This is a genomic window from Mycobacterium sp. AMU20-3851 (assembly GCF_043974665.1).
Classification (GTDB): Bacteria; Actinomycetota; Actinomycetes; order Mycobacteriales; family Mycobacteriaceae; genus Mycobacterium.
Genome location: NZ_CP146371.1, coordinates 1 through 113,184, shown reverse-complemented (window position 1 = coordinate 113,184; position 113,184 = coordinate 1). Strand labels below are relative to the sequence as shown.

Annotated in this window: 106 protein-coding genes, 3 tRNA genes and 1 pseudogene (1 of these 110 only partly in view); 43 read left to right on the top strand and 67 right to left on the bottom strand. The window is 67.8% G+C overall.

The window, feature by feature from the left end:
- On the bottom strand, positions 1-257 hold the 5' portion of the coding sequence (locus tag V4U86_RS00550) for a ubiquinol-cytochrome c reductase iron-sulfur subunit (protein WP_395309375.1). 148 nt of this gene lie to the left of the window's left edge; only the first 257 of its 405 coding nucleotides appear in the window; its start codon is at positions 255-257; its stop codon lies beyond the left edge, outside the window.
- 4 nt (positions 258-261) lie between these two features.
- The gene (locus V4U86_RS00545; RefSeq protein ID WP_395309374.1) at positions 262-1,170 is read right to left on the bottom strand and encodes an SDR family NAD(P)-dependent oxidoreductase; all 909 of its coding nucleotides are present in this window, start codon (positions 1,168-1,170) and stop codon (positions 262-264) included.
- 110 nt (positions 1,171-1,280) lie between these two features.
- Here V4U86_RS00545 and V4U86_RS00540 point away from each other — a divergent pair, with 110 nt between their 5' ends.
- Positions 1,281-2,417: a GGDEF domain-containing protein gene (locus V4U86_RS00540; protein ID WP_395309373.1), complete on the top strand. Its 1,137-nt coding sequence runs from the start codon at positions 1,281-1,283 to the stop codon at positions 2,415-2,417.
- Between the two features lie 9 nt (positions 2,418-2,426).
- On the opposite strand, the gene V4U86_RS00535 is transcribed toward V4U86_RS00540, so the two are convergent.
- The 4 genes from V4U86_RS00535 to V4U86_RS00520 are packed head-to-tail and all read right to left on the bottom strand — an operon-like array spanning position 2,427 to position 5,292.
- Positions 2,427-3,239 carry a dienelactone hydrolase family protein gene (locus V4U86_RS00535; RefSeq protein ID WP_395309372.1) on the bottom strand — a complete coding sequence of 271 codons (813 nt, stop codon included), beginning with the start codon at positions 3,237-3,239 and terminating at the stop codon, positions 2,427-2,429.
- A complete protein-coding gene (locus tag V4U86_RS00530; RefSeq protein WP_395309371.1) occupies positions 3,229-3,480 on the bottom strand; it encodes a hypothetical protein in 252 nt (83 codons plus the stop codon). Before V4U86_RS00530 ends, V4U86_RS00535 begins: the two co-directional genes overlap by 11 nt.
- Entirely contained in the window at positions 3,477-3,653 is a 177-nt protein-coding gene (locus tag V4U86_RS00525; protein ID WP_395309370.1) for a hypothetical protein, read from the bottom strand. The genes V4U86_RS00530 and V4U86_RS00525 overlap by 4 nt, the downstream gene beginning before the upstream one ends.
- A gap of 34 nt (positions 3,654-3,687) precedes the next feature.
- The gene (locus V4U86_RS00520) at positions 3,688-5,292 is read right to left on the bottom strand and encodes a PucR family transcriptional regulator (protein ID WP_395309369.1); all 1,605 of its coding nucleotides are present in this window, start codon (positions 5,290-5,292) and stop codon (positions 3,688-3,690) included.
- 106 nt (positions 5,293-5,398) lie between these two features.
- Here V4U86_RS00520 and V4U86_RS00515 point away from each other — a divergent pair, with 106 nt between their 5' ends.
- Positions 5,399-6,892, top strand: coding sequence for a CoA-acylating methylmalonate-semialdehyde dehydrogenase (locus V4U86_RS00515; RefSeq protein ID WP_395309368.1), 1,494 nt, complete (start codon positions 5,399-5,401; stop codon positions 6,890-6,892).
- Positions 6,893-6,905: 13 nt separating this feature from the next.
- Complete coding sequence (locus tag V4U86_RS00510; RefSeq protein WP_395309367.1) at positions 6,906-8,288, top strand: aspartate aminotransferase family protein; 1,383 nt, start codon at positions 6,906-6,908, stop codon at positions 8,286-8,288.
- Here V4U86_RS00510 and V4U86_RS00505 read toward each other — a convergent pair whose 3' ends face one another.
- Positions 8,289-8,759 (bottom strand): acyl-CoA thioesterase, encoded by a 471-nt coding sequence (locus V4U86_RS00505; protein WP_395309366.1) that lies wholly within the window; start codon positions 8,757-8,759, stop codon positions 8,289-8,291.
- A 36-nt stretch (positions 8,760-8,795) separates the two neighbouring features.
- Between V4U86_RS00505 and V4U86_RS00500 the strand changes: the two genes are divergently transcribed.
- Both V4U86_RS00500 and lipE read left to right on the top strand, forming a co-directional pair.
- The gene (locus tag V4U86_RS00500; RefSeq protein ID WP_395309365.1) at positions 8,796-9,275 is read left to right on the top strand and encodes a peroxynitrite isomerase; all 480 of its coding nucleotides are present in this window, start codon (positions 8,796-8,798) and stop codon (positions 9,273-9,275) included.
- Positions 9,272-10,507, top strand: coding sequence for a lipase LipE (lipE, locus tag V4U86_RS00495; protein ID WP_395309364.1), 1,236 nt, complete (start codon positions 9,272-9,274; stop codon positions 10,505-10,507). Before V4U86_RS00500 ends, lipE begins: the two co-directional genes overlap by 4 nt.
- Before the next feature lie 25 nt (positions 10,508-10,532).
- On the opposite strand, the gene V4U86_RS00490 is transcribed toward lipE, so the two are convergent.
- Genes V4U86_RS00490 through V4U86_RS00460 form a run of 7 tightly spaced genes read right to left on the bottom strand, consistent with a single transcriptional unit; the run spans position 10,533 to position 16,583 of the window.
- Complete coding sequence (locus V4U86_RS00490; RefSeq protein WP_395309363.1) at positions 10,533-10,964, bottom strand: hypothetical protein; 432 nt, start codon at positions 10,962-10,964, stop codon at positions 10,533-10,535.
- Between the two features lie 21 nt (positions 10,965-10,985).
- Positions 10,986-12,185, bottom strand: a complete 1,200-nt coding sequence (locus tag V4U86_RS00485) for an FAD-dependent monooxygenase (protein ID WP_395309362.1) — start codon at positions 12,183-12,185, stop codon at positions 10,986-10,988.
- Complete coding sequence (locus V4U86_RS00480) at positions 12,182-13,168, bottom strand: amidohydrolase family protein (protein WP_395309361.1); 987 nt, start codon at positions 13,166-13,168, stop codon at positions 12,182-12,184. Before V4U86_RS00480 ends, V4U86_RS00485 begins: the two co-directional genes overlap by 4 nt.
- On the bottom strand, positions 13,165-13,911 hold the full coding sequence (locus tag V4U86_RS00475) for an ABC transporter ATP-binding protein (protein ID WP_395309360.1): 747 nt from the start codon (positions 13,909-13,911) through the stop codon (positions 13,165-13,167). Before V4U86_RS00475 ends, V4U86_RS00480 begins: the two co-directional genes overlap by 4 nt.
- A 16-nt stretch (positions 13,912-13,927) precedes the next feature.
- A complete protein-coding gene (locus V4U86_RS00470; protein ID WP_395309359.1) occupies positions 13,928-14,707 on the bottom strand; it encodes an ABC transporter permease in 780 nt (259 codons plus the stop codon).
- The gene (locus tag V4U86_RS00465; protein ID WP_395309358.1) at positions 14,704-15,534 is read right to left on the bottom strand and encodes an ABC transporter permease; all 831 of its coding nucleotides are present in this window, start codon (positions 15,532-15,534) and stop codon (positions 14,704-14,706) included. Before V4U86_RS00465 ends, V4U86_RS00470 begins: the two co-directional genes overlap by 4 nt.
- A complete protein-coding gene (locus V4U86_RS00460) occupies positions 15,531-16,583 on the bottom strand; it encodes an ABC transporter substrate-binding protein (protein WP_395309357.1) in 1,053 nt (350 codons plus the stop codon). Before V4U86_RS00460 ends, V4U86_RS00465 begins: the two co-directional genes overlap by 4 nt.
- A 106-nt stretch (positions 16,584-16,689) precedes the next feature.
- Between V4U86_RS00460 and V4U86_RS00455 the strand changes: the two genes are divergently transcribed.
- Entirely contained in the window at positions 16,690-18,348 is a 1,659-nt protein-coding gene (locus V4U86_RS00455) for a helix-turn-helix domain-containing protein (RefSeq protein WP_395309356.1), read from the top strand.
- A 4-nt stretch (positions 18,349-18,352) separates the two neighbouring features.
- On the opposite strand, the gene V4U86_RS00450 is transcribed toward V4U86_RS00455, so the two are convergent.
- Complete coding sequence (locus tag V4U86_RS00450) at positions 18,353-18,772, bottom strand: SRPBCC family protein (protein ID WP_395309355.1); 420 nt, start codon at positions 18,770-18,772, stop codon at positions 18,353-18,355.
- 70 nt (positions 18,773-18,842) lie between these two features.
- Between V4U86_RS00450 and V4U86_RS00445 the strand changes: the two genes are divergently transcribed.
- From V4U86_RS00445 to V4U86_RS00435, 3 genes are all read left to right on the top strand, one after another.
- Entirely contained in the window at positions 18,843-20,033 is a 1,191-nt protein-coding gene (locus tag V4U86_RS00445) for an acyl-CoA dehydrogenase family protein (RefSeq protein ID WP_395309354.1), read from the top strand.
- Complete coding sequence (locus V4U86_RS00440) at positions 19,996-21,171, top strand: acyl-CoA dehydrogenase family protein (protein ID WP_395312267.1); 1,176 nt, start codon at positions 19,996-19,998, stop codon at positions 21,169-21,171. Before V4U86_RS00445 ends, V4U86_RS00440 begins: the two co-directional genes overlap by 38 nt.
- A 93-nt stretch (positions 21,172-21,264) precedes the next feature.
- Complete coding sequence (locus V4U86_RS00435) at positions 21,265-22,776, top strand: multicopper oxidase family protein (protein ID WP_395309353.1); 1,512 nt, start codon at positions 21,265-21,267, stop codon at positions 22,774-22,776.
- On the opposite strand, the gene V4U86_RS00430 is transcribed toward V4U86_RS00435, so the two are convergent.
- From V4U86_RS00430 to V4U86_RS00415, 4 genes are read right to left on the bottom strand one after another with little or no spacing between them, the layout of a single operon-like run.
- Positions 22,761-23,396 (bottom strand): response regulator, encoded by a 636-nt coding sequence (locus V4U86_RS00430; protein ID WP_395309352.1) that lies wholly within the window; start codon positions 23,394-23,396, stop codon positions 22,761-22,763. The genes V4U86_RS00435 and V4U86_RS00430 overlap by 16 nt on opposite strands.
- Positions 23,378-24,457, bottom strand: coding sequence for a sensor histidine kinase (locus V4U86_RS00425; RefSeq protein ID WP_395309351.1), 1,080 nt, complete (start codon positions 24,455-24,457; stop codon positions 23,378-23,380). Before V4U86_RS00425 ends, V4U86_RS00430 begins: the two co-directional genes overlap by 19 nt.
- A gap of 4 nt (positions 24,458-24,461) precedes the next feature.
- The gene (locus V4U86_RS00420; RefSeq protein WP_395309350.1) at positions 24,462-25,685 is read right to left on the bottom strand and encodes a CaiB/BaiF CoA transferase family protein; all 1,224 of its coding nucleotides are present in this window, start codon (positions 25,683-25,685) and stop codon (positions 24,462-24,464) included.
- A 39-nt stretch (positions 25,686-25,724) separates the two neighbouring features.
- Entirely contained in the window at positions 25,725-26,819 is a 1,095-nt protein-coding gene (locus tag V4U86_RS00415; RefSeq protein WP_395309349.1) for an FAD-dependent oxidoreductase, read from the bottom strand.
- Positions 26,820-26,889: 70 nt separating this feature from the next.
- Between V4U86_RS00415 and V4U86_RS00410 the strand changes: the two genes are divergently transcribed.
- On the top strand, positions 26,890-27,696 hold the full coding sequence (locus tag V4U86_RS00410) for a thioesterase family protein (RefSeq protein WP_395309348.1): 807 nt from the start codon (positions 26,890-26,892) through the stop codon (positions 27,694-27,696).
- Here V4U86_RS00410 and hrpA read toward each other — a convergent pair.
- Entirely contained in the window at positions 27,693-31,601 is a 3,909-nt protein-coding gene (hrpA, locus tag V4U86_RS00405) for an ATP-dependent RNA helicase HrpA (RefSeq protein WP_395309347.1), read from the bottom strand. The two genes, V4U86_RS00410 and hrpA, sit on opposite strands and share 4 nt — an antisense overlap.
- Positions 31,602-31,677: 76 nt before the next feature.
- Here hrpA and V4U86_RS00400 point away from each other — a divergent pair, with 76 nt between their 5' ends.
- The gene (locus tag V4U86_RS00400; protein ID WP_395309346.1) at positions 31,678-32,142 is read left to right on the top strand and encodes a hypothetical protein; all 465 of its coding nucleotides are present in this window, start codon (positions 31,678-31,680) and stop codon (positions 32,140-32,142) included.
- Here V4U86_RS00400 and V4U86_RS00395 read toward each other — a convergent pair.
- Positions 32,103-33,005 (bottom strand): mycobacterial-type methylenetetrahydrofolate reductase, encoded by a 903-nt coding sequence (locus V4U86_RS00395; RefSeq protein ID WP_395309345.1) that lies wholly within the window; start codon positions 33,003-33,005, stop codon positions 32,103-32,105. The genes V4U86_RS00400 and V4U86_RS00395 overlap by 40 nt on opposite strands.
- 58 nt (positions 33,006-33,063) lie before the next feature.
- Here V4U86_RS00395 and V4U86_RS00390 point away from each other — a divergent pair, with 58 nt between their 5' ends.
- Positions 33,064-33,834, top strand: a complete 771-nt coding sequence (locus V4U86_RS00390; protein ID WP_395309344.1) for an alpha/beta hydrolase family protein — start codon at positions 33,064-33,066, stop codon at positions 33,832-33,834.
- Positions 33,835-33,843: 9 nt separating this feature from the next.
- Complete coding sequence (ygiD, locus tag V4U86_RS00385) at positions 33,844-34,617, top strand: 4,5-DOPA dioxygenase extradiol (RefSeq protein ID WP_395309343.1); 774 nt, start codon at positions 33,844-33,846, stop codon at positions 34,615-34,617.
- Here the strand turns inward: ygiD and V4U86_RS00380 are convergent.
- The 3 genes from V4U86_RS00380 to V4U86_RS00370 are packed head-to-tail and all read right to left on the bottom strand — an operon-like array spanning position 34,605 to position 37,787.
- Positions 34,605-35,909, bottom strand: coding sequence for a helix-turn-helix domain-containing protein (locus V4U86_RS00380; protein ID WP_395309342.1), 1,305 nt, complete (start codon positions 35,907-35,909; stop codon positions 34,605-34,607). The two genes, ygiD and V4U86_RS00380, sit on opposite strands and share 13 nt — an antisense overlap.
- A 43-nt stretch (positions 35,910-35,952) precedes the next feature.
- Positions 35,953-36,750, bottom strand: a complete 798-nt coding sequence (locus V4U86_RS00375; RefSeq protein ID WP_395309341.1) for an acetoin reductase — start codon at positions 36,748-36,750, stop codon at positions 35,953-35,955.
- Positions 36,747-37,787, bottom strand: a complete 1,041-nt coding sequence (locus V4U86_RS00370; RefSeq protein ID WP_395309340.1) for a 2,3-butanediol dehydrogenase — start codon at positions 37,785-37,787, stop codon at positions 36,747-36,749. Before V4U86_RS00370 ends, V4U86_RS00375 begins: the two co-directional genes overlap by 4 nt.
- A gap of 94 nt (positions 37,788-37,881) precedes the next feature.
- Here V4U86_RS00370 and V4U86_RS00365 point away from each other — a divergent pair, with 94 nt between their 5' ends.
- A complete protein-coding gene (locus V4U86_RS00365; RefSeq protein ID WP_395309339.1) occupies positions 37,882-39,723 on the top strand; it encodes an NAD(P)-binding domain-containing protein in 1,842 nt (613 codons plus the stop codon).
- A gap of 8 nt (positions 39,724-39,731) precedes the next feature.
- Here V4U86_RS00365 and V4U86_RS00360 read toward each other — a convergent pair whose 3' ends face one another.
- The 4 genes from V4U86_RS00360 to V4U86_RS00345 are packed head-to-tail and all read right to left on the bottom strand — an operon-like array spanning position 39,732 to position 43,821.
- Complete coding sequence (locus V4U86_RS00360) at positions 39,732-40,175, bottom strand: DUF5078 domain-containing protein (protein WP_395309338.1); 444 nt, start codon at positions 40,173-40,175, stop codon at positions 39,732-39,734.
- An 11-nt stretch (positions 40,176-40,186) separates the two neighbouring features.
- Positions 40,187-40,513, bottom strand: a complete 327-nt coding sequence (locus V4U86_RS00355) for a DUF732 domain-containing protein (protein WP_395312266.1) — start codon at positions 40,511-40,513, stop codon at positions 40,187-40,189.
- A 3-nt stretch (positions 40,514-40,516) separates the two neighbouring features.
- On the bottom strand, positions 40,517-43,393 hold the full coding sequence (locus tag V4U86_RS00350; protein ID WP_395309337.1) for an RND family transporter: 2,877 nt from the start codon (positions 43,391-43,393) through the stop codon (positions 40,517-40,519).
- The gene (locus V4U86_RS00345) at positions 43,390-43,821 is read right to left on the bottom strand and encodes an MmpS family transport accessory protein (protein ID WP_395309336.1); all 432 of its coding nucleotides are present in this window, start codon (positions 43,819-43,821) and stop codon (positions 43,390-43,392) included. The genes V4U86_RS00350 and V4U86_RS00345 overlap by 4 nt, the downstream gene beginning before the upstream one ends.
- 227 nt (positions 43,822-44,048) lie before the next feature.
- Here V4U86_RS00345 and V4U86_RS00340 point away from each other — a divergent pair, with 227 nt between their 5' ends.
- A complete protein-coding gene (locus V4U86_RS00340) occupies positions 44,049-44,633 on the top strand; it encodes a TetR/AcrR family transcriptional regulator (protein ID WP_395309335.1) in 585 nt (194 codons plus the stop codon).
- On the opposite strand, the gene V4U86_RS00335 is transcribed toward V4U86_RS00340, so the two are convergent.
- Positions 44,630-45,187, bottom strand: a complete 558-nt coding sequence (locus V4U86_RS00335; RefSeq protein ID WP_395309334.1) for a hypothetical protein — start codon at positions 45,185-45,187, stop codon at positions 44,630-44,632. The genes V4U86_RS00340 and V4U86_RS00335 overlap by 4 nt on opposite strands.
- Positions 45,188-45,287: 100 nt before the next feature.
- Here V4U86_RS00335 and V4U86_RS00330 point away from each other — a divergent pair, with 100 nt between their 5' ends.
- The gene (locus tag V4U86_RS00330) at positions 45,288-46,109 is read left to right on the top strand and encodes a mycofactocin-coupled SDR family oxidoreductase (protein WP_395309333.1); all 822 of its coding nucleotides are present in this window, start codon (positions 45,288-45,290) and stop codon (positions 46,107-46,109) included.
- 9 nt (positions 46,110-46,118) lie between these two features.
- On the opposite strand, the gene V4U86_RS00325 is transcribed toward V4U86_RS00330, so the two are convergent.
- Positions 46,119-47,615 (bottom strand): potassium/proton antiporter, encoded by a 1,497-nt coding sequence (locus V4U86_RS00325; protein ID WP_395309332.1) that lies wholly within the window; start codon positions 47,613-47,615, stop codon positions 46,119-46,121.
- Positions 47,616-47,646: 31 nt separating this feature from the next.
- On the opposite strand from V4U86_RS00325, the gene V4U86_RS00320 reads away from it, so the two are divergent.
- Positions 47,647-48,270 (top strand): potassium channel family protein, encoded by a 624-nt coding sequence (locus tag V4U86_RS00320; protein WP_395312265.1) that lies wholly within the window; start codon positions 47,647-47,649, stop codon positions 48,268-48,270.
- Between the two features lies 1 nt (position 48,271).
- Here the strand turns inward: V4U86_RS00320 and V4U86_RS00315 are convergent, their stop codons facing one another.
- Genes V4U86_RS00315 through V4U86_RS00305 form a run of 3 tightly spaced genes read right to left on the bottom strand, consistent with a single transcriptional unit; the run spans position 48,272 to position 52,556 of the window.
- Positions 48,272-51,061, bottom strand: a complete 2,790-nt coding sequence (locus V4U86_RS00315) for an AAA family ATPase (protein WP_395309331.1) — start codon at positions 51,059-51,061, stop codon at positions 48,272-48,274.
- An 11-nt stretch (positions 51,062-51,072) separates the two neighbouring features.
- Positions 51,073-51,828, bottom strand: coding sequence for an SDR family oxidoreductase (locus V4U86_RS00310; RefSeq protein WP_395309330.1), 756 nt, complete (start codon positions 51,826-51,828; stop codon positions 51,073-51,075).
- The gene (locus V4U86_RS00305; RefSeq protein ID WP_395309329.1) at positions 51,819-52,556 is read right to left on the bottom strand and encodes an SDR family oxidoreductase; all 738 of its coding nucleotides are present in this window, start codon (positions 52,554-52,556) and stop codon (positions 51,819-51,821) included. Before V4U86_RS00305 ends, V4U86_RS00310 begins: the two co-directional genes overlap by 10 nt.
- Before the next feature lie 143 nt (positions 52,557-52,699).
- On the opposite strand from V4U86_RS00305, the gene V4U86_RS00300 reads away from it, so the two are divergent.
- The 6 genes from V4U86_RS00300 (at position 52,700) to V4U86_RS00275 (ending at position 57,768) form a co-directional block, all read left to right on the top strand.
- Positions 52,700-53,302 (top strand): TetR/AcrR family transcriptional regulator, encoded by a 603-nt coding sequence (locus tag V4U86_RS00300; protein WP_395309328.1) that lies wholly within the window; start codon positions 52,700-52,702, stop codon positions 53,300-53,302.
- Between the two features lie 74 nt (positions 53,303-53,376).
- On the top strand, positions 53,377-54,777 hold the full coding sequence (locus V4U86_RS00295) for an aldehyde dehydrogenase (RefSeq protein WP_395309327.1): 1,401 nt from the start codon (positions 53,377-53,379) through the stop codon (positions 54,775-54,777).
- 13 nt (positions 54,778-54,790) lie between these two features.
- Complete coding sequence (locus tag V4U86_RS00290) at positions 54,791-55,648, top strand: SDR family NAD(P)-dependent oxidoreductase (protein ID WP_395312264.1); 858 nt, start codon at positions 54,791-54,793, stop codon at positions 55,646-55,648.
- 109 nt (positions 55,649-55,757) lie between these two features.
- Positions 55,758-56,363 carry a DUF222 domain-containing protein gene (locus tag V4U86_RS00285; RefSeq protein WP_395309326.1) on the top strand — a complete coding sequence of 202 codons (606 nt, stop codon included), beginning with the start codon at positions 55,758-55,760 and terminating at the stop codon, positions 56,361-56,363.
- On the top strand, positions 56,360-57,187 hold the full coding sequence (locus V4U86_RS00280) for an HNH endonuclease signature motif containing protein (protein WP_395309325.1): 828 nt from the start codon (positions 56,360-56,362) through the stop codon (positions 57,185-57,187). Before V4U86_RS00285 ends, V4U86_RS00280 begins: the two co-directional genes overlap by 4 nt.
- Before the next feature lie 98 nt (positions 57,188-57,285).
- The gene (locus tag V4U86_RS00275; protein WP_395309324.1) at positions 57,286-57,768 is read left to right on the top strand and encodes a DUF1942 domain-containing protein; all 483 of its coding nucleotides are present in this window, start codon (positions 57,286-57,288) and stop codon (positions 57,766-57,768) included.
- Between the two features lie 6 nt (positions 57,769-57,774).
- Here V4U86_RS00275 and V4U86_RS00270 read toward each other — a convergent pair whose 3' ends face one another.
- Genes V4U86_RS00270 through V4U86_RS00245 form a run of 6 tightly spaced genes read right to left on the bottom strand, consistent with a single transcriptional unit; the run spans position 57,775 to position 63,145 of the window.
- Entirely contained in the window at positions 57,775-58,629 is an 855-nt protein-coding gene (locus tag V4U86_RS00270) for a TauD/TfdA dioxygenase family protein (RefSeq protein ID WP_395309323.1), read from the bottom strand.
- Positions 58,630-58,642: 13 nt separating this feature from the next.
- Positions 58,643-58,978, bottom strand: a complete 336-nt coding sequence (locus V4U86_RS00265) for a hypothetical protein (protein ID WP_395309322.1) — start codon at positions 58,976-58,978, stop codon at positions 58,643-58,645.
- Positions 58,978-60,201 (bottom strand): aromatic ring-hydroxylating oxygenase subunit alpha, encoded by a 1,224-nt coding sequence (locus V4U86_RS00260; RefSeq protein ID WP_395309321.1) that lies wholly within the window; start codon positions 60,199-60,201, stop codon positions 58,978-58,980. Before V4U86_RS00260 ends, V4U86_RS00265 begins: the two co-directional genes overlap by 1 nt.
- On the bottom strand, positions 60,202-60,945 hold the full coding sequence (locus V4U86_RS00255; RefSeq protein WP_395309320.1) for an SDR family NAD(P)-dependent oxidoreductase: 744 nt from the start codon (positions 60,943-60,945) through the stop codon (positions 60,202-60,204).
- Positions 60,946-60,965: 20 nt separating this feature from the next.
- Positions 60,966-61,979, bottom strand: coding sequence for a 2Fe-2S iron-sulfur cluster-binding protein (locus tag V4U86_RS00250; protein ID WP_395309319.1), 1,014 nt, complete (start codon positions 61,977-61,979; stop codon positions 60,966-60,968).
- Between the two features lie 5 nt (positions 61,980-61,984).
- Entirely contained in the window at positions 61,985-63,145 is a 1,161-nt protein-coding gene (locus V4U86_RS00245) for an MFS transporter (RefSeq protein ID WP_395309318.1), read from the bottom strand.
- 103 nt (positions 63,146-63,248) lie between these two features.
- On the opposite strand from V4U86_RS00245, the gene V4U86_RS00240 reads away from it, so the two are divergent.
- Positions 63,249-63,710, top strand: a complete 462-nt coding sequence (locus V4U86_RS00240; RefSeq protein ID WP_395309317.1) for a winged helix-turn-helix transcriptional regulator — start codon at positions 63,249-63,251, stop codon at positions 63,708-63,710.
- Here V4U86_RS00240 and V4U86_RS00235 read toward each other — a convergent pair.
- From V4U86_RS00235 to V4U86_RS00220, 4 genes are read right to left on the bottom strand one after another with little or no spacing between them, the layout of a single operon-like run.
- The gene (locus tag V4U86_RS00235) at positions 63,707-64,159 is read right to left on the bottom strand and encodes a MarR family winged helix-turn-helix transcriptional regulator (protein WP_395309316.1); all 453 of its coding nucleotides are present in this window, start codon (positions 64,157-64,159) and stop codon (positions 63,707-63,709) included. The genes V4U86_RS00240 and V4U86_RS00235 overlap by 4 nt on opposite strands.
- 30 nt (positions 64,160-64,189) lie before the next feature.
- Positions 64,190-65,446: a metal-dependent hydrolase family protein gene (locus tag V4U86_RS00230; RefSeq protein ID WP_395312263.1), complete on the bottom strand. Its 1,257-nt coding sequence runs from the start codon at positions 65,444-65,446 to the stop codon at positions 64,190-64,192.
- A complete protein-coding gene (locus V4U86_RS00225; RefSeq protein ID WP_395309315.1) occupies positions 65,422-65,748 on the bottom strand; it encodes a hypothetical protein in 327 nt (108 codons plus the stop codon). Before V4U86_RS00225 ends, V4U86_RS00230 begins: the two co-directional genes overlap by 25 nt.
- Positions 65,745-67,010, bottom strand: coding sequence for an aromatic ring-hydroxylating oxygenase subunit alpha (locus tag V4U86_RS00220; RefSeq protein ID WP_395309314.1), 1,266 nt, complete (start codon positions 67,008-67,010; stop codon positions 65,745-65,747). Before V4U86_RS00220 ends, V4U86_RS00225 begins: the two co-directional genes overlap by 4 nt.
- A 76-nt stretch (positions 67,011-67,086) precedes the next feature.
- On the opposite strand from V4U86_RS00220, the gene V4U86_RS00215 reads away from it, so the two are divergent.
- From V4U86_RS00215 to V4U86_RS00205, 3 genes are read left to right on the top strand one after another with little or no spacing between them, the layout of a single operon-like run.
- Positions 67,087-69,600, top strand: coding sequence for a DEAD/DEAH box helicase (locus V4U86_RS00215; RefSeq protein ID WP_395309313.1), 2,514 nt, complete (start codon positions 67,087-67,089; stop codon positions 69,598-69,600).
- 41 nt (positions 69,601-69,641) lie between these two features.
- Entirely contained in the window at positions 69,642-69,929 is a 288-nt protein-coding gene (locus tag V4U86_RS00210) for an ArsR/SmtB family transcription factor (protein WP_395312262.1), read from the top strand.
- Entirely contained in the window at positions 69,926-70,312 is a 387-nt protein-coding gene (locus V4U86_RS00205) for a VOC family protein (RefSeq protein WP_395309312.1), read from the top strand. The genes V4U86_RS00210 and V4U86_RS00205 overlap by 4 nt, the downstream gene beginning before the upstream one ends.
- Here the strand turns inward: V4U86_RS00205 and V4U86_RS00200 are convergent.
- A complete protein-coding gene (locus tag V4U86_RS00200) occupies positions 70,287-71,420 on the bottom strand; it encodes a 1,4-beta-xylanase (protein ID WP_395309311.1) in 1,134 nt (377 codons plus the stop codon). The genes V4U86_RS00205 and V4U86_RS00200 overlap by 26 nt on opposite strands.
- A gap of 141 nt (positions 71,421-71,561) precedes the next feature.
- On the opposite strand from V4U86_RS00200, the gene V4U86_RS00195 reads away from it, so the two are divergent.
- A complete protein-coding gene (locus tag V4U86_RS00195) occupies positions 71,562-72,329 on the top strand; it encodes a PTS sugar transporter subunit IIA (RefSeq protein WP_395309310.1) in 768 nt (255 codons plus the stop codon).
- A 14-nt stretch (positions 72,330-72,343) separates the two neighbouring features.
- Complete coding sequence (locus tag V4U86_RS00190; RefSeq protein WP_395309309.1) at positions 72,344-73,912, top strand: PTS ascorbate transporter subunit IIC; 1,569 nt, start codon at positions 72,344-72,346, stop codon at positions 73,910-73,912.
- On the opposite strand, the gene V4U86_RS00185 is transcribed toward V4U86_RS00190, so the two are convergent.
- The 3 genes from V4U86_RS00185 to V4U86_RS00175 are packed head-to-tail and all read right to left on the bottom strand — an operon-like array spanning position 73,903 to position 76,788.
- The gene (locus V4U86_RS00185) at positions 73,903-75,084 is read right to left on the bottom strand and encodes a zinc-dependent alcohol dehydrogenase (protein WP_395309308.1); all 1,182 of its coding nucleotides are present in this window, start codon (positions 75,082-75,084) and stop codon (positions 73,903-73,905) included. The genes V4U86_RS00190 and V4U86_RS00185 overlap by 10 nt on opposite strands.
- Before the next feature lie 13 nt (positions 75,085-75,097).
- Entirely contained in the window at positions 75,098-76,594 is a 1,497-nt protein-coding gene (locus tag V4U86_RS00180; protein WP_395309307.1) for an FAD-dependent oxidoreductase, read from the bottom strand.
- The gene (locus V4U86_RS00175; protein ID WP_395309306.1) at positions 76,591-76,788 is read right to left on the bottom strand and encodes a hypothetical protein; all 198 of its coding nucleotides are present in this window, start codon (positions 76,786-76,788) and stop codon (positions 76,591-76,593) included. Before V4U86_RS00175 ends, V4U86_RS00180 begins: the two co-directional genes overlap by 4 nt.
- A gap of 97 nt (positions 76,789-76,885) precedes the next feature.
- Here V4U86_RS00175 and V4U86_RS00170 point away from each other — a divergent pair, with 97 nt between their 5' ends.
- From V4U86_RS00170 to V4U86_RS00160, 3 genes are read left to right on the top strand one after another with little or no spacing between them, the layout of a single operon-like run.
- Positions 76,886-77,062, top strand: a complete 177-nt coding sequence (locus tag V4U86_RS00170) for a hypothetical protein (protein WP_395309305.1) — start codon at positions 76,886-76,888, stop codon at positions 77,060-77,062.
- Between the two features lie 51 nt (positions 77,063-77,113).
- Positions 77,114-78,964 (top strand): alpha/beta hydrolase, encoded by a 1,851-nt coding sequence (locus V4U86_RS00165; protein ID WP_395309304.1) that lies wholly within the window; start codon positions 77,114-77,116, stop codon positions 78,962-78,964.
- Positions 78,965-79,022: 58 nt separating this feature from the next.
- On the top strand, positions 79,023-79,475 hold the full coding sequence (locus V4U86_RS00160) for a hypothetical protein (RefSeq protein WP_395309303.1): 453 nt from the start codon (positions 79,023-79,025) through the stop codon (positions 79,473-79,475).
- Here the strand turns inward: V4U86_RS00160 and V4U86_RS00155 are convergent.
- The 3 genes from V4U86_RS00155 to V4U86_RS00145 all read right to left on the bottom strand — a co-directional run bounded on the left by V4U86_RS00155 (position 79,465) and on the right by V4U86_RS00145 (position 82,080).
- Positions 79,465-79,758 carry a type VII secretion target gene (locus V4U86_RS00155; protein WP_395309302.1) on the bottom strand — a complete coding sequence of 98 codons (294 nt, stop codon included), beginning with the start codon at positions 79,756-79,758 and terminating at the stop codon, positions 79,465-79,467. The two genes, V4U86_RS00160 and V4U86_RS00155, sit on opposite strands and share 11 nt — an antisense overlap.
- 102 nt (positions 79,759-79,860) lie before the next feature.
- Positions 79,861-81,588 carry an AIPR family protein gene (locus V4U86_RS00150; protein ID WP_395309301.1) on the bottom strand — a complete coding sequence of 576 codons (1,728 nt, stop codon included), beginning with the start codon at positions 81,586-81,588 and terminating at the stop codon, positions 79,861-79,863.
- A 409-nt stretch (positions 81,589-81,997) separates the two neighbouring features.
- Positions 81,998-82,080 (bottom strand) — tRNA-Leu (locus tag V4U86_RS00145).
- Between the two features lie 211 nt (positions 82,081-82,291).
- On the opposite strand from V4U86_RS00145, the gene V4U86_RS00140 reads away from it, so the two are divergent.
- From V4U86_RS00140 to pknB, 7 genes and pseudogenes are all read left to right on the top strand, one after another.
- Positions 82,292-83,674: an FhaA domain-containing protein gene (locus tag V4U86_RS00140; protein WP_395309300.1), complete on the top strand. Its 1,383-nt coding sequence runs from the start codon at positions 82,292-82,294 to the stop codon at positions 83,672-83,674.
- A 79-nt stretch (positions 83,675-83,753) separates the two neighbouring features.
- Positions 83,754-84,221: an FHA domain-containing protein FhaB/FipA gene (locus V4U86_RS00135; RefSeq protein ID WP_073858507.1), complete on the top strand. Its 468-nt coding sequence runs from the start codon at positions 83,754-83,756 to the stop codon at positions 84,219-84,221.
- Positions 84,218-85,729 carry a PP2C family protein-serine/threonine phosphatase gene (locus V4U86_RS00130; protein WP_395309299.1) on the top strand — a complete coding sequence of 504 codons (1,512 nt, stop codon included), beginning with the start codon at positions 84,218-84,220 and terminating at the stop codon, positions 85,727-85,729. Before V4U86_RS00135 ends, V4U86_RS00130 begins: the two co-directional genes overlap by 4 nt.
- Positions 85,726-87,147 carry an FtsW/RodA/SpoVE family cell cycle protein gene (locus tag V4U86_RS00125; RefSeq protein WP_395309298.1) on the top strand — a complete coding sequence of 474 codons (1,422 nt, stop codon included), beginning with the start codon at positions 85,726-85,728 and terminating at the stop codon, positions 87,145-87,147. The genes V4U86_RS00130 and V4U86_RS00125 overlap by 4 nt, the downstream gene beginning before the upstream one ends.
- Positions 87,144-88,619, top strand: coding sequence for a D,D-transpeptidase PbpA (gene pbpA / locus V4U86_RS00120; protein ID WP_395309297.1), 1,476 nt, complete (start codon positions 87,144-87,146; stop codon positions 88,617-88,619). The genes V4U86_RS00125 and pbpA overlap by 4 nt, the downstream gene beginning before the upstream one ends.
- Positions 88,616-89,797, top strand: a pseudogene (locus V4U86_RS00115) (protein kinase domain-containing protein); the annotation flags it as partial. The gene pbpA and the pseudogene V4U86_RS00115, both read left to right, overlap by 4 nt.
- An 8-nt stretch (positions 89,798-89,805) precedes the next feature.
- Positions 89,806-91,677 carry a Stk1 family PASTA domain-containing Ser/Thr kinase gene (pknB, locus tag V4U86_RS00110; protein ID WP_395309296.1) on the top strand — a complete coding sequence of 624 codons (1,872 nt, stop codon included), beginning with the start codon at positions 89,806-89,808 and terminating at the stop codon, positions 91,675-91,677.
- Here the strand turns inward: pknB and V4U86_RS00105 are convergent.
- A complete protein-coding gene (locus V4U86_RS00105; RefSeq protein ID WP_395309295.1) occupies positions 91,674-92,333 on the bottom strand; it encodes an aminodeoxychorismate/anthranilate synthase component II in 660 nt (219 codons plus the stop codon). The two genes, pknB and V4U86_RS00105, sit on opposite strands and share 4 nt — an antisense overlap.
- Before the next feature lie 30 nt (positions 92,334-92,363).
- Positions 92,364-93,146 carry a DUF881 domain-containing protein gene (locus tag V4U86_RS00100; RefSeq protein ID WP_395312261.1) on the bottom strand — a complete coding sequence of 261 codons (783 nt, stop codon included), beginning with the start codon at positions 93,144-93,146 and terminating at the stop codon, positions 92,364-92,366.
- An 18-nt stretch (positions 93,147-93,164) separates the two neighbouring features.
- Here V4U86_RS00100 and crgA point away from each other — a divergent pair, with 18 nt between their 5' ends.
- Positions 93,165-93,446 carry a cell division protein CrgA gene (gene crgA, locus V4U86_RS00095; RefSeq protein ID WP_087028603.1) on the top strand — a complete coding sequence of 94 codons (282 nt, stop codon included), beginning with the start codon at positions 93,165-93,167 and terminating at the stop codon, positions 93,444-93,446.
- 155 nt (positions 93,447-93,601) lie between these two features.
- The gene (locus V4U86_RS00090; protein WP_395309294.1) at positions 93,602-94,024 is read left to right on the top strand and encodes a PH domain-containing protein; all 423 of its coding nucleotides are present in this window, start codon (positions 93,602-93,604) and stop codon (positions 94,022-94,024) included.
- A gap of 107 nt (positions 94,025-94,131) precedes the next feature.
- On the opposite strand, the gene V4U86_RS00085 is transcribed toward V4U86_RS00090, so the two are convergent.
- A complete protein-coding gene (locus V4U86_RS00085) occupies positions 94,132-94,668 on the bottom strand; it encodes a peptidylprolyl isomerase (protein ID WP_395312260.1) in 537 nt (178 codons plus the stop codon).
- 87 nt (positions 94,669-94,755) lie between these two features.
- Here V4U86_RS00085 and cwsA point away from each other — a divergent pair, with 87 nt between their 5' ends.
- Complete coding sequence (gene cwsA / locus V4U86_RS00080; protein ID WP_395309293.1) at positions 94,756-95,085, top strand: cell wall synthesis protein CwsA; 330 nt, start codon at positions 94,756-94,758, stop codon at positions 95,083-95,085.
- A 4-nt stretch (positions 95,086-95,089) separates the two neighbouring features.
- Here cwsA and V4U86_RS00075 read toward each other — a convergent pair whose 3' ends face one another.
- The 4 genes from V4U86_RS00075 to V4U86_RS00060 form a co-directional block, all read right to left on the bottom strand.
- Positions 95,090-96,871, bottom strand: coding sequence for a beta-galactosidase (locus tag V4U86_RS00075; protein WP_395309292.1), 1,782 nt, complete (start codon positions 96,869-96,871; stop codon positions 95,090-95,092).
- A 225-nt stretch (positions 96,872-97,096) separates the two neighbouring features.
- Positions 97,097-97,324: a hypothetical protein gene (locus tag V4U86_RS00070; protein ID WP_395312259.1), complete on the bottom strand. Its 228-nt coding sequence runs from the start codon at positions 97,322-97,324 to the stop codon at positions 97,097-97,099.
- An 83-nt stretch (positions 97,325-97,407) separates the two neighbouring features.
- Positions 97,408-97,785: a heme-binding protein gene (locus V4U86_RS00065; RefSeq protein WP_395309291.1), complete on the bottom strand. Its 378-nt coding sequence runs from the start codon at positions 97,783-97,785 to the stop codon at positions 97,408-97,410.
- A 41-nt stretch (positions 97,786-97,826) separates the two neighbouring features.
- The gene (locus tag V4U86_RS00060; protein ID WP_395309290.1) at positions 97,827-100,166 is read right to left on the bottom strand and encodes an arylsulfatase; all 2,340 of its coding nucleotides are present in this window, start codon (positions 100,164-100,166) and stop codon (positions 97,827-97,829) included.
- A 109-nt stretch (positions 100,167-100,275) separates the two neighbouring features.
- Between V4U86_RS00060 and V4U86_RS00055 the strand changes: the two genes are divergently transcribed.
- Complete coding sequence (locus V4U86_RS00055; RefSeq protein WP_395309289.1) at positions 100,276-101,286, top strand: AraC family transcriptional regulator; 1,011 nt, start codon at positions 100,276-100,278, stop codon at positions 101,284-101,286.
- 13 nt (positions 101,287-101,299) lie between these two features.
- Here the strand turns inward: V4U86_RS00055 and V4U86_RS00050 are convergent.
- The 10 genes from V4U86_RS00050 to dnaA form a co-directional block, all read right to left on the bottom strand.
- A tRNA-Ala gene (locus V4U86_RS00050) sits at positions 101,300-101,372 on the bottom strand.
- A gap of 137 nt (positions 101,373-101,509) precedes the next feature.
- Positions 101,510-101,583, bottom strand: a tRNA-Ile gene (locus V4U86_RS00045).
- A 78-nt stretch (positions 101,584-101,661) separates the two neighbouring features.
- Positions 101,662-102,495, bottom strand: coding sequence for a DUF3566 domain-containing protein (locus V4U86_RS00040; protein ID WP_395309288.1), 834 nt, complete (start codon positions 102,493-102,495; stop codon positions 101,662-101,664).
- Positions 102,496-102,515: 20 nt separating this feature from the next.
- Positions 102,516-105,062, bottom strand: a complete 2,547-nt coding sequence (gyrA, locus tag V4U86_RS00035) for a DNA gyrase subunit A (protein WP_395309287.1) — start codon at positions 105,060-105,062, stop codon at positions 102,516-102,518.
- Between the two features lie 27 nt (positions 105,063-105,089).
- Positions 105,090-107,102: a DNA topoisomerase (ATP-hydrolyzing) subunit B gene (gene gyrB / locus V4U86_RS00030; protein WP_395309286.1), complete on the bottom strand. Its 2,013-nt coding sequence runs from the start codon at positions 107,100-107,102 to the stop codon at positions 105,090-105,092.
- Positions 107,103-107,323: 221 nt separating this feature from the next.
- Entirely contained in the window at positions 107,324-107,824 is a 501-nt protein-coding gene (locus V4U86_RS00025) for a DUF721 family protein (protein ID WP_395312258.1), read from the bottom strand.
- Between the two features lie 47 nt (positions 107,825-107,871).
- Complete coding sequence (gene recF, locus V4U86_RS00020; protein ID WP_395309285.1) at positions 107,872-109,032, bottom strand: DNA replication/repair protein RecF; 1,161 nt, start codon at positions 109,030-109,032, stop codon at positions 107,872-107,874.
- A gap of 2 nt (positions 109,033-109,034) precedes the next feature.
- The gene (gene gnd, locus V4U86_RS00015) at positions 109,035-109,928 is read right to left on the bottom strand and encodes a phosphogluconate dehydrogenase (NAD(+)-dependent, decarboxylating) (protein ID WP_395309284.1); all 894 of its coding nucleotides are present in this window, start codon (positions 109,926-109,928) and stop codon (positions 109,035-109,037) included.
- A gap of 31 nt (positions 109,929-109,959) precedes the next feature.
- The gene (gene dnaN / locus V4U86_RS00010) at positions 109,960-111,159 is read right to left on the bottom strand and encodes a DNA polymerase III subunit beta (protein WP_395309283.1); all 1,200 of its coding nucleotides are present in this window, start codon (positions 111,157-111,159) and stop codon (positions 109,960-109,962) included.
- Between the two features lie 516 nt (positions 111,160-111,675).
- Entirely contained in the window at positions 111,676-113,184 is a 1,509-nt protein-coding gene (dnaA, locus tag V4U86_RS00005) for a chromosomal replication initiator protein DnaA (RefSeq protein WP_395309282.1), read from the bottom strand.

The following is a 113,184-nucleotide window of genomic DNA, read 5'->3' as shown; positions in this document are numbered from 1 at the left end:
TCGCACCCCTTGTGCGGGCACACCGCCGAGAATCCGGCGAACTCACCGGCCCGGGCCTGGGTCAGCACGATGCCGTCCACGATGAGCGCGGACCCGACCGGCACGTCGGCGGTGCCGGCCAGCACCCCGTCCTCGCGTGCGGGCGGTGCGGGCCGGTCCTGTCCGCGCGAGCAGGCGACGAGGACGCCCGCTCCCACCGCGACGCCGCCGCCGACGAGGGCCTGGCGGCGCGGGATTACCGCCTGCTCGGGATCCATCGGATCATTGTGCGACGGAAAGCGCCGTGCCGGTCTCCTGTTCGGCGAACTGCACCACCCGTGCAGCCGCCGCGTAGTCGCAGGCCAACGCCGAACGCCCGATCAACACCGGTCCGCCGCGCAGCCCGAACCGGCCCTGCACACCCACGTAGCTGCCCGGCGGGATCGGCTCGGTGATGCAGTACAGCGTGGTGGCCGCGCCCGCGGCGGCGTCGTTGGCCGCCATCGAGGCGACCAGCTTGACGCCCCGCTGCACCACGCCCAGCAGCCGGCCCCCCGAGACGTTCGGCAGGTTGGAGTCGACCCAGCCGGGGTGGGTGAGGTGGCTGATGACCGGTGACTGCGCGGCACGCAGGCGGCGGTCCAGTTCCAGCCCCCACAGCATGACCGCCAGCTTCGACCGGGCGTAGGCGCCCATCACCGTCCACTTGTGGGTGCGCAGATGCATATCGTCCAACCGCAGCGTGGCCGACTCGTGGGCCTGCGAACCGACGTTGATGATCTGGGAGCGCACCCGGTCCAGCAGCAGATTGGTCAGCGCGAACGGGCCGAGCAGGTTGGTGGCGATCGTCGCCTCGAATCCGTCGACGGTGTCCTCCCGGTGCTGGGTGAGCGCACCGGCGTTGTTGACCAGGATGTCGACGACGTTGATGCCGTGCTCGTCGAGCAGCCCGGGAAAGGCCCGCACCGACGATTGGTCGGCGAGGTCCAGACGCGCCACCGTGGTGTGGCCGCCGATCTCGGCCGCGCGCTGCGCCCCGAGTTCGGTGTTGCGCACCGCCAGCACCACATGCGCTCCGGCACGCGTCAGGGCCGCGGCCGTCGCCAGTCCGACGCCGTTGGTCGCTCCGGTCACGATGATGGTCCGGCCGGTGAGATCGCCGAGTCGGGCTGGGGTCCACGGGGCTGTCATAGCCCCAGGCTAACGAGACGCGGACGGCATGGAGACCATGCGACGGTCTCGGATCCCGCCGTATGCTGTGGTCGAAATCTTCCACGGTGTTGCGAGGGGAGCGACAGCTGATGGTGACCCCCTCGCGGTGGCGACATGGCGGCGATCACTACGAGTGGCTGACGGCCTATCTGGCCGCCCGGGATCTCCAGGTCGTCACCTGCCGCGTCGTCGCCGCCATCGCCGCCGGTCTGGCCGCAATCGTCATCTTCCAGCGGGCCGCCACCACCGATCTGATCGGCACGCACCAGATGGTGGTGACCGTCATCGTCGCGCTGTCCTGCGCCGCGATCGCCCTGCTCTGGCTGCGGTCGGACTGGCCGACCCGGTGGCAGTCCCGGGTGTGCCTGATCCTGGGCACCGCGCTCATCATGGTGGTCTGCACATCGGATCCCGATCCGGTGCTGGGCCTGCTGGGCACCGCCGCGTTCGCCGTGACCACCGCCTACGCGGTCTTCTTCCACTCCCGGTCCTGGCTCATCCTGGTCTGGACCGCCCAGGCAGCGACGCTGGCCATCCTGGCGTGGCGGCTGGTGGCCATCGACTATGCGCTGGCGTTGTCCAGCGTGGGATTCGTGGCGGTGATGAACGTGGTGGTGGCCTTCGCCTGCGAGTTGGTGCTGCGCATCATCGGCTCGGAGAAACCGCACGGCGAGATCGAACCGCTGACCGGCCTGCCGAACCGGCAGACCTTTTACGACAACGTCGCCACCCTGATCGGATCCCGCAGCCGCCGCGACGACCGCTACCTCATCCTGATCGTGGTCAACCTGGACAGCTTCTCCCTGTTGACCGCCATGTCCGGCAAGGCCGGCGGCAACAAGGCGCGGGTCGCCATCGGGCAGCGGCTGCGCGAAACGGTGCGCGGTGACGCGGTGATCGGGCATTTCAGCGAGGCCGAGTACCTGGTCGCCGATGTGTTCACCACCCCGGACCCCACCCCGCTGGCCGAGCGCATCCTGGGCACCATCAAGTCCGCGCCGTTCAAGCTGACCGCGAGCCTGGGGGTGGTGAGCACCCCGCTGCAGCCGCTGACCGGGCAGGGATCCCACGATGTGCTCGACGAGTTGGTGACCATCGGGACCAACGCCATGTACGAGGCCCGCAAGTCCGGTGGCAACCAGATGCGCCTGCTGCTGTCGCCGGTGCTGGCCACCGTCGAGGACGACGAGCCCGACGACCGTCCCGGCGTCGACCGGTCGGCCTAGATCTGGTGCTCAGACCGGGCTGAGCAGCCGGCTGCGGAACAGCTCGAGCACCTGATCGAGGGCGGCCCGGGTGGGTTGGCCGGGCTCGTCGATGAGATGTTCGGTCAGCACCGAATGCGGCGGCATCGCCCCCTCCGGGTTGGCCGATCCGGCACTCAGTTCCACAGCGACGAAGGCGTCCCCGAGTTGGTCGCGCAGGAACTGGAAACGTTCGGCCGGCACGAATTTGTCGGAGTCGAACCGCAATCCGAGCACGGTCAGCCCGCGGGCACACCGACCCTTCACGATCTCCAGATCCTCCGGTGAGATGTCGATCGACCGCTTCTGGGCCTTGGTGAGGGCGGCCGGCATCGACGGCTGGGCCAGCACGGGCGCCAGCAGGACGTCGTCGGTGGCCATCGCCAGGGCGTAGCCGCCGGTGAAGCACATACCGACCGCGCCGACACCGGGTCCCCCACAGCGATCGTGCTCATAACGGGCCAGCGCCCGGAGCCAGCCGACGACCGGCGAGGTGCGGCCGGTGGCCAGCGTGACGAACTCCTTGCTCACGCAGGCCGGGACCATCGCACTGGCCAGGGTGCGCACCGTGGCCAGCCCGCCGACGTTGGGATCCCGGCCCGGAACCCCGAACAGGTGCGGGAGCACGGCCGTGCACCCGATGTCGGCGACCTGGCGCGCGAAGGCCAGCACCTTGGGGGTGATTCCGGGCATCTCGGCGATCACGATGACCGCCGGCCCGCTGCCACGGCGGTACACCGTGCGGGTCTTGCCCTCGTGGCAGAACTCGGTCTGTTCGAAATCGGACAGATCGTCATCCGACATAGCAGCGCTCCTCTACCGGTCCGGTGATCAACATCATCGGCCACAGCGCGGTGGTTGCGCCGAACGACGCGAGATCGGCGCCGGCCGGGATCCGGGTCTGCAGTTGGGTCTCCAGTGCCCGCACGTCGTCGGGATGGGCGATGGTGAACACCAGACCGATGACGATGTAGGGCAGCGCGAGCCACATCAGGAATTCGAGCATCGCCTCCACCTGGACCGGTCGGCTGAGGAACCGGCTCATAACCCGCAGAACCGGTAGGCCAGCAACAGCGGCCAGCCCAGCACGGAGCCGAGAAGCGGGTCGGATTGGGTGAAGGCCCAGACCACACCGATGATCAGGTACGGAATGGCCAGCAGGAACGCAAGTCCCATCCACTCCGCGACAGCCATCTCGTAGCGCAGGATTCGGCGCATGCGCCTGACAGTACCGCGAGGGCGCCGCACGCGCTCACGCCTTCGGAATGTCGATTCCGTTCCGGCCCTGCGCATCCAGCACCATGAGCGCGACGTGCAGCGAGGTCATCGATTCGCCGTCTTCGAGATCCACACCGAGAGCGGCCCGCACGGCGGCCAATCGCTTGTAGAGCACCGGCCTGCTGATGTGCAGCCGGGAGGCCACGGCCGCTTTGTTACCGGCCAGCTTCAGGTACTCACGCAGCAGATCGACGTGCGCGGGGTCGCCGGCCAGCAGCGCCCGCAGTTCGGTCTCGGCGAAGGTCTGCACCCGCGGGTCGTCCCGCAGCAGCGAAACCAGCCCGCGCAGCCGGACGTCGGCGGCGCGGTAGAAGGGCCGTGACGGCTCCCCGGTGGCGGCCGAATCCTGCAGCGCCAGTGCGACCTCGGCGATGTGCGAGGCTTCGCCGAGACCGGTGACGGCGTCGACCACCCCGTCCACCGCGGGCCCGACCGCCAACACCGCGCCCGCGGTGCCGTCCACCCGGGCGATCTCCGAGCGCAGCGCGGTGCCGAGGGCGGCCAGCGCCTCCTCGGCCGGCCGGGTGACCCCGAGGGCCAACACGCCTCCCACTTCCCCGTCCCGCCGCAGCGCACACAGCCCGGTGTGCCCGGAGGCGTTGACGGTGTGCAGCACGGTGTCCACTAGCAGGACGTTCTGTCGTTGCGCGGCAACGGGATCCGTCGCCGTGAGTGGTCTACGGACACGCACCACCACGGGTGTGTAGTGCGCTGCCGAGCGCAGGCCCAGGGCATGCGCGCGCGCCGCGGCTTCCCGTTCGTCGGCGATCCGCCCGCGCAGCACATCGTCGATGAGCCCGCTCTGGGCCTGGTGGTGCATGCCGGTGCGGTCGCGTTCGATCATCCGGTTCAGCGCCAACGCCACCGCGGCGCGTTCCAGCACCATCTGGGTGCGGTCGGGATCGGGTGAGGGCACCGGGACGATCAACCGGCCCCACTGCTCGGAGCGCGCGCCGACCGCGGTGATCGCCCACTGCTCCGCGGTGGCGCGCAGCCGGGAACGCCGCTCCCAGTCGCGCAACAGATCCGCGGACCGCCCGCGCAGCGACACCGCGAGGGCACGGTGGGTCAGGTCCTCCAACACCACCGGTTCGTCCAGGATGCCGGCGGCGGCCTCGACGATGCCCGCCGCGGACAGGCGTTTGAGGCTCAGCTCGGTGAAGGTCTGGTGCACCCGGCGGTCGAAGTCGACCCGTTCGTACTGGTCGGCGACGATCAGCCGGTGCACGGCCTCGGTCACCTCGACGAACCGCACCTGCCGGCGCAGCGCCACCAACGCCAGCCCGCACTCGGCGGCGATATCACCCAGCCCGGCGGGTAGCGGTGTCGCACCGACCTCGACCACCACCCCGATGACCCCGGCGTCGGCCATCCGGCGTAGATAGTCGCGTGGCGAATCACGCAGTGCCGCACCGGTTGTCAACACCAACTCACCGCCTTGCACCAGTGCCGAGAGGTCTGGTACATCACTGACGTGCACCCAGCGAATGGGTTCGTCGAAGCGGCGCCCGCTGAGCACCTCGGGATCGCCGGCCCGGATCACCGGTAGCGCGATCACCTCGGCCACAGTCAGCTGCATATACAGAGTGTATGCGCGCACCACATATTCGAGACATTCTGTCGCGTTCGTGCGGGGATCCCGGACCGCACACTGAAATCACCCGATAGAAAGTGAGCTCATAGCGATGCAAGCCACCGTTCAGCACTGGTCCAACGGCACATTCTTCGAAGGCACCTCGGGTGCCACCGCGCCGGTCACCAACCCCGCGACCGGCCAGGTCACCGGTCAGGTCGCCCTGGGCAGCGTCGCCGACGCCCAGGCCGTCATCGACGCCGCCGCGGCCGCGTTCCCGGCCTGGCGTGACGCGTCGCTGGCCAAGCGCACCCAGGTACTGTTCCGGTTCCGCGAACTGCTCAACGAGCGCAAGGGTGAGCTGGCCGAGATCATCACCAGCGAGCACGGCAAGGTGGTCTCCGACGCCCTCGGCGAGGTCGGCCGCGGCCAGGAAGTCGTCGAGTTCGCTTGCGGCATCCCGCATCTGCTCAAGGGTGGTTACACCGAGAACGCCTCCACCAAGGTCGACGTCTACTCCATCCGCCAGCCCCTGGGCCCGGTGGCGATCATCTCGCCGTTCAACTTCCCGGCCATGGTGCCGATGTGGTTCTTCCCGGTCGCCATCGCCGCGGGTAACACCGTGGTGCTCAAGCCCTCGGAGAAGGATCCGTCCGCCTCGCTGTGGCTGGCGGCGCTGTGGAAGGAAGCCGGTCTGCCCGACGGTGTGTTCAACGTGCTGCAGGGCGACAAGACCGTCGTCGATGAGCTGCTGACCAACCCCAAGATCAAGAGCGTGTCCTTCGTCGGGTCCACCCCGATCGCCCAGTACGTCTACGCCACCGGCACCGCCGCCGGCAAGCGCGTCCAAGCCCTCGGCGGCGCCAAGAACCACGCCGTGATCCTGCCCGACGCCGACCTGGACCTGGCCGCCGATGCCATGGTCAACGCCGGTTTCGGCTCCGCCGGTGAGCGCTGCATGGCCATCAGCGCCGCCGTTGCGGTCGGCCCCATCGCCGACGACCTGGTCGCCAAGATCACCGAGCGCACCGTGGGCCTCAAGACCGGTGACGGCACCAAGGACTCCGATATGGGCCCGCTGGTCACCAAGGCCCACCGCGACAAGGTGGCCTCCTACATCGACGCCGGCGAGGCCGACGGCGCCAAGGTCGTCGTCGACGGCCGCAATGTCCAGGCCGACGGCGGCGAAGACGGTTTCTGGCTGGGCCCCACCCTGCTCGACAACGTCACCCGCGATATGAGCGTCTACACCGACGAGATCTTCGGCCCCGTGCTCTCGGTGCTGCGCGTCGAGACCTATGACGAAGCCCTGGAGTTGATCAACACCAACCCCTACGGCAACGGCACCGCCATCTTCACCAACGACGGCGGCGCGGCGCGGCGCTTCCAGAACGAGGTCGAGGTCGGCATGGTCGGCATCAACGTCCCGATCCCCGTCCCGATGGCCTACTACAGCTTCGGCGGCTGGAAGGCCTCCCTGTTCGGCGACAGCCACGCCCACGGCATGGACGGCGTGAACTTCTTCACCCGACAGAAGGCCATCACCAGCCGCTGGCTCGACCCGTCGCACGGCGGAATCGACCTCGGCTTCCCCGGTAACAAGTGAGAGACTGAGCGATATGACTGTCACCGAAGAGTCGACCTTGCTGCCCAACGGATTGACCGTTGACGCGGCCCGCGCCGAATCGGCCCGCGCCTACGAATTGGACCGCACGCACGTGTTCCATTCCTGGTCCGCGCAGGCCGAAATCACCCCGATGACGATCTCGGCGGCCCAGGGGTCCTACCTGTGGGACGGCGAGGGCAACCGTCTGCTGGATTTCTCCAGCCAGCTGGTCAACACCAACATCGGGCACCAGCACCCGAAAGTTGTTGCCGCCATTACCGAACAGGCCGCCAAGCTGTGCACGGTGGCCCCGCAGCACGCCAACGCGGCGCGCTCGGAGGCGGCCCGGCTGATCGCCGAGCGCACCCCCGGTGAACTGAACAAGATCTTCTTCACCAACGGTGGTGCCGACGCGGTCGAGCACGCGGTGCGGATGGCCCGGTTGCACACCGGCCGCTACAAGGTGCTGTCCCGATACCGGGCCTACCACGGCGGCACGGACACCGCGATCAACCTGACCGGTGACCCGCGCCGCTGGCCCAATGACCGCGGCAACGCCGGCGTGGTGCACTTCAACGGGCCGTTCCTGTACCGCTCGTCGTTCTACGCCGAGACCGAGGAACAGGAATCGGCGCGCGCGCTGGAGTACCTGGAGAAGCTGATCCAGATGGAGGGCCCGTCCACCATCGCCGCGATCATCCTGGAGTCCATCCCGGGCACCGCGGGCATCATGATCCCGCCGCCCGGATACATGGCCGGCGTGCGCGAGATCTGCACCCGGTACGGCATCGTGTTCATCGCCGACGAGGTGATGGCCGGGTTCGGTCGCAGCGGAAAGTGGTTCTCCATCAACCACTTCGACGTGGTCCCGGACCTGATGACGTTCGCCAAGGGCGTCAACTCCGGCTACGTGCCGCTCGGCGGTGTCGCGATCAGCCCGGAGATCGCCGAGACGTTCGCCCACCGCGCCTACCCCGGTGGTCTGACCTACTCCGGTCACCCGCTGGCCACCGCCGCCGCCGTCGCCACCATCAACGCGATGGAGGACGAGGGCATGGTGGACAACGCCGCCACGGTCGGTGCCGAGATCATCGGCCCCGGTCTGGCCGCACTGGCCGACAAGCACCCCAGCATCGGTGAGGTGCGCGGCACGGGCGTGTTCTGGGCGCTTGAGCTGGTCAAGGACCGCACAACCCGGGAACCGCTGGCCGCCTACGGCGGGTCCAGCCCGGCGATGAACGCGGTCATCGCGGCGTGCAAGGCCGGTGGCCTGCTGCCGTTCGCGAACTTCAACCGCATCCACGTCGTGCCGCCGTGCAACGTGTCCGCCGACGAGGTGCGTGAGGGTCTGGCGATCCTGGACGCCGCGCTGGATGTGGCCGACGCCGCGCTGTAGTCAGTTCAGCAGCAGGGACGACAGACGGTCCCGCGCCTCCTCCGGGATCGGCGCGGGACCGTTGTCGTCCAGCACCACCAGCACGGTGTCACAGACACTGACACAGCTGTCCCCGACGAACAGTGCCGTCGACACGGTGAACGAGGTCCGCCCGAGCCGGCCGATGCCCAGGCCGGTCTCGATGGTCGCCGGCCAGAACACCTCCTCCAGAAAGTGCACGGCATTGTTGGCGGTCACCAACCGGACGCTGCGCACCGCGGGCTGATACACCCCCGGGAACGTCACCTGGTTGAACTCGGCCCGCGCGTTCTCGTGCATCGATTCCAGGGCGAGGTTGTTCACATGCCCGTTCGCGTCCACATCCGCGTACCGGGCGATGGCGCGCCCGGTCTGCGGGTACAGCTTCTTGGACAGCCGACCGGGATGGGGACGGCCGATCACCGGGACCAGATCAACATCAAGCTGCGTCATAACCGCGTCAGTACACCACGCCGTAGGCTGACCAGGATGGTCGACCTACACCCCGGAATCGCCGTACTTGCCCCGCTGCTGGGCACCTGGTCCGGACCCGGCGCCGGTGAATATCCCACCATCGAACCGTTCGGATACACCGAGACCGTCACGTTCGGCCACGTCGGGAAGCCGTTCCTGGCCTATGCGCAACGCACGAAAGCCACCGATGACGGCCGGCCGCTGCACGCCGAGACCGGTTACATCCGCGTCCCCGAGCAGGGCCGGGTGGAATGGATGCTGGCACACCCCACCGGCATCGTGGAGATCCTGGAGGGCACGCTGAGCTGTGACGGTGCGCTGAGAATGCAGCTGCAGTCCACCATCGGGCGGTCCTCGTCGGCCAAGGAGGTCACCGCACTGACCCGGACCTTCACCGTGGACGGTGACGAACTGAGCTACACCGTGCAGATGGCCGCGGTCGGTCAGCCGCTGCAACACCATCTGGCCGCCACCCTGCGACGGGATCCGTCATGAGCACCGACGGCCGCATCCGGGTGCCCGCCGACCTCGAATCGGTCACCGCCCGCGGGGCCGAGGATCACTCCGACATCGATCCCGCAGCCGTCGAACGGATCTGGGACGCCGCCCGGCACTGGTACTCGGCCGGGATGCAGCCGGCCATCCAGGTCTGCCTGCGCCGCAACGGCGCGGTCATCCTGGACCGTGCGATCGGCCACGCCTGGGGCAACGGTCCGGGTGATCCCGTTGACGCCGAACAGATTCCGGTCAGCACCGAAACCCCGTTCTGCGTGTACTCGGCCGCCAAGGCGATCACCACCACGGTCACCCACATGCTGGTCGAGCGCGGCGCCTTCTCGCTGGAGGACCGGGTCTGCGACTATCTGCCCGGCTACACCAGCCACGGCAAGGACCGCACCACCATCCGGCACGTGGTCACGCACAGCGCCGGGATCCCGTTCGCCACCGGTCCGCAGCCCGACCTGAAGCGGATGGACGACAGCGACTACGCGCGCGAGATGCTGGGCAGGATGAAGCCGGTGTACCGGCCCGGCCTGGTGCACATCTACCACGGGGTGACCTGGGGTCCGCTGATGCGCGAGATCATCTCCGCGGCAACCGGACGCAGCATCCGCGACATCCTGGACGAGGAGATCCTCGCCCCGCTCGGGTTCCGCTGGACGAACTACGGGGTCGCGGCCGGCGATGTGCCCAAGGTGGCGCCCAGTCACGTCACCGGTAAACCGCTGCCCGCGCCGATCGCCAAGGCGTTCAAGCTCGCCGTCGGCGGCACCCCGCAGCAGATCATCCCGTTCTCCAACACGCCGGAATTCCTGACCGGCGTCATCCCGTCGTCCAACACCGTGTCCAACGCCCACGAACTGTCCCGCTTCGCGGAGATCCTCTGCCGCGGCGGCGAACTCGACGGGGTGCGGATCATGTCACCGCTGACCCTGCGGGCCGCCGCCACCGAGGCACGCCGGCTGCGGCCCGACCTCGCGGTCGGACTGGCACCGATGCGCTGGGGCACCGGATACATGCTCGGCGCCAAGCGGTTCGGACCGTTCGGCCGCGACGCCGAGGGGGCCTTCGGGCACACCGGCCTGACCGACATCGCGGTGTGGGCGGACCCGCAGCGGGCGCTGTCGGTGGCGGTGGTCAGCAGCGGGAAACCGAGCGGGCACCCGGAGGCCAAGCGCTATCCGGCGCTGCTGAGCCGGATCAACGCCGAGATCCCGCGTGTCTAGCTGAGCGTCTCGCCGTGGGCCCATTTCACACCGGCAGCGGTGCGTTCGCCGAGTCCAGGTGTTCCACAGTGGTGAAGACCAGGTCGGTGTCGCCGACGTTCTCGATATCGTGAAGCAGGAACTCGCCGGCGGCGAACGTGAAATGCCGGGTCTCACCGGCGCCGTAGGACACCTCGCGGGTGGTGCCGTCGGAGGTGTGCTGACGGCTGCGGCCGGCGTTGACCGCCGTCCAGAAGTAGTCCAGCACGTGGCGGTGGGCGTGCCAGCGTTCACCGGGTGCCAGCCGGATCTCCCACACCCGGACCCGCTCGTTCTGGCTCAGCAGCCGGGAGCCGACGTAGCCGTCATGGGAGTAGGCGTCGAACTCGGCGCGCAGCTCGTCGGTCCAGCCCTCGAAATCGGTGGCGATCAGGGTGCCCGCCAGCGGGGCGTCGGTGAGGAATTCGGTATCGGTCATCGGTCGTCTCCTTGTGGGTGATCAGTGGCCGGGGCCGTAGAGGCCGAACCGGTTGTCGGGGTCGCCGGGCACCCAGGTGCAGTCCACCTGTGAGCGGGTGCCCATCTCCTTGACCCGGCGCATCAAGCTGTGCGCGAGTTCGAGCTGTCCGGGCTCCCATTTGGCCAGTGCTTCGGTGATATCGGCGCTGTCGGACAGGGCGGCGTACAGTGCCCAGGCGTTCGCGGCGGCCTTGGCGGTGCCCGCGGCGGCGTGCGGGCGTGCGGCGCTGGCCGCATCGCCGATGAGGGCGACCCGACCCGTCGCCATCTGTTGAGCCTGCACGTCGTAGACCGCCTGCAGGTAGGGCTGTTCGGTGCGCAGCACCACCTCGGCCGCCGCGGGAGCCAGCAGTTCCGGTGCCGCCGCGCGCATCTCGTCGATGAACCGGTCCTGCACCTGGCCCGGGTGCAGGGACACCCCGGCCAGGAAGCCACGCTTGTCGGTCATCAGCTCGTCGAGCTGGTGGCCCTCGGTGACGTTGCGGTACCAGACATAATTCAGCAGCCGCTCCCCCACCCCGAGGCCACCGTCCCCGGACGGGATCGGGTACACGTTGATGTGGGTGTACGGCGCGACGCTGTAGCTGATCGCGTCGTGCAGTAGGTCGAAAGTCGCGGCACTGACCTGGCTTTCGGGGACGGTACCGCGCCAGCCGACATAACCCGAGTACTCCAGGGCGGATCCGGGTGAGATGCGGCGCCGGCTCGGCGAACTGATCCCGTCGGCGAACACCACCAGGTCGGCCCGCTCGCGCCGGCCCGAGGTGAATCGCACCTCGGCACCGTCGGCATCCTGGTCGTATCCGGCCGCGTACTCACCGAGGTGGTAGTGCGCGGTGCCGAAATCCGACAGCAGCGCACGGTAGAACGTGCCCCAGGACGTGTAACTCCACGGTGCCGGGTCCCGGTGCAGGATCTCATTGTCCGGGCCCAGATACTGGACGAAATGTGTTGATGTGCTGACGTTCTCGGGGTGCTGATCACTGCACTCCACAAACCACCGCAGGGTGTCCGGCTGCAGCACGATCCCGCCGCCCCGCCCGTCCAGCGAGGTGGGCGTGCGCTCGTACACGTCGACGTCGAAACCCAGCCTGCGCAGCAGCAGCGCGGTCGTCAGCCCTCCGATCGAGCCGCCGATCACCAGCGCCCGGTGACCGGACCAATTCTTCGCCTCGCTCATGCTGTCTCTCCTGCGTTCTCCAGCCCGAGGAACGCCCGGGCGTTGGTCTCCAGTGCGGCGTCGTCGATGCCGACCGCGCGTGGAAGCCACAGCGGGTCGTGGGTTCCCATGTCGAACGGATAGTCGCTGCCGCACATCAGGTGGGCGGGGTCGGACTGGGCGCGCAGCAGTTCCAGCGCGGCCACGTCATGGGTGAGGGTGTCGAACCACAGGTCGGTGAACGCCTCCCGCGGCGCCCGGCCGTTCGCGGACCGCACGTCGGCGCGCTGGTTCCAGCCGTGCTGCCAGCGGCCGACGATCGCCGGGGCGCATCCGCCGCCGTGCACCAGCACGATTCGCAGCGTGGGCAGGGCGTCCAGCACACCGCCCAGGGTCAGCGCGGCGGCCGCCGTGGCGGACTCCACCGGGTTGCCGATCAGGTTGGCCAGATAGTACGAGGACCATTCCGGACGGGGCAGCTGCATCGGATGCACCAGCACGGCCATATCGTTCTCGGCTGCGGCGGTGAGGATCTCCCGCATCGGGTCGACGTCGAACGATGCCGTGCCCAGCAGCGGGGGTACCGCGATACCGCGGATCACCGATGCCGAAGCCATCGCCTCGATCTGTTTGCGGGCAGCGTCGGGGTCGTGCAGTGTCACCAGCCCCAGCCCGAGTAGCCGGTCCGGATTGTCACGGCACACCTTCGCCAGCGCACCGTTGAACTCGCCGACGAAGTCGTCCACACCGTCGGCGTGGGCAACGGGAAAGGCGAACGGCGGTGCCGACAACACCCGGGATCCCAGGCCGGCCGCGTCGGTGTCGGCGAGCACCCTGCTCACGTCGCTCATCGCGCCGGTCTGGATGGACAGCGCAAGATCGCCGAGGCAGAGCTCGCCGTCGCGGTCGCGCAGCGCGGGCAGCGGCGATCCGGGGGCCAGCCCGAACAGTTCCTGCGGCAACCAGTGTGCGTGGACGTCGATGGGACCGGGGCGCAGGCTCACGATGCCACTCCCATGGCTTCGAGCGCCTCGAACCGGGCCAGCACCTCGGCCTGCAGCACCGCGACGGCGGGGTCTGAGGCCCGGCGGGGCCGGGGCAGGTCCACGTCGATGATCTCGTGCACACGGCCGCCGGGGGCCAGCACCACGATGCGGTCTGACAGTTGCACCGCCTCGGTCACGTCGTGGGTCACGAACATGACCGTTCGGCGGGATTCCAGCCAGATTCGTTCCAGGTGTTCGCGCAGGGTCCGCGAGGTCATCGCGTCGAGGTGACTGAACGGCTCGTCCATCAGCAGCACATCGGGTTCGACGGCGAAGGCCCGCGCGATCCCGATGCGCTGCTGCTGCCCGCCGGACAACTGGGCCGGGAATCGGTTGGCACAGTGGCTCAGCCCGACCAGATCGAGGTAGTGCTCGGCCCGCTGCTGCCAGCCGTCACGTTCGTGCTGGACGAAGCCAAGGTTGGCCATCACGGTGCGCCACGGCAGCAGTCTCGGGTCCTGGAAGACATAGCCGACGCGGGCGTCGCGCCCGCCGGACCGTAACCGCACACTGCCCGAGGTGTGCGTCTCGATGCCGGAGACGATGTTGAGCAGCGTGGTCTTTCCGCTGCCCGACGGGCCGACGACCGAGACGAAGGTATCGCCGGTGATGGTCAGGTCGATCCCGTCGATCACGCGGGTGACATCGCCGCGTCGGTCGGTGAATTCCTTGACCAGGTTCTGGATCTCGATGGAAGCCATGGTTGTGACTCTCTTTCTAGGCGGTGCGCCAGCGGGTGGCGTAGCGCTCGATGGGACCGAGGATGAGCAGGTCGGCGACGACCAGCAGCAGGATGAAGACCAGCACCCAGGCCAGGAAGCCGTCGAGCTGGTTGGCGTCGTACCAGTAGCGCGAACGCCACCCGACACCGGAGGTCGATCCGAACCACTCCGCGAGCAACAGGCCGTTCCACGCGCTCATGATCGCGAAACGCACTGCGGCAACGGTTGATCCGGCCACCGCCGGCGCCACGATCTCCCGCAGCACCCGGGTGCGGGACACTCCGAACGCCCGCGCCATCAGGATCAGGTCGGCCGGTACCGCCCTGGTGGCCTTGGCGATGTTCACGACGACGAACGGCAGTCCGGACAGGAACACCGTCACCACCGGGGTCAGCCATCCGAAACCGAACCACATGGTGGTCAGCAGCGCCCAGATCACCGCCGGGATCGCCAGTGCGGCCGCGTTCAGGTCGGAGAAGGCAAGGTCGGCAATCTTGGACAGTCCCATCAGCACGCCGATGACCGCGCCGAGGACCAGCGCCCCGACGAGCCCGAGCAGGAACCGGTTCATACTGACGGCCAGGTTTCCCCACAGCTCACCGATGGCGGCTTCGGCGCCGAGGCGGCCGATGGTGTCGGCCAGTGACGGCACCCGGTTGCCGACGATGACCGCCAGCTGCCAGGCCCCGACGATGGTCGCCAGTGCGGCGAGAACCGCAGCGGCGGCGGTGCCCTGGCTGCGCAGTTGGCGCTGCCAGGAGGTGAGGGTGGTCATGCGATTTCCTTCCGCCAGGCGAAGAAACGGTTCTCCAGATGGGCCAGGCCACGCTCGATCAGCACCATCGCGATGATGAACAGTGCGGTCCAGGCGAGCATGTCGTCGACCTGGAATTCCTGGTAGGCCTTGCGGATCATGAATCCGACTCCGCTGCTGGCCCCGAACACCTCGGTGAGTGCTTCGACCTTCCACGCCATCGCGAATCCGTAACGCACGCCGGCGAATACGAAAGTTGTCAATGCGGGTAGGTAGAGGTGGCGCAGGATGTCGGACCTCCGGCGTTCGAACGCGTTGCACATCGCCAGCAGGTTGCCGTCGACCGATCGCACCCCTTCGGCCACGTTCATCGCGATGAACGGGGTGGCCACCAGAGCCGAGACCACGATCGGACCGCCGGCGCCCACACCGAAGATCAGCAACCCGAAGACCGCGTAGGTCAGGCCCGGCATATTGCCGAGTACGAACAACGGCAGGGAGAAGTAGGACGTCATGAACTTCGAACGGCCCATGGCGAAGCCGATGATCAGCCCGGCCACCATCGCGATGGCGAAACCTGCGGCGATCTTGCCGATACTGGCCGCGAAGTTAGTCACCGCCTCCCCGGAGACGATGATGGCCAGCACCCGGTCGGCGACGTCGGCGGGGTTCGGCAGGATCGGGTCGTCGACGATGACCGCGGCCAGCGCCCACAATCCGACCGCACCGATCAGCGCGAGCCCGGACACCAGCCAGCGTCGGCTTCCCCATGGTCGGTGGACGGCGGTTCGTGGCGGTGCGTCGCGCGGTTCGCGCTGAGCCGGCCGCGCCGTGACGGTCTGGGTCACTGGTGGACTCCTTCTGCTGGCAGGAACTGGGGATCGGTGATGTCGTCGCCGATCACGCCTGCGGTGCGCATCAGGTCGAAGATCGAGCTCTCGTCATCGGCCCACTTCTGGTCGAAGCGAACCTCGTCGACCACCCAGTCGTGTTCGGCGACATAGTCCTTCATGAACTCGATATCCTCCGGGGTGGATACGGCGAAGTGCTGTGGGTAACGCTCGATCATGGTGTCGCGGTGCTGTTGCCACTCCCGCAGGCCGCGGTCCCACAGATCCAGGAAGGCCGACACCTCGCCGGGGTGGCCCTCGACCCAGTCCTTGCGGGCGACGAACACGTTGCCCATCGGCCCGTCGTGTCCCGGTGCGTTGAGTTCGGCGAACAGATCAGCCGAGGACTTGCCGTCGTAGAGCGGTCGCACCGCGCCGCTGCGCAGCTCCCGCGCGGACAGGTCCGGGTAGCAGATGCAGGCATCGATCTCGCCGCGCGCCAACAGGTTCGACAGGTTCTGGATATCCGCGACAACGATGTCGAAATCGGCAGGGCCGCCGTCACCGTCCACGAGTTGCATATCGTGCATCTGCTTGACCAGCGCGCTCCACACCAGCGTGCCCGACACCGTGGTGAAGACCCCGAGCCGGCGCCCGCGCAGATCTTCCAGCGACTGGGCGGGGTCGTCGGCGCGGACCAGGAGGCGACTGCGCTCGGCGTTGTAGCGCCCGATGATGACGGTCTCTCGCTGAGTCTGTTCCTCCAGGCCGGGCACCTCGAAGGAGGCCGAGGAGATGATGTCGGCGTGCCCGCCGGCGAAGAGGCCGAACTCGTCCCAGGTGGCGCTGGTCTCGATGGTGTAGCCGGTGTCGCGCTGCCATTCGTCAACGATGCCGGCGTCGTGCATGTAGTCCCAGATCGGGTCGGGCGCGAAGGTGAAGCGGATGACACCCTCCTGGGCGGAGCGCGAGGACGCGGGCCCGCCGAGTCCCGCCGAGCATGCCGTGGTCATGGCCAGGACGGCGGCGGCCATCAGGGCCACCAGAGCTTTGGCAGTTCGGCGCATCGGCACTCTCCTCGAACGGTCTTCTGTGACGGTGATCACGAGAACACGATGCTCGTCGCTGCATCGATGAGGCAATGTCGTCGCACACACACTTAAGCTGGCAGTTATGTCCAGCGCAACACACCCGCACGGCGATCCGACGTTGGAACGCTGGTTACACGCGTTGGCCGGGATCGGCGAGGCCGTCGGCGGCGACGAGCCCGTCACCGAGTTGCTGGATCGGGTGGCGCGGACCGCGTGCACCCTGCTCGGTTACGACTTCTGCGCGGTGTTCCTGCCCGATGCCGCAGGCACCGCGCTGACCATCGTCGGCTCGCACGGCCTGTCCGGGGAGTACATTGCGCAGGTCAACGCCGACCGCCCGATCCTGCTCGATGTCCACGGTGAGCACGAGGCGCCGACGAGCATCGCGTTCCGTACCGGCGAGGTGGTGACCCTGCAGGACATCGAACTGGTACCCGAGTTCAGCTGGGGCGGGGTGGCCCACGAGCAGGGCTACCGGGCGCTGATATCCGTGCCGCTGCGCCGGGCCGGTGCGATCGTCGGTGCGCTCAACGGTTACCGCACCGGGCCGCACCGCTTCGATGCCGCCGAGGTCAGCCTCGTCACCACGCTCGCGACGCAGGTGGCGATCGCCCTGGGCACCGCACAATTGCGGGCCCAGGAGCAGGCCACCATCCGGGAGCTCCGCCGCGCCGAGGAAGTGCACGGTCTTCTGATGGCCACCGCGCTGCGCGGCGAGGGTGTTGCCGGGGTGGCCGACGCGCTGGCCGAGCTGCTCGGCCGCGCCGTGTTGATCGACGAGGTCCAGGGCGGCGATATCGGTCCCACCGTGACGCCGGTCGATGATCACTGGGAATCCGGGGTGGTCCTCGACGGCACGGTGGTGGCCCGGATCCAGATCGCCGGGCAGCGTGCGCTGACGGCACTCGATGTGCGTGCGGTGGAACATGCCGCGGTTGTCACCGCGCTGGAGCTGCTGCGGGCCCGCACCGCGGCCGAGGTGGAACAGCGCCTGCGCGGTTCACTGCTCGCCGATCTGCTGACCGCGGACGTCACCGATGCCTCGCTGCTGGACCGGGCGCGACGTCTGGGCTGGGACCTCTCCGGCGCCCAGACGCTGATCACCGTCCGCTGGCCGGAACCTGAACGCGCCGAACGGATTCTCGCCGTCACCGACCGATTCGCCGCCGATATCACTCCCCGCCCGCTGGCCGCGTTGTTCCGCGGCGACCTGGTGCTGGTGTGCTCAGCGGAATCGCACTCGGACGCTGCGGAGTTGGCCGGCACGCTGGTGGGCATCCTGTCGGCCTCCGGTGCCGCCGAGTTCGCGGTGGCCGCGGTGTCCGCCACCGGCACTGTGGACGACCTACCCGATGCCTACCGAACATTGTGCGGTGCAATGAATCTCGCGGCCGACGCCCAGTCGACGACGGTGATCGACATGGCGGATGTGACGATCGACCATCTGCTGTTGCAACTCGACGACCCGCAGCGGCTGCGCGCGTTCGCGCGCACCGTGCTGGGCCCCGTCCTGGAGTACGACCGGACCCGGCACACCGAGCTCATCCACACCGCTCGCGTGCACCTGGAACACAGCCTGGATCGCCGCGCCACCGCGAATGCCCTTCACCTGCACCCCAACACCGTTGCCCAGCGGATCAGACGCCTGGAGGAACTGACGGGACTTCAGTTGTCCCGGCCGCCGGATCTGCTGCGGCTCACCTCGGCGCTGACGGTCGCCCGGGTCGCGGCGCTCGGCTGACAGGTCAGGCCCGCGAAGCGGCCCGCACCAGCAGCCGCAGCAGCACCTGCCCGATGCCCGCGAGCGGGAGCTTCACCAGCGGAAACGTCGCGGTCGAGGAGATCGTGTACTCGATCCGGGTGCCGGTTCCCGCCGCACTGAGCCGGACCTCGCCGGCGTAGCCGGGGAACGGGGTGCCCGACAGCGCCTTGTATCCGAACACATGCGGTGCGTCGAAGGTGGTCACCTCCTCGACGATGTCCGGCCCGGGGCCCGGGGTGCTGATCCGGCGGACCGCGCCCACCCCGTTCGGGTCCGGTGTCCCGGGCGTGCCCAGACTGACGGTCAGGCCGGGCGCCCAGGTGGCCATCCCGCGATGATCGGTCAGGACGGCCCACACCGTGTCGATCGGGGCGCTGACGGTGGCGTTCGCAGTGACATGCATGGGCCCATCTTGCCCACCGGTTGGTAGACCCGGATACGTGACGGCGATCACTGCTGCCTATGGTGGCCTGATGAGCACCGTCACCGATGCGGACCGGGTCGCCGACCTGGCCCGGAAGGTCGTGGCCGACCACGACCCGAAGAAGGTACCGATCCCCGAATTCCTGACGGCGAGCTATGACGCCGGCCTGGCCTGGGTGCATTTCCCCGAGGGGCTCGGCGGCCTCGGGGTGTCCCGCGGGCTGCAGGCCGTCGCGGACGGCATCCTGCAGGGCGCCGGCGGGCCGATGCCGCTCGGGCTCAACCCGATGGGATACGGGATGGCCGCGCCGACGGTCCGCGAACACGCACAGTCCGACGAACTCAAGAAGTTCTGGCTGCGGCCACTGGCCAGCACCGAGGACATCTGGTGCCAGCTGTTCTCCGAACCGGGCGCCGGATCGGATCTGGCCGGGCTGGCCACCTCGGCCGTCCGCGACGGTGACGACTGGGTGATCAACGGGCAGAAGGTGTGGACCAGCCTCGCCCACCGGGCCCGCTGGGGCCTGCTGCTGGCCCGCACGAACCCCGATGTGGCCAAACACAAGGGACTCACCTACTTCGTCCTCGACATGCACGCCCCCGGCGTCGAGACCCGGCCGCTGCGCCAACTCACCGGGCAGGCCGAGTTCAACGAGGTCTACATCACCGACGCCCGCATCCCGGACGCCCACCGGCTCGGCGACGTGGGCAACGGCTGGGCGGTGGCGATGACCACCCTGATGAACGAGCGCAGCGCGCTCGGCGGCAGCGGTAGTAAGCGCGGCGCGGGCACCATCGCCGAGGCCGTCGGACTGTGGGCGGCACGCCCGGACCTGCAGACACCGGTGCTACGCGACCGGCTGACCCAGTTGTGGCTGCGGTCGGAGGCACAGCGGCTGACCGCGCAGCGCTCCCGCGCGAGTGCGACCGTCGGTGGACCCGGGCCCGAGGGCTCGATCGGCAAGCTGGTCGGCGCCGAACTGAATCAGCACATCTACACGTGGTGCATGGATCTGCTTGGGCCGGAGGGCATTCTGTACCACACCTACGAACAGGACCGCGATGACGACGGCGACTGGCGCGGCCCCATCCAGCAGCGGTTCCTGCGCAGCAAGGCCAACACCATCGAAGGCGGGACATCGGAAGTGATGCGCAACATCCTGGCCGAACGGATCCTCGGTCTGCCCGGTGATCTGCGTGCCGATGCCGGCATGCCGTGGAAGGAGATCCCGCGTGGCTAGCGAATTCGAATTCAGCAGCGAGCAGGGCCAATTGCGCGATGCGGTGCGCAAGTTCAGTGCCGACAACTTCGGCGAGGCCAAGGCCCGCATCCAGATGGAGTCCGAGCCCCGCTATGACCGAAAGGTCTGGCAGCGCCTGGGATCCGAGCTGGGCGTCCTGGGTCTGTCGGTCCCCGAGGCCGACGGCGGCGTCGGCGGCACGCTGGTCGATCAGGCGATCGCGGTCGAGGAACTCGGCGCCGCGCTGGCGACCGGACCGCTGTTCGGCACCGTGTACCTGACGATCCCGGCGTTGGTCGCCGCATCGGGTGGGGCGGTTCGCGACGAGCTGCTGGCCGCGCTGATGGAGGGCACCCGCACCGCCGCATTCGCGGTACCCGATCGTGCCGGCGCTTTCGATCCGGCCGCCGTCACGGTGACCGGCACCGATGCGCTCACCGGCACCGTCGCCCGGGTGGTCGACGCCGATGCCGCCGACGAACTACTCGTTGCGGCAACGGGTCCCGACGGGGTCGCGCTCTACGCCGTCGATGCCACCGCGGCCGGAGTGCAGCGCACCGGCCTGGTCACCCTGGACCTGACCCGCCCGCAGGCCACCGTCGAACTCACCGACGCCCCGGCCCGGCTCATCGCCGGACCCGACGAGGCCGAACGCGTCATCTCCCATGCACTGCAGGTCGGTGCCGCGCTGCTGGCGGCCGAACAGATCGGCGCCGCACAGCATCTGCTGAACCTGTCGGTCGAGTACGCGAAATCCCGGCTGCAGTTCGGCCGCCCGATCGGGTCCTTCCAGGCGGTCAAGCACCGACTGGCCGAGGGCATGGTCGATCTGGAGCACGCCCGCTCGGCCACCTACCACGCGGTGTGGGCGCTCGGCGACGGCTCCGATGATCCGGCGCTGGCGGCGAGCATCGCCCAGGCGCTGGCCTCGGCGGCCTTCTCCCGAATCGCCACCGACACCATCCAGGTGCACGGCGGTATCGGGTTCACCTGGGAACACCAGGCGCACCTGTACTTCAAGCGGGCCACCACCGATGCCGCCCTGCTGGGCAGCGCGGAGGCACACCGGGATCGGATCGCCACCTTGGTGCTGGACACCGCCGAGGCGAAGGCACCGCGGGTGGCGACCGGCGTGTAGCAGGCTTCGGCCAACCGCACAAGGTCCGGCCGGGCCGGAATCTGCGGCCTCACGGCCGATTTCCGCCGCCGCGCCGAGCTGAAGACTCGTGGGGTGCCATCGCTATCCCGCCGTCAGCTGCTGTTCGGCCTCGCCGCCACCCCATTCTTCCTGAGCCTCGGGTGCTCGCGCACCGCCGCCGCACCAGCATCGACCACATTCGGCTCGACCCGCCCGCTCCCGATCCCGCCCCTGGCCGATGCCACCATCGGCGCGGACGGCACCCGGACTTTCACCCTGCGGGCGATGGCCGGGGAGACCGAGGTGCTGCCCGGAGTGCGCACCGCCACCTGGGGTTTCAACGGATCGATCCTCGGGCCTACCCTGCGGGCCCGGCGCGGCGAAGCGGTAGCGGTCCATGTCGAGAACACGCTGGCCGAGCCGACCACCGTGCACTGGCACGGTATGCACGTGCCCGCCCGGTGCGACGGCGGCCCGCACCAGACGGTGCCGGCCGGCGGCCAGTGGCAGCCCCGCTGGCAGATCAACCAACCCGCCGCGACGCTCTGGTATCACCCGCATCCGCACGGCGCCACCGAAAAGCACATCTACCGTGGGTTGGCCGGGATGTTCCTCATCGACGACGATGTGCAGACCGGTCTGCCCCAGGACTACGGCGTCGACGACATCCCGCTGATCATCCAGGACCGCCGGTTCACCGCGGGCGGTGCGCTCGACGAATCCGACCCGACCGACATCGGTCTGCTCGGCGACACCATCGTCACCAACGGCATCGCCGGAGCACACCTGTCCGTGAGCACCGAGCGGGTCCGGCTGCGCATCCTCAACGGGTCGGGTGGGCGCCTCTACAACCTGGGCTTCGACGACGGCCGGGTCTTCCACATCGTCGCCGGCGACGGTGGTCTGCTCGCCGCACCGGCACCGGCGACCCGGGTCCAGTTGAGCCCGGGTGAACGCACCGAGATCGTCATCGAGTGCATGCCCGGAGAATCCGCTGTCCTGCAGTCGTTCCCCATCGAGGGTCGGGCGGGCCTGGATGCCGAGGAGGCCCGCCGCTTCGGTGTCGGTGACACCTTCACGATTCTGCAACTGCATGCCGAGCAGGATCTGCGGCCGATCGGCGCGCTCCCGGCCACCCTGGCCACGCTGCCCGGGCTACCGGATGAGGCGGGCGCCGTGCGGCGCGAGTTCGATCTGCAGTGGTTCATGATCAACCGGACCCGGATGGACATGAACCGCATCGACTTTCACGCCACCGTCGACACCGACGAGATCTGGACGGTGCGCAATGTGGACAACTGGCCGCACAACTTCCACGTGCACGACACCCAGTTCCGGATCATCGACATCGACGGCGCACCACCGCCACCGCAGCTCGCCGGGTTCAAGGACACCGTGTACACCCCACCGGGGCAACGTATCCGGCTCGCCGTCCGGTTCTCCGACTACACCGATCCGACCTGGCCCTACATGTATCACTGCCATCTGGCCCTGCACGAGGATCAGGGCATGATGGGTCAGTTCCTGGTGTTGAATCCCGGTGAACAGCCCGCCGGACCGCCGGCGATGCCGGCGACGCCGATGGAGGGTCACGCCATGCGCTGATACCCGTACACCGCGAGTTGCACCCGGTTCTGCGCGCCCAGCTTGTCCATCAGGTTCGCCACATGCGTCTTGACCGTCGTCACTCCCAGGTGCAACCGGTCGGCGATGTCCTGATTGGACAGTCCCTCGACCACCAACGGCAGCACCTCCGCCTCCCGCGCCGTCAACTCGACCGGGTCGGGCCGTTCCGGACCGCGCGTCTGCACGGCCCGGGATACCAACCGCTGCAACAGATGCGGCGAGAAGACGAACTCACCGTCGGCCGCGCGCCGCACCGCGGCGAGGAGCTCGGCGGGATCGGTGTCCTTGACCAGGAAGCCCGCGGCGCCGGCGGCCAGCGCCGGATACAGGTGATCGTCATCGTCGAAGGTGGTGAGCACCAGAATCTTCGACTCGGGACGGGCGGAGAGCACCTGCCCGGTCGCGGTGATCCCGTCCACCCCGGGCATCCGGAGATCCATCAGGATCACATCGGGCTGCAGTTCGGCGGCCAGTCGCACCGCCGCCATGCCGTCGGCCGCCTCGCCGACCACGTCGATATCGTCGGTCGATTCACACAGCATGCGCAGACCGGCCCGGATCAGGCGCTGGTCATCGGCGATCAGGACACGGGTAGCCATGCCCGCACCTCCCAGCCCCGGTCGCTGCGGCCGGCGGTCAACCTGCCGCCGGCGATGTCCATCCGCTCCGACATGCCGATGACCCCGAGACCGCGCTGCTGCTCGTCCGCCCCGACGCTGTCGACTCCGATCTCCACACCGCCGTCGCGGCGCGCGATCACCACTGCCACCGGCCCGGCTGGATCGGCATGCTTCATCACGTTGGTGAGCGCCTCCTGCGTCACCCGCAGCACGGTCAGCCGGGCCATCGCGTCCAATCCGGTGATATCCCTGTCGATCTCGGCGCGCACCGTGAACCCCGCTGCGCGGGTGCGCTGTACAGCGGCCTCGACCTCGTCCCAGAGCGCGTCGGGTTCCACCATCGCCACCTCGTGCAACGCCGGGTCACGCAGGGCGGCCTGCCAGCGCCGGATGTCGGTCAGCGCATCGGTTGCGGTGCGGTGCACATCGTCGAGGACCTCGGTGACCCGCGGATCCGCGTCGCCGAGAACGTGTTCGGCGACCCCGGTGCGCAGCGCTATGGACGCCATGTGGTGGGCGACCAGGTCGTGCAGTTCGCGGGCCATCGCGCCCCGCTCCTGGGCGCGGATCTGCGATTCCGCGGCGGCCCGGATCTGGCGCTGGCTGCGCAGGTAGAGCCCGAGCAACAACGGGAGCCCGAACGCCGCGAGCACGGTGGTGATGTCGGCGGCGCTCCAGCGTTGTGCGTGATCATCGAGGGCGACGCCGAGCACCAGCGCGGTCAGCCAGCCGACCGCTCCGAGGGCGACCACACCGTTGCGCGCGGTGCGGGCCGTCAGCTCGGCCAGGGCCACCGCCGGGAGGTAGGGCACCAGGCCGGACAGTCCCCACGCCTGAGCGGCGAACATCGGCACGGCGAGCGCCGACAACACCAGCGTCACGGCCAAGGGCCGCCGGCCTCCGACCAGGAAGACCACGGCCGCGGTACACGCCAGCACCCAGTAGGAGGCCGAGACCCGGAACTCACCGGGAAAGGTGCTCACCGCCAGGAGCACCGGCGTCAACAGCAGCGGCGCGCTCCGGAGCAGGAGGGAGTGCACATGCTCAGGCTATCGCGCCGGAGTCCTTCAGTTCCTCGATGCGATCCCAGTCCAGGCCGAGCTCCATCAGCACCAACTCGGTGTGCTCGGAGGCCTGCGGCGCCCGGGTGGTCTGCAGCGGTTCGTGGTTGAACTGCACCGGGCCGCGCACCACCTTGAACGGCTTGCCGTCGGAGCCTTCGACCTCGGTGACCATATCGTTGGCCAGCGCCTGTTCATCGCTGCCGAGGTCGACCAGGCTCTGGAACGGGGCCCACTGCCCCTTCATGGTCTTGAGGTGTTGGCGCCAGTAGTCGAACGGCTTGCTGCGGATCGCGTCGGCGATCAGTTCGACTGCGGCCGGGGCATTCTCGATCAGCGGTAGCACGTCGCTGAAGCGCGGATCGTCGGCCAGTTCGGGCAGCCCGAGGTGCTCGAAGGCGTCCCGGATGTAGCCGGTGGGGCTGACGATGCACAGATTGATGGTGCCGCCGTCCGACGTCAGGTAATTGCCCAGGAACGGGTTGACCGACGGGCTGGCCGACTCCGGCATCAGTGAACGCATCGTCTCGCCGGACTCCATGCCCTGGGTGACGCTGGCCCCGGCCGCCCACCACGCGGTGCTCAGCAGGGACACGTCGAGTTCGACGGCCTCGCCGGTGCGCTCCCGGTGGAACAGTGCCGCCGAGATCCCGCCGGCGATGTTCATCCCGCCGATGGAGTCGCCGAACGCCGGGATGCCTTGGGACAGTGCGCCGCCGATCTCTTCCGGGGTGAGCGCATGGCCGACACCGCTGCGGGTCCAGAACGCGGTGCCGTCGAAGCCGCCGGTATCGCGCTCGGGTCCCTTGTCACCGTAGGCGCTGCCGCGGGCGTAGATGATGTTCGGATTGACCGCCCGGATGTGGTCGACGTCGAACTTGTTCTTCTGCCGCTGCGCCGGCATGTAGTTGGTCAGGAACACGTCGGCGGTCTTGGCGATCTCGTAGAGCACCTCCTGCCCGCCAGGGGTGGAGACGTCGATGCCGACGCTGCGCTTGCCGCGGTTGGGGTGCTCGATCAGCGGGTGCCGGTCCGGGTCCATCTGGAAGCCGCCCATGTTGATGAATCCGCGCTGGGTGTCGCCGCGCACCGGGTGTTCGACCTTGATGACGTCGGCCCCCCAGTCCGCCAGGATCGCTCCGGCCGCCGGGACGAAGGTGAACTGTGCGACTTCCAGGACGCGCACGCCCTGCATGACCTTGCTCATACCGCCGACCGTACCGTACTGCCGACGGTAACGAGCCTGTCATTCCCGGATCCCCCGGTAGATGCCACGTTTGACGATCCAGGGCTGCAGCACATTCCGCACCGACCAGGCCGGGAATCGGAACACCTGCCCGGATGGCGCGAACACTTCCAGGCCGTCGGGCTGTGCTCCCAGCACCGAACCCCACCGGGCCCCGGGCGGGTTGTAGGCGCGCAGTGGCCTGCCTGCCGCATGGGCGCGGATGTTGCGGGCCAGCAGCCCGTCGGCACGACTGCGCGCCGATGCGCGCAGTGGATCGGTGGCCGCGACGTCACCGATCGCGAACACCTCCGGGTGTCCTGGCACCTGCAGTTGCGGTGTGACACGGACGAATCCGCTCTCGTCGAGCAGGTCGGCGGGTAACCAACCGGTGTTGGGGCGCACCCGCCCGACGGCCCAGATCACCGCGTCGGCCTGCACCGCAGGCTGACCCGTCGACCACTGCACCGGACCGCCGGTGATCTCGTCGTGCGACTCCGGCAGGACGGCCCGGTGACCGGGGTGCAATGCCACCCCGTGACGCCGCAGCCGGTTCTCGACACGACGCCAGACCCGTCGATGATGTTGCGGCAGTGCGTGTTCGCCGGGGTAGTACAACCCGACCCGCGTACCGGGCAGGGCGGCGGCGAGGTTTCCGGCGGCACTCACCGCCGCCGCGCCTCCTCCGATCACCGCGATGGTCCCGGCGGCCGCGAGCTGCCGGTGCACCGCGTCCAGGTCGGCGTCGATCTCTTCGGCGGTCTGCCAGTGCGGCCGACGCCAGAACCCGTTGCTGACCCCGGTGGAGATCACCAGGATGTCGTAGGGCTCCCGCACAACATCGCCGGCGCACTGCACGCTGACAGCTCGGCCGTCGAGGTCGAGCCCGGTCAGGGTGCCGTGCACCGTGCGCACCCGGTCCAGTCCGCGGAACCGTTCGAACCCGGTCCAGTAGTCGCGGGCCCACTCCTGCGGCCGGGCCACCCGCACGCCGAGTTCCTGACCGCTGAGCAGACCGGGCTTGGCCGATACACCGGTCACTTCGAAGTGCCGGGCCAGCTTGACGGCGGTCAGCACCCCGGTGTCGCCGAGACCGGCGATCAGCACACGCTGCATGGTTCCACTCTGCCAGCCTCGGTAAGTCTTGCGGTTGCCTTTTCGATAGCCGGGCTCATAACCTCAGCCGGTGACCGACGCCTACTACGAACTGCTGGACGCCGACGATCCGCGCGGCGAACGGTTCGCCGCCTCCGATCACGTCATCAGCACCTGGTCGGCCGATATGCAGAATGCCGCGCCGGTCTCGGCACTGCTCGTGCGTGCGTTGGAGCACTGCCAACCGCGCGCCGATGCCCGGCTGACCCGCGTGGTCGTCGACCTGCTCGGCCCGGTCCCGATGGCCGGCCCGCTGTGGGTACGGGCCGAGGTGATCCGGCCCGGCAGCAAGATCGAACTGCTCACGGCCCAGATGCTGGCGGTCGGCCCGGACGGCGCACCCCGGCCGGTGGCCGAGGCCCGGGCCTGGCGGTTCGGGGAGCACGACACGGCCGACCTCGTGTTCACCCCGGCCCCACCGTTGCGGCCACGTGCCGAGGCCAAGCCGCGGCCGGTCAATCCCGAACTCGGGCAGACCTTCATCGACACACTGGACTGGCTGTGGCTCAACGACGTCCTCAACAGCGTGCCCGCCGAGTGCTGGGTGCGCCCGAAGGTCGACCTGGTCTCCGGCGAGACGGCCACCGGAGTGCAGCGATTGTTCAGCGTCGCCGACATCGCCAACGGTATGGGCTCCCGGATGGACGTGCGCCGCTGGACCTTTCTCAACACCGACCTCACCGTGCACCTGCACCGGGCGCCGGAAGGTGACTGGTTCGGCATCCGCGCCGAAACCCATTACGGGCCGGACGGTGTCGGCGCCTCGGTGGCGACCCTGTTCGACGAATCCGGGCCGGTGGCCGCCATCCAGCAGGCCCAACTGGTCCGCCGGCGCTAGGAGATCGCCGCGATCGCCTTGTAGATGCGCTGCTCGCTGACCGGGCGCGGAGTACCCAACTGCTGCGCCCACAGGCTGACCCGCAGTTCCTCGATCTGCCAACCGATGTCGGCGACGTCGGCTCCGGCGGCACGGGCCGGGGTCAGCCCGCGCACCAGGTCGTCGTAGGCATCCTCGACCGCGTGCACCCGCTCCATCCGTTCCCGGTCCGCGCCGAGGCCGTGCGGCAGCCGCTCCAGCCGCCGCTCGACGGCCATCAGGTAGCGGGTCAGATCGGCCAGCCGGCTCACCCCGGTCACGGTCACGAAGCCCTTGGGCAGCAAGCGATCCAGCTGCGAACGGATATCGGCCACCGCGTCGGCCTGGGCCGTCGTCGGCCGATCCGGGATGGCGACCTGCGCCTCGTGCGCGGCGGTCAGCACCTTGGCCACCCGGCCGGCGACATCGCGGGTCGTGGCCGGCAACGACTTGGCCAGCCGGGCCGCCAGTGCATCGAATTCCGGTTTGGTCCAGCTGGTTTCGGTGATCAGTGCGTCCGCCGCAGCATCGGCACAGTCCTCCAGCAACGCGGTCAGGCTGCCGTCCGGGTTGGCGTTCAGCGTCAACCGGACCCGCATGTCCAGGCCCCGCTCCACCGCCTTCACCGGCGAGGGCACCGTCAGCCTCAGCAGCCGGCGCAGCCCGGGCTTCATGGCCGCCGTCTGCTCGGCCTTACCGGCGAACACCGCCACGTCCACCCCCGTCCCGGCGTCCACGAACGCCGGGAACCCGCGCACCATGTGTCCACCGCTGAGTTGCTCGACGGTGCGCGGCAGCTCGGCCAGATCGTCCGGCCAGGCCCGCAGGCCGGTGCGTTCCCACTCCCCCGCCACCGCCTCGGCGACGGCCTTGCGCACCGGTGCGGCCAGCCGGTCCTGTAGCCCGGCAAGGTCTTTGCCGCGGGCCACCTCGGTGCCGTCGGCGGACTCGACGGCGAAGGTCACCCGCAGATGCTCAGGCACCTTGCTCAGGTCGAACGCCTCCAGCGGCACCACCACCCCGGAGCGCCGGCGAAGTTCCCGTGCGATCTCCGACAGCAGCGACCCGGCGCCCGGATCCAGATCGTCGAGGATGGCCCGCGCGGTGTCCGGTGCGGGCACGAAGTTGCGGCGCAGGTCCTTGGGCAGCGACTTGATCAGCGCGGTCACCAGCTCCTCGCGCAACGCCGGTACCTGCCAGGCGAATCCGTCCCCGCCGATACGGGTCAGCACCTCGACCGGGACGTGCACCGTGACACCGTCGTCGGCGGCGCCCGGCTCGAAGCGGTAGGTCATCGGCAGCGCGAGGTCCTCGGTGCGCCAGGTGTCGGGATGCTCGTCGCCCTGCTCGCTGCGCAACAACTCGGCGCGGGTGAAGGTCAGCAGGTCCGGGGTCTTGTGCCGCTGCTTCTTCCACCACGAGTCGAAGTGCCGCGCCGAGACCACCGTCGCCGGGATCCGCGCGTCGTACAGCGCGAAGAGCTCGTCGTCACCGATCAGCAGGTCGCGGCGCCGCGCCCGCTCCTCCATCTCCTCCAACTCCGCGCGCAGCGCGGCATTGTCCCGGAAGAAGTGGTGCCGGGTCTGCCAGTCACCCTCGACCAGCGCGTGCCGGATGAACAGGTCGCGGGCCACCTCCGGATCGATCTGCGCGTAGCCGACGGCGCGGCGCGGCACCAGCGGCAGGCCGTAGAGGGTAACCCGTTCGAAGGCCATCACCGCCCCGCGCTGCGCATTCCAGTGCGGCTCGCTGTAGGTGCGGGCCACCAGATGCCCGGCCACCCGCTCGATGGATTCCGGTTCGATACGCGCCGCGGTGCGGCCGAACAGCCTGCTGGTCTCCACCAGGTCGGCGACCACGATCCAGCGCGGCGGCCGCTTGGTCAGCACCGAGCCCGGCGCGAGCACGAACTTGGTGTTGCGCGCGCCGCTGTACTCGCGGGAGTCGCGACCCTTGAGATCCTCGCGTAACCCGATGTGCGACAACAGGCCCGCGGCCAGCGCGGCGTGCACCCGGGCCGGGTCGGCCGGTTCGTCACCCTCCCGGATGCCCAGATCTCCTGCGATGCTGCGCAGCTGCCCGACCAGGTCCTGCCATTCCCGGATCCGCAGGTAATGCAGGAACTCCTCGCGGCACATCCGCCGGAAGGCGCTGCCGGAGCGTTCTTTCCGTTGCTCGCGCAGGTACGTCCACAGGTTCAGGTAGGACACGAAGTCGGAGTTCTCGTCGGCGAAGCGGGCGTGCTTCTGCCGGGCGGCCTCCTCCTTGTCCACGGGGCGTTCCCGCGGGTCCGGGATGGACAGCGCGGCAGCCAGGACGAGCACCTCGCGTACACAGTTCTCGTCCTCGGCGGCCAGGATCATCCGGCCGATCCTCGGGTCCAGCGGCAGCCTGGCCAACCGCCGCCCGACATCGGTGAGCGCACCCGAGGTGTCGAAGGCGCCGAGCTCCTGCAGGAGCTGCACCCCGTCGCGGATGCTGCGGGCGTCCGGTGGGTCGAGGAACGGGAAGTCGCTGATGTCACCGAGTTTCAGCGCCGCCATCTGCAGGATGACCGCGGCCAGGTTGGTGCGCAGGATCTCCGGATCGGTATAGCGGGGCCGGGATTCGAAGTCCTCCTCGGAGTACAGCCGGATGCAGACGCCGGGCGCGGTACGTCCGGACCGGCCGGCGCGCTGTGCGGCCGATGCCTGCGAGATCGGCTCGATGGGCAGCCGCTGCACCTTGGTGCGGCGGCTGTACCGGGAGATCCGCGCGGTGCCCGGGTCCACCACGTACCGGATGCCGGGAACCGTCAGTGAGGTCTCGGCGACGTTTGTGGCCAACACGATTCGCCGGCGGTGTCTGCTGGGGGTGAAGACCTTCTGCTGTTCGGCGGTGGCCAGCCGGGCGTACAGCGGCAGCACCTCGGTGCCCTGGTCGACGAGCCCGCGCAGCGCGTCGGCGGTGTCGCGGATCTCGCGTTCCCCGGACAGGAACACCAGCACGTCCCCGGGTGGTTCGGCCTCCAGTTCGGCGATGGCGTCGACGATCGCCTCGGTCGGATCGCGCAGCTCGGTGCGCACGATCTCGTGGTCCGGATCGTCGGGGTCCTCGGAATCAGCGGAAACGACAGGCACTTCCAGTGGCCGGTAGCGGATCTCGACCGGATAGGTGCGCCCGGACACCTCGACGATCGGCGCGGCCACCCCGTCGACGGCGAAGTGTGCGGCGAACCGCTCGGGTTCGATGGTGGCCGAGGTGACGATCACCTTCAGATCGGGCCGGCGCGGCAGGAGCTCACGCAGGTAGCCGAGCAGGAAGTCGATGTTGAGGCTGCGTTCGTGGGCCTCGTCCAGGATCAGGGTGTCGTAACGCAGCAGCCGGCGGTCCCGCTGGATCTCGGCGAGCAGGATGCCGTCGGTCATCAGCTTGATCAGCGTCGAGTCGCTGGCCTGGTCGGTGAACCGGACGGTATAGCCGACCGTCGACCCCAGCTGGGTGTCCAGTTCGTCGGCGATCCGCTGGGCCACCGTGCGCGCGGCCAGCCGGCGCGGCTGGGTGTGCCCGATGGTGCCGCGGATGCCGCGGCCCAGTTCCAGGCAGATCTTGGGCAGCTGGGTGGTCTTGCCGGAGCCGGTGGCGCCCGCGACCACCACCACCTGATTTCTGGTGATCGCGTCGGCGAGTTCGGCGCGACTGTCGGTGACCGGCAGGTCCGGATAGCTGATCTGTGGAACGGCGGCCTGCCGGGTGAGCACCAAGGCCTCGGCGGCGGTGATCTGCTCGGCGATCCGGTGCAATTGTCCGGGCCCGGCCTGCTTGAGCCGACGGCCCAGCCGGGAGGCGTCCCGGTAGGTCAGTCCGTCCAACCGGTTACGCAACGCACGGATGGAGGGATCGGACACTCACGCAAGGATAGGCGGTTGACCATCCGCCCCGCGCGGGTGCACGCTCGAGGTCTCGACGTCGGTGGAGGTGTCCATGCCCGATCTGTTGGAGACCGATTACTTCGGGGCGCTGCTGCGTGACTGCCTGCCCGCCCGAGCCCCCCTGGCACGCGCGGAGTTTCCGCGGCTGCTCACCGACGATGTCCGGTTGCACGTGCTGGCCGGCCGGGTGGCCGCCGCGGAGTGGGGCCGGGCCGAGACGCACGCCGCGGTGACCGTGACGGCCACCCATGTGGTCGCGACCGAGCACGGGCTGCTGGTGGCGGCCACCGTGACGGCCCCGGGAGCACACCAGCCGCGTCATTACCTGGCCACCCCGCACAGCCTGTTCGACGAGATCGCCGACCGGATGCACGATGCGGCGCTGCCGCCCGGGTACGCGGCAGCCGACTGCCGCCTGGACCACGACCTCACCTCGATGTGGCAGTTCGAGGCGGCGCTGCGCAGGATCCTGGAGGACTATCCGGTGCTGGAGTTGGAACTCTCCGGCGCCCAGTAGCCGAGCATCTCGGCGAAGGTGTCGAATGCCGGTTTGGAGGGGCCGTAGGCCGCCTCGAAGTGCACGCTGAGCGGGAAACCCAGCGCGCCGACCCCGTCGATGACCCGCTTGTACAGGTCCAGCATCTGCTTGCGTTTCTCCGCCGGCTCCAGGGACGCGAGCCGGCCGACGAACTCCTGCTCGGCGGCGACGGCCGCGTTACCGGGATCCTGGATCAGCCAGTTGATCAATCCGACCTTGGCCTCCAGCTTCGGCACGAACCCGAAGGACAGCAGGATCTCCGGGCGGTGCTCGGTGGTGCGGGCGAACTCGGTGAGGAACCCGACGATGGCGTCGGAGTACAGCAGCTGGGTCATGCCGTAGGTGGCGCCCCGGTCCAGCTTGAACCGGAACCGGCCCTGCTCGCCGTCGCGGGTCGGGATCAGGATGACGCCGCGGTTCGGTACCAGCGTCGCGAAGGTCGACAGCGCGTCGGTGGGTGCGACGCCGCCGCCCTCACCGTCCTTGAGGGTGCGCGGCACCCCGACGAACGCGATGCCGTCGAAGTCGGCGGCGCCCAGTTCGGTCAGCCGGCCGCGCAGGGCCGACTCGTCCAGGAACGAGGTCACCTGGGTGCACAGCCCGCGGGACTCGGGCAGTTCGGGCCGGATCAGCGACCAGTACTCCAGCACGTCCATCTTGGGTTTCATCTCGATGGGACGGTCATCGTCCTCGTCGATCATCCCCGGGATCATGATGTGGCCGATGCCGACGCCCGTCTCCTGCGACAGGGCGCGGACCTTGACCGCCTCCTCGACGGCATACTGAGCACCCCGTTCCACGTTCGGGGGGACGAGTTCCAGCGCGACGGTGTTCAGCGGCACGAACGACACCCTAACGACACCGTGCCGACTCGGGGCACCGGCGTGGTAAACCTCCGGCATGGCCGAACGCGTCACCTTCCCCAGCGCCACCGGTCCCAGCCTGGCCGGGATCATCGATTCACCGGAGGGTCCGGTGCGCGGTTGGGGGGTGTTCTCGCACGGCTTCACCCTGGGGAAGGACTCGCCGGCCGCGGCCCGGATCTGCAAGCAGCTGGCCGCCGACGGGATCGGCATGCTGCGCTTCGACGCGCTCGGTCTGGGTGGGTCCGAGGGCGACTGGGGTGACGGCTCGTTCACCTGCAAGGTCGACGACGTCATCCGGGCCTGCCGGTTCATGGCCGACCGGGGCACCCCGGCAGACCTGCTGGTGGGGCACTCGTGGGGTGGTTCCGCGGCGCTCGCCGCCGCCCGGGACTGTCCGGGGGTCCGGGCCGTGGTCACCGTCGGCGCGCCGTTCGACCCGACGCACGTCGAGCACCACTACGACGTCTGCCTGGAGCAGGTGTTCGCCGAGGGCAGCGGGCAGTGGATGGTCGGCGGCAAGACCCTGACGCTCAAACGGGCGTTCGTCGAAGATGTGCGCCGGGCCCGGCTCGACGACAAGATCGCCGGCCTCAAGCTTCCGCTGCTGATCCTGCACTCGCCGACCGACAACACCGTCGGCATCGAGAATGCGAGTGACATATTCAACACCGCCCGTCATCCCCGCAGCTTCGTCTCGTTGGAGGGGTCCGAACATCTGCTGACCGGGCCGGGCCAGGCCAAACGCGCCGGCCGCATCATCGGCGCCTGGGCGGACGCATATCTGGGCGATCAACCGCTGCGGTAGCGTCGATATATGAGTCTTCTGCCCGCAGCCTTCATCGGTCACGGCAGCCCGATGAACGCGGTGCAGGCCAACCGCTACACCGATGCCTGGCAGGCCTTCGGCCGGCAGGTGCCCCGGCCGCGGGCCATCCTGGTGGTCAGCGCGCACTGGTACATCAACGCGACCGCCGTGACCGCGATGGCGCGCCCCCGCACCATCCACGATTTCTACGGTTTCCCGCCCGAGCTCTACGAGATCGGTTATCCCGCACCGGGTCTGCCTGCCCTTGTCGATGAGATAGCCGAGACCGTGCAGCCCACCTGGGTGGGTGCCGACGCGGACAGCTGGGGTATCGACCACGGCACCTGGTCGGTGCTGGTGCACGCCTTCCCGAACGCCGACATCCCCGTCGTACAGCTGTCCATCAACGCCGAACAACCCCTGGAGTACCACCTGGACCTGGGTGCCCGGCTGGCGCCGCTGCGGGAGCGCGGGGTGCTGGTCCTCGGCAGCGGGAACATCGTGCACAACCTGCGGGTGATGGATCCGCGCCTGCCCGACGGCGGATTCGACTGGGCGCTGCGGTTCGACGAGGCCGCCCGCGAACTACTCACCACGAACCCGGCCGACGTGCTGAAACTGCGCGAGCACCCGGATTTCGCGGCGGCCGTGCCCACCGCGGACCACTTCATTCCGATGCTGTACTTCGCCGGACTGGCCACGGCGTCCCCGGCGCCCCCGGCCGCCGTGCTGGTGCAGGGCTACACCTACGGTTCGCTGTCGATGACGTCCTACACGCTCTGATCACGCATCGCCCGGATGGCCGGCGCGGTGGAGGCCGGCAGCAGGGCGCGGCAGTCCGCCGGAATGTGTACGTCCACCACGACACCGTCGGTGAACCGGTAGGGCTGGGCGGCGATCACCCCGACGAGTTGCCTTCGTAGCCGCGACATCTCGGCACGCACGGTGACCACCCGCGCGCCATCTCCGTACAGGTCGGCGGACAGCTCGGTCGCGCTGCGACCGCCGCGATGGGTGGCCAGCACCAGCAGGATCTCGGCGTGCCGCGGCGAGATGTCGCGGCGCCAGCTGCCCGACGGCCCCACCATCGACAGCATCGGCGCGCTCGGCTGACGCAGATCCAGGGTTACCTGCGAGGTCCGCGCGGCGGCGCCGGCCGGGTCGGTGTCGGCAGATTCATCCACCGGACGCACCAGCCACCCACCCGACAGCGGCTCCAGTTCACACGCACCGAGCGCGGGGATGAACGTCCGCCCGGCTCCGGCGTTGTGCGGCAACAGGATCCGATTGTGTGGCGGAAGGCGATCCACGGCGGCCACCCAACCGTCCGGGTCCACGGCCAGGGCGGGGGCACCGATCCGGGCCAGCATCGGGGCGGCCACCGCGCGCAACCGGTTCAGGGTGCGTTCGTGCACCTCCCGCAGCCGGGATTCGGCCAGCCGCGCCACCAGGTCGACCAGCGCGACGGTGGTGGGATGCACGGTCGCGGCCGGCCCGGACACATCGACCGCACCGATCACATGTCCGGTGCGTGGGTCCCGGATCGGGGCCCCGGCGCAGGTCCAGGTGTGGTGGCTGCGCAGGAAGTGCTCGGCGGAGAACACCTGCACCGCGCGCCGGGAGACCAGCGCGGTGCCGATGGCGTTGGTGCCCACCGCGGGCTCGCCCCAGTTGGCGCCCTCCACGAAACCGAGCCGGTCGGCCTGGGCCAGCACCCGCGGGGTGCCCGAACGCCACAGCACCCGGCCACGGGCGTCGGCAACCACCAGGATGTTGCTGCCGTCGGCGATCACCGATTCCAGGCCGTGCGAGATGTCGGCCAGGACCGCCATCAGCCCCGAGGACTGGCGCAGCAGATCCAGCCCGCTGCGGTCGACCTCCGGCGGGTCGTGATGCTCGGGGTCGATCCCGCTGTCCAGCAGTCTGTTCCAGGATTCCGCGATGACCTGCCGCGGCTTCGCCGGTCCCCGCGTACCGGCCATCGTCGCGTCGTACACCTCGGACAACAGCATGGCGTACTGACGCGGGTCGTCACCGATCGCGACCGCGGGCTCGGGGATCGAGGGGCCGGGCATTGCCCCGATTGTGCTCCCCGTCACAGCACCTGTCACGTGCGGGTCACCGGTAGACCATCCCTCCGTCGATCAGACCGGCCTGTCCGGTCATATAGTCGGCGCCGGGTCCGGCCAGGTAGGCGACGAAACCGGCGACATCCTCGGGTGTTTCCGGGCGGCCCAGCGCGATGGTGGCGGAGAACTTCTCGAAGGTCTCACCCTCGGCCGCTCCGGTCAGCTCGGCGAAGCGCTTGTCGATCTCGGTCCACATGTCGGTGCCCACCACGCCCGGGCAGTACGCGTTGACGGTGATGCCGTCGGCGGCGTGCTCCTTGGCCGCGGCCTGGGTGAGCGCCCGGACCGCGAACTTGGTGGCGCTGTACGGACCGAGCATGGCGAACCCCTCGTGCCCGGCGATACTCGACGCATTGATGATCTTTCCGCGTACACCGAGTTCCTTGAACTTGGCGACGGCGGCCTGGATACCCCAGAGCACCCCGTCGACGTTGATCGACCACAGCCGGGCCAGCTGCTCGGGCGTCACCTCCGCGATCGGGCCCACCAGGGCGATACCGGCGTTGTTGACCATGACGTCGAATCCGCCGAGCGCGTTCGCCGCGTGATCCACCGCGGCGAACACCGCCGCGCGATCGGATACGTCGGCAACGAATGTCGTGACCTTGGAACCGATCTCGGTGATCTCCGCGGCGACACCGGCCAACACGTCGGCATCGACGTCGACCAGCGCCAGGTCTGCGCCCTGGCCGGCCAGTTCGTGGGCGATACCGCGGCCGATGCCCCGGCCGGCTCCGGTCACCAGGGCCACCCGGCCGAGCAGCGGGGCGGGGATTGTTCGGGTCATGGCTGCACCAGCACTTTCATCTTGGTTCCGGCGTGTAGGGCCTCGAAGCCCTCCTCGACGACGTCATCGATACCGATCGCGGTGACCCATCCGGTGGTGTCATAGGCCCCGCGCGACATCAGCCCGATGACGGCCTCGAAATCTGCGGCGGTGTAGCAGAGCGAGCCCTGGATGCGGGATTCGTTCATCACCAGGTTGAGTAGCGGGGTGGTCAGCGGCTTCTCATAGATCGCCACGCTCACCATGGCCCTGCGGGCGCCGACGCAGGCCAGCGCCGTCTCGACCGCGGGCGCCACCCCCGCCGCGTCGTACACCGCGCCGGCGCCGTGTCCGCGGGTGTGGTCGGCGATGAAGGCGGGCACGTCCACGGCGGTCGGATCCAGCGTGCGGGCACCGAGTGCTTCGATCGCCGCCCGCCGGGTCGGTGACGGTTCGACGACGAAGGTGTCCTCGATACCCTTGCCCCGCAACGCGAACCACAACCCGATGCCGATCGGGCCGGCCCCGAAGACCATCGCGGTGTCGCCCTGCTGCACGTCGCCGAGGGTCGCCGCGTGGTAGGCCACCGACATCGGCTCGACCAGGGCACCCAGTTCCAGGGACACATTGTCGGGCAGCTTGTGCAGCATCTCGGTGGGTACGACGGTGTAATCGGCCATGCCGCCGTCGGACATCAGTCCGTGAAATCCGATCTGTGCGCAGATGTTGTAGGTCCCGGCCTGACACGGCCCGCACCTCCCGCAGCGGTAGATCGGCTCGATCGCCACCCGGTCGCCCTCGGCCCAGCCGCTGACGCCCGCGCCGAGCGCGGTGATGGTGCCGGAGAACTCGTGGCCCATCACCAGCGGGAGCTGCTGCCCGGTCAGCGGGTGCGGCTCGGTCGGCACGAAGATCGGTCCCGCATAGTATTCGTGCAGGTCGGTGCCGCAGATTCCGTTGAACCCGACCTTCACCTTGACCGTGCCCGGCCCCGGATCCGGTTCGGGTACATCGGTGACGTCCACTTTGTTCGGCCCGTAGTACACAGCTGCTTTCATGCCGCATTTCTATGTGAGCCGGACCACAACCGTAAGGGTTGCAGGGGGTTGCAGCCCTTGTGCGCCCATCCCGATCTGCTGTGTGCTGGCTCACATGACTCAGACCGCTGACTTCCCCACCTCGTTCGCCGTACTGTCCCCGCAGGAACGTGTGGACGCCTGGCTGTCCGCCTTCGAGATGGCCCTGGCAACCCGCGATATCGTCCGGGCCACCGGGATGTTCGCCGTGGACAGCTTCTGGCGTGACCTGGTGTCGTTCACCTGGAATCTCAAGACCCTCGAGGGTCGCGAGGCCATCGGGCAGATGTTGGAGACCCGGCTCGCCGGCACGGACCCGTCCGGCTTCCGGACCCGCGAGACCCCGACCGACGACGGCGGCGGCGTCGTCTCGGCGTTCATCGAATTCGAGACGGCCGTGGGCCGCGGCAACGGCCATCTCCGCCTGAAGGCGAGCGAGGACGGAGCGGATACCGCCTGGACGCTGCTCACCACCCTGCAGGAGCTCAAGGGACACGAGGAGCCCAAGGGGGCGACCCGGGTGCTGGGTGCGGTGCACGGCTCCGATCCGGACACCCGTTCCTGGGCCGAGCGCAGGCTCGACGAGGAACTCTCGCTCGGCTACTCCGAGCAGCCCTACACCCTGGTGATCGGCGGCGGGCAGGGCGGCATCGCGCTGGGCGCCCGTCTTCGGCAGCTGGGGGTGCCGGCGATCGTGGTGGACAAGCACGACCGTCCCGGCGATCAGTGGCGCAAGCGGTACAAGTCGCTGTGCCTGCACGACCCGGTCTGGTACGACCATCTGCCGTATCTGCCGTTCCCGCCGAACTGGCCGGTGTTCGCCCCGAAGGACAAGATCGGGGACTGGCTGGAGTTCTACACCAAGGTGATGGAGGTGCCGTACTGGTCCAAGACCACCTGTCTGTCAGCCGATTTCGACGAGGCCGAGCAGCGTTGGAGAGTCGAGGTCGATCGCGACGGTGAGCGGCTCACCCTGTATCCGACACAGCTGGTTCTGGCCACCGGCATGTCCGGTAAACCGAACGTCCCGAGCTTCCCCGGCCAGGACGTGTTCACCGGGGAGCAGCACCACTCGAGTCACCACCCCGGGCCGGACCAGTACGTCGGCCAGCGGGTCGTGGTCATCGGTGCCAACAACTCCGCACACGACATCTGCAAGGCCTTGGCGGACAGCGATATCGACGTGACGATGGTGCAGCGGTCGTCCACGCACATCGTGAAGTCGGATTCGCTGATGGACCTGGGCCTGGGGGACCTGTACTCGGAGCGCGCGGTGGCCGCCGGGATGACGACGGAGAAGGCGGATCTGACGTTCGCATCGCTGCCGTACCGGATCATGCACCAGTTCCAGATCCCCATCTACGACGCGATCCGCGAGCGGGACAAGGATTTCTACGAGCGCCTGGAGGCGGCCGGTTTCGATCTGGACTTCGGCGACGACGACTCCGGCCTGTTCATGAAGTACCTGCGGCGCGGGTCGGGCTACTACATCGACGTCGGCGCGTGCGATCTGGTCGCCGACGGCACCATCAAACTCGCCCACGGCAATGTGTCCCATCTGACCGCGGATTCCGTTGTGCTGGCCGACGGTACCGAGCTACCCGCCGATGTGGTGGTGTACGCCACCGGGTTCGGCTCGATGAACGGCTGGGCCGCCGACCTGATGGGCCAGGAGGTCGCCGACCGGGTGGGCAAGGTGTGGGGCCTGGGCAGCGACACCACCAAGGACCCGGGTCCGTGGGAAGGCGAGCAGCGCAACATGTGGAAGCCCACCCAGCAACCGAACCTGTGGTTCCACGGCGGGAATCTTCATCAGTCCCGGCACTATTCGCTGTACCTGGCCCTGCAACTCAAGGCGCGCTACGAAGGACTACCGACCCCGGTGTACGGGCTGCAGGAGGTGCACCACCTCAGCTAGGGGGCGTGTCACCAGACCCAGACCGACATGTCGTCTGGTGGGTAGTTCATGCAGACGTCGGTGGAGGCCGCCACCACGCCTTTGTTGTTGAAGAAGATCTTGGCCCAGTTGGGCCAGTTCCAGGACAATTGTTCGTAGAAGGCGTTGGTGGCGGTGTCCTCGGAGTATTGGCGGCGTCCGGCGTAGTCCATGGCGAAGAACCAGTGGATGCGGTCCTGCACGGCGCGGTGTACTTCCGGGGATTTGTTGTTGTAGTCGATCATGTAGCGCTCGTAGTAGACCGGGTTGGTGTCGCGGGTGGCGGCCAGGATCTGCTCGGCGGTGCACGGGGTGTGCAGGATCTTGTTGGGGATGGGGTAGTTGTCGGTGGCGTCGGCGGCGGCGGTGGTGGCCGGGGCCAGGGTCAGGGCGGCGGCGGCGGCCAGGGTGGCCAGTGAGAGCTTGGTGAACATCGGTGTCTCCCTTACTGGGTGAGCAGGACGCGCTTGTCGGGGCAGTAGTAGTTCATCGCGGCGGCCAGGAACTGCCAGGCTTGTTCGGTGCTGCTGCCGCGTTGCAGTTGGTCGGCGACGAATTTGGCCGAGTCGCGGGCGGTGGTGTCCACGCCGCGGTTCAGGCGTTTGCAGGCGATCTTGCCGATCCAGGCGTTGTAGTCCTTCTGTCCGTAGATGCCGTAGCTCTGCAGTTCCTTGGCGAACGCGGTGTCCGGGTCGGCCTGCGCCGGCGCCGCCAGGGCCACCGCCGCAACCGAGGCGATCCCGGCGGTCAGCACGGCCAGTTTGGTTCTCAACACTCAGACCCCCTGCTTCGTTTCCTGTTTGGGCCAGTCCACCGGCACCGGACGCTCACGCACCCGCTGCGGCCACCAGAACCACTTACCCATCAGCGCGGCGATCGAGGGCGTCATGAACGCCCGGATCACCAGGGTGTCGAACAGCAGACCCAGACCGATGGTGGTACCGACCTGGCCGATCACGGTCAGCTCACTGACCGCCATCGAGATCATGGTGAATGCGAACACCAGGCCCGCGGCCGTCACGACCTGCCCGCTGCCGCCCATGGCGCGGATGATGCCGGTGTTCAGGCCGGCGTGTATCTCTTCCTTCAACCGGGCGACCAGCAGCAGGTTGTAGTCCGCGCCGACGGCCAACAGGATGATCACCGCCATCGGAAGCACCATCCAGTGCAACGGAATCCCGATCAGGTGCTGCCAGACCAGCACCGAGAGGCCGAACGCCGAGCCCAGCGATATCACCACGGTGCCGACGATCACCGCGGCGGCCACGATGCTGCGGGTGATGATCAGCATGATGATGAAGATCAGCCCGATGGACGCGATCCCGGCGATGATCAGATCCCAGTTCGCGCCGTCCTGCATGTCCTTGAAGGTTGCCGCGGTACCGCCGAGGTAAATCTTCGAGCCCTCTAATGGGGTGCCCTTGATGGCCTCCTTGGCGGCGAGCTTGATCGACTCGATGCGCTTGATGCCCTCCGCGCTCAACGGATCCCCGTCATGGCTGATGATGAAGCGCACCGCATGCCCGTCGGGTGACAGGAAGTTCTTCATGCCGCGTTTGAAGTCTTCGTTCTCGAAGGTCTCCGGCGGCAGATAGAACGAATCGTCGTTCTGGGCGGCGTCGAAGGCCTCGCCCATGGCCGACGAATTGTCCTGCATCGCCGACATCTGATCCTGTATGCCCTTCTGGGTCTGATACATGGTCAGCATGTAGGTGCGCATGTTCTTCATCGTCGCGATCATCGACGGCATCAGCGCGACCATCTGCGGCATCAGCGCATCGAGGCGCTCCATGTCCGGGATGATGTCCTCGATGCCGTCGGTCATCACGTCGATGCCGTCGAGGGTGTCGAAGATCGAGCGCAGCGCCCAGCAGCCGGGAATGTTGAAGCAGTGCGGTTCCCAGTAGAAGTAGTTGCGCATCGGCCGGAAGAAATCGTCGAAATTGGAGATGTTGTCCCGCAATTCGGCGATGTCGAGCGTCATGTCCTTCATCTTGCCGACCATCGAATGCGTGACGGCGGCCATCTGCACGGTGATGGCGTTCATCTTTTCCATGTTGGTGATGGTCGTCAACATGTCGTCGGCCTGCTTGAGCATATTGGCCATCATGTCCTGCTGGTACTTCTCGTTCATTTTCTGCGTGGTGCCCTGCATGCTGATCTGGAACGGGATCGAGGTGTGCTCGATCGGGGTTCCCTGCGGGCGGGTGATGGCCTGCACGCGGCCGACACCCTCGGTGCGGAAGATGGCCTTGGCGATCTTGTCGATCACCAGGAAGTCCGCCGAGTTGCGCAGATCGTGATCGCTTTCCACCAGCAGCAGTTCCGGGTTCATCCGGGCCTGGGAGAAGTGCCGGTCCGCCGCGGCGTAGCCCTCGTTGGCGGGCAGATCCGCGGGCAGGTATTCACGGTCGTTGTAGTTGGTCTTGTAGCCCGGCAGCGCCAGCAGGCCGACCATGGTGACGGCGATGGTGCTGACCAGGATGGGACCGGGCCACCGGACCACGGCCGCGCCGATCTTGCGCCACCCGCGGGTCCGCATGGCCCGCTTGGGCTCCAGCAGCTTGCCGAATCGGGTCGCCACGGTGATGATCGCGGCCCCCAGCGTGAGGGCCACCAGCACCACCACCGTCATGCCGACGGCCAGCGGGATGCCCAGCGTCACGAAGTACGGCATGTTCGTGAAGTGCAGGCAGAAGGTGGCGCCGGCGATGGTCAGACCGGAGCCGAGCACCACGTGGGCGGTGCCGTGAAACATCGTGTAGTACGCGGATTCCCGGTCCTCACCGGCTGAGCGGGCCTCCTGATATCGGCCCAGCAGGAAGATGGCGTAGTCGGTGGATGCGGCGATGGCCAGGGTCACCAACAGACTGGTGGCGAATGTCGAGAGACCGATGATCTCGTGGTAGCCCAGGAAGGCGACCACACCCCGGGCGGCCAGCAAGGACAGCAGCACCATGAAGATGGTGATCAGCATCGTGAGGAACGAGCGGTAGATCAACAGCAGCATCACGATGATGACGGTGAAGGTGAGCGCCTCGATCATCCGCATACTGCGGTCACCGGCGATCTGCTGATCGGCCTGCAGCGCTGCGGGTCCGGTCACGAAGACCTTCAGACCCGGCGGGGTCTGCATGCCGTAGACGATGTCCTGGACGGCCTCGATGGATTCGTTGGCCAGTGCCTCACCCTGGTTACCGGCGGTGTACACCTGCACATAGGTGGCCTGGCCGTCGGCGCTCTGCGCGCCGGCCGCGGTAAGCGGATCGCCCCAGAAGTCCTGGACGTGCTGGACGTGGAAGGGGTCCTGCTCCAGCTTGGCGATCATCTCCTTGTAGAAGTCGCGATCGGCCTCGTCGAGTTTCCGGTCGGCTTCCAGCACGATCATGATCGAGCTGTCGGAGGTGAATTCCTCGAACACGGTGCCGACCCGTTTGGTCGCGATCACCGACGGGGCGTTGTTCGGACTCATCGAGACCGAACGCATCTGCCCGACCTCTTCGAGCTGCGGGACCGACACGTTCAGGAAGCCGATCAGCACCACCCAGCCGATGATGATCGGCAGGGCCAGGGTGCGAACCCACTTGGCGATGCCACCGCGGTGCTGCGGCCGGGTGACCGGGATGGCGTCGGTGCGCGGCTCGTCCGTCATGCGCTCTTGACCAGGCAGTAGGTGTGCGCCCCGACACCGTCGACGGTGCGTTCGTCCTTCACCTCGTCATCGACGGTGATCCGGCAGGACAGCGTGCTGCCGCTGGTCTGGCCGGAGATGGTCGGGAATACCGAGGGCGCGGTGGTGCTCAGGGTGATCTCCCAGGGCAGGGTGACGTTGTCGGCGCGCACCGGCTTGGCGTCCAGATCCATGTAGTTCACGTTGGCCGTCGCGCCGGGCTCACCCCAGACCTCGTACTTGACCACCTTCGGGTCGAACGGCTCGGTGTCATCGGAGGCGCTGTTCTCGGTGGAGATATAGCCCGGACCGGTACCGAAGAAGGTCCGCACCCGCATCACGGTGAACGTTGCCACCAGCACCACGGCGACGATGACCAGTGGGATCCAGATCCGCTTGAGCACGTTCACCGTCGGGATGCCATTCGTATGTGGCCTTTCAATAGGAAATGATCTCGAAGTCAAACATAGCCTTGCCTAACCGGCCGCAGGAGGTTAGCCATGTGGCTAAGCTAGTACAAGTCAGGCGGCTAGAAAATGTGACGCGGATAACTTAAGCGCCGCATTGCGGCCCACGACATGTCACAGTGTCTCGGATATCGCGTCGATGAACGGTTCGAGCGAAGGAAGGAACGGCGATGGCCAAGCCGGTGTCGCAGCGCGGTTTCGCGCGCGAGCGGGTGATCGAGGCCGCGTTGTCCCTGTTCGCCGAGCGCGGGGTCAACGGCACCTCGTTACAGATGATCGCCGACCACCTCGGGGTGCGGAAGGCCGCGATCTACTACCAGTTCCACACCAAGGACGACATCGTGCTGGCCGTGGTCCGGCCGGTGTTCGACGATATGGCCAGGTTGGTCCGCATCGCCGAGTCCATCACCTCTCCGGAATCCCGCCGCGACGCGACCATCAGCGGTTTCGTCGAGTTGGCGGTGCGGCACCGGCGTATCGGGTCGTTGTTCTACGGCGACCCGGCGGTGATCGCGCTGGTGCAGTCGCATCAGGAGTTCGAGGACATCACCGACAGCATGCGGGAACTGCTGATCGGCGTCACACACGATGTCGGCACCCGGGTCGCGATCACCATGATCACCGCGGGCGTCTTCGGCAGTACCGCCGAACCGCACCTGCAGGACATCTCCGACAGCGATCTGCACCGCGTCCTGCTGGACTGCGCCCAGAACCTGCTGCGCGCACCGCAATCGGCCGCCACCCAGTCCGGCTAACTGCCGCCCACCTCGGCCGGCAGCGGCGGCGGTAACGGGGTGGTCGACGTCCGGGTTGTCGACGTCTGGGTTGTCGTTGTCTGTGTTGTCGTCGTCTGGGTGCTCGACGGCGTCGTCGTCACCGTCGGTTGAGCGGTACGGCCGGGCTCGTGCACGTCGAACAGCGGTTCGTCGCGGATCACCTTCGTCCCCGAACTGATCACCAGCGAATCGGAGGTCACGGTGTAGGACAGGCCGTCGTTCTTCGCCACGTACCCGTCTCCGGTCGCGGTGGCCGGCAGCACCAGCCGGGCCCCGTCGCGCACCCGCACGCCCCGGTACTGGTAAGAGCCGTCGGACTGTTTGCAGATCGCGACCCGCGAACTGTCCGTGCTGCCGAAGACGACCGCGGTGGCCGGCGATGCGCAGCGCGCGGTGGAGTCCAGGTAGCCCCGGCTGTCGGACTCCGGAACCGCCGCTGCCGACGGGGACAGCACCAACACCGCGGCGCCCGCCACGGCGAGCACGCCCAGATAGAAGGTGGACGACCCTACGGAACCCCTCGTAACAGACATCGATCCCAGCTGATCACGACTGTGCGCGGGCGGCCACCATCTATGCGGACCCAAGACATAATCGTTAGCGCTTCGTAGCGAGGTGGCGCAGGCTGTCCCCATGACCGCACTCAACGGCAGGCTGGCGCTCATCACCGGCGGCGCGCGGGGGCAGGGCCGTGCCCACGCGATCACCCTGGCCCGGGCCGGCGCCGACATCGTGTTCTGCGATATCGCCGCACAGATCGAGGAGGTCGACTACCCGCTGCCGACCCCCGCCGATGTCCGGGAAACGGTCCGAGCCGTCGAAGCCGAGGGCCGCCGATGCCTCGCACTCGACGGCGATGTCCGGGATCTGGCCGCCATGCAGAAGGTGGCCGCCAGGGCGCTCGAGCAGTTCGGACGGCTCGACATCGTGATCGCGAACGCCGGGATCGCCAGCGGCTCCCCGCTGGCGACGATGTCCGAACAACGCTGGCAGACCATGATCGACGTCAACCTGACCGGGGTCTTCAACACCTTCCGCGCCGTGCTGGGACATCTGATCGAGCAGGGCACCGGCGGGCGGCTGATCGCCACCGCCTCCAGCGTGGCGACCACCGGCGCCCGCGACGCCGCTCATTACGCGGCCGCCAAGGCCGGGGTCGTCGCGCTGGTGCGCTCGCTGTCCTACGAGGTGGCCGAGCACGGCATCACGGTCAACGCACTGCTGCCCTCGGGTGTGGACACCCCGATGATCCACAACCCGCAGACCTACCGGACCATCCGGCCGGACCTGGCCGACCCGGGACGCGCGGACGTCGAGGAGATCTTCGCCAAGGGCCGTCCCCGCCCCGGACTGCTGACCCCCGAGGATGTCGCCAACGCGGTGCTGTATCTGGTGTCCGACCAGGGCCGGCTGCGTTCCGGGGACACCCTCACCCTGGCCAACGGATTGGACTGAACCGCAGCGCTATTCGATGCTGCCGTACTCCTCGAACCAGTGCGCGAGCTTGCCGCGTCGGCTCACCGCGCGCAACCGCGCCTCGGCCGCGGCCCGCATCTTGCTGGTGGTCACGATCAACAACTCGTCCCCGGTGGCGATCCGGGTGTCCGGCAACGGCACGAAGGTGTGCCCGTTCCGGATGATCAGCGTGATCACCGCCGGGTCGGGTAGCCGCAGCTCCAGGATGGTGACGTTGTGCAGCCGCGACGGCGACTGCACCTTCATGGTGAGCAGTTCGGCGTCGAGCACGTCCAGCGGCGCGGCCTCCACCTGGATTTCCCGGGTCGCCTCGCCGCTCGTCAGCCCGAGCAGCCCGGCCACCAGCCGCAGGCTCGGAGCCTGGATGAGCGTGAAGATCACCACCAGGATGAAGACGATGTTGAGCAGGCTGGAGCTGCCGGCCACGCCGGCGACGATGGGGAACGTCGCGAGCACGATGGGGACCGCACCGCGCAGCCCCGCCCAGGACAGGAAGAGCTGCTCCCGCAACGGAATACCGAACCCGACCAGCGACAGCCCCACCGACACCGGACGGGCCACCAGCAGCAGCACCAGGCCGATGACGATTGCGGGCACGATGTCGTCGGCCAGTTCGCTCGGGCGCACCAGCAGCCCGAGCACCACGAACAGGCCGATCTGCGCCAGCCAGCCCAACCCCTCGGCGAACGAGCGGGTGGCCGAGCGGTGCGGCAGGCCCGAATTCGCCAGCACCACCGCCGCCAGATAGGCGGCCAGAAATCCGCTGCCGTGCACGCTGCCCGCGGCGGCGAACGCCACCACACCCAGCCCGAAGGTGGCGATCGGGTACAAACCGGAGGCCGGTAACGCGATGCGCCGCAAGGCGACCGCGCCGAGAAAGCCGATGCCCAAACCGATCACGGCACCGGCGAGGAGTTCGAAGACGATTTCGCCCAGGGTGCCGGCCGGCTCGAACACGAACGGCAGCACGCTGAACATCAGCACCAGGATGACCGCCGGCGCATCGTTGAATCCCGATTCGGCCTCCAGCAGTCCGGCCAGCCGGCGCGGCAGCGGGAGTACCCGCAGCACCGAGAAGACCGCGGCGGCATCGGTCGAGGACACGATGGCGCCCACCAGCAGGGCCAACTGCCAATTGAAGTCGAGCAGGAAATGCGCTCCGGCGGCGGTGATCAGGGTGCTCACCAGCACGCCGACGATGGCCAGCGCCCCGGCCGGCGCGAGCACCTTGCGAATGTCGGCGAACCTGGTCGTCAGACCGCCCTCGACCAGGATCACCGCCAGCGCGGCGGTGCAGATGTTGCGGGCCATCTCGATGCTGTCGAAATCCAGGCCCAACCCGTCGTGGCCGAGCACCATTCCGACCAACAGGAACAACAGCAGCGCCGGAAACCCCACCCGGGTCGCGACCCGGGTACCCACGATGCTGGCGAGCAGCACCAGACCCCCGATCAGCATCGCCAGGTAGAGCTCGTGCAGGGTCATACGTCAAGATATCGAGGTGGCCGTACGCAAGATGCGGATCGGGATAGCCGGCGCCGGAAACGTCGGCCGGTCCGTCGCGGGGGAGCTGCTCGACTACGGGCACAAGGTGCTGCTGATCGAGCGGGAGCGGCGGCGTTTCGAACCGCACACCGTGCCCGCGGCGGACTGGCTGCTCGCCGACGCCTGCGAACTGTCTGCTCTGCAGGAGGCCGGCGCGCAGACCTGTGACGTGATGATCGCCGCCACCGGCGACGACAAGGCGAACCTGGTGGTGGGCCTGCTCGCCAAGACCGAGTTCGCGGTGCCGCGGGTGGTCGCGCGGATCAACGACATCGACAACCAGTGGCTGTTCAGCCGGGAGTGGGGCATCGACGTGGCGGTGTCCACCCCGGGTGCGCTGGCCGCCGGAGTGGAGGGCGCCATCGACGTCGGTCACCTGATCCGGTTGATGGGTCTGCGCGAAGGCCACGCCGCGCTGACGAAGCTGACTCTGCCCCAAGACAATCCGCTCATCGGTCAGCGGGTGGATCAACTGGATCTGCCCGCCAACACCGCTCTGGTGACGCTGCTGCGCGGCAACACCGTCCTGGTTCCCCGGCCCGAGGACACCTTCGAGGCCGGTGATGAGCTGCTGCTGATCGGCGGCGAGACCTGAATCAGGCCGGCAGGGTGCGGGTGCGCAACTGACGGCGTGAGGTGATGCCGAGTTTGACGAACACCTTGCGCAGATGCCATTCCACGGTGTGGGTGCTGATGAACAGCTGCGCGCCGATCTCCTGGTTGGTCAGTCCGTCGGCGGCCAGCCGGGCGATCTGATTCTCCTGCGCGGTCAACTCGTCTCCGGAGGCGACCGGCTGTTTGCGGACCTTCGCGCCGCCGGCCACGAGTTCCCGGCGGGCCCGGTCGGCGAAGGCCAGCGCCCCCATCCGGGTGAACATGTCGTGGGCCCGGCCCAGGTGCATGCGTGCATCGTTGCGGCGGTTGGCCCGGCGCAGCCATTCGCCGTAGCTCAGGTGGCTGCGGGCGAGTTGGGCCACCGCGCTGCTGCGCTCGAACCGGGTGACGGCCTCGGTGAACAGCCGGTCGGCGTCCTCGTCGTCGGCCAGCAGCGCCTGCGCCTTGGCCACCGCGCCCAGCCCGGAGTCGGTCCCGCTGGTGCCGGCCCGGGCTTCCAGGGCCTTGGCGGCGTGCCGTGCCACCTCCAGTTCGCCGAGATGCGCTGCGGATTCCACCAATTCGGTCAGGCACCAGCCGCCGAACCCCAGGTTGTCGTATGCGACGGAGCGGTGCGCCGCCGCGAACGCCTCGTCGTAGCGACCCATCCCGTTGTAGAGCACCGCCGTGCAGAACCCGGCCACGTCCAGCAGCCGGCCTTCGCGCCGACGGGTGCCGTCGGCGGTCGCCGCCTCGATCAGACCGACCGCGTCGGCGGGGGTTCCGCGCCAGGCCGCCAGGTGCAGCCGGTGGTATTTGATCGGCCGGTAACCGGTGGCCGTCGAGATCGCGTCGGCCTCGTCCAGGTAGTTCGCGGCGGCGCTGAATTCCCCGTTCAGCACGCAGGTTCCGGCCCGGAAGGCCAGCGCGGCCGGCAGCACGGTGAGAGCCCCGGTGTCGCGGGCGAACCGCACCATGACCTCGGCCATCCGGCGGTTCACCTCCTCGTCCCAGAGTTCACCGCCCACCGACTCCTGCACGATGGGGAACGCCAGCGACAACATGCTCCGTGCCCCAGGTTCGTTGCGGCGGGCCTGTTCACACCACAGATCCAGTGCGGTGCGCAGGGATGGGCCGGCGGCGCCCGGCCCGTCGATGACCAGTTCGGCGACACCGCTGAGCAGGTGGTCGATCGGCCGGTGCAGTTGGGAGACCTTGTCGACCGCGGTGCGGGCGGCCGCGGCGACGAGTTCGATCGCCCCGGGTGCGCCCTGCGAGCCGGCGAACATGGTGGCGGCGAGCGCCTCCAGGTAGGTGTCGCGGGCCAGTTCGTCGTCGAGGCCGTCCAGGCCGCGAGCGGCCGCCAGCAGCCCCGCGGCGGCCTCGGCCACCTGTGGGGCACCGGGGTCACCGCCGCGGCTGCGACTGAACTCCATCTGGGCCCGCAACCGGGTGACCTGCGCGCGTTGCAGATCGGTCAGCGGGCACAGTTCGGCGGTGGCCAGCAGGTCCTGCGCCGCGGCCGGTGCGGCGGCGTCACGTTTGGCCTGGGCCGCGGCCAGCGCGCGGGCGCCGCGCCGGGCCGGGTCCGAGGTGAGCACCGCGGCGCGTTCGAGGAAGGCCGCCGCGGCCGCGACACCCCCGCGGTTGTGTGCCCGCCCGGCCGAGGTCTCCAGATCGGCCGCCACGTGGTCATCGGGTCCGGCCGACGCGTTGGCGGCGTGCCAGGCCCGCCGGTCCGGGTCCGACCGCGGGTCGGTGGCCTCGGCCAGCGCACGGTGCACCGACCGGCGCTCGGCGACGGTGGCTGCCAGGTAGGCGGCCGAGCGCATCAACGGGTGCTGGAACCGCATCCGCGGGCCGAACTCGATGATCCCGGCGTCCTCGGCCGGCCCGAGCGCGTCCACCGCGATGCCGAGATGGGCTGCGGCGCGCAGGAACAGCGCCGCATCACCGACCGGCTCCGCGGCGGCGGTCAGCACCAGCTGCCGGGTCGGCGCGGGCAGTGCCTTGATCCGCGACACGAACCGTTCTTCGAGCCGGCCCGCCGAGTGGTGGGTGCCCGAGGCGAATCCCCCCGCCAGTTCGGCGGCCGACAGGTGGCGGGGCAGTTCCAACAGCGCCAGCGGGATTCCTCTGGTCTCGGCGATGTAGCGGTCGCGTACCCGTTCGTCGAGCCGGCCTGGCAGCACCGATTCCAGTAGTTCACGGGCACCGGTGTGGTCCAGTCCCGCCAGGGGCATTTCCGGCAGGCCGGGCAGCACGGTGGCACCGCCGTCGCGGCGGCCGAACACCAGGGCCACCGGTTCGGCCAGCAGGCGCCGCGCCACGAATCCCAGCGTCTGCACCGACACCTCGTCCAGCCACTGCACATCGTCGATGACACACAGCACCGGCCGGGTATCGGCGGCGGATGCCAGCAGGCTCAGCACCGCCAGGCCGACCAGGAAGCGGTCGGGTGCCGGCCCGGCACCCAGACCGAAGGCCACGTCCAGTGCTTCGCGCTGCGGTCCCGGCAGGTCGTCGAGCCGGTCGAGCAGCGGCCCGCAGAGCTGTTGCAGTCCGGCGAACGCGAGTTCCATATCCGATTGGATGCCCGCGACGCGGGTGACCCGGAAGCCGTCGGCCTGTGCCGACAGGTATTGCAGCAGCGCGGTTTTGCCGACGCCCGCCTCGCCGTGCAGCACCAGGACGCGGCTGTCACCGGACCGGGCCGCGGCCAGCACCTCACGCAGTGCCGCGCATTCGGAGTCGCGGCCGCGCAGCACCGGTCCGCGCGTTTCACCCGGCATGCTGCAGCATGCTATCCACCGATCCGGCCCAGCAGCCAGTCTTCGAACCGGCTCTCGAACCGGATGGCCCCGCGGGACGGGAGCAGGGTGCGCTCCCCGATGCCGATACCCCAGTACGGAGCCGCCGGATCTGCGACCACGCGACGGCGGTCTCCCCTGGTGAGGAACGCGATGCGGACGATCTCGTCGAGCCGGTAGGTGCGCGGTCCGCTGATCTCCAGGACGCCGCCGACCGGATCTCCGGCTGCGGCGATGACGACCGCCTCGGCGGCATCGGCGCGGGCGATCGGGCTGACCAGTACCGGCGGTAGCCGGACGACGTCGCCGACGGCTCCGAATTCGGCGATTGTGTCCAGGAATTCGAAGAACCCGGTGGCGCGCACGATGGTGTACGGAACGGGACTCGCCGCGATCAGTCTCTCCTGCAACAACTTCGCCGCGAAGTACCCCTTGCCCAGCGCCAGCAGATCCACCCCCACCACCGACAGCACCACATGATGGCGGATCCCGGCGGTCACCTCGGCGGCCAGTAGGTTGACCGTCGAGGTGGCGAAGAACTCCCGCGCCACCGCATCGTCGGAGGACGGCGCGTCGGTGGCATCGACCACGGTGGTCGCGCCGCGCAGCGCGTCCGACAACCCGGTCCCGGTGACGCTGTCGACCCCGGTTCCCCGGGCCGCTACCACCGCCTCGTGACCGATGTGGGTCAGGCCGCGCACGACCATCGATCCCAGCCTGCCGGTGCCGCCGATGACGACTACGCGCACCAGTCGGCGAAGGTGGTCTCGAAGACGACGACCTCACCGAGGGGCACGATGCTGCGGTCGTCGATGACCGCGCCGAAGTAGGGCGCCTCGGGGTCGGTGACGACCTGCCGGGTGTCGCCCTTGGCGGCCAGCCCGGTCCGGACGAAATCGTCCATCCCGATTCGTTGCGGTCCGGCGATCTCGATGGGCCCGTCGACCGGGGTCCCCGCGGCGGCCCGGGTCACCGCGGTGGCGACGTCCTCGGCGGCGATCGGCTGCATGGCCGCGTGCGGCAGTCGGATCACCTCACCGTCGGTGGCCGATCCGGCGATGGCCTCGACGAACTCGTAGAACTGGGTGGCCCGCACGATGGTGTACGGGACGCCCGACTCGGCGATGAGCTTCTCCTGGGCGGCCTTGGCCCGCATGTACCCGCTGTCGGGGACGCCGGCCGCCCCCACCACCGACAGTGCCACGTGATGGCCGACGCCGAGGTCGCGTTCGGCGGTGAGCAGGTTGCGGGTGGAGGTGGTGAAGAACGCCAGCACATCGTCGTCGGCGAAGGACGGCGAGTTGGTGACATCGACGACGACGTCGGCTCCGGTCAGCGCGGCGGCCACACCCTCGCCGGAGATGGTGTCCACACCCGTGCGCGGTGATACCCCGACCGCGTCGTGGCCGAGTTCGGTGAGCTTGGCGACGACCTTGGAACCGATCAGCCCGGTGCCGCCGATGATGACGATTTTCATGCCTTCAGCGTGCGCGCCCGGGCCGCCCACCGAAACCCTTGAAAGTCCGTAGTCAGCCGAGCCGCTCCGTCCAGGGCCTGGTGATACCGCATAGGATTTCAGCGACCATCGGGGTTCTGGGATTCTGTGCCAGAATGGCGGCCATGGTCGAGAAGTGGACTCGGGAACGGCGCCTGGAACGCACCCGCTCCCTGCTGCTCGACGCCGCCGAAGAGGTGTTCGCCGACAAGGGATTCGCCCCGGCCAGCCTCGATGACATCGCCCGCGCCGCCGGCTATACCAAAGGCGCGATCTACAAGCACTTCGCCACCAAGGAAGATCTGTTCTTCGCCGTCAGCGACCGCTACTGGCGCCGGTACTTCGACAATTTCGCCGAGGTGCTGTCCACCGCGACCGAGGTGGGCGCACCCGAACTCGACGCCATCGCCGCCCGCTGGCGCCAGCTCAGCCTCGACCGGGGCGCCGAGCACAGCGCACTGGGCATGGAGTTCACCCTCTATCTGCAGCGCAATCCCGAAGCACGGGAGCGGGTGGCCGTCAAACGCTCCGAAGTCGTTGAGGCACTGAGCAAATTCATCGTCGCTGGGCTGGAGCGGCTCGGCGCGACGCTGCTCATCCCACCCATGACCTTCGCCCAGATCCTGGTGGCGACCAGCGACTCGGTGGTGCTCGGCAGTCAGCTCGACGACGTCGACCTGTACCGGCCTGCGGTCGAGATGTACCTGTCGGCGATCAAGCTGAGCTGATGTACCCGGCCTCGCCCGGGGTGTATATGCTCGACCCAATTAGCAAGTAGTTGATACACGGACAGTGGGTCGGGATGGATCACGTGCTGGAACTGGTGTCACCGCACACCGAGGAACTGCTGGCCGAGGTGCCGGAGGCCACATCGGATCAGATCGATTCCGCCGTCACCGCGGCCCGTGCCGCCGTCGACACCGGACCTTGGCCGCTGCTCGCACCCCCGGAACGCGTCGCGGTGATCCGACGCTTCCTGGATGCCTACAAGGCCCGCGGGGGCGAGATCGCCGAACTCATCACCGCCGAGATCGGCGCACCCATCACCTTCGCCCAGCGCGCCCAGGTCGGCTTGCCCACCGCCATGATCGGGGCGTTCTGCGCCACCGCGGAGGCATACCCGTGGCAGGAGATCCGGCCGGGCTTCTTCGGATCCGACATCCATGTGCGCCGGGAACCCGTCGGCGTCGTCGCCGCCATCGTCCCGTGGAACATGCCCCAGTTCCTCACCATCGCCAAGGTGGTACCCGCGCTGCTGGCCGGGTGTGCGGTGATCGTCAAACCCGCACCGGAGACCTCCCTGGACGCGGATCTGTTGGTGCGGCTGCTCACCGAGGCGGGGCTGCCGCCCGGGGTACTCAGCGTGCTTCCCGGCGGTGTCGCGGTCGGTGAGCGCCTGGTCGGCCACCCCGGCATCGACAAGGTGTCCTTCACCGGTTCCACGGCCGCGGGCAAGGCCGTCGCCGCGGCGTGCGCAGCCAACCTCACCAAGGTGAGCCTGGAACTCGGCGGCAAGTCGGCGGCCATCGTGCTTCAGGACGCAGCGCCGGCCGCGGTCGCCGCCGGGGTGCGCTCGGCCAGCCTGTCCAACAGCGGCCAGATCTGTAATGCGTTGACCCGCATCCTCGTTCCCGCGGACCGGCAACACGAGTTCGTCGATGCGCTGGTGGCGGAACTGGAATCGATCACGGTCGGCGACCCCACCGACCCGGCGACCCAGATGGGGCCGTTGGTGAACCGGCGCCAGCAGCAGCGGGTGCTCGACTACATCCAGATCGGCCAGGACGAAGGGGCCCGGCTGGTGACCGGTGGTGCCGGGCTCCCGGACGGGCTCGAGCGCGGTTACTACGTGCGTCCGACACTGTTCGCCGACGCCCACAATTCGATGCGCATCGCCCAGGAGGAGATCTTCGGGCCGGTGCTGACCGTGATCGGCTACCGGGACGATGCCGAGGCGGTGGCGCTCGCCAACGAGTCCGGGTACGGGCTGGCCGGCTCGGTGTGGACCGCGGACGCCGACCGCGGGTTGGCGGTCGCGGCCCAGATCAAGACCGGCACCTTCGGGGTGAACCAGGGCTACACCATGGATCCGTTCGCACCCTTCGGCGGCGTGAAGGGCAGCGGCTACGGCCGCGAGCTCGGCCGCGAGGGGCTGGAGGGGTACCTCGACACCAAGTCAATCGCTGTCACGTCAGGAGTGTGAATCCTTGTCTGCCTTGATCTTCGATGGTCGCGTCGTCGTGGTCACCGGTGCGGGCGGTGGCCTCGGCCGTTGCCACGCACTCGAATTCGCCCGCCGGGGTGCCCATGTCGTGGTCAACGACGTCGGCGCCGCGGTGGACGGCACCGGCCCGGCCACCTCGGCCGCGCAGGCGGTGGTCGACGAGATCACCGCCGCGGGCGGCTCGGCGGTGGCCAACACCGACTCGGTGGCCACCGAGGAGGGCGGGCAGGGCATCATCGGGTCCGCCGTCGAGGCCTTCGGCAAGGTCGACGTGCTGGTCAACAACGCCGGCATCCTGCGTGACGCGGCGTTCAAGAACATGACCGCCGCGCAGGTCGACGCGGTGATCGACGTACATCTGCGGGGCGCGTTCAACGTCACCCGGGCGGCGTGGCCGGTGCTGCGCGAACAGAACTACGGGCGCATCATCATGACGACCTCGGGCTCCGGACTGTTCGGGACGTTCGGCCAATCCAACTACGGGGCCGCCAAGACCGGCCTGGTCGGTTTGATGAACGTGCTGGCGATCGAGGGTCAGCGCAACAACATTCTGGTCAACGCCATCTCCCCGATCGCGCGTACCCGGATGACCGAGAACACCATGACCGAGTTGGTGAAGGACCTCGATCCCGAGGACGTCACCCCAGTGGTCGTGTACCTCGGCCACGAGAGCTGTGAGCGCACGGCCAACATCTACCGGGTCGGCGGCAAGCATGTGTCCCGGGTGTTCATCGCCGAGACGGCGGGCGTCGACCTCGAGGCGGCCACCGCGGAGTCGTTCGCCGCACATATCGACAAGATCGACGACGCGTCAAGCTTCACCATCCGGGGCGGCCCGGCCCGCGGGTAGTCCCCGTCGATTAGGGCGGCTAACCACCTGTGCCCCCATGGGTTTCGGTTAAGCGCGCTAATCGACGCGGATGGGCAACCTGTCACACCGTCGAACTAATGTTCGAATCATGGCTGATGCCGGATTGCCCCACGAGGAAGAGGAACGCCGCGCCGCGCTGGCGGTGGAAAACATCGGCGCCGAGGCGCGCGAGGAGAACGCGTGTGGGGCGCGGCGGTTGTTCGCCATCGGCCAGCTCTATGAGGCCCGTGCACCCGAAGACGACACCGAAAAGCTGTGCTGGGCCATCGACGGGCACGCCAGTCTGGTCGCCGAGGTCGCCACCGCCCTGGCCCTGAGCCGCTGCCGCGCCGCCGCGCAGACCAAGATGGCGATCAACCTGTTCACCCGGTTACCGCGGGTGCTCAAAACCGCCAAGACCGGGCTGTTGGATTACCGGATGCTCGCGGCGATCGCCTCGCGCACCGAACTGATCACCGACCCCGAGGTGCTGGGCCGTGTCGATGAACGCCTGGCGGAGAAGGCGTTGACCTGGGTTCGGCTGTCGGAGCCCAGGATCGAGGCTCGCATCAATGCCGTCATCGCCGCCCAGGACCCCGAGACGGTGCGTATCCGCGAGCAGATCCGCCGCGACCGTGAATCGGCGGCGCCCCCAATGGCGATGGCACCGCCGAGATCTGGGGTCGCATCGACCTCGCAGCACTGGCGGCGATGAATGCCGTGCTCGAGACCATGGCCGAGGCGGTGTGCCCGGCCGATCCGCGCACCAAGGACCAGCGCCGCACCGATGCGTTCTTCGCCGTGTTCGCCGGCAAGCCTCTGATGTGCACATGCGGTCGACCGAACTGTCCGGCCGAGCCGTTGATCACCAACAGCGCCGCACCCTGCGCGAAACTGGTCGTGCACCTGATCACCGACACTGCCCGCTCCACCGCGATCGTGCCCGGCTACGGACACATCGACACCGACGCCGTCGAACAGGCCGCCGGTAACGGCACCGTGCGTGAGGTCGCCAAGCCGCCGGACCGGGCCGAAGAGCGCTACCGGCCCTCGGCCAAGCTCGCCGAGTTCATCCGGGCCCGCGACCTGACGTGCCGGTTTCCCGGCTGCGACGTGCCGGCCTGGGATGCCGATATTGATCACACCGTGCCCTATCCGGTTGGGCCCACTCACCCGTCCAACCTCAAGTGCCTATGCCGGGCCCACCACCTTCTGAAGACCTTCCACGACTGGAAAGACGCCCAACTCGCAGGAGGCACCATCGTCTGGACCTCACCCACCGGCCACGTGTACACCACCGAACCCGAAGGCGGACACTGGTTCACCGGGCTTGGCGACCCCACTGGCGAACCCACCCTCAACCCCGCCGGACCCGTGAGCCCGGCCCGCTGCCTGAAAATGCCCACCCGCGAACGTCCCCGCCACGAGGACCGCATCCGCCGCATCACCACCGAGCGGGCGCACAACCGACAACGCCTGCAACAAGCCGAAGAACATCTGGCTTGGCTCATCGCCAACGACGAACCCGCGCCGTTCTAGTCGTACCGGCCGTTTAGGTGCACTAATCGACGGGGATGTTTCTCCATTCCGCGCGTAGCGTTCGCCTTATGAATGCACACCAATGAGGGGAGACAAAGGTGAACATCAGAAAATGGGCGGGGGCCATCGCCGCCACCGTGCTCCTGCTGAGCGTCGGTACCGTCGCCGCCGGGCCGGCATCCGCGGTCGACAACGTCAAGCCGTTCGGTCAACAGATGCGGATACTCGACTGGACCGGGGCGCCATCCATCGGTTACACCGTCAAGGACTTGAGGCCGAGTTCCGATCCGATACCGCACCGCGGCCAGTTGTACGAGGCCATGCTGACCGTCGACACCTTCGGGGTCGAGGTCGATCCCATGATCCACCGGTTCAACGCCCGCGCGGAGAACTCGACCCTGTTCCCGCTGATTCTGTCGCCAGGCCTCGGAGGAAAGATCGGGCCCGGCGGCAGCGTGACCGGCAAGCTCTATTTCGACGCGGTGGGCCCCGACATGCCGTTCAGCGTCGTCTACAACGACGGCATGCGGGACATCCTCGCGTGGATCCCGGGACAGCCCGAGGGCGGCAACCGGCCCTGACGCGCGCTACTGGATGGGTTCGTCACCGAGCACGGTGGTGCGCAACATCTCTCGCGGCGAGTTCGGCTCGTACGGCGCCGCCCGGTGCAGCACGCCCTGGTTGTCCCAGATCACGGTGTCCCCCACCGACCACTTGTGGCTGTACACCTTGTCGACGGTGGTCGAATGCGCCAACAACTCGCCCAGCAGCGCGCGGCCCTCGTCCCGATCCATCCCGACGATGTAGTCCGCGGAGGCCCCCAGTACCAACGACTTCCGTCCGTTGCGGTGCGTCCAGACCAGCGGGTTCTCGTGGGTCGGGCGGGCCTGCCAACGCTCCAGCTGTTCCGGGGTGGGATCCGGGTAGACCCGTCGCTGCGAGGCCTCCAGGGAGTGCACCACCCGCAGCCCGGCGTAACGCTGCTTCTCCTTCTCGCTCAACGTCTCGTATGCGGCGTAGGAGTTCGCGAACTCGGTCTCGCCCCCGCGGGCGGCCACCTGAATCGCGGACAGCACCGTCGCCTTCTGCGGGCACTCGTCCGGCGCCGTCGGTGTGCAACCGTCGATATGCCAGTCGAAGGTCGCCTTCAGGTACTCGGCGGCCTTGTTCTTAGTCTTGTCCAGGGTGATCGGGTAGATGCCGGACACCGGGTGGTGACCGTCGGCGGACCGGTCGATCTCCCCGAGCCGCTCGCAGAACGCCACCTGCGCTTGCGGGTCCTCGTGCAGGTGCAGATCGTGAAAGACCAAGACCCCGTTGTCTTCCAGCGCGTCCAGGACCGCCGAGGCCAGCCCGTCGTCGTGGGCCAGCGCGTCGGCGTCGACCCCGACGACCTCGGCGCCCACCGAATCGGTCAGCTTGTTGATGGTCAGCACACTCATGGCGTGTCCTCTCCTAGGGCCGGGGTTCGCCGGTGCGGATCATCACCGCGTCGGCTGCGTCCACGGGGGCGGGTTGATGCATGATCTCGATCGACATCGCGACCATGATCAGTGAGTAGATGAGGTGCAGCAGGTTGAGCGCGTCCTCGGGCAGTTCGTCGAGGGAGAACTTGTCGCAGTACTCGATGGCGTCTTCCAGCCTCGGGAAGAACGCATCGTAGAAGGCCTGCATCTCCCCCATGGAGCTGGACAACCGCTGGTCCCAGCGCTCGGTTTCGGTTGGCAGGCACCAGGTGTCGGCGAACTCCTCCAGATCGGCGAAGGCGCTCGGCAATCGTTTGACGCTCATCAGGGCCGCCCTACCCAGTCGACCACGACCTTGTGCAGGTGCCGGACCAGGATCTCCTGATCATTGACCGGGAAGTCGTCGATCACGTCATACTCCAGCGCCGCCTGGGTGCCACCGAGCATGCCGGCGTCCTGCAACGCGAACTCCTTGAGCACCACCGCGGCCACCTCGTGCTCGATGCGCTCGCGCACCGTGCGGGCCGGATGGAAATAGGTGAACGCCTCGAACCGGTGGGTGTTGTAGGACGTGGGCCAGTACCGGTACAGCAGGTACCAGCCGCCGTAGATGAGGATCTCCAGGTTCGGGAAGATCTGGAAGTTGCTGATCCCCCACGGCTCGATCCCCCCGGGGTTCAGCCCGGTCGGCAGTTCACCGATATCCGGTGTGCGCCAAGGCCCGACCAGACCACTCTGGGTGGCCCGCTCGATCGGGTACATGTACTCCGGCGCCAGCAGCCAGCGCCGGGTGCCCGCGGTCGAGACCAGCCGGTGCGGCCCGTCGAGCTGGAAATGCCCGCAGGTGAAACCCGCTCCCGGGTTGCGCACCTCCGAGGGCACCTGCTGGGTGTGCAGCGAGGGCACGTGGTAGTACTCCTGGAAGGCGTCGGCGAAGATCTTCCAGTTGCTGTTGTTGTGCGCCTCCCAGTCGTAGCGCTCGGTGAGCTTGCCGAACGGGTAGTCGTCCAGGCCGGTCACCATCGGGCCGAGGAACTCGCGCAGGCTCTGGCGGGGCACGGTGTCGAAGTTGACGAACACGAAGCCCGCCCACACGTCGCAGTGCACCTCGACCAGACCGTAGTCGGCGGTGTCCAAGTCAAAATACTGTGCGTGGTCCGGGATGTGAACGAGGCTGCCGTCCAACGCATACCGCCATCCGCACTGCGGGCACACGATCTCCTCGACCCGCCCGGACCCGGCTGCGGTGATCAGCTTGTTGCCGCGGTGCCGGCACTGATTGTGAAAGGTCCGGATCCGGTCGTCGGCGCCGCGCACCAACAGCAGCGCGGCGTTGACGACCTCGATCTCCTTGATCAGGTAACTGCCGACCTCCGGCAGTTCCTCGACCCGGCATACGTTCAGCCAGGCGCGTTTGAACACGGCCTCGCGTTCGCGTTCGTAGAACTCCGGGGAGATGGAGTCCCGGAACGAGATCGGTCCGGTCCCCAACTCCGGGTAGTGCTCGGTCCAGGAGCCCTCGACGGGCTTGGCCCATTGTGTCGTCATCTACATCACCGACCCTCCGTTGACCCCGAGCGTCTGCCCGGTGATGAATCCGGCCTCCTCCGAGCAGAGGAAGCCCACCGCCGCAGCGATGTCGTGCGGGGTGCCCAGGTGCCCGACCGGGATGCTGGCGGCCATCTGCTCATTGCTGGGCAGGTGGCCGGCGGCCTGGCCGGCGTGCTGCATCGGTGTCTCGATTCCCGACGGCGGAATGTTGTTGACCGTGATGCCCTGGCTGGCGTACTCCCGCGCCAGCGACTTGGTCAGGGTCAGCAGCGCCCCCTTGGAGGCGGCGTAGTGCGCGGCGAACGGGGTGCCGCGCTGTGCGCTCGAGGAGGAGATCATCACGATCCGGCCCCACCCGGCGGCCACCATGTCCGGCAGAGCGGCCTGGCAGCAGTGGAAGGTACCGGTCAGATTGACGTCCACGATGCGGGTCCAGGCCTCGGGGGTGATCTCGGCGAACGAGGCGTACTCGAACAGTCCGGCGCTGGTGACCAGGATCGAGGTCGGGCCCAGCTCGCTGCGGACCTTGGCGAACGCGTCGTCGACCGCGGCTCGGTCCGAGACGTCCCCGGTCACCGCGACCGCGGTGACACCCTGTGCCCGCAGATCATCGGTGACCCGCTGTGCCGCAGTGCCATTCATGTCGAAGACGGCGATCTTGTGCCCGCGGCGCCCCAGTTCGTGGCAGGTCGCCTCACCCATGCCGGATGCTCCGCCGGTCACCACTGCAACCCGACTCATCGGTGCTCCTCTATTCGTATCTATTCGTAGACAAATCGGATCGAGCGACTGGTGGGCAACGCCTGGCAGGTGACCACCAAGCCCTCGGCGATCTCGTCCTCGTCGAGCGCGTCGTTGTTCAGCAGCCGTGCGCTGCCCTCGGTGACCTGTGCGATACATGTTCCGCAGGAACCGGTTTCGCAGGAGGACGGGGCCTTCAGGCCGGCCATCCGGGCCATCTGCAACAGCGTGTGCCCGGGCCGGTAGGTCGTGGTGACGACCTGGCGGTCGAGTTCGATGGTCACCTGCTCGGTGAGCGGGTTGTCCTCGACCGGCACCGGTGCCACGCTGAATCGCTCGAGATGCACCTGATCGGCCGGCACGCCCGCGTCACGCAGCGCGGCCTCCACGGTGTCCATGAACGGCCCGGGCCCGCAGATGTAGAAGTCCGCGCCGGCGATGTCCACCCCGGTGAGGAACTCGGCGATACCGGACGCGGTGAGCACGCCGCGGTCGTCGTCGAGGTGATGGGACACGGTGAACCGATCTCCGTACCCGCTGACCAGGTCGGCAAGCGCGCTCTCGAAGATGATCGCCCCGGCGGCCCGGTTGGCGTACAGCAGCCGGGCCCGGCCGGTCGGCGACGCCAGCGCCGTCTGGATCAGCGAGAACACCGGGGTGATGCCGCTGCCGCCGGCGAAGGCCACCAGTTCGCGGTCGTTCTCGGACCGGACGAACCGGCCCTCGGGCGCGCCGACCTCGAGCCGGTCCCCCGGCGCGGCATGGTCATTGAGCCAGTTGGACACGACGCCGCGGCCGTCCCGCTTCACGGTGACCCGCAGATCCTGCTGCAGCACCGGCGAGGAGGACATCGAGTAGCAGCGCCGGTACTCCTGACCGTCGACGGTGACCCGCAGGGTGAGGAACTGCCCGGCCCGGTAGGCGAACCTCGCGGCATGTTCGGCCGGGACATCGAGCACCAGCGACATGGCGTCGTCGGTCTCGCGCACCACGTCCTTGACGCGCAGCGCGGCGAAGCCGTCGGGAAGAGTCATCCCGGTCAGGTTATCAAGTACTTGTCATAGTTCTCAAGTACTAGACGCCGGCCGAGCGCCCAGGTGACCAGTCCGCAGAACGCGAAACTTGCACCGAGAACGGCACATCCTGTCCATCCCGAAGTGGAGTAGATCGTGGTGGTGGCGGTCGCGCCGAGGGCGGAGCCGAGCGAGTAGAAGATCATGTAGCCGCCGATGGCGCTGCTGGTCTGGTCCGAGTAGGCAGCGGACAGAAGGGACTGGCTGCTGACGTGCGCGGCCTGAACCGCGAAGTCCAGGACGATGACACCGACGACGACCAGCCAGAGTGACCATGTCGCCTGCCCGGTTGCGATCCAGGACAGTGTCAGCAGTGCGAGTGCAGTGCCGGTCACGGCGTTGGCTCTGCCGGTGTCCGCCCATCGGCCTGCCCGTGCAGCTCCCAATGCGCCGGCGAGCCCGGCAATTCCGAACAGGCCGATCTGCGCCGTGCTGAGCTGCCATGGTTCGGCAGCCAGTGGTAGCGCGAGTCCGCTCCAGAACGTGCCGAACGAAGCGAAGAGGAAGAACGCGATCATCCCGCGCGAGATGAACAGCGGCTCGCGGAACAGATGCACGAGCGAGGTCAGCACCTCGCCATAGGTCCGGCGATTCGACCGGTGGTCTGCTGGCAGCTGCTTCAGCACCGCAATCGAGAGCATGACGAGGAGCAGCATGAGCGCGACATAGACACTTCGCCATCCCCACAGGTCAGCGAGTACCCCCGCCAGGACACGTGCCCCGAGGATTCCGATGATGACCCCGGAGGTGACTATTCCGAGCGTGCGACCACGCTCCGTAGGCGTCGATAGGTCGGCGGCCATTGCGACGGTGGTCTGTACGACGACGGCGAACAGACCCGTCGCGGCGAGACCGACGAGCAACAGCCACAGAGTCGGAGCGACCGCGGCCACCAGCATGCCGACCGCGGCGAGGACGAGTTGGCCCCCGATGAGCTTGCGCCGGTCCAGCATGTCTCCCAACGGGACCAGGACTGCCAAGCCGACCAGGTAGCCGATCTGTCCAGCTGCCACGATCCACCCCAGGTCAGACTCGGACACTCCGAAGTCCCGCCCGATCTGCGCGAGGACGGGCTGGGCGACGTAGATCGTCGCGACGGCGACGGCACAGACCATCGCGAGGAGCATCCTTCGGCCACGCATGGATCCCACTCCATCCCCAATCGGTAGTAAAATGCAACTGCTTGGAGTATGGCAGAACAGTTTCAATATGCAACTTATCGGAGGCGTGATGAAGCCAGTCGTGCGCGTTGACGACGGAACCTGGACCGACCCAACATGCCCGGTCGCGCGTACGCTCGACCTCGTCGGAGACCGGTGGAGCCTGCTGATCATTCGCGACGCGATGGACAGCGCGCGGTCGTTCACCGACTTTCAGCAACGCACCGGGGTCGCGCGCAACATCCTCACCGACCGACTTCGTCGCCTCGTCGATCACGGCATCCTCAAGCGAGAGACGGCAGCATCCGGTCGCCGCCAGATCTATGTACTCACCGACGCGGGCCGCGACCTCTTCACGGTCATCGTGGCCATGCGCCAGTGGGGTGAGCGACACGCGTTCGCCGACGACGAAGCGCACTCCACTCTCGTGGACGAGAGCGGCCACACGCTGGCCCAGCTACACCCGACCGACGCTCACGGCGACCGCGTCGACGTCGACTCGACCAATGTCATACGAAACGACTCCACCTAGGTGTCGATGTGGTCGGCGTACAGCGTGTGCCCGGTGCCCTGCTCGACCACCCGGCTCAGCAGGGCCCGCAGTTGCTCCTGCTCCTCGCGGCTGAGCACCCCGAACACCTGATCATGCGCGGCGATCGCATCACTGACCACCGCCGCGGCCACCGCGCGGCCCTCCTCGGTGAGAAAGGCCTGCAGGATGCGGCCGTGCTGCGGATCCTGTTTGCGTTCCACCAGCCCGCGGCGCTCCAGCGCGGTGAGCGCCAGTTGGACGCCCTGTGGGCTGATCAGCAGCCGGCGGGCGAGTTCGGCCCCGGACAGACCCGGCTGATTGGTCAGCTGCCGCAACACACCGATCTGGGCGGTGCTGACCCCGTGCGGTTTGACCGCGTCGTTGACCGACGTCAAGGAGAAGTAGAAGGCCTGCTTGAGCAGCCACAGAATGTTGTCGGTGAGTTCCATGCCGGCTGCCCATCCCTCGACTCTTGACGACTAGCCCTTCACGACCACGCCGTCTTTCATGACGAACCGCACGTCCAGCGTGGCGGCGATGTCCCGGGAAACGTCGCCCGGTACGGCGATGATATCGGCCAGATACCCCGGTGCCAGCCGTCCCAGTTCGTGCTCGGCATCGATGAGCTCGGCGGCCACGACGGTCGCGGACCGGATCGCCTGCATCGGGGTCATCCCCCGCGCCACCAGCGCCCCGAGTTCCTTGGCGTTCTGGCCGTGCGGGATCGCCGGGGCGTCGGTGCCGCACGCGATGCGAACGCCCGCCGCGATTGCCTTGGGCAGCATCGCCTTTGCGCGCGGGAACACCTCGAGCGCCTTCTTGCGCAACTCGGGTGCGATCCGGTCGATCGCCATCGCGTCGGTGAGATAGGTCGTCGACACCAGGAAGGTCCCGTGGTCGACCATCATCTGCAGCGTCTCGTCGCTGGCCAGGAACCCGTGCTCGATGCAGTCGATGCCGGCCCGGATGCAGGCCTGAATTGCGGTGTCGCCCACGGCATGCGCGGCCACCCGCACCCCGGCCCGGTGGGCCTCGTCGGCGATCGCCTCGAATTCGGCATCGGAGTACTGTTGCGCGCCGGGCGCGGTGCTGTGTGACATCACCCCGCCCGAGGCGGACACCTTGATCAGCTTGGCGCCGTGCCGGATCTGGTAGCGCACGCAGGCGATCACATCGGGTACCCCGTTGGCGATGCCCTCGGCCACCGACAGCGGCATGACACCCGGGGCCAGCCGCTGGAAGACGGTCGGATCCAGGTGGCCCCCGTAGGGCGTGACGGCGTGACCGGCCGGATAGATCCGCGGGCCGGTGTGCCAGCCCTGGTCGATGGCCCGCTGCAGGGCGACGTCGAGCAGGTAACCGCCGGTCTTCACCATCAGTCCGAGATTGCGCACCGTGGTGAACCCGGCCTCCAAGGTGGTCCGGGCGTTCACCGCACCGCGCAGCGTGCGGTAGGCCGGATCATCCTGCACGCCGTGCATCGGCGTGGGCAGACCGTCCGGGTTACCCGGGCCGCCGATGAGCAGGTTGAGTTCCATGTCCATCAGGCCGGGCAGCAGGGTGACGTCACCCAGGTCGACCTCGGTCGCCGAATCCGGCAGTGGGCCTTCCGGATCGACCGCGGTGATGCGGTTACCCTCGACCACCACGACGGCCGGGGTGTGGATCTCGCCGGTGTCGACGTCGGCCCACCGGGCCGCGCGCAGGACGATCACGGAACGGGCTCGTAGACGCAGTCCAGGCTGGTGGCCCCCGAATCCGGCACCCGGGGTTGCTTCCAGCATTCGACCGGAAACGACACCGTCACCATCGAGTACAGCAGGCGCATCAGGTTCAGTACATCCTCGGGCATGTCGTCGAGCGAGAACTTGTCGCAGTAGGAGATGGCCTCCTCCGCGCGGGCGGTGATGGCGTCGTAGAAGGCCTGCATCTCGACCATGGTGCTGCCCAGACGCTTGCTGTACCGGGCCTCCTCGTTGGGCAGCACCCAGTCCGAGAACTGTTCCAGGTCGGCGAATTCCGCGGGAAGCACCGTCACACCCCCGCCGTCTTGCTCTGGTACTGCTCGATCCAGGCGGCGGTCTCCTTGTGCAGGTGCCGCAGCAGGATCTCCTGATCGCAGTAGAGGAATTCGTCCACCACCCGGGATTCGATGCTGGTCTGGGTGGCCTCCAGGGTGTTGGCGTCCTGCAGCCCGTACTCCTTGAACGAGGCCGCCGCGAGTTCCTGGGCGAGGCGCTCCCGCGGGGTGCGGGGCTGCGGGAAGTACAGCGTGCACTCGAAGGTGTGCGTGTTGAACGATGTCGGCCAGTAGTGGTAGGTGAGGTACCAGCCCTGCCCCCAGAACAGGATGGTGAAGTTGGGGAACAGCTGGAACGAATCCAGGCCCCACGGATCGCATTTGGCGGGGTTCAGGCCGTCGGGCATCGGGCCGAGTTCCTGTTTGTCCCAGGGGCCGAAGAGCCCGCTCTGGCAGATGTCCTCGATCGGCTTGCGCATCTCGGCGGCCATCTCCCAGGCCCGCACACCGGAGGTGCTCACCAGCCGGTGCGGCCCGTCGATGCGGTAGTGCGGCGCCTCGAATCCGGCTTGGGCGGCCGCCTTGGAATAGGCCGTCGGCGTCTGGTTCGCATGCAGCACCGGTGCGTGATAGAACTCCTGGAACGCGTCCATGTAGAGCTTCCAGTTCGCCTTCACCTCGGACCGGTAGGTGAACCGGGAGGTCATCTTGTCGAACGGGTAGCCGGCCAGGTTGGTGATCATCGGGCCGAGGAACTCGGTCAGCGATTGTTCGGGCTCGGCCGCGAAGTTGACGAAGATGAACCCCTCCCACACCTCGCAGTGCACCGGCACCAATCCGTAGCGCTCCTTGTCGAGGCCGAAGAACTCCTCCTCCTGCTGCACGTAGGTCAGGTTGCCGTCCAGGTCGTAGCGCCAGGCGTGGTACTTGCAGATGAACTGGCGGCACACCCCGCTGGTGTCCTCCAGCGGCATGTCGTTCCAGACCAGCTTGTTGCCGCGGTGCCGGCAGATGTTGTGGTACGCCTTCACCTCACCCTTGGTATTGCGGCACACGATGATCGAGGTGTTGGCGGCCTTCATCTCCTTGGTGAAGTAGCTGCCCTTGCGCGGCAGCAGTTCGACCCGGCCGACGTTGAGCCAGGCGCGTTTGAAGATCGCCTTGCGCTCGAGCTCGTAGATCTCGGGACTGATCGAATCCTCGTAGGACACCGGCCCGGTGCCCAGCTCCGGATAGTGCTCAGTCCAGCTGCCCTCTGCTGGTTTGGGAAACCTCGCCATGGGATTGACGGTATCGCCGCTCAGGCCGAATGACAAGTAGTTGATAATGACCGGTCATGGCAGGCTGATAGCCACGATGAACGCCGTACCCCTGCCTGTGCTCGCGGACACCGACGACCCCGACAAGCTGTTCACCGCGTTCAGCGAATGGGCCGCGGCCGGCGGCACCGCGCTCTACCCCGCGCAGGAGGAAGCGCTGATCGAGTTGGTCAGCGGCTCCAACGTCATCCTCGCCACCCCGACCGGTTCCGGTAAGTCCCTGGTGGCCACCGGTGCCGTATTCGCCGCACTGGCGTCCGACCGTGTCAGCTTCTACACCGCCCCGATCAAGGCCCTGGTCAGCGAGAAGTTCTTCGCGTTGTGCGAGGTGTTCGGCGCCGACAACGTCGGCATGCTCACCGGCGACGCCGCGGTCAACGCCGACGCCCCGATCATTGCGTGCACCGCCGAGATCCTGGCCAACGTGGCCCTGCGCGAGGGCGCGGCTGCCGACATCGGTCTGGTGGTGATGGACGAGTTCCACTTCTACGGCGATCCCGACCGCGGCTGGGCCTGGCAGGTGCCGCTGCTGGAGCTGCCCAGGGCCCAGTTCCTGCTGATGTCCGCGACCCTCGGCGACGTCACCTTCCTCGCTGAGGACCTCACCCGGCGCACCGGCCGGCAGACCGCACTGGTCACCGGCGCCGAACGACCGGTGCCGCTGTTCTACTCCTACGCCACCACCGCCATGCACGAGACGATCGCCGACCTGCTGGACACCAAGCAGGCACCCGTCTATGTCGTGCACTTCACCCAGGCCTCCGCGCTGGAGCGGGCCCAGGCGCTGATGAGTGTGAACGTCAGCACCAAGGAGGAGAAGGCCGCCATCGCCGAGATGATCGGCGCGTTCCGCTTTTCTTCGGCCTTCGGGTCCACGCTGTCGCGGCTGGTGCGCCACGGTATCGGGGTGCACCACGCCGGCATGCTGCCCAAGTACCGGCGCCTGGTCGAACAGCTCGCCCAGGCCGGACTGCTGAAGGTGATCTGCGGCACCGACACCCTCGGGGTGGGTATCAACGTCCCGATCCGCACGGTGGTGTTCTCGGCGCTGTCCAAATACGACGGGACCCGCACCCGGCTGCTCAACGCCCGCGAGTTCCACCAGATCGCCGGGCGGGCCGGCCGGGCGGGCTTCGACACCGCCGGCACCGTCGTGGTGCAGGCCCCCGACCACGAGGTGGAGAACCTCAAACAGTTCGCCAAGGTCGCCGACGATCCGAAGAAGCGCCGGAAGCTGGTGCGCCGCAAGGTGCCCGAGGGCATGGTGCCGTGGAGTGAGAAGACCATGACGCGGCTGATCGACGCCGTGCCGGAAGCCCTGAGCAGCAACATGAAGGTGACGACGGCGATGATCCTCGACGTCGTCGACAGGCCAGGTGACCCGTTCGTGGCGATGCGACGGCTGCTCACCGAAAACCACGAGCCGCGCAAAAAGCAGCTGCGGCTCATCCGGGAAGCCATCGGCATCGCCCGCTCGCTGCTGCAGGCCGGGGTGCTCGAACGCCTGCCCGAACCGCTGCCGGACGGGCGCCGGTACCGCCTGACCGTGGATCTGCCACCCGATTTCGCGTTGAACCAGCCGTTGTCCACCTTCGCGCTGGCCGCGGTCGACACGCTCGACCGGGATGCGGAAACCTATGCCCTGGACGTGGTTTCGGTCATCGAGGCCACCCTGGAGGATCCCCGCCAGATCCTGGCCGCGCAGCTGAACAAGGCCCGGGGTGAAGCGGTCGCGGCGATGAAGGCCGAGGGCATCGAATACGACGAACGCATCGAACTGCTCGACGAGGTGAGCTATCCCAAGCCGCTGGCGGAACTGCTCGCGCACACCTACGAGGTGTACCTGCAGACCAATCCGTGGGCCGCAGACGCCCGGCTGTCCCCGAAGTCCGTGGTGCGCGAGATGTGGGAACGTGCCATGACCTTCCGGGAGTACGTCAGCCAGTACGGGTTGACCCGGTCCGAAGGCGCGGTGCTGCGCTACCTCTCCGATGCGTTCAAGGCGCTGCGCTCCGGGGTGCCGACCGCCGCGCGCAGCGAGGAACTCGACGACATCGTGGAGTGGCTCGGAGAGCTTGTCCGCCAGGTCGATTCGAGCCTGCTCGACGAATGGGAACAACTGACCAGCCCCGACCAGCCGCACGACGTGCCGGTGGCGGTGCCGACCCGCCCGCGGCCGCTGACCGGCAACGAGCGGGCGTTCACCGCCATGGTGCGCAACGCGATGTTCCGCCGGGTGGAGCTGTTCGCCCGTCGCCGGTGGACCGAGCTGGGCGAGCTGGACAGTGGGTCGGGGTGGCACGCCCAGCGCTGGCAGGAAACCGGCGAGGACTACTTCGACGAGCATGCCGACGTGGGGATCGGCCCGGACGCCCGCGGCTCGGCGCTGCTGATGATCGACCGTCAACCCGGTGTGTGGCGCGTCCGCCAGATTCTGGATGACCCTGCCGGCGACCATGATTGGGCCCTGCTGGCCGAGGTCGATCTGGAGGCCTCCGATGAGGAGGGTGCGGCGGTGGTGCGCCTCGTCGACGCCGGCCGGATGGACTGACACCCTTGACAGGCAAGAAGCCACTTGCCTATCGTGAGGTGGTGGCCGACGTCTTCAAAGCCCTGGCCGACGCCACCCGCCGCACCATCCTCGACGAGCTCACCGAACGCGACGGGCAGACCCTCTTCGAGATCTGCGCGCGGCTGACAACCAAACACGGACTCAACTCGTCACGGCAGGCCATCTCGCAGCACCTCGACGTGCTCGAGGCCGCGGGCCTGGTCGAAACGCGGCGCGACGGCCGCTACAAGTTCCACCACATCAACACCGCGCCACTGGAACCCATCGTCGACCGGTGGCTGCGCAGATCCGGGAAGGAAACACCGTGAGAATCAGTCTGACCAGCGTGCTCGTGGACGACCAGGACAAGGCTCTTCAGTTCTACACCGAAATCCTCGGCTTCCGGCTCAAACATGACATCCCGATGGGCGGGCCGCGGTGGATCACCGTGGTATCCCCGGAACATCCCGACGGCACCGAACTGGTGCTGGAACCCGACGGGCACCCGGCCGCCAAACCGTTCAAGGAGGCCCTCGTCGACGACGGGATTCCGTTCACGGCCTTCGAAGTCGACGACGTCGCCGCAGAACATGAGCGGCTCACTGCGCTCGGGGTCCGGTTCACCCAGCCGCCCACCGAGATGGGCCCTGTCACCACCGCCGTCTTCGACGACACCTGCGGCAACCTCATCCAGATCCAGTCAGCCTCCTGATGGTGTCGATCTCCGGTCTCCGGTAGGGCCGACCGTCGGGGAAGACCAAGTCGTGGAACCACTCTCGCGGTGGTTGTTTGTCGTAGGGGCGGTCCCAGGAATCCCACGGCAGGAAGGTCTGGGTCTTCCCGGCGACCAGACCCCAGGTGTACGCCCCGACACGGCGGCGATGCGCCACCGGGAGCACCCCCTCGATGGTGCTGCCCTCGGTGCGGGCCAGGTACTCGGTGCACATCAGCGGCCGCCCCCATGGCTGCAGTTCGTTGATCCGGTTCTCGAAACCGGCCGGATTGTCGTAACTGTGGAAGGACAGCACGTCGGCCAGATCGAGTTGGATACCCGCCATCTCGCTGCGCTTGGTACGGTCGCCCCACTCGCCCTCCCACACCCCGGTGGTCAACGGCTGCACCGGATCGACCGAGCGGGCCCAGCGAAAGACCTGGGGCAGCAGATCCGCGACGAGTTCGGGCTTGTCCTCGCGTTCCACCTTCTTGTACACCGCGGCCGGGTTGTCGGGTTCGTTCCACAGATCCCAGGCCAGTACCCGCTCGTCGTTGCGGAACTGGGTCAGGATCCGGACCACGTACTCCTGCAGGACCTGGCGGTAGCGACGGTCGCCCAGACGTTCGGCGCCCGGGCTCTGCACCCATCCCGAGTTGTGCACACCGGGACGGGGCGCCCGCTGCGGACCGCTGCGCGGCAGCGGGTCCCAGCACGAATCGAACAGCACCAGTAGTGGTTTGATCCCGTGTCTGGCCGCGATGTCCACGAACTGGGCGAGTCGACGCTGAAACCCCACCCGGTCCTGGGTCCACAACTGGTCGTGCAGGAACACCCGCACGGTGTTCAACCCGATCGACCGCGCGATACGTAGCTCGCCGTCGATCCGCTGCGGATCGAAGGTGGCCTTCTGGAACATCTCCAGCTGGTTGATCGCATTGGAGGTGATGTAGTTCGCGCCCACCAGCCAGCCCTGCCCGCGGAACCAGCGGTGCGCCCGGTCCGATGACCAGCGACCCGGCGGTTCGGCGGCCGCACGCGGTGCCTGAGACAACGCAACGGCCGGTGGTGCGAGGAGCGGAAGTTTCAACACAGTTCGACGGCGCATGTGGTTCAGATCACGTACCAAGTTGTGGTCCTTAGCCTTTCGAAAAGTTGGCGAACCCCGGCCCCGGTATGCCTACCCGCATCCCGAGCGAGCTACACAAACCCCATGTCGCACCGGCGCGGACGGGCTAGGGTCGGTTTCATGCCGCATTTGGCTGAGCTGCTGTCCCAGGATTGCATCGACCTGAACGTCCGCGCACAGACGTGGCAGGACGCCGTGGCCCGCGCGGGAGCGCTGCTCACCGCGTCGGGGATCGCCGAAGACGCCTACACCGAGGCCATGATCGGCAACGTCGTGGAAAACGGGCCGTACATCGTGGTGGCCCCCGGTTTCGCTTTCGCGCACGCCCGGTCGTCACCGGCCGTGCACCGCACCGGGATGTCGTGGATACGCCTCACGACGCCGGTGGCCTTCGGTCACAAGACAAACGACCCGGTCACGCTGGTGGTCGCACTCGCCGCGACCGACGCGAGCGCACACACCGCGGCGATGGCCGAGCTGGCCAAACTGCTCGGCGACCCGGCCCGGCGCACCGCCCTGGACACCGCCGGCACGCCCGCTGAACTGCTGGCCGTCCTCGACGCCGGCCGGCCGGCCCCGGCCGGCGCGGCGACGGCCAAGTCCGGCAACCTCATCCTCACGGTGTGCGGAAATGGGCTGGGCACCAGCCTCTTTCTGAAGAACACCACCGAGCAGGTGCTGCAGACCTGGGGGTGGGAGAAGTTCGTGAATGTCGAGGCCACCGACACCATCTCGGCGAAGGGCCGCGCCAAGAGCGCCGATCTGATCCTGACCTCGGGTGAGATCGCGAAAACCCTCGGCGACGTGGGTGTACCGGTGCGGGTGATCGACAACTTCACCTCCACCACCGAGGTCGACGCGGCACTGCGCGATTCCTACGACGTCTAGGGGAGGACGGACGGATGGACTGGTTGGTCGGTATCGCCGAGTTCCTGGTCAACGAGATCCTCGCGGTACCCGCGTATCTCATCGGCATCATCACCGCGGTCGGGCTGATCGCACTGCGCAAGTCCAGCGGCCAGGTCATCGGTGGCGCGCTCAAGGCGACGCTGGGGTTCCTGCTGATCGGCGCCGGGGCCGGGCTGGTGACCAGTTCGCTGGAGCCGTTGGGGGTGATGATCCAGGGGGCAGCGGGCAGCCAGGGGGTGGTGCCCACCAACGAGGCCATCGTCGGCATCGCCCAGGACCAGTTCGGCGCCCGGGTGGCCTGGCTGATGATCCTGGGTTTCGCCATCAGCCTGGTGCTCGCCCGGTTCACCCCGCTGCACTACGTGTTCCTCACCGGGCACCACACCCTGTTCATGGCCACCCTGCTGACGGTGGTGCTGGCCGCCGCCGGTCTGGGGACGCCGGTGGTCATCGCGGTGGGAGGTTTCCTGCTCGGCGTGGTGATGGTCGCACTACCGGCGATCTCGCAACCGTGGACCAAACGGATCACCGGCGACGACAGCATCGCCATCGGTCACTTCGGCACTCTCGGCTACATCGCCTCCGGCATCACCGGACGGTTCGTGGGCGGCAGCCGGAGCCGGTCCACCGAAGACCTGAAGCTGCCCGAATCGCTGCGGTTCCTCCGTGATTCGATGGTGGCCACCGCATTGTCGATGGTGCTGATGTACCTGGCGGTGTCACTGATCTATCTGTCCCAGGTCGGGTCGGGCACCGCGTTCAGCGCCTACGCCGACGAGACCGGCGCCGGCGCGGCCGAGAACGTCGGCAACTTCCTGATGAAGGGCGTCACCGAGGGGCTCAGCTTCGGGGTTGCGGTGGCGGTCATTCTGTTCGGCGTGCGCACCATCCTCGGTGAGCTGGTGCCGGCCTTCCAGGGCATCGCCGACCGGGTGGTGCCCGGTGCGGTGCCCGCCCTCGACGCGCCCATCGTGTTCCCGTATGCGCAGAACGCGGTGCTGATCGGATTCGTGTCCAGTTTCGTGGCCGGCCTGGCCGGGTTGGCGGTGCTCTCGCTGTGGCTGGGCCCGGCCTTCGGCTGGGTGCTGGTGCTGCCGGGACTGGTGCCGCACTTCTTCACCGGTGGCGCGGCCGGGGTGTACGGCAACGCCACCGGCGGCCGGCGCGGCGCGGTGGCCGGCGGCTTCGTCAATGGGCTGCTCATCACGTTCCTGCCCGCCCTGCTGGTGCGGGTGCTGGGCTCCTTCGGTGAGGAGAACACCACCTTCGGCGACACCGACTTCGGCTGGTACGGCATCCTTCTCGGCAACGCCGCCAAGCTCGGCACGGTCTGGGGTGTGCTGGTCATGCTGCTGATCGGGGCCATCCTGCTCGGCCTGGCGATCGCCGTGCAGAAACGCCTGGTCGACACCGGCTGGGATCCGTCCCCGGGCCGCGAGGCCCCGGCGGGTACCGGCGGCGGGGAACCGGCAAGTGCCTCGGGGGCCGTCGGCACGCGCAGCTACCCGAAGATTCCGCCGCCGGTCGGCGCACCGGCGCCCCCGCCACCGCCTCAGGGCTGAAGGACGATCTTCACCGCGCCATCGGCCTTGCGCTGGAAGATGTCGTACGCATGCGGGGCGTCGTCGAGCGGCAGCGTGTGGGTGGCGAAGCTGTCCACGCCGAGCGGATCCTCGTCGGTCAGCAGCGGCATGATGTCGGGCACCCATTTCTTGACGTTGGCCTGGCCCATCCGCAGTTGCACCTGCTTGTCGAACAGCGTCAGCATCGGCAGCGGGTCGGCCATGCCGCCGTACACCCCGATCAGCGAGATGGTGCCGCCGCGGCGCACGATGTCGATCGCCGAGTACAACGCGTCCAGCCGGTCGATGCCGACGTTCTTCATCAAGGGTTTGGCCAGTGCATCGGGCAGCAGCCCGGTGAGCTGCTGAGCCACCTTGGCCACCGGGGACCCGTGCGCTTCCATCCCGACCGCGTCGATGACGGAGTCGGTGCCGCGCCCGTCGGTCATGTCCCGGATGACGTCGCCGACCGGGGCACCCAGCCCGACGAGGTCGACGGTGCGGATGCCACGGGCCTGCGCGCGGGCCAGCCGCTCGGGCACCCGGTCCACCGCGATGACGTCATAGCCCTGGTGTGCCGCGATGCGGGCGGCCATATCGCCGATCGGGCCCAGGCCCAGCACGGTGACCGACCCGCCGTCCGGGATGTCCGCATAGACCACCGACTGCCAGGCGGTCGGCAGCACATCGGACAGATAGACGAACCGGGAGTCCGGCGGCCCCTCGGGCACCTTGATGTGGGTGAACTGGGCCTGCGGGACGCGCAGCAGTTCGGCTTGGCCGCCGGGCACCTCTCCGTAAAGTTCGGAGTAGCCGAAAAGCGCTGCGCCCATACCGTGTTCACGCACCTGGGTGGTCTCACACTGGGTGTAGAGCTGCTTGTCGCACATGAAACAACTGCCGCACGAGATCTGGAACGGGATCACCACCCGATCGCCGGCTGCCAGATTGGTGACCCCGGATCCGACTTCGCGCACGATGCCCATCGGTTCGTGCCCGAGGACGTCGCCGGGGTTCATGAAGGCGCCGAGCACCTCGTACAGATGCAGATCGGATCCACAGATGTTCGTCGAGGTCACCTCGATGATCGCATCGGTTGGTTCTTCGATCTTCGGGTCGGGCACCTGCTCTACCCGGACGTCGCGTTTGCCTTGCCAGGTGACTGCTTTCATCGTGCTTACCTCCTCAGGTGGCGGGTGTCAGGCCCCGGGTCGCCGGGCCCTCGAGCAGGGTTCCGTCGGGGGCGAACCGGGAGCCGTGCAGTGGGCACTCCCAGGCGCAGTCGGCGTCGTTCCAGTTCACGATGCCGCCGAGGTGCGGGCAGACCGGGGACACCGTGTGGTGGGCGCCGTCGACGACGCTGTTCGCGCGTAGATTCCAGGGCGGTCCGGTGACCACCCCCTGACCCTCGGCCGGATCGCCGTGCCGGGCCAGCGGCGCCACCCAGCCCTTGGCCATGTGGTAGCCCACCGACAGGTTGTGTTGCAGCGCGGTGCTCAGACCGGACAGTTCGTGCGGGCTCCAGGCGGCGAACGCGCGGGCCCACGGCATGTGCCCGCCCAGGATCTGCCCGGACAGCGCCAGCGCCGCGGCGATGCCGTTGGTCATGCCCCACTTGTCGAACCCGGTGGCCACCCAGACATGTTGGGTCCCGGGCAGAATCGGTCCGGCGTAAGGAAGTTCGTCGATCGGGGAGTAATCCTGGGCCGACCAGTAGTGGGTCTGCACCGCGCCCGGATAGTGCTGTTTGGCCCAGTGCACCAGCTCCGACACCGCGCCGGCGGCGTCGTCGGCGCGGCCCACGGTGTGTCCGCCGCCGCCGACGACCAGGCGGTCACCGTCCGCGGTCGGGGCGTACCGGATCGACCGGGTCGGGGAGTCGGTGGACAGGTACATCGCGCGGGTGATGTCCCCGGGCACCTTGAACGCCACGCAATAGGACCGGTGCGGACTGACCTTGGCGAAGAATCCGCCGCGATCCAGGATCGGGATCCCGGTGGCCAGCACACAGTGGTCGGCGGTGACGGTACGCGAGGCCGACCGGTCGGCGGCATCGACGGTCAGCCGCAGCGGGCTGCCGATCGAGACCGACCGGACCCGGGCGCCGGAGGCGACGGTTCCGCCGTGGCGCTCCAACTCCGCGACGAAGCTGTCCAGCAGCGGCATCGGATCGAGCTGAGCCTGATCGGCCAGCCGGACACCGCCGTGGAACGGGAACGGGACGTCGGCGTCGCGCACCCATTCGACGGGCAGCCCGGCAGCCCGGCAGGCATCGAATTCCGCTCGGGCGTCCTCGATTCCGCTCGGTGACTGCGCATAGGTGTAGGCATCCTCGCGCTGCACCGCGACCCCGTGTTCCTCGCAGTAGCGGGTCAGCCAGTCACGGCCCTCGGTGTTGCCGGTGACATAGTCACCGACCAGCCGGTCGCCGTGCTTGGCCGCCACCCGGGACACCTTGGTGCCCTGCAGCAGGCTCAGCTTGCCGGTGGTGTTGCCGGTGGTGCCCGCGCCGACATGGCGCGCCTCCAGCACCAGCACCTTCTTGCCGGCCCGGGCCAGCAGCAGTGCCGTGCACAGCCCCGTGATGCCGGCGCCGACCACGGCGACGTCGACGTGCTGGGCGTCGAGCTGCGGTGCGGACGCCGGGGTGTCCGGCCGCCCGTCCAGCCACAGCGACGTCATGCCCCGGGATCCTTCGCGCCTTCGCTGTCGTCGAAGAACGACCAGCCGTCCTCGGACTGGACTTCCATCCGCCAGCCCAATTCGGTGTTGTCGGCCTTCTGGTCGACGAACCAGGCGTGCGCGTCCTGGGCACTCTCGATGTCCTTGGTGTCGACGACGTCGCCGTGGGGGTTGATCACTCGGTAAGTAGCCATGGGTTGTGCGTTCCCGTTTTCACCGCGGCTAACCCCGCGGTTCGTTCCATGGCTGCCGGGGTAGCCCGCTCGGTACGCCGAGCAGGAGGTGCCCGCGATGACCGGACCCGAGTCCGAGAGCAAGAACGAATCCGATGTCGAGGACGACCCCAAGGTCGCGGCGTCGCGCGCCGGTGAGGACGAGGACGGTTCCTACGTGGGCCGCGCGTCCTCCGACGACGATTTCGACGCCGGTGAGACCGGTGCGGAGGCCCGCGGCGACTCCGGTTCCTGACCGCTTCCCCCGGTGAATCGCTGCACGGGCGGGCCATCCGCCCGTGCGACGATGGAAGGCGGACGCGAGGGGGCTCAGTTGTCGGTGACGGTGTCGACGGTGCAGGCGTCGCGACCCGGGCAGTTGGTCGCCTCCGCCGCCGACCTCGGTACCAAGATCGCCACACTCGACGGCGTGCTGGCCGCCCAACGCCAGGCGCTGGCTCAGCTACGCGCCTCCTGGCAGGGCGGGGCCGCCGCTGCGGCCATCGCCCGGGCCGAGCAGAACCTGGATCGGCAGGAGGAGTTGCGCGCCCGGCTTTCCGCACTGCAGCAGGCGCTGCACTCCGGCGGCACCCGGCTGGGGTTCACCCGCAGCGGGTTGCTCGCCATCGTGGACTCGCTGCGTGCCGTGGGCTGGCAGGTCGCCGACGACGGCACCGCCACCCCTCCCCCGGTGCCGGCGATCCTGCGGCTGCTGGCTCCGGCGTGGACCGCGCTGATCCAGAAGCTGCTCGCCCTCTTCGCCGAGATCGACGCCCAGACCTCCGCGGCCATCGCGGCGGCGTTGGGTGGGCCGGTGCCCGCGACGCCTCCGGGCACCCTGGGCGACCCGCGCCGGCTTCCGCCGCCCGGAACCAGCCCCGAGGACGTCAAGAAGTGGTGGGATTCGCTGTCGCAGGCCGAGCGTGAGCAGTTGACCGCGCAGCACCAGGCGGAGTTGGGCAATCTGAACGGGATCCCGGCGGAGGTTCGCTCTGCGGTGAATCAGGCTGTGCTGCAAGATGATCTGGACCGGGTGAGCGATGCGGCCGAGCGGCACGGGGTGTCCACCGAGCAGGTGCTGGCCGATCCCGGGGCCTACGGGCTGACCGCCGCCGACGCCACCCGCTACGGCAACGCCGTGCAGACCCGCAAGGGTCTGGACAAGATGGCCGCCGAGGGCAAGCAGGACCGCCCGGTGCTGCTGTGGGCCTACGACCCGCTGGCGTTCAACGGACAGGGCAAGGCCGCGGTGGCGATCGGCAACCCGGATACCGCCCAGAACACCGCCGTCGTCGTCCCCGGCACCGGCAGCAGCGTCAAGGACGGCTGGCTGGAAAGCGACAATGCCACCAACCTGTATGACCAGATGCGTCTCGGCGATCCGGACGAGTCCGCCTCGGTGATCGCCTGGATGGGTTACGACGCGCCCGACAGCCCCACCGATACCCGCATCGCCACCCCCGGCCTGGCCCGCGCCGGGGGGGATCTGTTGGCCGCCGACGTCAACGGACTGGGCGCCACCCATCAGGGCGGGCCGTCCGATGTCACCGTCATCGGGCATTCCTACGGTTCGACCACCGTCGCCGACGCGTTCGCGGGCAGCGGCATGAAGGCCGACAATGCGGTGCTGATCGGTTCTCCCGGAACGGATCTCGCGAACAGCGCCGCCGACTTCGGGCTGCCCGAGGGCGGCCGGGTGTACGTCGGCGCGGCATCGAGTGACCCGGTGAGCTGGCTCGGGCAGGCCGGCCCCATCCCCGACATCATCAACCGCGAGCTGGGTTACCCGCTGGGTATGGAGGCCGGGCTGGGCCGCGACCCCGCCGGGGACGGGTTCGGGTCGGTGCGCTTCGACGCCGAAGTGCCCGGGCGCAGTGGTCTCCCCGACTTCGCCGACCATTCCCGCTACTACGACATCGGCAGTGAATCGCTGCGCGCGATGACCGACATCGCCAACGGGGACGGCGCCACCCTGGCCGAGAACGGCTACACCGCCGAGGGTCGCCGCCAGCCACACATCGGATTGCCCGACGAACTGGATCTGCCCGGACTGCCCCCGATCGACCTGCCCGACTGGGACACTCGGATTCCCGGCACCCCCGCCCTCAACGACCCGGAAGGCGACCGTGGCACCGTCACGAAGAACCACCAGTACTGACCGTTGGCGCCTCTGCACGGCCGTCGTGGCCGGCGCACTACTGCTAGGAGGATGTGGGATGGGAGCCCAAGGTTCGGCCGCCGACCTGGACGGCCCGGAGATGAGCGACGAGCAGACCCGCGCGCAGGTGGTGGACCCGGCCAAGCGGCTGGTCCAGGCCGTGGGTCTGCAATTGCGCGGGGCGACCTTCGAATTCGACTCCTGCACCGATCAGGAGACCGCCCCCTACCGCGGGCAGGTCGGGATGGGGTTCACCTTCCCGGCCGGGGTGGACCCGCAGGCCTATCTGGACGAGATCATGGCGGCGATGGCCGCCGACGGCTGGAGCGACGGGGCGCCACCCGGGAAGGCGCCACACGGGCGGGCCATGAATCTGGGTGAGGTGATGGCCATCATCGCGGCCAATCCCGATCACCCGGACCGCGGTTACATCGAGATCTACGGCGAGTGCCGCAACGCCGGCGAGCACAGCGCCGACGAAGAGGACATCCGCGCCGAACTCACATCGTGAGCTTCAGCGCCTGCGCGGACGCCTGGTCCTGGGCCTGGTAGCGGTCCGCGGCGGTGGCGAGGTTGGTGGCGTAGCTCCGGGTGGCCTCGGCGACGGCGGTGCCGGCCGCGGCGACAGCCGCTTGGGCTTGCAGGCAGGCCGCCCCTGTCTGCAGCTCGTTCACTGCGTGGGCCGCTTCGGCCAGGGGTGCGTCGGCACCGAGGTTGGACAGTCCGGTGCTCGCCTGGCCGAACGCTGTGCCGGCGGCGGTCAGGGCGGCCGGGTCGACGATCAGGGGCTGCATAGACCGAGTCTAGGGCCGCTGGAATCGATGCCCGCGCAGCAATTTTCGGGTACCCATCCAGGTAAATGGGCGGGCTCCAGCACAGATCGGCGAATGCTGGCATCATTTCAAGTGCGCGGCCCGCAACGCGAGCGCTTTTTCTTTTATGTCAACAGTCAGCGCCGAACTGCGTACCCTATCTCGCGTAATTTTGTCTATGTCAACCACGGCCGCACACAGTTCATTGATTTCTGTGACCCGCTGGTCGCTTCCATCTTCGATAAATTCGCGAATTCGTTTGGCACTTTGCTCCACCTTCGACGAGTCGAGTCGTGGCAACGTGTCACCACACACGTAATAGCGAATGGCCATCAAGATGTGCCACCGAAGTTTCACGAACCTTCCGTCGATTTTTCTGTTTGCAATTAGTAACCGAAGCCTGTACAACGAATAAGCTGAAACATAGAACACTTCCTCCCGGTATTTGCTGTCGAATACCAAGTCTCGAAGTTCTCCGGTCAGTCGGTTAGGGTAGCGACTGGCCAGGTCGGGCTTATCAAGAAACATCGCCGCGACGCACCTGGCTATTTCTCTAATGTCGAAAACTCTAATAGCCTTGACATCTTCATGTGCATTGAATTGATTAGTTCGGCGTTCGAAGAACAGCCTGTACTCGTCGTCCCCACCGCGTGCGATAAAATATTTATCGATCATCTTCACAGCGTCGAGGGTGGCAAGAAATTGAGATTCTTCGACTTTAGTCTGCCGATTGGTGGATCGCACGATGTCATCAACAACGGATAACTCCGCTGTCTCGACTATCTTAAGCACCAGAGTTGCCTCATTATCCACACTATTCCGATTCTGATAAAGAACATGCGAGGTCTGACAGCCGTTAACGATTTGGAAATCACGTAGATAGATTTCGAATGCAGATAAACGCACATCAGGCGCGATGATCGTTACCCCATTATTCAAGATTCCGAACCGCTTACGGCGAATGGGATCTTGTAGGGCGATATCCATCTCGGCGTTTACGTCCGAATCTGCCCCTATAAAGTCCCTGACGTTTTCGTCAAAAATACGTTGGCGTAGCTTTCCGTTCTTGCCGACCAGGATCGAGTCAATAAAATCTTTGGCGCGAACAGTCACGACGTAGCTCTCATCGACACCTAATGTTGCGGGAAAGGGCGCATTACCTAACAGTTTCACCGTCGCCTCTACAGGTCCTTCGGAAGCTGTCCAGAGTTCTACGATCATGTCCCGGTCAATGAGCTCAACCTCGACCTCATGGAATAGACCGGTATCTTCTATCGCGGCCCGCAGGGATTCCCGTGCCGCCTTTATTTCTCGATCTTCTGATTTTCGGCCCGTCGTCGCGAAGTAGAGACGAGCATTCGGCTTACCATTACGGATACGTCCGACCTTCGACAGGATCGCATCGAATACTTCCTTGGCGCTCTCCAGGAAATCGGAATGTGGGTACTCGTGCTTCTCCGATAGGAAATCTAAGACGCCTGCCTGAAACGTAGTTATTTCGGATTTTTTCCAGGCTTCAGACGTCTTTGCCTGCGTGAAAACGATCGAGACGTTCGCGTCACGTCTCATCGACTGCAATGCATCTTCGACCTCATCCACCGATGCGACGTATGCCTCATCCACGAATGTCATAAAACCATCGATCCCAGGGTCATCGCCGTCGTAGATCAGACTACTCGGCTCAATCGAATCACCGCAGAACCGTCTGAAAATGGAGTAGTTAACGAAAGCTTCGTATTGCTTAGACTGCTCGTCAGAAACCGAGAATCGTTTGGCAAAGTCAGCTAAGTGCGCTTCTACCACACGGTGCATTAATTATCCCTTCATACATCCGGCGGCGCGGGGTCGGCTGCGACTAGATATTACTGGTCTACTCCCTAAGTGAGCGAACCCAAGGCAGCGATTTGTGCACAAGCCTCGCAGATCACCTCACGGTCAACCGCAGTGTCGAAACAGCAGCGTCGGGCCCTGGCTTACGACGAGACGATGTCCGAATTGTCCCTGGACTCAGGCGAGCACCCTAGATTGCCGACGAATCCAGTCGCTGACAGCCGCTATCGGGCCCTCACGTAAAGCTCGTCTGCCCGCATAGGACAAACCCGGCACGCCTTGATATTTCACCCGTTCTCCGATGCGGCCTGCCACACCCAGCCGAAACCACAAGGGCCACCAAAGCACAAAGGTCACGACCTCTTTCGAGGCCGTGACCTTTGACTCACTGTGGGCGAAGGGGGACTTGAACCCCCACGTCCCGAAGGACACTGGCACCTGAAGCCAGCGCGTCTGCCATTCCGCCACTCGCCCGAATGACCGGGAAACCGTATCACCCGTGGGCCCGTCGGCCCAAACCGCCAGAAAGCGTTCCCGCTCACCACCGCTGACCTGGTTCTTTGCGATTCTCAGAGAATCGTTGGTCACGCAAAAGCCTGCTGGGCCGATAACATGCGTGTGAGCAGTGTGGCCAGAGCGACACGCGGCGCGACAAACAGGCACGACGAACAGACGGGGCGGTGAGATGGGTCTTGCGGACCGTATCGAGCGACGCCTCGAGTCGACGGTCGGCGATGCCTTCGCCCGGGTCTTCGGCGGGTCGATCGTCCCGCAGGAGGTCGAGGCGCTGCTGCGCCGGGAAGCCGAGGCCAGGGCACGTGACGTCGGCGGCGGTCGCATTTTGGCGCCCAACGACTACGTCATTACCCTCGGTGAGGCTGATTACCGGAAGGTGAGCGCGGACCCCGACCGGACATCTGCCACATTTGCCCGTCACCTGGAGGGTTTCATCCATGACCAGGGGTGGCAAACGTATGGTGATGTGGTCGTCAGGTTTGAGCCATCGCCGAGCCTGCACACCGGACAGTTCCGCGCCCGTGGAGCGGTCAACCCAGACACGACCACCCACGAGCCCGCACCGCCAGCACGAGACCGCGCGTCCACCGCAGAACCAGGAGCACCAGCGATGACCGACAACCCGAGCTACCGAGGCCAGGGACAGGGTCGGCCCGGCGACGATCAGTACGACGACGACCGGTACCGCCAGCACGAGGATGCCCGTGGCTACCAGCAGCGCCAGGGCGGCTACCCCGATCCGGGCGGCTACCCGCAGGAGCAGGGTGGCTACCCGGACCAGGGTTACCCGCCGCCGTCCTACGAGCAGCGTCCGCCCGCCGGCTACGGACAACCCCAAGGACAGCCCCAGGGCCAGCCCCAGGGCGGCTACCCCGACCAGGGCTACCGTCAGCAGCCGCCGCCGGCCGGTTACGGCCAGCCCCCGGCCGGTCCCCCGCCGGGATACGGCGACTACGACTACGGGCGTCCCCCGGCCCGCCAGGACGAGGGCTACGGCCGCCCGCCGGCGCCGGGCTACCCGGACCAGGGTGGTTACGGCCGCCCCGAGCAGGGCGGGTACGGCCGCGCCGACTACGCCGCGCCGCCCGCACCTCCCGCCGCACCGGACTACGGCCGCTACGGCGAGCCGCCGGCCCAGGGTGGCTACCCCGATCAGGGCGGTTACGACCAGGGCGGTTACGGCGAGCCCGCCGGTTATGACTACGGCTCCCCGTCCCAGGCGCCCGCCGCTCCCGCCCCCGGCGGCTACGGCGGTGGCTATGGGGCCGCGCAGGTGACCCTGCAGCTCGACGACGGCAGCGGCCGCACCTACCAGCTGCGCGAGGGCGCGAACGTGATCGGCCGCGGCCAGGACGCCCAGTTCCGGCTGCCCGACACCGGGGTGTCCCGCCGCCACCTGGAGATCCGTTGGGACGGCCAGGTCGCGCTGCTGTCGGACCTCAACTCGACCAACGGCACCACCGTGAACAACGCCCCGGTGCAGGAGTGGCAGCTGGCCGACGGTGACGTGATCCGACTGGGCCACTCCGAGATCATCGTTCGGGTCCACTGAGCGCCGTCTCGGTTCCAGGGGCGCGCCCCAGTATCGTGACGGCGATGATCGAGCGGGACCGGGACGGAGAGGACGTCGGATGCAGGGGCTAGTACTGCAGCTGACGCGTGTCGGCTTCCTGCTGCTGCTGTGGCTGTTCATCTGGTCGGTGCTGCGCATCCTGCGCACCGACATCTACGCCCCCACCGGTGCGGTCATGGTGCGCCGCGGGCTGGCGCTGCGTGGCTCGCTGCTGCCCAAAGGGGAACGCCGGCATACCGCGCGGCACCTGGTGGTCACCGAAGGTGCGCTGGCCGGCACCCGGATCACCTTGAGCAGCCAACCGGTGCTGATCGGCCGGGCCGACGACTCCACCCTCGTCTTGACTGACGATTACGCATCGACACGGCATGCCAGGCTGTCGTCGCGGGGCTCGGAATGGTACGTAGAGGACCTAGGATCGACCAACGGCACATACCTCGACAGGGCGAAGGTGACAACGGCGGTAAGGGTTCCGATGGGAACGCCGGTACGGATCGGCAAGACGGTGATCGAGTTGCGCCCGTGACACTGGTGCTCAGATACGCAGCGCGCAGCGACCGCGGATTGGTGCGCGCCAACAACGAGGACTCGGTCTACGCCGGGGCCCGGCTGCTCGCGCTGGCCGACGGGATGGGCGGCCATGCCGCCGGTGAGGTGGCCTCCCAACTGGTCATCGCCGCGCTGGCCCATCTCGACGACGACGAGCCCGGCGGCGATCTGCTCAACAAGCTCAATATGGCCGTCCACGAGGGCAACTCGGCGATCGCCGCACACGTCGAGGCCGACCCCGAACTCGAGGGCATGGGCACCACGCTCACCGCGATCCTGTTCGCCGGCGGCCGGCTGGGCCTGGTGCACATCGGCGATTCCCGCGGCTACCTGATGCGTGACGGTGAGCTGACCCAGATCACCAAGGACGACACCTTCGTCCAGACATTGGTCGACGAGGGCCGGATCACCGCCGAGGAGGCACACAGCCATCCGCAGCGCTCGCTGATCATGCGCGCGCTCACCGGTCACGAGGTCGAGCCCACGCTGATCATGCGCGAGGCCAAGGTCGGCGACCGCTACCTGCTCTGTTCGGACGGTCTGTCCGACCCGGTCAGTCACGAGACCATCGCCGAGGCGCTGCAGATCCCGGATGTGACCGACGCGGCCGACCGGCTCATCGAACTCGCGCTGCGCGGTGGCGGTCCCGACAACGTCACCGTGGTGGTGGCCGATGTCGTGGACTACGACTACGGACAGACCCAGCCGATCCTGGCCGGGGCGGTCTCCGGCGAGGACGACGACACCATCCCGCCGAACACCGCGGCGGGCCGGGCCTCGGCCTTCAACCCGAAACGCAACCAGCCCAAAAGGGTTGTCACACAACCCGAAGAGCAACGACCGCCCCGCTCCAAACGCCGGATGCTGATCGCCGCGGTGGTGGTCCTCCTGGTGGTGGTGGCGGGGCTGACCATCGCCCGCGAGATCGTTCGCAACAACTACTACGTCAGCGAGCAGGACGGCACCGTCGCGATCATGCGCGGCGTGCAGACCTCGTTCCTCGGGCTGTCGCTGCAGGAACCGTTTCTGGTCGGCTGTCTGAACGCCCGAAACGAGCTGTCCCTGATCAGTTTCGGCCAGTCCAGCGATGTGATGGACTGCGAGGTGCTACGCCTGGAGGACATCCGCGAATCCGAGCGGGCCCAGGTGGCCGCCGGGCTGCCCGCCGGCTCCCTCGACGACGCGATCCGCCAGATCAACGAACTGTCCCGCACGTCGCTGCTGCCGATCTGCGCGCTGCCGACCAAGACCCCCACCCCCACCCCCACCCCGAGCCCGCGGACCACCACCGGCCCGGCCCCGAGCCCCAGGCCGAACCCCTCGCCGAGCCCCGCGCCGCCGGCCGCCACATCCGGCGCGCCGAAGCCGGCCACCCCCGCACCGGCCACCCCGCCCCCGCCCAGGACGACCACCCCGTCGCCGACCGTCACGGCCCTGCCCCCACCACCGCCGGAGCCGGGCACCAACTGCCGGACCGCGTCATGACCTCGTCCACCCAGCCTCAGTCCCCGGTCACCGTCACCCCTCCCCTACCCAACCGGCGCAACGCCGAATTGGCCCTGCTGGTTTTCGCCGCGGTGATCACCACCGTGGCGTTGCTCATTGTGGAGGCCAATCAGGAGCAGGGACTGGACTGGGATCTGGCCCAGTACGCACTGGGATTCCTGGCGCTGTTCGGGGCCGCGCACCTGGCCATCCGGCGCTTCGCCCCGTACGCCGACCCGCTGCTGCTGCCGGTGGTGGCACTGCTGAATGGGTTGGGGCTGGTCATGATTCACCGCCTGGACCTGGCCCAGCGCGAACTCAGCCTGGGCAGCGTGGGCGGCAACGCCGACCAGCAGATGCTGTGGACACTGCTGGGTGTGGTGGCGTTCTGCGCGGTGCTGGCGTTTCTCGGCGACCACCGCATGCTCGCCCGCTACGGCTACACCTGCGGTCTGATCGGCCTTGTGCTGCTTGTCATTCCGGCGCTGTTGCCGGCCCGGTTCTCCGAGCAGAATGGCGCCAAGATCTGGATCCGGTTCGAGGGCTTCTCCATTCAGCCTGCCGAATTCTCCAAGATCCTGCTGCTCATCTTCTTCGCGGCGGTGCTGGTCTCCAAGCGGGAGCTGTTCACCAACGCCGGCAAGCACGTGCTGGGGATGGACCTGCCGCGCCCCCGCGACCTGGCTCCCCTGCTGGTCGCCTGGATCGCCTCGATCGCGGTCATGGTGTTCGAAAAGGATTTGGGCACTTCGCTTCTGCTCTACGCCTCGTTCCTGGTGCTGCTGTATGTCGCGACCGACCGGCTGTCCTGGGTGGTCATCGGGCTGGCCCTCTTCGCCGCCGGCAGCCTGATGGCCTACCAACTGTTCGGCCATGTCCGGGTGCGCGTGCAGAACTGGCTGGACCCGTTCGCCGACCCCGACGGCGCCGGCTACCAGATGGTGCAGTCGCTGTTCAGCTTCGCCACCGGTGGCATCTTCGGGACCGGACTGGGTAACGGCCAGCCCGGCACCGTACCGGCGGCATCCACCGACTTCATCGTCGCCGCGATCGGCGAGGAACTCGGATTGGTCGGCCTGGCAGGCGTTCTCATGCTCTACACCATCGTGATCATCCGGGGTCTGCGCACCGCGATCGCGGTGCGGGACAGCTTCGGCAAGCTGCTGGCCGCCGGTCTGGCATCCACCCTGGCGATCCAGCTGTTCATCGTCGTCGGCGGCGTCACCAAGCTGATCCCGCTCACCGGGCTGACCACCCCGTGGATGTCCTACGGCGGCTCGTCGCTGCTGGCCAACTATGTCCTGCTGGCCATCCTGGTTCGCATCTCGCACGCCGCGCGGCGGCCCATCGAGACCGGTCGCGGCCCCAACCCGGCGCCCATCGCGGCGGCCTCCACCGAGGTGATCGGCCGCGTATGAACACCTCCCTGCGCCGACTCTCGGGCGTCTTCATGGCACTGATCGTGCTGCTGCTGGCCAACGCCACCTTCACCCAGGTGTTCGCCGCCGACGGCTACCGCGCCGACCCCCGCAACCAGCGGGTGCTGCTCGACGAATACTCCCGCCAGCGCGGCCAGATCACCGCGGGCGGCCAGCTGCTGGCCTACTCGGTGTCCACCGACGGCCGGTTGCGGTTCCTGCGCGTCTACCCCAACCCGGAGGCCTACGCCCCGGTCACCGGCTTCTACTCGCTCGGCTACTCCAGCACCGGTCTGGAGCGCGCCGAGGACCCGGTGCTCAACGGCTCCGACGAGCGCCTGTTCGGCAAGCGGCTGGCCGACTTCTTCACCGGTCGTGACCCGCGCGGCGGCAATGTGGACACCACCGTGCGCCCGGACGTCCAGGAGGCCGCCTGGGAGGCCATGGAGCAGGGCTGCGACGGCGGGTGCAAGGGCGCCGTGGTCGCGCTGGAGCCGTCCACCGGGAAGATCCTGGCGATGGTGTCCGCCCCGTCCTACGACCCCAACGGGCTGGCCAGCCACGACGGCGCCGCCCAGACGGCCACCTGGGAGCAGCTGCGCGACGACCCGAACGACCCGCTGGTCAACCGGGCCATCTCGGAGACCTACCCGCCGGGGTCCACCTTCAAGGTGATCACCACCGCCACGGCCCTGCAGAACGGTGCCACCCCGGACACCCGGGTGACCGCCGCACCGCGCATCCCGCTGCCGGACAGCACCGCCACCCTGGAGAACTACGGGGGAGCGGCCTGCGGGAACGGCCCCACCGCGTCGCTGCGCGAGGCGTTCGCCCGGTCCTGCAACACCGCCTTCGTCGAACTCGGCATCGATGCCGGCGCCGAGAAGCTGCGCTCCACGGCCGAGTCGTTCGGCCTGGATTCCGCGCCGGCGCCGATTCCGCTGCAGGTCGCCGAGTCCACCGTCGGCCCGATCGGCGACGCGGCCGCCCTCGGGATGTCCAGCATCGGGCAGCGCGATGTGGCGATGACCCCGCTGCAGAACGCCATGGTGGCCGCGACCATCGCCAATGACGGGGTCGCCATGACCCCGTATCTGGTCGATACCCTCAAGGGACCGGACCTGTCCAATATCGCCACCACCGCACCCACCGAACTGCGACGCGCGGTGTCACCGCAGGTCGCGGCTACACTTACGGATTTGATGGTCGGCGCCGAGCAGGTGACACAGCAGAAGGGAGCCATCGCCGGCGTGCAGATCGCATCCAAAACGGGCACTGCCGAGCACGGCACGGATCCCCGTAACACCCCGCCCCACGCCTGGTACATCGCGTTCGCCCCGGCGCAAGCCCCCAAGGTGGCCGTCGCGGTCCTCGTGGAGAATGGCGGAGACCGATTGAACGCCACCGGCGGCGCAGTGGCCGCCCCGATCGGGCGGGCCACCATCGCCGCCGCACTCCGGGAGGCATCATGACGGCCCGGGTGGGAGTGACGCTGTCCGGCCGCTACCGGCTGCAGCGCCTCATCGCCACCGGCGGTATGGGGCAGGTGTGGGAGGGACTCGACACCCGCCTCGGCCGCCAGGTCGCGATCAAGGTGCTCAAGGCGGAGTTCTCCGAGGACTCCGAGTTCGTCGAGCGGTTCCGCGCCGAGGCGCGCACCGTCGCGATGCTCAACCACCCCGGCATCGCCAGCGTCTACGACTACGGCGAGACCGAGATGGACGCCGGCGAGGGCCGGACCGCCTACCTGGTGATGGAACTGGTCAACGGCGAGCCGCTGAACTCCGTCATCAAGCGCACCGGGCGGCTGTCGCTGCGGCACGCCCTGGACATGCTGGAGCAGACCGGCCGCGCCCTGCAGGTCGCACACACCGCCGGCCTGGTGCACCGCGACGTGAAGCCCGGCAACATCCTGATCACCCCGACCGGGCAGGTGAAGCTCACCGACTTCGGTATCGCCAAGGCCGTCGACGCGGCACCGGTCACCCAGACCGGCATGGTGATGGGCACCGCCCAGTACATCGCGCCCGAACAGGCCCTGGGCCGCGACGCCACCGCCGCCTCCGACGTCTACTCGCTCGGCGTGGTCGGCTACGAGTCGGTGTCGGGCAAACGCCCCTTCACCGGGGACGGCGCGCTGACCGTCGCGATGAAGCACATCAAGGAGACCCCGCCGCCGCTGCCGCCGGATCTGCCGCCCAATGTGCGCGAGCTCATCGAGATCACGCTGGCCAAGGAACCCAACCACCGGTACCGCTCGGGTGGGCCGTTCGCCGACGCCGTCGCCGCGGTGCGGGCCGGACGGCGCCCGCCGCGCCCGAACTCCGCGCCGACGATCGGTCGAGCCGCTCCCGCGGCGATCCCGTCGGTGACCCAGGCCCGTGCCGCGGCCGCCGCCGAGTACCGCCCGCCCGTGACGGCGGCCCGCCCCCGCGCGGCCACCGGAAGCCACCGTCCGCCGCCGCCGCGCCGGACGTTCTCACCCGGCCAGCGCGCCCTGCTGTGGGCCGCCGGGGTGCTCGGCGCCCTGGCGATCGTCATCGCGGTGCTGATCGTGGTGAACGCGCAGGACCAGCGGGACCGGCCGGTGCAGCAGGAGACGTCGACGAGCACCACCGTCATCGGGGTGCCCGCCGAGCCACCCCCGGGCGAGAACCCATGACGACGCCCCAGCACCTGTCGGACCGCTACGAACTCGGGGAGATCCTCGGATTCGGCGGGATGTCCGAGGTCCACATCGCCCGGGACGTGCGGTTGCACCGCGACGTCGCGGTCAAGGTGCTGCGCGCCGACCTGGCCCGCGACCCGAGCTTCTACCTGCGGTTCCGCCGGGAGGCACAGAACGCGGCCGCCCTGAACCACCCGGCGATCGTGGCCGTCTACGACACCGGTGAGGCCGAGACCGCCAACGGGCCGCTGCCCTACATCGTGATGGAGTACGTCGACGGGGTGACGCTGCGCGACATCGTGCACTCCGAGGGCCCGCTGGACCCCAAACGGGCGATCGAGATCATCGCCGACGCCTGCCAGGCCCTGAACTTCAGCCATCAGCACGGCATCATCCACCGCGACGTCAAACCCGCCAACATCATGATCAGCAAGACCGGTGCGGTGAAGGTGATGGATTTCGGCATCGCCCGCGCGCTGGCCGACAGCGGCAACAGCGTCACCCAGACCGCCGCGGTCATCGGCACCGCGCAGTACCTGTCACCCGAACAGGCCCGCGGCGAACCCGTGGACGCCCGCTCCGACGTCTACTCGCTCGGCTGCGTGCTCTACGAAATCCTCACCGGCGAGCCGCCTTTCATCGGCGACTCACCCGTCGCGGTGGCCTACCAGCATGTCCGTGAGGACCCGGTGCCGCCGTCCACCCGTAACCCCGCGCTGTCCCCGGAGCTGGACGCCGTGGTGCTCAAGGCGCTGGCGAAGAACCCGGAGAACCGCTACCAGAGCGCCGCCGAGATGCGCACCGATCTGATCCGGGTGCACAGCGGCGAGGCGCCGGAAGCGCCCAAGGTGTTCACCGACGCCGAGCGCACCACGATGCTGACCGCCACCGGTCCGCACGCCCGCGCACTGCCCACCGAGCACATTCCGGCGGCCGGTTATCCGGCGCCGTCGGGCAACGGGTCGATCCGGCGCTGGCTGATCGTGGTGGCGGTGCTCGCGGTGCTGACCGTGGCGGTGACCATCGCCATCAACACCATCGGTGGCGACCCGCGCGACGTGCAGGTGCCCGATGTCACGGGGCAGACCTCGGCGGACGCCATCGCCGCGCTGCAGAACCGCGGCTTCACCACGAACGTGCAGCGAAACCCCGACTCCGACGTCCCGCCGGATCACGTGATCGACACCGACCCGGCGGCCGATACCGCGGTGGCCGCCGGTGAGAACATCACCATCAACGTCTCCACCGGCCCGGAGCAGCGTGGCGTGCCCGACGTGAACGGGCTGTCGCTGGCCGAGGCGACCCGCAAGCTGCTCGATGCCGGCTTCACCCGGGTGCAGCCCTCGGAGTCGGAGTCCACCCCCGAACTCAAGGGCAAGGTGCTGGGCACCAACCCGCCGTCGAATGCCACCTCGGCGATCACCAACGTCATCACCGTCATCGTCGGTACCGGTCCGGGCAGTGTCGTGGTGCCCGACTGCACCGGGCAGTCGGTGGACACCTGCCGACAGATTCTGGAGGCGTCCGGCTTCCCGAGCGCGGTGCCCGTCGAGGTGGACGACACCGCACCGGCCGGCCAGGTCGTCGGGATGAGCCCGACCGTCGGTCAGCCCGCGCCCAAGGACACCGTGGTGCAGATGCGGGTGTCACGCGGCAACCAGTTCGTGATGCCGAACCTGACCGGCCAGTTCTGGGTGGATGCCGAGCCGAATCTGCGCGCGCTGGGCTGGACCGGGGTGCTCATCAAGGGCGCCAACGTGGACAACAGCGGTCAGCGGACCAATGCCGTGGTGACCCAGAGCCCGGCCCCCGGCACCGGGGTGGGGTTCCGGGACTCGATAACCCTGAGCTTCGCGTCCTAGCTCCGCGCGGTGGCCGCCTGGACCGTGTCGGCGACTTCCTGCTCCAGCTTGCGCACCAGTCCCTCGTCGGGGGCCGCACCGCAGTAGCCGAGCCAGTTGGCCAGCATTCGGTGCCCGCCCTGGGTGAGGATCGACTCGGGGTGGAACTGCACGCCGTGGATCGGTAGTTCGGTGTGCCGCACCGCCATGATGACGCCGCTGTCGGTGTGCCCGGTGGCCTCCAGGACCTCGGGCAGGGTGTCCGGCAGGATGGTCAGCGAGTGGTACCGGGTGGCCGTGAAGGGATCCGGAAGTCCGTGCAGCACACCGGCATCGGTGTGGTGCACGATGCTGGTCTTGCCGTGCAGCAGCTCGGGGGCGCGGTCCACGGTGCCACCGAAGGCGACCCCGATGGCCTGGTGGCCCAGGCAGACCCCCAGCAGCGGGGTGCGGGTCTGCGCGCAGGCCTTCACCAGGTCGATGGTGGCGCCGGCGCGTTCCGGGGTGCCGGGACCGGGGGAGAGCAGGATGCCGTCGAACTGGGCGGCCACCGCGTCCCGGTCGGCCAGCCGTGCATCGTCGTTGCGCCAGACCTGCGCGTTCACCCCGAGCTGGCCCAGGTACTGGACCAGGTTGAACACGAAGCTGTCGTAGTTGTCGACGACCAAAACCTGCATGCGATCAGGCTACTGGTCCGCGCCAGGCGATTAATACCCGAGCGGACCTGCCGGTTTGGCGTAACGCATCCGGACCGGCGCGGTGTGGCCGACCAGCTCCAGCTGATCATGGGCCTGCTCGGTGTAGCCGAGCTGGAAACGCAGTACGTACTGCTTGTACAGCGTCACCAGCGGGGCCGCGGCCAGGGCGGCCTGCATGGCCGGGATGTTCCCGACGGCGGTGATGACGTAGGGCGGGCTGTACGTGCGGCCGTTGAGCAGCAGGGTATTACCCACGCACTGCGGTGCCGAGGTGGCGATGATGCGCTGGTCCTGCATCTGGATGCCCTCGGCGCCGGCGCTCCACAGGGCGTTCAGCACCGCGGAGACATCCTGCTGGTGGACCACGAGGTCGTCGGGGGAGGCGTCGATGGGGTAGCGGCCGTCGGCGTCGCGCTGGGCGTCGTTGAGCGTGATGACCAGGCCGGGTCCCCGCAGCGGGTCCAGGCCGGCCTGCTCGGCGAGGGTGTCCGAGCGGCGGGTGATGGCCGCCAGGGCGGCGTCCGCGCCGGGGGAGCCGCCGTGGTGGTGGTCCAGGGTGGCCACCAGTTCGTCGCGCCGGGTGGTGAGCCGGTCCACGCTGGCGCTGGCCTCGCGGACCAGGTCGACCAGGCGGGGCGAGTCGCTGCGGCGGATCTCGTCGCCACCGGAGACACCGTGCGTGGTGGACAGCAGCAGCCCGGCGAAGACACACACGATGGGGACCCCGAAACGCCACAGCGAGCGTCGTCGGTGTGTCGCTGCGTTAGGCTCGTCTCGGCCGTTCTCCACCATCGTGATCAAAGGTTATCCATGCCCAAGTCCAAAGTCCGCAAGAAGAACGACTTCACCATCAACCCGGTGAGCCGGACCCCGGTCAAGGTCAAGGCCGGACCGTCCAGCGTGTGGTTCGTGGTGCTGTTCGTGGGCCTGATGTTGGTGGGCTTGTTGTGGCTGCTGGTGTTCCAGCTCGGCGCAACCGGCCTGAACGCCCCCACCTGGCTGGAATGGATGGCCGATCTGGGCCCGTGGAACTACGCGATCGCGTTTGCCTTCATGATCACCGGTTTGCTGCTCACGATGCGGTGGCGCTGACCGCTCACGCGCCCGAGTTGAATCCAAACCCGGTGTCATGCGTTACCGATCCGGCAACCTCGTTGTAACCCAATCACACCGTTGTGATTCATCCCCATTGTGGATAGCGCTTGTGGATAACTCCGAATCCCCCGGTGAGAGGGGGTACTGAGCCCATGCAGCAAACTAGTTGGGCGCCGAAGAGCAGCGCCATAATCTGGATCGGAACCGGCGGTCTGGTGATGGCCCTGGGCGCTGTGACCGTGGTCACAGACCTGCCCGGACGTGTTCTCGGACTGATTGCCGCAGTGGGATTGCTGGCGTTTGCAACGATGTCGTGGCGCGCACGTCCAAAACTGGCAATCACCGGGCAGGGCATCGCGGTACGCGGCTGGCTGCGGACCCGGGTGCTGTCCCGCGCCGACATCACGCTCGTCCGGATCACCGAATTCCGCCGGCTGGCCCGCACGGTACGGCTGCTCGAGATCGACACGATCGACGACCGGCTTTACGTCTTCACCCGCTGGGATCTCGGCACCGACCCGCTGCGCGTCCTGGACGCGCTCACCGACGCCGGCTACACCCGCCCGTCCTCCTGAGGCGGGCGTGCGTGTCTGTTCCTTGACACGCCGTCCTGGACCAAAGAAAACGCACGCTCGCCGGGCAACCGGCGAACGTGCGCTCTGGGTGGTTCAGGTCGTTCAGGTCAGGAGATGGTGACGCTCTCGATCACGACGGGCTCGGTGGGCCGGTCACTGCGATCGACAGCCGTGGTGGCGATGGCGTCGACGACCTTCTGCGACTCCGGATCGACGACCTCACCGAAGATGGTGTGCCGGCGGTTGAGGTGCGGCGTCGGGCCGACGGTGATGAAGAACTGCGAACCATTGGTGCCCGGCCCGGCGTTGGCCATGGCGAGCAGGTACGGCTTGTCGAACTGCAGTTCCGGGTGGAACTCGTCGGCGAACTGGTAGCCCGGCCCACCCCGACCGGTACCGGTCGGGTCGCCACCCTGGATCATGAAACCCTCGATGACGCGGTGGAAGACCGCGCCGTCATAGAACGGTCCGGTGGTGCCGCCGGAGGCGTTCTCGGTGGTGTAGTCCTTGGTGCCGTTGGACAGGCCGGTGAAGTTCGCAACTGTCTTGGGAGCATGGTTGCCGAACAGGGCGATCTTGATGTCGCCACGGTTGGTGTGCAGCGTCGCGGTCGCTGTCTGAATGGGGCTCGTCACGGAATTCAGTCTGCCACCCCGCCCGACGCGCCCGTCTGCCGCCCCGTTTGGTGGCAGGCTGTGGGGGAGTCCCCGACAGCCGCAGAGAGGTGGCCCATGAGCACCGACACCGATGCCAGACTGACCCCGGCACAACGCCTCAGCCGCGGTCTCAAATACTCCGTCGTGGGCCCGGTGGACGTCACCAGGGGCACGCTCGCGATCGGGCTGAATACGGCGGCGACGTCGGCGGCCTGGCTCGGCCGGCAGATCAAGGAGGTTCAGCCCCAACCGGAACCGGTGAGCCGGCGGCGGCCACTGCGCTACGTGGTGATCGGTGCCGGGGTGCTCGCCGTGGGGGCCGTGGTGTTCTCCATCGTGCGGCGCTCGATGCGCCCGGAACCGTCGGCGCTGCCGCCGAGCGTGGAGTTCACGCCCAAACCCTGACCGCCTACTCCGAGCCTCCTTCGGCACCGGTCTCGGATCGTTCGTCCGACTTCGTCGTGCCGGCGCTCGGTGTGCTGGCAGATGCGTTGTCCTCCGACTCGGCCTCCTCGGGACGGACCTCCGAGTCTGTCTTGAGTTCGGCCTCCCGCTCGAGCGTTGCGGTGCGGGAGGGCTTCTCGTCCTCTTCGTCATCGGGTGCCGTGCCGGCCTGCAGCGAATCCGGTTCCGCTCCCGACTCCGCTTCAGTGTCGATGGAGGTCGTGGGTCGTTCCACGACGGCGGCCCATTGTTCCTCGGCCTGTTGTTCCTCGGGCTGTTGTTCCTCGGCTGCGATGTCGTCGCCGTCCGGCCGGGAGGTGTTCCGCACCATGCGCGACGCCGTGACCGGCGGCTCCGCATCTTCGGCATCGACCGTCGACGACGTACTCGGGTGCACCGCCTGCCGGATATTGTTCACAAACGTCTTGGTCGCGGTGGCGATGTTCTCGGCGACCGACTCCGCCGCCGCCACACCGCGGCGGATCAGGTTGCAGGTGGCCTGCACGACCGCGCGGATGACGGCGCCCGTCGCCTTCGCGACATCGACCGCGGCCGTGGCAAGACCGGTGATCACCGTTCGAGTGGCCGCACCCAACCATTGGACGGCCGCGGCAATCGCTTGGAAGACCGGATGATTCGGCCCCGTGGGGCCGGGGTCGACGGGGTCGATCGAATTCAGATAATCGATGATGGCCTGCACGGCCTGTTTCGCGGTCCCGTCGGAGTAGTACACGCCGAAGTTGTCCTGCATGTTCGAACTACCGGAATCCGTGTCCTGCAGCGTGTAGATGAACATCGGACCGGTGCCCGCCATCTGGGACCACGCATTCAGGAAATCCTCGATGAAATCCGCTTGCTGCTGTTCGGTGTACTGGCCCGTGGTCGGCTGGCCGTACTCGGTGGCCCACACCTTCAGGTCCGAATCACCGTTGTCAGCCATGATCTGCAGGATCTGCTGCAACTGCTCCAGGGGAGAACCGGCGACACCCGCACCCGCGGAGAACTCCAGTGAGTACTCGTAGGGATGGAACGACAACGCATCGAAGAAGCCCTTGGCGCCGGCGTCGTACATTCCTTGGACGAAGTCGTCGGGGTCCATCGTGACGTTCCCCAGGGACGCACCGGCTCCGACGACGCCACCGATCACGGTGATGGTCGGATCGGCCTGCTTCATGAGCGGGTACGCCGCCTGCAGCAAGGCCGTGTAAGCGGCCGGGTCCACCGGGTCGAGGAAGTTGATCGCGTTGGGCTCGTTCCAGATCTCGTACGCCGAGATCTGGCCCGCGTACCGCGTGGCGACCATCTGCGCGAAGCCACCGAACACATCCGGGTCGGGCATTCCGGCAAGAATGGGATCGCCTGCCCAAGCGGGGGTTTGATTGATAACCCCGAGGATGCCCATGCCCATGTTCGACGCGGACTCGACGATGTAGTCGATGTAATCCCAGCTGTATTCGCCCTGGTGTTCCTCGATGCTCGCCCACGGAATGAGGATGCGCACATTCTGCACACCGAGCGATTGCATCATCGTGAGTTGCTCGGTGATCTCGGTTTCCGACATTCCGGTGTTGCTCAGATCGGAGTCGGCGAAACCCAGCGTTGTCGACGATTCATTGATGGCCGCGGTCAGGACGACACTGGATCCGTCCACGCGGCGAGCGGGTTCGGATCTCGTTGCGGCCACGGTGCACACCAATGCCAAAACCAGGGCGGTGATGCTGGCCCTCAACACAATCAGTGAACTCACGCGATTGCGCCGCCTGTCCATGCAATACCTCGCAATGTTCGTTATCCGCCGAGATGGCTTGCTGAGCGTGACAATAATCCATTTTGCGAACGCAGCATGGTCCATTGCCGCAACATTCTTTCGACTATTTGCGGCGCATTAGTGTCGTCGTCACCGTCGAGAAAACAAGCGGCGCCGTCAATTCCGCCTAGCGATTATTAAAGATTCACGCCGTGCGGCGGGCAGTCAGTTGCACCCGCCGGCGTGCACCCAGCGCCCGTTGTAGCCGACGCAGCCGCTGACATTGGAACCCGGCGGGGGAGGGGGCGGATCCTCGGGCAGTGGGGCGTAATACGCCGGCGGCGGCACGTAGGGGGCCACGGCGTCGGCGATGTTGACGCAGCCACCGACCGAGATCCGACGCCCGGCGCTGGCGCACACGTCCGCGGCGGCCGTACCGGCCGGGGCCAGCATGGTCACCGCGCCGGGCAGGGTGGCCAACGCGAGCACCGCCGTCACGGTGCGGACCCATGGTCGTTGACGCAGTGGAGTCGACATCATCGTCCTTCGGCAAGGTTGGGAGCGGAGTACCCGCAGCGGTCACGGAAGTCGACCAACGGTTGGCGCATACCCTTCAACTCGGCGTGCTGTTGCGGGTGCGCGTCGAAGTACGCCCGGGTCGCGGCGGGTACCTCGTCTTGAGGAGTGCCGTGCAGGTTGGTGTAGAAGTCGTTGACGTCGGGGTGGGTGAACAGATACGCCGACGTGGCCGCGGCGACGCCGGTGGCGATCCCGGCGAGATCTGCCGCCGTGCAGTTCGGGGGGCGGGCCGGCTCAGCGGCCGGATCGGCCGTGGCCGCGGCACTGCCGAGCAGGCCCGTCATTCCGAGTGCCAGTGCACCGGCTGCGGCGAGCCGGATGGGGTTCGAGAGCATGCGATCTCCTTTGTCTTGTCCCTGGCTACCGTTGCTACCGGTCAGATGTAGCCGGCATGCACGCGATGGATACGCCCTTCGAACGGGAACGGTGCCCGCTCGCGGTAGTCCAGCGAGACCGGTGAGCCGAGGCAGGTTCCGATGTCGAGGCAGTCGTTGGCGGTGAACAGCAGCGGCGCGCTGACCGGCACCTGCCCGCCGGCGATCGTCTCACCGTTGTACGCGAGGGTGATGTCGAGCGGTCCGGCCGGGCGCGGCTCCGCGTACCGGGTGGAAACGGTTATCGTGGCGCGCCCCGGCGGCACCTTGTTCTCAGAGCGAATCTTGGTGCGCGACAGGATGAAAAGGTTGTACTCGTAGCAGAGGTACCCCTCGTCGAAGTACAGCGTCAGCCCGCCGGAGCCGCCACCGAGTGCGTACAGCACACCGTTGGCATTGGCCGGGATATCGGCGTCGATGGTCACCACGTTGTTCTTGTTGCCGAGCGCCGGCGCGCAGAACTCGGGCATCCGCACGGTATCGCCCGAGAACTCCCACTCCCGGTACGGCGGGCTGATGCGCAATTCCGGGTGATAGACCGGGACCCACAGGCCGCCACCGATCGGCAGCACCGCATTGCGGGCGGCTTCGACCATGAACATCTCCCGCATCTGGGCAAGCTTCTCGGGCTGCTCGGCGGCGAGATCATGGGCCTGCGACCAGTCTTCGTCGAGGTGGTAAAGCTCCCAGGTGTCGTTGTCGGGCGTCCACGTGGCGATACCGGGCGGTTGGCCCGGCACCCACGGCAACCGGGGCCCGCGCGCCGAGGCCATCCAGCCGTCGTGATAGATGCCGCGGCTACCCATGATCTCGAAGTACTGGGTCTTCTTGCCCCCGATCGCATTTCGGTCGGCAAGCGTGCGCGCGAAACTCGCTCCCGCGAGCGCCATCTGCGGCTCCCCGTTGACCGTATGCGGCGGTGTGATGCCGACGATGTCGTAGATCGTCGGCACGATGTCGTTGCAGTGCAGGAACACATCCCGAGGTGCCGGATCCGGGTCGACGCGGGCGGGCCAACGCACCGCCATCGGGTTCCGGGTGCCGCCCAGGTGGGAGGCCAGTAGTTTCATGCCCTTGTACGGTGTGCTGCCGGCCCAGGCCCAGGCCGCGTGGTACTGGTTGTCGACGAGCGGGGAACCCAGCACGTCAAGTCCGCCGAGCTCGTCCAACGCATCGATGTGCTGGCGCACGGTAGTGGGAATACCATTCTGCGCCAGCAGTTCTGAGATCGTGCCGTTCTGTCCTTCACCCGAGGACCCGTTGTCGCCCCAGATGTAGACGAACAGGGTGTTGTCCGCGTAGCCGAGGGACTCGAGTTCGTCGGCGATACGGCCGACCTGGACGTCGACGTGTTCGGCGTACCCGGCGGCGACCTCCATCAGCCGGCGCTGGAACGGCTTCTCGTCCTCAGGTATGTCATCCCAGCCGGCCAGCGTCTCGTCACGTTCGGTCAGTTCGCAGTCCGGCGGGATCCAGCCCTTGTCCTTGGCGCGCTCGAAGACCCGCTGACGGTAGGCGTCCCAACCGTCGTCGAACTTGCCGGCGTACCTGTCCGCCCATTCCTTCATGATGTGCTGCGGCCCGTGCAGGCAGCCGCTGGCCCAGTACATGAAGAACGGCTTGTCGGCGTTGAATGCCCGGTGCCGGCGCAGCCACGCGATGGCGTCCTCGGCCAGGTCCTCGGACAGGTGGTATCCCTCTTCAGGGGTCCGGGGCGGCGGGACGACGGTGGTGTTGCGGACCAGGTTTGGCTCGTACTGGGAGGCCTCGCCGGCCAAGAACCCATAGAAGTACTCGAACCCCAGACCGGTGGGCCAGTTCTCGAACGGGCCGGCGGCGGTGGTCTCCTCCGCGGGGGTGTTGTGCCACTTGCCGAAGGCCGACGTTGCGTATCCGTACTGCTTGAGCACCTCGGCCACGGTGGCGCTGGACCGCGGGATCTTGCCCGCGTATCCGTCCCAGTCGTTGGCCAGTTCGGCGATCTGCCCGTTGCCGATCTCGTGATGGTTGCGGCCGGTGAGCAGCGACGCCCGGGTCGGTGAGCACATCGCGGTGGTGTGGAACCTGTTGTACGACACGCCTTCGGCGCAGATTCGGTCCAGCGTCGCGGTTGTCACCTCACCGCCGAACGTCGACGGCAGACCCGGACCGGCGTCGTCGATGAGGACGATCACGATGTTGGGGGCGTCCTCGGGTAGGCGCTTGTGCACCGTACGCGGGTTGTACTGCGACTCCTGCAACGTGCGGCCGGCGATGCTGCCCGACGGGACCGGGGGAAAAGGCAGGACCCCGCCGTCCGCCAATTTCGGCGCCACCAGGTGGTCTCCCTGCGCGTCGGACACCGCATTCCTCTCCCCGGGTGCGGCACTGGGTCCGCCCGGGCATCTAATGTGCAGCAAGCCGGGCCACACTGTCTTGACATTTCAGGACAAATCTTTGACAGTCGGGGACATGAGCGTCATCCGCGGCACAGCGTTGACGCATTTTCATCAGTTGGTTGCCGAGCTCGGGGGCAGTGGTACCGCATTGGCCACTTCCGCGCACATCGCAGACGACGACATCGGTCGTCATGACCGGTTCATCTCGCTGCCCAACGGCGCCCGGATGCTCGAGGCGGCCGCCGCCACCCTCGACGTCCCGGATTTCGGCCGGCGGTTGGCATTGCGCCAGGGCATCGAGATCCTCGGGCCGGTCGGCTTGGCCGGACGCAGTGCCGCGACCGTCACCGAGGCGTTCTCGATCTTCGACACCTTCATGGCTGCCTACAGTCCGTCCATCAGCGCACGGGTGACCGCGCACCTCGACCCGGACCTGCGGCGCTTCGAATTCGAATACCTCCTGGACCCTTCCCCACCGCAGGTTCAGGCCGTCGAGCTCTCGCTTGGCGTCACGCTGCAGGTGCTACGGCTGTTCCTCGGCCCCAACTACCGGCCCGTCGCGGTGCACCTGCCGCACCACCCGGTGACCCCCGCCGACGACTACGAGAGTTATTTCGGCTGCCCACCGGTGTTCGGTGAATCCGTCGCCGGTTTCACCCTGCGCGCCTCCGACCTCGGTCGCCCACTACCGAGCGACCGGCTGGCCCACCAGACCGCGCTCGACTACCTGTCCGGCACCGTCGGGCAGTCCTCGCCGCCCACCAGCCAGCTGGTCCGCACCCTGGTGCGGCAGCTGTTGCCGACCGGCGTCATCGGGCTGACCGATATCGCCCGGCATGTCAGCATGCATCCGAAGGCGCTGCAGCGCCGGCTGGCCGCCGAGAACGTGACCTATTCCGCCCTGGTCGACGAGACCCGTCGTGAGGCAGCGCACCGGCTGCTGCTGGACACGGCCCTGAGCCTGGATCAGATGTGCCGACAACTCGGCTACGCCGAGCACAGCGTCTTCACCCGGGCGTGTAAGCGATGGTTCGGTATGACACCGAGCGCGTACCGCGCCGGCGGGGGCCCGTCGGGCCGGTGAACTGTGATGATTGTGGAGCCTAGGAGATTCGAACTCCTGACATCTGCCTTGCAAAGGCAGCGCTCTACCAACTGAGCTAAGGCCCCTCGCAGGTTATGCGGGCCGATCTTCGATGGTGTGCCAGACCTCGACGCCGTGGCGGGATCGGTAGACGATCACCGCTACGGCTGCGATTCCCGTGATCACCGCCATCGACACCAACTTCATGGTGCATACCCTTCCGTGGGCCTAGGAGGACTCGAACCTCCGACCTCTTCGTTATCAGCGAAGCGCTCTAACCGCCTGAGCTATAGGCCCGTTCAACCGCCTGATTCTCTCAGACCGGCCGAGCGACGAGATTACCGTAACCGGGCCCGATCGCCCAAACCGCGAGGATCAGTCCCGGTCGGCGAGGGTCACCTCGACGCCGCCGACCAGATCGGTGATGAGGTTGTAGATGAACGCACCGGCGGTCGCCATCGCCGTCAACAGCACGATGTTGACCAGACCGATCAACGTGGCTCCGCCGAAAATCGTTCCGCTGGAGATGAGTTCGCCACCGGTACCGCTGTCGCTGGTGAGCAGATCACCCACGTTGCTGTTCAGCTTCGTCCAGACGCCCATCCCGCCGAGCACCAGGTACAGGAACGCGACCGCGATCATCCAGACGAAGAACATCACACCGGAGAGCACCAGCGAGACCTTCAGCGTGCTCCACGGATCGATCCGCCGGATCTGCATGCTGGCCCGCACCGGGCCCTGGGACTTCTTGGCGACCTGCACCCGGGCCGCCGGCCGGTTCTCGGCCGGCGCGGGGTTCCCGGACGGCCGCGGCGGGCGGGCCGCCGGGCCGGACAGGTCGGGGAGCTCACTGGCGTAGTTCTCCGAACGCTGACCCTCGGTCCGCTCGGCCGTCCGAGTGGGGACGACCTCCGTCTCCCGGTTCGTGGGAGCCTCCCGGTTCGCCGGACCCTCCCGGTTGGCGGCACCCGGGCCGCCGGCGATGAACTGCCCGATCCGGGCGTCCGCGCCGGGGGCGCGAGCCGGCGGGCGGGGAGCCTCGGCCGGCCGGGGCCCGTTGGACTGCTCCGGCGGGCGCGGGCCGTTGCCCTGCTCCGCGGGGCGCGGAGCACCGGCGCGGGCAGCCGGACCGCGCTGCCACGGGGGCACATCGCTGGACTCGGCCGACCGCCCCGACGGCGGGGGTCCGGGCTCGTTCGGTGAGGTCACCTAGCGGCTCCTTGTCTGCGTCACGTTGCGTCGGGCTCGGTGCCGTCGGGACCGGTGCTGTCCACCTCGGCATCCTCGGGCTCGGTGCCGTCGGAGTCGTCACCCTCGGCGTTGCGGGCGATGGCAATCAGTGTGTCGCCGTCACCCAGGTTCATCAAGCGGACGCCCTTGGTCTGGCGACCGGCCTTGCGGACCTGACGCGCGGCGGTGCGGATCACACCACCACCGGAGGTGATCGCGTACAGCTCGGTCTCGTCGTCGACGATGAGCGCCCCGACCAGACTGCCACGCTTGGGGTCGTACTGGATGGTCAGGATTCCCTTGCCGCCGCGACCCTGCGCGGTGTACTCGTCGATGGCCGTGCGCTTGGCGTAGCCGCCGGACGTCGCCACCAGCAGGTACTTGTCCGCCTCCACGACGTTGAGCGACAACAGCCGGTCGTCGGTGTTGAACCGCATACCCTGCACACCCGAGGTGGCCCGGCCCATCGGCCGCAGCGCCTCGTCGGTGGCCGAGAACCGGATCGACTGGCCCTTGGCACTCACCAGCAGCAGGTCGTCCTCGGCGGAGCAGAGCACCGCACCGACAAGTTCGTCGCTCTCGCGCAGGTTGACCGCGACGATGCCGCCGGAACGGTTGGAGTCGAAGTCGGTCAGCTTGGACTTCTTGACCAGGCCGTTGCGGGTCGCCAGCACCAGGTAAGGCGCGTCCTCGTAGCTCTGCAGCTGGATGACCTGGGCGATCCGTTCTTCCGGCTGGAAGGCCAGCAGGTTGGCGACGTGCTGTCCGCGGGCCGTCCGCGAGGCCTCGGGCAGATCGTAGGCCTTGGCCCGGTAGACGCGGCCCTGCGTGGTGAAGAACAGGATCCAGTCGTGGGTCGAGCAGACGAAGAAGTGGTTGACGATGTCGTCCTGTTTGAGGCCGGCGCCCTGCACACCCTTACCGCCGCGCTTCTGGCTGCGGTACAGGTCGGTCTTGGTGCGCTTGGCGTACCCGGTCTCGGTGATGGTGACGACGACGTCCTCGCGGGCGATCAGATCCTCGTCGCTGACCTCGCCGTCGGCCGGCACGATCCGCGACTTGCGGTCGTCGCCGTACTTGTCCGCGAGCTCCTTGAGCTCGTCGCGGACGATGGCGCGCTGCCGCTCCGGCTTGGCCAGGATGTCCTCGAGATCGGCGATCTCGGCTTCGATCTTGGCCAGATCGTCGACGATGCGCTGGCGCTCGAGAGCGGCCAGGCGGCGCAACTGCATGTCGAGGATGGCCTGGGCCTGGATCTCGTCGACGTCGAGCAACTCGATCAGGCCCTGGCGCGCCACATCGGCGTTGGCCGATGCGCGGATCAACGCGATCACCTCGTCGAGCGCGTCGAGCGCCTTGACCAGGCCGCGCAGGATGTGGGCCCGCTCATTGGCCTTGCGCAGTCGGTATCGGGTGCGCCGGATGATGACGTCGAGTTGATGCTCGACGTAGTAGCGGATCATCTGGTCCAGCCGCAGGGTGCGCGGCACCCCGTCGACGATGGACAGCATGTTGGCGCCGAAGCTGGTCTGCAGCTGGGTGTGCTTGTACAGGTTGTTCAGCACCACCTTGGCCACGGCATCGCGCTTGAGCTCCACCACGATTCGCAGGCCGACACGGTCGCTGGACTGATCCTCGATGTTGGAGATGCCGGTCAGCTTGCCGTCGCGGACCTGCTCGGCGATCGAGGTGATGAAGTTGTCGTGGTTGACCTGATACGGCAACTCGGTGATCACGATCGAGGTCCGCCCGCGCGAATCCTCTTCGATCTCGACCACGCCGCGCATCCGGATGGAACCGCGGCCGGTGGTGTAGGTGTCCTGGATGCCCTGGGATCCGACGATCAGGCCGGAGGTCGGGAAGTCCGGACCCTTGACCCGCTCGCAGACCGCGGCCAGCGTGGTTTCCTCGTCCGCCTCATGGTTTTCCAGACACCAGTACACGGCCTCGGCGAGCTCGCGCAGGTTGTGCGGCGGGATGTTGGTGGCCATACCGACGGCGATACCGCCGGAGCCGTTGGCGAGCAGGTTCGGGAACCGGCTGGGCAGCACCGTCGGTTCCTGCACGCGGCCGTCATAGTTCGGAATGAAATCGACTGTCTCCTCGTCGATTTCGCGCAGCATCTCCATGGCCAGCGGAGTGAGCCGCGCTTCGGTGTAACGCATGGCGGCCGGCGGATCGTTACCCGGGGAACCGAAGTTGCCCTGCCCGTCGACCAACGGGTAACGCAGCGACCACGGTTGGGCCATCCGGACCAGGGTGTCGTAGATCGACGAGTCACCGTGCGGGTGGTAGTTACCCATCGTCTCGGCCACCGAGCGGGCCGACTTGGCATGCCCGCGGTCGGGGCGGAAACCGGAGTCGTACATGGCGTAGAGCACCCGGCGGTGCACCGGCTTGAGGCCGTCGCGGACCTCGGGTAAGGCGCGGCCGACGATGACGCTCATCGCGTAATCGATGTAGCTGCGCTGCATCTCCTGCTGGATGTCGACAGGTTCGATGCGGTCGCCGGCTTCGTCGCCCGGCGGCAGGGTGGTATCAGTCATCTGTAGTCCTAAACCTGGTTATCCGGGTTAAACATCCAAGAAGCGAACGTCTTTGGCGTTGCGGGTGATGAAGCTGCGGCGCGCCTCGACGTCCTCGCCCATCAGGATCGAGAACAGTTCGTCGGCTGCCGCGGCGTCGTCGAGGGTGACCTGACGCAGCACCCGGACGGAGGGATCCATGGTGGTCTCCCACAGTTCCTTGGCGTCCATCTCGCCGAGACCCTTGTAGCGCTGGATGCCGTCTTCGGTGTTGATCCGCTTACCCGCGGCGCGGCCCGCCTCGAGCAGCCCGTCGCGCTCACGGTCGGAGTAGGCGAATTCGGGTTCGGAGCGTTGCCATTTGAGCTTGTACAGCGGCGGCTGGGCCAGGAAGATGTGGCCGTTCTCCACCAGGGGCTTCATGAAGCGGAACAGCAGGGTCAGCAGCAGGGTGGAGATGTGCTGGCCGTCCACGTCGGCGTCGGCCATCAGCACGATCTTGTGATAACGCAGTTTCGAGATGTCGAACTCGTCGTGGATACCGGTGCCCAGCGCGGTGATGATCGCCTGGACTTCGGTGTTTTTCAGCACGCGGTCGATGCGGGCCTTCTCGACGTTGATGATCTTGCCGCGCAACGGCAGGATCGCCTGGAACATCGAGTCGCGGCCGCTCTTGGCCGAACCACCGGCCGAATCGCCCTCCACCACATACAGTTCGGACTTGCTGGGGTCGGTGGAACGGCAGTCGGCGAGCTTGCCGGGCAGGCCGCCGATGTCGGTGGCGCTCTTACGGCGCACCAGTTCCCGCGCCTTCCGGGCCGCGATGCGTGCCTGAGCCGACGAAACCGCTTTGTTCACAACAGTTTTTGCTTCGGCGGGGTTCGCGTCGAACCAGTGCTGCAGTTCCTCGTTGCAGATCTTCTGGACGAAGGACTTGACCTCGGTGTTGCCCAGCTTGGTCTTGGTCTGCCCCTCGAACTGGGGCTGGGACACCTTGACCGAAATCACCGCAGCGAGGCCCTCACGGATATCGTCACCGGTGAGGTTGGGGTCCTTGTCCTTGAGCAGCTTCTTGTCCTTGGCGTACTTGTTGACCACGGTGGTCAGCGCCGCCCGGAAACCCTCTTCGTGGGTGCCACCCTCATGGGTGTTGATGGTGTTGGCGAAGGTGTGCACCGATTCGGAGTAACCGGCGTTCCACTGCATCGCGATCTCGACCTCGTGACCGGTGCCCTTGCCCTCGAAATCGATGACGCTGGGCTGGATCGCGGTCTTGGTCCGGTTGATGTGCTTGACGAAATCGACCAGTCCGCCGGGGTAGTGGAAGACCCGGTGCTTGACCTTCTGCGGGGCGGCGGCCTCGGCGGCCTTCTCGTCCGCCGACTTCGGTGCCTCGGCGTGGTCGCTGACCACCTCGTCGACGACCTCCTCCGGGGTGACCCGCTCATCGGTGAGCTCGATGGTCAGGCCCTTGTTCAGGAAGGCCATCTCCTGCAGACGCCGGGCGATCGTCTCGAAGTCGTAGGTGGTGGTCTCGAAGATGTCCGGATCCGCCCAGAACCGGATGGTCGAACCGGTCTTCTTGGTCTTCTCGCCCTGGCGCAACGTGCCGGGCACCGATTGGTCGTAGGTCTGGAACCACTCGTATCCGTCGCGGCAGATATCGGCCTCGAGCCGGGTGGACAGCGCGTTGACCACCGAGACGCCGACGCCGTGCAGACCACCGGACACCTGGTAGGCGCCCTCCTCGAACTTGCCGCCGGCGTGCAGCACGGTCATGACGACGTCGACGGTGGGGACACCGGTGGCGTGCATCGCCACCGGGATGCCACGCCCGTCGTCGGAGACCTGGACGCCACCGTCCTCGAGGATCCGCACGTCGACCTTGCTGGCGAAGCCGGCCATCGCCTCATCGACGGCGTTGTCGACGACTTCCCAGATCAGGTGGTGCAGACCACGCTCACCGGTGGATCCGATATACATGCCGGGGCGCTTGCGGACCGCTTCCAGTCCTTCCAGGACCTTGATCGAATCGGCACCGTACTGATCTTGGGCAGCCACGTTGGACGCGTCTCCTTGGGGTTCGCGGGTAGCGGTTACACAGCACCGCCTGCAAAGCTCCCGCCAGTCTACCGTTAGACACCGTCAGGACTTACTCTGCGGCGGCGTTTCCCGCCATCTAACTGCGCCGTGCGCGGAATTTTCCAGCCACCCGAGCGTCGGGACGGCCCAACAGCCGGTTTTCCCGCGTCTAAGCGATCTGAGCGCAGCGCCCCGGTGACCTACCCGTAGGTGTCGCGGGGTCCGCGGCCGGGCACGTGCCGACTACCCTTGCGCCACGATGGCGCGGTCGGTCCCTGGATCTTCATCGAGGTCACCACGCCGTCACCCACGGCCGCGGCGATCTTGGCGAGCAATTGGGCCTGCACCATCCGCAGCTGCGTCGCCCAGGCCGTCGATTCCGCGGAGACCGTCAACACCCCGTCGCGCAGACTCACCGGTGTGGCGTGGTCGGCGATCTGGTCCCCGACCACGGTGGCCCACTGGCCCAGGACCGAGCCCTCGGCCACCTGCTTGGACCAGCCGCGCGACTGAGCCAGATCTCGAGCCGCTGCACTGAAGGTCTGGGGATCGCGGGCATCGGGGCCCGGTCCGGACCACCGGCGCCGCCGTCCGACGGTGGGGGAGCGCTGTGCGGGGGTCACCCGGCCACGGCCGACATCCTTGCCCTGGCTACGCGCCGCGCCGCGGGCCTCCTCGAGCGCCCGGCGCACCATGTCCATGCCGGGCAGATTCTCCAGATGCTCCGGCGGGCCGCCGGCCGACTCACTCACGACACCACCTCCGAAATCCGACCGCCATCATCATCGCGCATGGTGACCTCGATCCGGCGCACATCCCAGTCCACCGGCAGATCCTCGGGCACCGCCGCCGTCACCAGGACCTGCTCCGCGGAGGCGGCGACCCTGGCCAGCGCCTGCCGGCGGGCATTGTCGAGTTCGGCGAACACGTCGTCGAGCAGTAGCACCGGATCCGACCCGTCGGTGCGCAGCAGTTCGTAGGCCGCCAACCTCAAACCCAGTGCCATCGACCAGGATTCGCCATGGCTGGCGTATCCCTTGGCAGGCTGTTCACCGAGGCGCAGATCGAGATCGTCGCGGTGCGGCCCGACCAGACATACTCCGCGCTCGAGTTCGGCGGACCTCTTGTTCCGTAGCTCCTCGAGCAACGCGGTCTCGTAGACAGCCGGGTCGACGGTGCCCACCGCGGCTTCGGCCTCGACGGTCTCCACCGAACTGCGGTACTTGATCGCCGCCGGCCGCGACGCCGGCGCGAGCAATTGGTAAGCCTTCTCCACCTCGGGTGCGAGCTGGTTCACCAGGTCCACCCGCGCCGAAATCAGTTGCGCGCCATGTGCAGCCAGATGACCGTCCCAGGACTCGAGGGTATCCAGCATGGCCGTGTCTCCGCGGTAGCGCGCCGGGCCCGCGGACTTCAGCAGCGCGGTGCGCTGGCGGACCACCTTGTCGTAGTCGGCCCGCACTCCCGCGATCCGGGGCCGCCGGGTGGCGGCGACCTCGTCCAGATAGCGGCGCCGCTCGGACGGATCCCCGCGCACCAGCGCGAGGTCCTCGGGTGCGAACAACACCGCCCGCAGCACCCCGAGTACTTCGCGGGGACTCCGCACCGGGGACCGGTTCAACCGTGCTTTGTTGGCCCGGCCGGTGGTGATCTCCAGGTCGACCGCCAGCTCGCGACCCTCGTTGACCACCACCGTCGAAACGACCGCCCGCGGCGCGCCGGCCCGGATCAACGGTGCGTCCGAAGCTACTCGATGTGAGCCGAGCGTCGCGGAATACCACAGTGCCTCAACGAGATTCGTCTTTCCGAAGCCGTTCGGGGCAACGAAGACGGTGTGTCCGGGCTCGAGCTCGATATCGGCCCGCGACCAGGACCGGAAGTCGGTCAATCCCAGATGACGTACGTACAAAACTAACCGGACTCCGAGATGCGCTGCACCGCATGGCCGCCGAACTGGTTACGCAACGCGGCGACGGCTTTCATGGTGGGTGAATCCTCTTGGCGGGATAGGAATCTCGCGAAGAGCGAGGCCGCGATCCCGGGGACCGGAACGCGCAGCCGGATGGCCTCTTCGACCGTCCACCGGCCCTCTCCGGAATCCTCGGTGTACCCGGTCAGATTCTCCAGGCCCGGATCCTCCTTGAGGGCCTTGGCCAACAGCTGCTGCAGCCAGGACCGCACCACCGTGCCGTTGGTCCAGGCCTGGTAGACCGCCTGTGGGTCGCGCACCAGGTCCTCGGCGGCCAGCATCTCGTAGCCCTCGGCGTATGCGGTCATCAACGCGTACTCGACTCCGTTGTGCACCATCTTGGTGAAGTGACCGGCGCCCACCGGTCCCGCATGCACGAAACCGTCGGCCTTCTCACCGGCCGGGCGCAGGGTGTCGAAGATCGGCATGGCTCGAGCGACATCCTCGTCACTGCCGCCGACCATCAGTCCGTAGCCCTCGGTCAGGCCCCAGATACCGCCGGACACTCCCGCGTCGATGAAGGCAACACCCTTGTCGCCCAACAATTTTGCATGCGGCGCATCTTCGGTGTAACGCGAGTTGCCACCGTCGATCACCAGGTCACCGGGCTCGAGCACCTCGGCCAGGTCCGCGATGGTCGTCCGGGTGACCTCTCCGGAGGGCACCATCACCCAGACGACTCGAGGCGCAGGCAGCGCTTCGGCCAACGCCGCCAGCGACGGCACATCGGTGACTTCGGGACGCGGGTCGTATCCGATGACCTCATGGCCTCCCGCACGCAGACGTTCCCGCATGTTGAAGCCCATCTTGCCCAGCCCGATCAAACCGAGTTGCATATGCGTGCACCCCTCCGCGTCGGTGAGCCGGTCAGCCCGGGAGACGCACCGGCATCAACAGATAGACGTAATCGGTCTGCTCGGCGGGGAAGGGCCCCGTCGCGCCGGCCTCGACACCATTGTCGCCCGCCGGCCGCAGCACCGCCGGTCGGCTCGGGGTGGTGAAACCGAAGGTCACCCGCTCCGAACGCAGCGAACCGAGCCCGTCGGTCAGGTAGGTCGGGTTGAAGGCAATGGTCAACGCCTCGCCGGCGAAATCGACCTGCAGGTCTTCCTCCGCGCGGCCGACATCGTCGGCGCCTGCCGACAGCCGGACCCGGTCCTCGCTGAACTCGAGCCGGACCTGTGCGCCGCGGTCGGCCACCAGCGCCACACGCTTGATCGCCTCGGTCAGTTCGGCCACTCCGACGGTGGCCACGGCGGTGTGCTCGGTCGGCAGGAGCTGGCGGAACTTCGGGAACTCGGCATCGAGCAGCCGGGTCGTCGTGCGCTTGCCGTTGCTGCGGATACCGAGCAGGCCCTCCTTGCCGACGGCGGCGCCGGCGCCGAGCGCCAGGTGCACCTCGGTGCCGTCGGTGCCGGTCTTGGCCGCCTCGGACAGGGTCTTGGCCGGGACCAGGACGGCCGCCTCGACACCGGCCGAGTCGGTGGACCAGGTCAGTTCGCGGACCGCGAGCCGGAATCGGTCGGTGGCGGCCAAAACGACCTTGTCACCGGAAATTTCGACCCGGATGCCGGTCAGCATGGGCAGCGTGTCGTCGCGACCTGCGGCGACGGCGACCTGACCGATCGCCTCACCGAACAGATCGGCCGAAACCACACCGGTCTCGTCGGGCAGGGCCGGCAGCGACGGGTAGTCCTCGACGGCCATCGTCGGCAGCGAGAAGCGGGCGCTACCGCAGCTCAGCGAGACGCGGGTGCCCTCGACGCTGACATCGACGGGCTTGGCCGGCAGCGAGCGGGTGATATCGGAGAGCAGTCGTCCGGAAACCAAAACACTTCCCGGAGAAGCGATTTCGGCTGCGACGCGGACCTCTGCGGAGGTCTCGTAGTCGTACCCGGAGATCGTCAGACCATCATCGGAACCGGTCAGCAGCACGCCGGCGAGCACCGGGACGGTCGGCCGGGACGGCAAGCTGCGCGCCACCCATGCCACCGCATCGGCAAAATCCTCGCGTACCAGACGGAACTTCAAATCGGTGAGACCAACATTCGTCGTCACCACGTCCATAGCGTCCCTTCGATCTACCGCGTCAACCAGCACCTAGCTGCGGATTCCCCGTGTCACTCCGAGCGTAGTCGCGAACTGGTCGACGATCGCACCGGCGTATCGAATCACAACCGTAGAGCGTTCGGCGCGAACTTGAAAGCTATTCGCTCGGTCCGCGCAGCGCTCGGAAACGACCGGGGATCGTCAGCCCGACTGCCCTGTCCCCAACAGCCTGCTTTTAGAAGATGAATCATCTAGAGATAAAAGCAACAGTAATAGGTCCTGTGGAAGCTGTGGATGAATGCTGCTCGGCGCAGGTGGCGGGCGTCTCGAGGGTGTGGGCAGGCTGTGGAGGAAGGTCGAACCGTCGGGGCGGGGTTGTGTATAGAACGGGGTTTGTGGAGTGGACGCCGGGTTGACGACAGGTTTCTCCCAAGTTGTGCACAGCGCTATCCACACCGTTTTTGTGTGACGAACGGTGCCCGCGGTGCGGAAGTTTTTTCGAGATTTGTGGTGAGAACTACAGTCCGGGCGGGCTCAGCGCTTGGAGCGCTGCCGGATCCGGGTGGTGAGTTCCTTGACGTGATCGAAGATCTCACGCCGTTCGGCCATGCCGTCACGGATCTTGCGCTCGGCATACATGACCGTGGTGTGGTCCCGGCCGAAGGCCTCACCGATGCGCGGCAGCGACAGGTCGGTGAGCTCGCGGCACAGGTACATCGCGATCTGACGGGACTGGGCCAGGGCCCGTGTCTTACCCGGTCCGCGCAGCTCCTCGACCGTGGTCTCGAAGTACTCCGCGGTGGCCGCCATGATCGTGGCGGTACTGATCTGCATGGTGCTGGCGTCGGCGATCAGGTCCCGCAGCACGATCTCGGCGAGGGACTTGTCGATGGTCGTCTTGCTCAGCGACGCGAACGCGGTGACCCGGATCAGGGCACCCTCGAGTTCGCGGATGTTGCGTTCGATGCGGCTGGCGATCAGCTCGAGCACGTCATCGGGCACATCGAGGCGGTCCATCTGCGCCTTCTTGCGCAGGATCGCGATGCGGGTCTCCAGCTCCGGCGGCTGCACATCGGTGATCAGGCCCCACTCGAAACGCGTGCGCAACCGGTCCTCGAGGGTTGCGAGCTGTTTGGGGGACCGGTCCGAGGAGATCACGATCTGCTTGTTGGCGTTGTGCAGCGTGTTGAAGGTGTGGAAGAACTCCTCCTGGATGCCGTCCTTGCCCTCGATGAACTGGATGTCATCGACGAGCAGGATGTCGACATCGCGGTAACTGCGCTTGAACGAGGCCTTGCGGTCATCGCGCAGCGAGTTGATGAAGTCGTTGGTGAACTCCTCGGTGGAGACGTACTTCACCCGCATGCCCGGGAACAGCCGCTGGGCGTAGTTGCCGGCCGCATGCAGCAGATGGGTCTTACCGAGCCCGGACTCACCCCAGATGAACAGCGGGTTGTAGGCGCGGGCGGGTGCTTCCGAGATGGCCAGCGTCGCGGCGTGCGCGAAGCGGTTCGACGCCCCGATGACGAACGTCTCGAAGGTGTAGCGCCGGTTGAGGCTGACCGCATTCGATTCCGGTACCGGATTCTGTGACCGGTTGAAATAGGTCGGCCAACTGGCCTCGGCGTTCGCGAGCGCCTCGCCGTCCTCGTCGACCTCTTCGTTGTCGATCGCGGTGGTGTCGCCGCCCGCGGGCGGGGCCTGCGGCGTGGGCTCGGGTTCGGGTGTGTCCTCGGGGCTGGGGGTGGCGATCCGGACACCGAGTTCCACGCGCTGGCCGAGCTGGCGGCTGAGCGCGTCGACGATCGGTTCGCGCAGTCGCTCGATCTCGTTCTGCACGAAAGCCGACGGCACCGACAGCAGCGCGAAACCTTCGGTGATGACCAGCGGTCGGACGAGTTTCAGCCAGGCACGCTGCTGCGCGGTGAGAGTCTGCGGGCGGGGACCGCCGTTGATGGTCTCGCCGAACGGTGTCTCACCGTTCAGTTCGGCGACGACCGTGTTCCAGACCGTGACAAAAGAGGAATCTGGGTCTGCGGTCAA

What these genes read in the sequence shown, in the direction of transcription:
- V4U86_RS00545 (WP_395309374.1), bottom strand. Translation starts at nt 1,170, where the DNA reads ATGACAGCCCCGTGGACCCCAGCCCGACTCGGCGATCTCACCGGCCGG.
- V4U86_RS00540 (WP_395309373.1), top strand. Translation starts at nt 1,281, where the DNA reads ATGGTGACCCCCTCGCGGTGGCGACATGGCGGCGATCACTACGAGTGG.
- V4U86_RS00535 (WP_395309372.1), bottom strand. Translation starts at nt 3,239, where the DNA reads ATGTCGGATGACGATCTGTCCGATTTCGAACAGACCGAGTTCTGCCAC.
- V4U86_RS00530 (WP_395309371.1), bottom strand. Translation starts at nt 3,480, where the DNA reads ATGAGCCGGTTCCTCAGCCGACCGGTCCAGGTGGAGGCGATGCTCGAA.
- V4U86_RS00525 (WP_395309370.1), bottom strand. Translation starts at nt 3,653, where the DNA reads ATGCGCCGAATCCTGCGCTACGAGATGGCTGTCGCGGAGTGGATGGGA.
- V4U86_RS00520 (WP_395309369.1), bottom strand. Translation starts at nt 5,292, where the DNA reads ATGCAGCTGACTGTGGCCGAGGTGATCGCGCTACCGGTGATCCGGGCC.
- V4U86_RS00515 (WP_395309368.1), top strand. Translation starts at nt 5,399, where the DNA reads ATGCAAGCCACCGTTCAGCACTGGTCCAACGGCACATTCTTCGAAGGC.
- V4U86_RS00510 (WP_395309367.1), top strand. Translation starts at nt 6,906, where the DNA reads ATGACTGTCACCGAAGAGTCGACCTTGCTGCCCAACGGATTGACCGTT.
- V4U86_RS00505 (WP_395309366.1), bottom strand. Translation starts at nt 8,759, where the DNA reads ATGACGCAGCTTGATGTTGATCTGGTCCCGGTGATCGGCCGTCCCCAT.
- V4U86_RS00500 (WP_395309365.1), top strand. Translation starts at nt 8,796, where the DNA reads ATGGTCGACCTACACCCCGGAATCGCCGTACTTGCCCCGCTGCTGGGC.
- lipE (WP_395309364.1), top strand. Translation starts at nt 9,272, where the DNA reads ATGAGCACCGACGGCCGCATCCGGGTGCCCGCCGACCTCGAATCGGTC.
- V4U86_RS00490 (WP_395309363.1), bottom strand. Translation starts at nt 10,964, where the DNA reads ATGACCGATACCGAATTCCTCACCGACGCCCCGCTGGCGGGCACCCTG.
- V4U86_RS00485 (WP_395309362.1), bottom strand. Translation starts at nt 12,185, where the DNA reads ATGAGCGAGGCGAAGAATTGGTCCGGTCACCGGGCGCTGGTGATCGGC.
- V4U86_RS00475 (WP_395309360.1), bottom strand. Translation starts at nt 13,911, where the DNA reads ATGGCTTCCATCGAGATCCAGAACCTGGTCAAGGAATTCACCGACCGA.
- V4U86_RS00470 (WP_395309359.1), bottom strand. Translation starts at nt 14,707, where the DNA reads ATGACCACCCTCACCTCCTGGCAGCGCCAACTGCGCAGCCAGGGCACC.
- V4U86_RS00460 (WP_395309357.1), bottom strand. Translation starts at nt 16,583, where the DNA reads ATGCGCCGAACTGCCAAAGCTCTGGTGGCCCTGATGGCCGCCGCCGTC.
- V4U86_RS00455 (WP_395309356.1), top strand. Translation starts at nt 16,690, where the DNA reads ATGTCCAGCGCAACACACCCGCACGGCGATCCGACGTTGGAACGCTGG.
- V4U86_RS00450 (WP_395309355.1), bottom strand. Translation starts at nt 18,772, where the DNA reads ATGCATGTCACTGCGAACGCCACCGTCAGCGCCCCGATCGACACGGTG.
- V4U86_RS00445 (WP_395309354.1), top strand. Translation starts at nt 18,843, where the DNA reads ATGAGCACCGTCACCGATGCGGACCGGGTCGCCGACCTGGCCCGGAAG.
- V4U86_RS00440 (WP_395312267.1), top strand. Translation starts at nt 19,996, where the DNA reads ATGCCGGCATGCCGTGGAAGGAGATCCCGCGTGGCTAGCGAATTCGAA.
- V4U86_RS00430 (WP_395309352.1), bottom strand. Translation starts at nt 23,396, where the DNA reads ATGGCTACCCGTGTCCTGATCGCCGATGACCAGCGCCTGATCCGGGCC.
- V4U86_RS00420 (WP_395309350.1), bottom strand. Translation starts at nt 25,685, where the DNA reads ATGAGCAAGGTCATGCAGGGCGTGCGCGTCCTGGAAGTCGCACAGTTC.
- V4U86_RS00415 (WP_395309349.1), bottom strand. Translation starts at nt 26,819, where the DNA reads ATGCAGCGTGTGCTGATCGCCGGTCTCGGCGACACCGGGGTGCTGACC.
- V4U86_RS00400 (WP_395309346.1), top strand. Translation starts at nt 31,678, where the DNA reads ATGCCCGATCTGTTGGAGACCGATTACTTCGGGGCGCTGCTGCGTGAC.
- V4U86_RS00390 (WP_395309344.1), top strand. Translation starts at nt 33,064, where the DNA reads ATGGCCGAACGCGTCACCTTCCCCAGCGCCACCGGTCCCAGCCTGGCC.
- ygiD (WP_395309343.1), top strand. Translation starts at nt 33,844, where the DNA reads ATGAGTCTTCTGCCCGCAGCCTTCATCGGTCACGGCAGCCCGATGAAC.
- V4U86_RS00380 (WP_395309342.1), bottom strand. Translation starts at nt 35,909, where the DNA reads ATGCCCGGCCCCTCGATCCCCGAGCCCGCGGTCGCGATCGGTGACGAC.
- V4U86_RS00375 (WP_395309341.1), bottom strand. Translation starts at nt 36,750, where the DNA reads ATGACCCGAACAATCCCCGCCCCGCTGCTCGGCCGGGTGGCCCTGGTG.
- V4U86_RS00370 (WP_395309340.1), bottom strand. Translation starts at nt 37,787, where the DNA reads ATGAAAGCAGCTGTGTACTACGGGCCGAACAAAGTGGACGTCACCGAT.
- V4U86_RS00365 (WP_395309339.1), top strand. Translation starts at nt 37,882, where the DNA reads ATGACTCAGACCGCTGACTTCCCCACCTCGTTCGCCGTACTGTCCCCG.
- V4U86_RS00360 (WP_395309338.1), bottom strand. Translation starts at nt 40,175, where the DNA reads ATGTTCACCAAGCTCTCACTGGCCACCCTGGCCGCCGCCGCCGCCCTG.
- V4U86_RS00350 (WP_395309337.1), bottom strand. Translation starts at nt 43,393, where the DNA reads ATGACGGACGAGCCGCGCACCGACGCCATCCCGGTCACCCGGCCGCAG.
- V4U86_RS00340 (WP_395309335.1), top strand. Translation starts at nt 44,049, where the DNA reads ATGGCCAAGCCGGTGTCGCAGCGCGGTTTCGCGCGCGAGCGGGTGATC.
- V4U86_RS00335 (WP_395309334.1), bottom strand. Translation starts at nt 45,187, where the DNA reads ATGTCTGTTACGAGGGGTTCCGTAGGGTCGTCCACCTTCTATCTGGGC.
- V4U86_RS00330 (WP_395309333.1), top strand. Translation starts at nt 45,288, where the DNA reads ATGACCGCACTCAACGGCAGGCTGGCGCTCATCACCGGCGGCGCGCGG.
- V4U86_RS00325 (WP_395309332.1), bottom strand. Translation starts at nt 47,615, where the DNA reads ATGACCCTGCACGAGCTCTACCTGGCGATGCTGATCGGGGGTCTGGTG.
- V4U86_RS00320 (WP_395312265.1), top strand. Translation starts at nt 47,647, where the DNA reads ATGCGGATCGGGATAGCCGGCGCCGGAAACGTCGGCCGGTCCGTCGCG.
- V4U86_RS00315 (WP_395309331.1), bottom strand. Translation starts at nt 51,061, where the DNA reads ATGCCGGGTGAAACGCGCGGACCGGTGCTGCGCGGCCGCGACTCCGAA.
- V4U86_RS00305 (WP_395309329.1), bottom strand. Translation starts at nt 52,556, where the DNA reads ATGAAAATCGTCATCATCGGCGGCACCGGGCTGATCGGTTCCAAGGTC.
- V4U86_RS00300 (WP_395309328.1), top strand. Translation starts at nt 52,700, where the DNA reads ATGGTCGAGAAGTGGACTCGGGAACGGCGCCTGGAACGCACCCGCTCC.
- V4U86_RS00295 (WP_395309327.1), top strand. Translation starts at nt 53,377, where the DNA reads ATGGATCACGTGCTGGAACTGGTGTCACCGCACACCGAGGAACTGCTG.
- V4U86_RS00285 (WP_395309326.1), top strand. Translation starts at nt 55,758, where the DNA reads ATGGCTGATGCCGGATTGCCCCACGAGGAAGAGGAACGCCGCGCCGCG.
- V4U86_RS00280 (WP_395309325.1), top strand. Translation starts at nt 56,360, where the DNA reads ATGAATGCCGTGCTCGAGACCATGGCCGAGGCGGTGTGCCCGGCCGAT.
- V4U86_RS00270 (WP_395309323.1), bottom strand. Translation starts at nt 58,629, where the DNA reads ATGAGTGTGCTGACCATCAACAAGCTGACCGATTCGGTGGGCGCCGAG.
- V4U86_RS00265 (WP_395309322.1), bottom strand. Translation starts at nt 58,978, where the DNA reads ATGAGCGTCAAACGATTGCCGAGCGCCTTCGCCGATCTGGAGGAGTTC.
- V4U86_RS00260 (WP_395309321.1), bottom strand. Translation starts at nt 60,201, where the DNA reads ATGACGACACAATGGGCCAAGCCCGTCGAGGGCTCCTGGACCGAGCAC.
- V4U86_RS00255 (WP_395309320.1), bottom strand. Translation starts at nt 60,945, where the DNA reads ATGAGTCGGGTTGCAGTGGTGACCGGCGGAGCATCCGGCATGGGTGAG.
- V4U86_RS00250 (WP_395309319.1), bottom strand. Translation starts at nt 61,979, where the DNA reads ATGACTCTTCCCGACGGCTTCGCCGCGCTGCGCGTCAAGGACGTGGTG.
- V4U86_RS00245 (WP_395309318.1), bottom strand. Translation starts at nt 63,145, where the DNA reads ATGCTCCTCGCGATGGTCTGTGCCGTCGCCGTCGCGACGATCTACGTC.
- V4U86_RS00240 (WP_395309317.1), top strand. Translation starts at nt 63,249, where the DNA reads ATGAAGCCAGTCGTGCGCGTTGACGACGGAACCTGGACCGACCCAACA.
- V4U86_RS00235 (WP_395309316.1), bottom strand. Translation starts at nt 64,159, where the DNA reads ATGGAACTCACCGACAACATTCTGTGGCTGCTCAAGCAGGCCTTCTAC.
- V4U86_RS00220 (WP_395309314.1), bottom strand. Translation starts at nt 67,010, where the DNA reads ATGGCGAGGTTTCCCAAACCAGCAGAGGGCAGCTGGACTGAGCACTAT.
- V4U86_RS00215 (WP_395309313.1), top strand. Translation starts at nt 67,087, where the DNA reads ATGAACGCCGTACCCCTGCCTGTGCTCGCGGACACCGACGACCCCGAC.
- V4U86_RS00200 (WP_395309311.1), bottom strand. Translation starts at nt 71,420, where the DNA reads ATGCGCCGTCGAACTGTGTTGAAACTTCCGCTCCTCGCACCACCGGCC.
- V4U86_RS00195 (WP_395309310.1), top strand. Translation starts at nt 71,562, where the DNA reads ATGCCGCATTTGGCTGAGCTGCTGTCCCAGGATTGCATCGACCTGAAC.
- V4U86_RS00190 (WP_395309309.1), top strand. Translation starts at nt 72,344, where the DNA reads ATGGACTGGTTGGTCGGTATCGCCGAGTTCCTGGTCAACGAGATCCTC.
- V4U86_RS00185 (WP_395309308.1), bottom strand. Translation starts at nt 75,084, where the DNA reads ATGAAAGCAGTCACCTGGCAAGGCAAACGCGACGTCCGGGTAGAGCAG.
- V4U86_RS00180 (WP_395309307.1), bottom strand. Translation starts at nt 76,594, where the DNA reads ATGACGTCGCTGTGGCTGGACGGGCGGCCGGACACCCCGGCGTCCGCA.
- V4U86_RS00175 (WP_395309306.1), bottom strand. Translation starts at nt 76,788, where the DNA reads ATGGCTACTTACCGAGTGATCAACCCCCACGGCGACGTCGTCGACACC.
- V4U86_RS00170 (WP_395309305.1), top strand. Translation starts at nt 76,886, where the DNA reads ATGACCGGACCCGAGTCCGAGAGCAAGAACGAATCCGATGTCGAGGAC.
- V4U86_RS00165 (WP_395309304.1), top strand. Translation starts at nt 77,114, where the DNA reads ATGGAAGGCGGACGCGAGGGGGCTCAGTTGTCGGTGACGGTGTCGACG.
- V4U86_RS00160 (WP_395309303.1), top strand. Translation starts at nt 79,023, where the DNA reads ATGGGAGCCCAAGGTTCGGCCGCCGACCTGGACGGCCCGGAGATGAGC.
- V4U86_RS00155 (WP_395309302.1), bottom strand. Translation starts at nt 79,758, where the DNA reads ATGCAGCCCCTGATCGTCGACCCGGCCGCCCTGACCGCCGCCGGCACA.
- V4U86_RS00150 (WP_395309301.1), bottom strand. Translation starts at nt 81,588, where the DNA reads ATGCACCGTGTGGTAGAAGCGCACTTAGCTGACTTTGCCAAACGATTC.
- V4U86_RS00140 (WP_395309300.1), top strand. Translation starts at nt 82,292, where the DNA reads ATGGGTCTTGCGGACCGTATCGAGCGACGCCTCGAGTCGACGGTCGGC.
- V4U86_RS00135 (WP_073858507.1), top strand. Translation starts at nt 83,754, where the DNA reads ATGCAGGGGCTAGTACTGCAGCTGACGCGTGTCGGCTTCCTGCTGCTG.
- V4U86_RS00125 (WP_395309298.1), top strand. Translation starts at nt 85,726, where the DNA reads ATGACCTCGTCCACCCAGCCTCAGTCCCCGGTCACCGTCACCCCTCCC.
- pbpA (WP_395309297.1), top strand. Translation starts at nt 87,144, where the DNA reads ATGAACACCTCCCTGCGCCGACTCTCGGGCGTCTTCATGGCACTGATC.
- pknB (WP_395309296.1), top strand. Translation starts at nt 89,806, where the DNA reads ATGACGACGCCCCAGCACCTGTCGGACCGCTACGAACTCGGGGAGATC.
- V4U86_RS00105 (WP_395309295.1), bottom strand. Translation starts at nt 92,333, where the DNA reads ATGCAGGTTTTGGTCGTCGACAACTACGACAGCTTCGTGTTCAACCTG.
- V4U86_RS00100 (WP_395312261.1), bottom strand. Translation starts at nt 93,146, where the DNA reads ATGGTGGAGAACGGCCGAGACGAGCCTAACGCAGCGACACACCGACGA.
- crgA (WP_087028603.1), top strand. Translation starts at nt 93,165, where the DNA reads ATGCCCAAGTCCAAAGTCCGCAAGAAGAACGACTTCACCATCAACCCG.
- V4U86_RS00090 (WP_395309294.1), top strand. Translation starts at nt 93,602, where the DNA reads ATGCAGCAAACTAGTTGGGCGCCGAAGAGCAGCGCCATAATCTGGATC.
- cwsA (WP_395309293.1), top strand. Translation starts at nt 94,756, where the DNA reads ATGAGCACCGACACCGATGCCAGACTGACCCCGGCACAACGCCTCAGC.
- V4U86_RS00070 (WP_395312259.1), bottom strand. Translation starts at nt 97,324, where the DNA reads ATGCTGGCCCCGGCCGGTACGGCCGCCGCGGACGTGTGCGCCAGCGCC.
- V4U86_RS00065 (WP_395309291.1), bottom strand. Translation starts at nt 97,785, where the DNA reads ATGCTCTCGAACCCCATCCGGCTCGCCGCAGCCGGTGCACTGGCACTC.
- V4U86_RS00055 (WP_395309289.1), top strand. Translation starts at nt 100,276, where the DNA reads ATGAGCGTCATCCGCGGCACAGCGTTGACGCATTTTCATCAGTTGGTT.
- gyrA (WP_395309287.1), bottom strand. Translation starts at nt 105,062, where the DNA reads ATGACTGATACCACCCTGCCGCCGGGCGACGAAGCCGGCGACCGCATC.
- V4U86_RS00025 (WP_395312258.1), bottom strand. Translation starts at nt 107,824, where the DNA reads ATGGACATGGTGCGCCGGGCGCTCGAGGAGGCCCGCGGCGCGGCGCGT.
- gnd (WP_395309284.1), bottom strand. Translation starts at nt 109,928, where the DNA reads ATGCAACTCGGTTTGATCGGGCTGGGCAAGATGGGCTTCAACATGCGG.
- dnaN (WP_395309283.1), bottom strand. Translation starts at nt 111,159, where the DNA reads ATGGACGTGGTGACGACGAATGTTGGTCTCACCGATTTGAAGTTCCGT.